The 115,343-nt window shown below is 72.0% G+C and carries 24 protein-coding genes, 1 tRNA gene and 3 pseudogenes (1 of these 28 running past the window's edge); 11 read left to right on the top strand and 17 right to left on the bottom strand.

All coding sequences use genetic code 11. From position 1 onward, the window contains the following. A protein-coding gene (locus QQM67_RS27455; RefSeq protein WP_314177570.1) for an NAD-dependent epimerase/dehydratase family protein crosses the window boundary here: on the bottom strand, positions 1-649 show its 5' portion. Its footprint begins 389 nt before the window's first position; only the first 649 of its 1,038 coding nucleotides appear in the window; its start codon is at positions 647-649; its stop codon lies beyond the left edge, outside the window. A gap of 163 nt (positions 650-812) precedes the next feature. Between QQM67_RS27455 and QQM67_RS27450 the strand changes: the two genes are divergently transcribed. Beyond that, positions 813-2,090, top strand: coding sequence for a 4-hydroxybenzoate 3-monooxygenase (locus QQM67_RS27450; protein WP_314177568.1), 1,278 nt, complete (start codon positions 813-815; stop codon positions 2,088-2,090). Positions 2,091-2,113: 23 nt separating this feature from the next. On the opposite strand, the gene QQM67_RS27445 is transcribed toward QQM67_RS27450, so the two are convergent. Continuing rightward, positions 2,114-3,181, bottom strand: a complete 1,068-nt coding sequence (locus QQM67_RS27445; protein ID WP_314177567.1) for a glycosyltransferase family 2 protein — start codon at positions 3,179-3,181, stop codon at positions 2,114-2,116. A gap of 298 nt (positions 3,182-3,479) precedes the next feature. Beyond that, entirely contained in the window at positions 3,480-4,832 is a 1,353-nt protein-coding gene (locus tag QQM67_RS27440) for an NAD(P)/FAD-dependent oxidoreductase (protein ID WP_314177566.1), read from the bottom strand. A 186-nt stretch (positions 4,833-5,018) separates the two neighbouring features. On the opposite strand from QQM67_RS27440, the gene QQM67_RS27435 reads away from it, so the two are divergent. From QQM67_RS27435 to QQM67_RS27425, 3 genes and pseudogenes are all read left to right on the top strand, one after another. Further along, positions 5,019-5,092 (top strand) — tRNA-Pro (locus tag QQM67_RS27435). Between the two features lie 153 nt (positions 5,093-5,245). Next, positions 5,246-5,652 (top strand): annotated as a pseudogene (locus QQM67_RS27430) (IS110 family transposase); the annotation flags it as partial. 131 nt (positions 5,653-5,783) lie between these two features. Then, positions 5,784-5,918: pseudogene (locus QQM67_RS27425) on the top strand (SDR family oxidoreductase); the annotation flags it as partial. Between the two features lie 82 nt (positions 5,919-6,000). Here the strand turns inward: QQM67_RS27425 and QQM67_RS27420 are convergent. Next, positions 6,001-6,657, bottom strand: coding sequence for a type III effector protein (locus tag QQM67_RS27420; RefSeq protein ID WP_314177565.1), 657 nt, complete (start codon positions 6,655-6,657; stop codon positions 6,001-6,003). A 127-nt stretch (positions 6,658-6,784) separates the two neighbouring features. Between QQM67_RS27420 and QQM67_RS27415 the strand changes: the two genes are divergently transcribed. The 3 genes from QQM67_RS27415 (at position 6,785) to QQM67_RS27405 (ending at position 8,290) form a co-directional block, all read left to right on the top strand. After that, on the top strand, positions 6,785-7,222 hold the full coding sequence (locus tag QQM67_RS27415) for an Hsp20/alpha crystallin family protein (RefSeq protein ID WP_314177562.1): 438 nt from the start codon (positions 6,785-6,787) through the stop codon (positions 7,220-7,222). Between the two features lie 114 nt (positions 7,223-7,336). Continuing rightward, a complete protein-coding gene (locus QQM67_RS27410; protein ID WP_399067751.1) occupies positions 7,337-7,765 on the top strand; it encodes a DUF2267 domain-containing protein in 429 nt (142 codons plus the stop codon). A gap of 69 nt (positions 7,766-7,834) precedes the next feature. Continuing rightward, positions 7,835-8,290: a DUF2267 domain-containing protein gene (locus QQM67_RS27405; RefSeq protein WP_314177561.1), complete on the top strand. Its 456-nt coding sequence runs from the start codon at positions 7,835-7,837 to the stop codon at positions 8,288-8,290. Positions 8,291-8,634: 344 nt separating this feature from the next. Here the strand turns inward: QQM67_RS27405 and QQM67_RS30740 are convergent. Beyond that, positions 8,635-8,700 (bottom strand): annotated as a pseudogene (locus QQM67_RS30740) (protein phosphatase); the annotation flags it as partial. A gap of 161 nt (positions 8,701-8,861) precedes the next feature. Between QQM67_RS30740 and QQM67_RS27395 the strand changes: the two are divergent. Further along, on the top strand, positions 8,862-9,905 hold the full coding sequence (locus tag QQM67_RS27395) for a methyltransferase (protein WP_314177558.1): 1,044 nt from the start codon (positions 8,862-8,864) through the stop codon (positions 9,903-9,905). 135 nt (positions 9,906-10,040) lie between these two features. Here the strand turns inward: QQM67_RS27395 and QQM67_RS27390 are convergent, their stop codons facing one another. Continuing rightward, a complete protein-coding gene (locus QQM67_RS27390; protein WP_314177556.1) occupies positions 10,041-10,766 on the bottom strand; it encodes a VC0807 family protein in 726 nt (241 codons plus the stop codon). 219 nt (positions 10,767-10,985) lie between these two features. Here QQM67_RS27390 and QQM67_RS27385 point away from each other — a divergent pair, with 219 nt between their 5' ends. Further along, the gene (locus tag QQM67_RS27385) at positions 10,986-13,016 is read left to right on the top strand and encodes an FAD-dependent monooxygenase (RefSeq protein WP_314177554.1); all 2,031 of its coding nucleotides are present in this window, start codon (positions 10,986-10,988) and stop codon (positions 13,014-13,016) included. 108 nt (positions 13,017-13,124) lie between these two features. Here QQM67_RS27385 and QQM67_RS27380 read toward each other — a convergent pair whose 3' ends face one another. From QQM67_RS27380 to ccrA, 7 genes are all read right to left on the bottom strand, one after another. Continuing rightward, the gene (locus tag QQM67_RS27380) at positions 13,125-14,744 is read right to left on the bottom strand and encodes an acyl-CoA carboxylase subunit beta (RefSeq protein WP_314177552.1); all 1,620 of its coding nucleotides are present in this window, start codon (positions 14,742-14,744) and stop codon (positions 13,125-13,127) included. A 28-nt stretch (positions 14,745-14,772) separates the two neighbouring features. Continuing rightward, positions 14,773-16,029: a cytochrome P450 gene (locus QQM67_RS27375; protein WP_314177550.1), complete on the bottom strand. Its 1,257-nt coding sequence runs from the start codon at positions 16,027-16,029 to the stop codon at positions 14,773-14,775. A 64-nt stretch (positions 16,030-16,093) separates the two neighbouring features. Beyond that, entirely contained in the window at positions 16,094-21,487 is a 5,394-nt protein-coding gene (locus QQM67_RS27370) for a type I polyketide synthase (RefSeq protein WP_314177549.1), read from the bottom strand. Between the two features lie 19 nt (positions 21,488-21,506). After that, positions 21,507-42,944: a type I polyketide synthase gene (locus QQM67_RS27365; protein ID WP_314177547.1), complete on the bottom strand. Its 21,438-nt coding sequence runs from the start codon at positions 42,942-42,944 to the stop codon at positions 21,507-21,509. Between the two features lie 13 nt (positions 42,945-42,957). Then, positions 42,958-71,664, bottom strand: coding sequence for a type I polyketide synthase (locus QQM67_RS27360; RefSeq protein ID WP_314177545.1), 28,707 nt, complete (start codon positions 71,662-71,664; stop codon positions 42,958-42,960). A 77-nt stretch (positions 71,665-71,741) separates the two neighbouring features. Further along, positions 71,742-72,953 carry a cytochrome P450 gene (locus tag QQM67_RS27355; RefSeq protein ID WP_314177543.1) on the bottom strand — a complete coding sequence of 404 codons (1,212 nt, stop codon included), beginning with the start codon at positions 72,951-72,953 and terminating at the stop codon, positions 71,742-71,744. Between the two features lie 81 nt (positions 72,954-73,034). Beyond that, on the bottom strand, positions 73,035-74,375 hold the full coding sequence (gene ccrA, locus QQM67_RS27350) for a crotonyl-CoA carboxylase/reductase (RefSeq protein WP_314177540.1): 1,341 nt from the start codon (positions 74,373-74,375) through the stop codon (positions 73,035-73,037). Positions 74,376-74,581: 206 nt separating this feature from the next. Here ccrA and QQM67_RS27345 point away from each other — a divergent pair, with 206 nt between their 5' ends. Then, on the top strand, positions 74,582-76,333 hold the full coding sequence (locus QQM67_RS27345; protein WP_314177538.1) for an ABC transporter ATP-binding protein: 1,752 nt from the start codon (positions 74,582-74,584) through the stop codon (positions 76,331-76,333). Then, positions 76,326-78,380, top strand: a complete 2,055-nt coding sequence (locus QQM67_RS27340) for an ABC transporter transmembrane domain-containing protein (protein ID WP_399067746.1) — start codon at positions 76,326-76,328, stop codon at positions 78,378-78,380. Before QQM67_RS27345 ends, QQM67_RS27340 begins: the two co-directional genes overlap by 8 nt. A 353-nt stretch (positions 78,381-78,733) precedes the next feature. Here the strand turns inward: QQM67_RS27340 and QQM67_RS27335 are convergent, their stop codons facing one another. The 4 genes from QQM67_RS27335 to QQM67_RS27320 all read right to left on the bottom strand — a co-directional run. Next, positions 78,734-79,765, bottom strand: coding sequence for a GDP-mannose 4,6-dehydratase (locus QQM67_RS27335; protein WP_314177536.1), 1,032 nt, complete (start codon positions 79,763-79,765; stop codon positions 78,734-78,736). Between the two features lie 1,146 nt (positions 79,766-80,911). Further along, a complete protein-coding gene (locus tag QQM67_RS27330; protein ID WP_314177534.1) occupies positions 80,912-82,696 on the bottom strand; it encodes a 3-hydroxyacyl-CoA dehydrogenase family protein in 1,785 nt (594 codons plus the stop codon). Between the two features lie 346 nt (positions 82,697-83,042). Further along, positions 83,043-114,122, bottom strand: coding sequence for an SDR family NAD(P)-dependent oxidoreductase (locus tag QQM67_RS27325; RefSeq protein WP_314177531.1), 31,080 nt, complete (start codon positions 114,120-114,122; stop codon positions 83,043-83,045). Between the two features lie 19 nt (positions 114,123-114,141). Beyond that, positions 114,142-115,343 (bottom strand): beta-ketoacyl reductase (locus QQM67_RS27320; protein ID WP_314177530.1); only part of this gene is annotated, 1,202 nt, incomplete at its 5' end.

Raw genomic sequence — 115,343 nt, 5'->3', positions numbered from 1 at the left:
CCGAGCGGAAGAACGACGCGACCCCGGCGTACGGGGTGTCCCGCGGCATCCCGTCACCGTAGACGTTGTGGTACCGCAGGCTGACGGCACGGCCGCCGGTAGCACGTGCCCACGCAGCCGCGAGATGCTCCTGTGCCAGCTTCGTGGTGGCGTAGACGTTCCGGGGGTCGGCCGGCGCGTCCTCGTCGACGAGTTCGGGAACGAGCGCCGCACCGCACCGCGGGCACGGCGGTTCGAAGCGACCGCCGTCCAGTTCCGGTACCGCCCGTGGGCCGGGCCGCACCACGCCGTGCGCCGCGCAGCTGTACCGCCCCTCGCCGTAGACCACCATCGAGCCCGCCAGCGCAAGCCCGTGCACTCCGGCCTCGGCCATCTGCTCCAACAGCACGGCGGTACCGAGGTCGTTGTTGCTCACGTACGCGGACGCGTCCGTGAACCCCTTGCCCAGCCCCACCATCGCGGACTGGTGACAGACGGCGTCGGCCCCCCTCAGCGCCGCCTTCACGGCCACCGGGTCCCGTACATCACCTCGGCTTCCGACGTCCGTGTCAGCCGCGTCGAACACCACGGGCTCGTGCCCCGCGGCCTCGAGAGCGGTCACGATGTGAGACCCGATGAACCCCGAACCGCCTGTCACCAGTACGCGCATGCGGCAACGCTATGGCCGCGATGTGCCCGACAGGCCGAACCGGGACGTATGTCAGCGATCCGTAAGGTCTGGTCATTCAGCCGTGCCGTTGAGACGATCAACGCATGTACCTCCCTGGTATACGTCTCTCCACCGCTCCCGCCCGCCGCTCCGGAGCCCGGTGATGACGGACGACGCCACCGGCAGGCCGGCCGCCCGCCCACCGCAGGAGACCACCGTCGGCATCATCGGCGGCGGCCCCGCCGGGCTGCTGCTCTCGCGGCTCCTGCACCGCTCGGGCATAGCCAACGTCGTGCTGGAGTGCCGTGACCGCTCGTATGTGGAACAGCGGCAGCGGGCCGGCATGCTGGAGCAGACGACGGTGGACGTGCTGCGCGAGTGCGGAGCCGGAGCCCGGCTGGACCGCGAGGGCCTGGTGCACGACGGAATCGAGCTGCGCTTCGGCGGACGGGCGCAGCACATCGACTTCCCCACCCTCGCCGACGGCCGCCGCGTGACGATCTACGCCCAGACGGAGATCGTCAAAGACCTCATCTCGCTCCAGCTTTCCGAACTCTCCGACGGCGCACCCCTGCTCTTCGGCGCCGAGGTCACATCCGTCGCCGGACTCGACGGCGGCGGCCCGGGGCAGGGAACGCGGGAGACCGGTACGGGTGGGCAGCGGCCGGTTCTCCACTACACCCACGAGGGCCGCGAGCAGACGCTGAGCTGCGACTTCGTCGTGGGCTGCGACGGCTTCCACGGCGTCTCGCGCAGCGCCCTGCCCGCTTCGCTCGCCCGCACCTACGAGCGTGAGTATCCGTACTCCTGGCTCGGGATCCTCGCCGACGCCCCTCCCGCCTGCGACGAGTTGATCTATGCGCACTCGCCGCGCGGCTTCGCCCTGCACAGCATGCGGTCGCCCTTGGTCAGCCGCCTCTATCTCCAGGTGCCGAACGGAACCGACCCCGCCGAGTGGCCCGATGAACGCATCTGGGACGAACTCGATGCCCGCTTCACTCTCGGCGGCGACAGCGACTGGAAGGTCAACCGCGGACCCATCACGTCGAAGGCCGTGCTGCCCATGCGCAGCAGCGTCACCGAACCCATGCGCCACGGACGCCTGTTCCTCGCGGGCGACGCCGCCCACATCGTGCCGCCCACCGGGGCCAAGGGCCTCAATCTCGCGGTCGCCGACGTCGCCGTCCTGGCCCGTGCGTTCGCACAGCATCACGCCACCGGGGACACCACCGCCCTCGACAGCTACTCCGAGGACCGGCTGCGCCGGGTGTGGCGTGCCGAGCACTTCTCGTACTTCATGACCACCACGCTCCACATCTCCCCCGACCAGTCCCCGTTCGACACTCGATTGCAGCTCTCGCAGCTCGACCGCATCGCCTCCTCGCGGGCCGCGGCCACCGAACTCGCGGAGAACTACGCGGGACTCGCGCTCATCGAGTGAGGGCGGGCCGGGACACGAGCGCCTCATGCGACCACCGGCCCTCTCCCTTTCTCGTACACCGTCAGGCCCCGCGACAGCCGCAGCGGCACCAGCACGAGCTCGACGGCCACGGCCTTCCAGGCGTAGAGCAGATTCACGACCTTCGCGGGATAGACGCACGGGATGTTCAACAGCACGCGTCCCAGCGGCAGTCGGCGTCTGCGCGCCGCGTACACGAGCGGCGGCAGCGTGAAGACCAGCTCCGCACCCAGCCACCACAGCGCGGTCTGCAGCGCAGGACGCCCCAAGCCGAGCGTCAGGACGAACGGAGCGCTCCACCACAGGGGCGCGGTGAGGATCTCCAGTATCGCCAGCAGCACCCACACCGCGAGCATCGGTTTCCTGCGGACCAACTGCCCTGTGTGCAGGCGCACGTTCTGGCAGAAGCCAGCCATCCACCGCCAGACCTGTTTGCGCATGTAGAGCAGCGTCTCCGGGTCCGCAGCCCAGGCGACCGCGTCCCCCACGTACCGTGCGCGACGCCCCGCGATCTGCTGTGACCAGGTGAAGTCCATGTCCTCCACGATCGTCCGCTCCGGGAACCCACCGAAGTCCACCAGCACTTGCCTGCGGAAGACCGAACAGCAGCCGGAGCACACCATGGGGCTGTCGGCACGCGCTTGGATCGGCCGGTGCCAGTGGAACCCGAAGAGATACTCCACGGAGCGCCCCCGCTCCCACACGGTGCGCGCGAAGCGCGTCTGCACATTGCCGGCCGCGACGACCACCCGCGGATCGTCGAAGGCGGGAAGCATCCGCTCGATGTAGTCCTTCGCGAGCACGGTGTCGGCGTCGACCGCCAGCACCAGATCCGTCGAGCAGTGCGGCAACGCGTAGTTCTGCGCCCGGGCCTTACTGCCCAGATTCCGCGGCGGACGCAGCACCGACACCCCGTACCCGCGCGCCACGTCGCCCGTCCTGTCCCGCGACGCGTCGTCCACGACGATGACCTGCTCCGGCGGCACGGACTGCGCGAGCACCGACTCCAACGTGGCGGGCAGACCGGCCTCTTCGTCGTGCGCCGGGATGATCACCGTGACGCCGCCGGCCATGCCGTCACCCCCCGGCTGCCCGTCGCCGCTCCGCCTGCGACCGCCTTCCCCGCGCCTCCGGACGGCCGTGCCCGACGGCACCGCCGCAGGGCCTCACGAGCTATGGCGACGGCTCCGACCACCCCGTAGACCAGCACGCTCACACCGATGAACGGCAGCCCCCCGTGCATGAGCTCCTCCTCTTCGCACCCGGCCCGGCGTCTCTCGCCGGGAACGAAGACAAGCTAACCCGCCGTCGTGACTCAGTGTCGCGGCCCGCTACTTTCTGTGGACAGAGCGGGAATTGTGCACAACTCGCTCACCCTTCAGAGGCCCTTCCACTCCCCGAGGACCACCCCGGAGAGCGCGCCAGCTCCGGCGACGCGGACTCCAGCGGCACCGACCACGACCTCACCAGCCCCAGCTGGACGGCCTGCCGCGGCAGCACCGCGTCCATCAGCCAGTCCGCGGCCACGCGTACGCGGTTCCCGGGCAGCGCCAACAGGTGATAGGCGCGCGTCAGGGCATTGGCGACAGGCCCCGACAACGGCACCCCCAGCGGATTCGCCGCCGCCTGCACCCCTCCGAGATCGACGGTGAATCCCAGGTCGTTGTGCTTGTACGGACGCCGCTCCCCGTACCCGTACGACGCGGCGATGTTGTGCGCCACCGCCTTCCCCTGCCGCACCGCGTGCTGCCCGGTCATGGGCGTGTACTGGCCCGGCCTCGTCAGATCCGGCACCGCCGCGGCGTCTCCGCACGCGTACACCTCCGGATGGCCCGGCACCTGCAAGTACTCGTCCACGCACAGCCGCCCCTTCTCCGAGGGCAGTCCCATCTCCTCGATCAGCGGATCGGGTCGCACGCCGACGCACCAGATCAGGGAGTGGGTGTTGATGAACTCCCCGTCGTCCAGGAGGACTCCGTCCTTCGTGGCCTCCTTCACCGACATGCCTGTACGTACTTCCACACCGCGCCTGGTCAGCACCTGGTGCGCGGTCCTCGACAGGCGCTCGTCCAGCTCGGGCAGCACGCGCGGGGCGATGTCGAGAAGCATCCAGCGGGGCAGCCGGTCACCGCGCAGCCCGTTGCCGGACCGGCGGTGCTGCTTGGCGAGCGAATCGGTGAACAGCTTTCCGTGCGCGGCGACTTCCGTACCCGTGTAGCCCGCACCGACGACCACGAAGGTGCAGCGTGCGTCGGCTTCTGCGGGGTCCTCGCTCGACGCCGCCATCGCGATCTGCCGCGTCATGTGATCACGCAGATACAGCGCCTCCGGCATGCCCCGGAATCCATGCGCGTGCTCGGCGACTCCGGGGATGGGCAGCAGCTTGTTCACGCTGCCCACGGTCAGTACGAGCCGGTCGTAGCGCAGCTCTCCCCCCGTGCCCTCCGGGTCCACGTACGTGATCTTCCGCGACGCGAGATCGACCCCGTTCACCTCGCCGAGCACGAGCCGCACGTCACGCAACGTACCCGCAAGGGACACCGACACCCGGCGCGGCTCCAGAACCCCTGCGGAGACCTCGGGGAGCAGGGGCAGGTAGAGGAAGTAGTCGTTCGGGTTGACGAGTACGATCTCCGCCGCTCCGCGGAACCTGCGGGAAAGTGTCCTCGCTGCCCTGTATCCGGCGAATCCAGCTCCGACGATGACTATGCGGGACCGGCTCACGGCTGGCGCTCCAGACCTCGGGGACCTTCGCGGACCCTGGCCGCAGTTCCCCTGGCCTCCCGGCCCAAACCATGCGGGCCCCGGCCCCGTCGCACCAGGAAATGGGGTGCGCGAGCATCGCCGGCCGTCATGTATTGTTCTTCGTGCGCGAGCGGCGCGGGCACAGCACCCGGGCCGGATCGGCACCGGGACGTGGCGCAGTTTGGTAGCGCACTTGACTGGGGGTCAAGGGGTCGTGGGTTCAAATCCCGCCGTCCCGACAACACGGTAAGGCCCGCTGACGGAGAGAGAATCTCCAGGTCAGCGGGCTTTTTCTGTGTCACTCACGGGGTAAGCGCACGATCCGCAGGGTGCTGTTGCGGGGGCGGCTTGGGGACCACTTGGGGGCCAGAAGCTGTGCGGCCGGCGAGGAGATGAGCCTTGAGCGCGGCACCGGCCAGTTCGTGAGACTGGTGATCAGGGTGCAGGTAGCGTCGGGTGGTGCTCAGGGAACCGTGTCCGGCGATCGTGCCCACCACGGGCACGGGCTCACACCGACCGGCAAGAAGGTCTTCGACAAGCAACTGCCCAACAGCGAACCGAAGTTGCGGGCCGTCTTCGACAAACTGGCCGCGAAGTCCGACACCGAGCTGGTGATCGTGGACCAGCTCGCCTCGATCGGCGCCCTGCCTCTGACCGTCGCCCGGAACGCCGGATGCAAGGTCGCCTACCTCCCGGCCTGGCGACGCGCCAGATCGCTGATTTCTATCCCGGCGAGGCCAAGACCGACGCGAAACGGCAACCGGCAGTTCAAGCGCGCGATGTTCCTGTCCGCGTTCGCCGCCCTGCACGAACCCGCCTCCCCGCACCTACTACGACCGCTGCCGGGCCCGCGAAAGACCCACACTCAAGCCCTCCTCCGCCTCGGCCGCCACCGCATCAGCGTGCTGTTCGCCATGCTCCGCAACAGCACCCGGTGCAGCGGGTCTGCCACCCGCCGAGATGGCCGACGCCGCGGCCTTCCTGTGCGCCGAACAGGCCGCGTACATCACCGGCGCCGTCCTGGACGTCGACGGCGGGTTCGGCGTAGGCACGGCTCAGAGCTGAACACAGCCCGGAAGCAGGGCTGTTGACCTCTGGTCTGCTTCGGGACCCACGCGGGTACGGCCCGCCGCGGGACCGCCGGGCGTCACGTGGCCGTACGACGCTCCTCGCCGCTGGCCTGCCGGAGCGCGTCGGTGTGGCGGGTGAGGGCGTCGACTTGAGCGGCCAGGTCGTCGTGGCTGCCGGTGAGGTAGCGACGGGCGCCGTTCAACGGCCCGAGGAGCGCGGCGGGATCACTGCTGCCGAGAGCCTGCGCGAGGGGAGTCCGGACCTTGGCGGGCAGGTCGGTGAGTGCGGTGACCTGCCCGGCGAGCTGGCGGAGATCGGCAGCGTTGCCGCGGGCCCAGGTGGTGACGGTGCGATCGGCCGCGCGGCGATCGCGGACGGCCCGGATGCGCTGTTCACCGTTGGCCCCGGAGGCCCCGGGGCGCAGCCGCAGATAGCGGCGTTCGGCGGCCTGGCGGCTCGCGACGCCGAGCGGGTGGGCGAGTTCGGCCCAACTGGCGCCGGCCTCACGGGCCGTTTCGATCAGCCTGGGTTCCCATCCGGCGAGCTGATCGCGCAGTTCGCGCAGAAGCAGGAGGGCGGCCAGAGCCTGCTCGGAGCTGGCGTCGGGGCCGGGCTCCTCCTCGCGCCGCCGGGTCTGAGCGGTGCGGACGGCTTCCTCGATGATCTCCAGCGCTGCTCTGGCGGCGAGGAAGGAGCTGGGTGAGGAGGCCGATGCCTGATCCTGTGCGGCCATGCGATCACTCTCCGCATCGTCAACCGTCGGATGACGAGCTTGCTTGTCATCGTTTCGATGACATGTTACAAGAGAGGCAGGTACCAGCGCATGGGCATGGATTACCTGGAGTGGAGGTGTTTTCACGATGCTGATGCGCACTGATCCCTTCCGTGAACTCGACCGGTTCGCCCAGCAGTTCTTCGGCAGCACATCCGGCACCTGGTCGCGCCCCGCGTCGATGCCGATGGACGCCTACCGCGAGGGCGATGAATACGTCATCGCCCTCGATCTGCCCGGCGTCGACCCGGATGCCATCGACGTCAACGTCGAGCGGAACATGCTGACGGTCCAGGCCGAGCGCCGTCCCCTCAGCAAGACCGACGAGACGCACGTGGAACTCTCGGAGCGGCCGCTGGGTGTCTTCTCACGCCAGCTGGTGCTGGCCGACACGCTGGACACCGAGCACATCAGCGCCGACTACGACGCGGGAGTCCTCACGGTGAGAGTCCCGATCACCGAGCGTGCCAAGCCGCGCAAGATCGCCATCGGCGCGTCCCCGGGACGCAAGGAGATCCGGGCCTGAGGCACGGCCTCACCGGCAGCGGCGCAGGGCGGGCTGCTCTCCCCTCCCTCCGCAACTCCCGCCCTTCGCCGCTGCGCCCTCCGCTCACAAGCCGGAAGGAGGAACGGGGCAGTCATGGTGGCCGTACGGTGGGAGGTGTTCCTTGAGCAGGTACAGGAACGCGGCGAGTACCCGACCCATGCGGAGGCCGACCGGGCGGCGCGCACCGTACTCGCCCTGCTGGGGGCGCACTTGGTCGGTGATGTACGGGCCGAGCTGGCCGCCCGGCTCCCGGAGACCTTCGCGCTGATCCTGCTCAATCCTCTTCAGGCGGCCGAACCGCTCTCCGCCGAGCGGTTCGTGCGGGCCACTGCGGCGTGGATCGAGGGAGCCACCGAGCAGACGGCGGCCTGGGACGTGGGCGCCGTGCTCAGCGTGGCCGCCGACGCGGCAGGCGAGGAGCTGACCCGCCGCGTCCTGCTCCAACTGCCCCCGGGTTATGACCTGCTCTTCGGCCGCCCCCAGGACACCACGTCCCACGACCACAGTCCGCAGAACCGGTGACCGCGCTGCCACCGGCCGACGGACACCAGCCCATCCCACAACGAGAAACAAGAAAGGTGCAGCCCGCCCATGCCGTACTCGTCGGGACACTCGACGACTGTCACGCCGACCACCACCGTCACGCCCGCAATGTCGTACGCGCAGATGCTGGAGCGCGTGCGCTACGACGGCGCCTACCCCACCCGGGAGCGGGCGGAGGAGACGCTCCGCGACGTTCTGACCGCACTCGGCCGCCGGCTCGCCGGAGAGGAGAGGGCGGAACTCGCCGCCCGCCTCCCCCGCGAGGCCGCCGCGATTTTCACCGCGCAGACACCCGAGTTCGACCGGCTGACAGGGTGGGCGTTCGTCAAGGACCTGGCCGTGCGCACCGGCGGCACGCTTGCCACCACCCGCTGGGATGTCGGTTCCGTCCTGGGCGTCGTGGCTCAACTGGCGGGCCCCGAGCTGCTCGACCGCGTACTCGCGCGGCTTCCCTCCGGCTACGCGATCCTCTTCGGCCGCGCCGAACTCGTTCAGGCGGCGTGACCGCACCCGCGCCCGTGCCCGAGTGAGCGCGAATGAGGTGGTCTCCGACGAGCCCTTGCGGCCCCGCCCCGACACGGTCTGGCACGGGTGGAGCGGACGCTGGCAGTCACTGGCGATGAGCCCCAGCCCAGCGCACAAGGACGCGGCCTTCCCGAGGAGGGCGACCTTAGGCTGCTGCGTCCGGATCACCGGGTTCAGGTCGTGCCGGGAGCGACGCATCTCTTCGAGGAGCCGGGTGCGCTGGAGCAGGTGGCCGCGGCGGCGCGTGAGTGGTTCATGCAGGCGGCCGAGGCGCATGCGGAGGGCCGCGCCTGACGACCGGGGGCACAGCGGGCCGCACGGTACGGGCGGGGACCGGCGGAAGGGGGGCGGCGCAGGGCGCGTCCGCGCACCAGGCGTCCCGACGGCATACGAAGCACTCCGGCGGCGGCCGGATTTCAGGTGTGGCTCACCCTCGCAACGCTGGACCGGGGCCGGTCCAGCCGATGTAGGGATTCCACTAACGGGCGCGGCCGTAGCGTCGGGCGGGTAGCGAGGTCCGTGGACCGTCACAGTGCGGGGAGATGTGTAGATGACGAACGCCGGGTCCGGACCGTCGCAGTTGCCGCTGTTGCAGCTCACCAACGGCTTCATGAGTTTCAAGACCTTCGCCGCCGGGGTCGAGCTGAACGTCTTCACGAAACTCGCGGGCGGGCGGGCCGTGACCGTAGAGGAGTTCGCCGAGCTGATCGGCATCGAGCTGCGGCCCGCGGACATCCTCCTCACGGCGCTCACCTCGATCGGGCTTCTGGAGAAGGACGGCGACAGGTACCGCAACGCGCCCGTGTCCGAGGAGTATCTGGTCGAGGGGCGCCCGTACTTCTTCGGCGGATATCTCCAGTTCTACAACTACGCGATGTATCCGGGCTGGCAGCACGTGGTGCAGTCGCTGCGCACGAACCGCCCGATGTTCGTCGACTCCGACAAGCAGGACAGCGTCTTCGCCTCCGACGAGGACCGCTTCCTGATGGACTTCTTCTGGAACGCGATGCACGCGCTGGCCGGTTACACGGCGCGTGCCCTCGGTGAGGTGTACGACTTCTCGCGGCACCGCAGGCTGCTGGACGTGGGCGGCGGTTCCGGCGGCTTTCCGATCGAACTGTGCCGTACCACAAAGGGACTTGAGGCGTCGGTCTACGAACTCCCCCACGTGTGCGACATCGTGCGGGAGAAGGTGGCGGCCGCCGGTATGGAGCATGCAGTCACGGCGGTGCCGGGTGACTTCAACGCCGATCCCGAACTGCCGGGCGGACACGACGTGATGCTGCTCAGCCAGGTCCTCCACTGCGGTGACGAGGCCGCCAACCGCGAGCTGCTGAAGAAGTGCTGGGACGCCCTGGAGCCGGGCGGTTCGGTTCTCGTGTGCGAGCTGCTGGTGAACGCGGAGCGCACCGGGCCGTCGACGGCGGCACTGATGGGGATGAACATGCTGCTCTCCCACCCCGGGGGGCAGAACTACTCGGAGGCCGACTACGCGTCGTGGCTCACCGACGCGGGCTTCCAGGACCCGTACGTGGTGCGCTTCGAGGCGGCGGGCGCCAACGGTGCGGTCGTCGCACGGAAGCCCGCCGCGTAGCTCTCGCGGGCGGGCCGACGCGGGCGGAACCTGCCCTCGTCTTCAAGCTGTCCCCGACTCCCGGGCGTGCACGCCTCGTTCAGGCTCTCCCGGCTGCCTGCCCGTCCCCCGTCCACTGTGGTCCGCGGTGGATCGCTACCGGCGCGATGCCCCCGACTCCGTGGTACGGGCACCGGCCTCGGCAGTGATCATCTTCTCCATCGGTTTGGTGGCGAGCGGTCCCGAGACGGCGACGGCGACCGCCACGCACGCTCCGAGGATCACCGTGCCGAACCAGACCATGAAGTCGACGGGCAGCGTGTAGGCGCCTATGACGCGCAGCACGCACTCGGTCAGCAGCGCGAGGCCCCACACCACCGAATAGCGCCGCTCGGCGGTCCTGAAGCGGCCCGGAGAGGCGGACAGCCGGTCCCATGCGGCGCCTCGTTCCGCGTCGCCACGCACCAGCCAGGGCCGCAGCGCCGCCGACATCAGCGGCGCTCCGCGGAGGGTGGAGATGAGCACGACGATGCTCAGTGCGGCGGTGGCGCCGCTGTCCTTGGCGAGCATCAGCCGGGCGTCGCCCGTCCACAGGCTCAGTACCAGTCCGACGAGAGTGACGACGAGGACGGCCAGGGCGAATCGGTTGGTGCTGCGGCGTACGAAGACGCTCCACGACGTGCGGGCCGCCGGCATGACGCTGCTCCACGCCAGGGAGGCCATGACGCTCAGGCCGGCTCCCTTGCTGAGCACGTAGTAGCAGGTGATCGGCACGCCCACGTCCAGCAGGAGGCCGAAGATGCCGGCGAGGGCCGACTCCTCGCCGTTGCGCCGCTCTTCCCCCGGGGAGTGCTCTCCTGGGCGTTCGGTCTGTTCGCTCATGTACTCCCCTTCGTCAGGAGGGCAGGCGGCACGGGCGGTCAGTACACAGCAACGCGTTCCGGAAATCCCCTAGTCGCCGGGCTCCCGGGACGGTTGGCCGCGTCGGCCCATGTCTGCCCGCTCCCGCCCGGGTGCAGCCGGACGGCCGCCGGAGACTGAGCGATCACCTAGTGCCCGCCGCCTTACGCTCGCCGGCACGTCCCCAGTGAGGAGGCCCCCGTGTCCGACTCGGCCGTTCCCCCCGCGCCTGCGGATGCCGCCGTCGACGTCCCCGTGCTGATCGCCGGAGGGGGATGCGCGGGGCTGACCGCTTCGATGCTGCTGTCCGGCCTGGGAGTGGGGACCTGGCTGGCGTGCGCGTCACCGGAGACGTCCGTACTGCCGAAGGCGCATGTGCTGAGCCAGCGCACCATGGAGATCTTCCGCGATGTGGCGCTGGCGGAGAGCGTGTACGAGCTGAGCACTCCGCCGGAGAACATGTCGCACGCCGGCTGGTACGCGGGGCTGGCGGGCGACCGGGAGGAGTACGGGCGCCGGTGCGGAAGGATCGAGGCATGGGGGGCGGGAGGGGCGAACCCGGCGTGGGCCGCGGCCAGCGCGTGCCGCCCGGCGAACCTGCCGCAGATACGGCTGGAGCCGCTGCTGCGGCGGCGCGCTGAGGAACTGGCCCCGGGCTGCGTCCACTTCGGGCATGAGGTGACGGGGTTCGAGGAGGACGAGGACGGGGTGACCGCCACCGTCGTGGACCGATCCCGCGATTCTGCCTACCGGGTCCGCGCCAGGTATCTGCTGGCGTGTGACGGCGGCCGGCTCATCGGCCCTTCCCTGGGCGTGGGCATGGAGGGGGCCGACGACATCGCCCGCATGGTCTCCGTCCACTTCTCCGCCGACCTGTCGGAGCTGCTGGAGGACGACGAAGTGCTGGTGCGCTGGCTGTGGTTGCCGGAGTCCGGCGTGGGCGTCTCCCTGGTGCCGATGGGGCCCCGCAACTGGGGCCGCCGCTCGGAGGAGTGGGTCGTCCACCTCAACGGCTCGGAGGAGCCGAGCACTTCACTCGACGACGAGGCGGTGGTCGCGGAGCTGCGCGAGTCGCTGGGGCTGCGGGACCACGAGCTGTCGGTCCACCGCATCACCCGCTGGCGTCTGGAGGGTGTCGTCGCCGAACGCTACCGCGTGGGACGGGTGTTCCTGCTCGGCGACGCCGCGCACCGCCATCCGCCGACGGGAGGCTTCGGTCTCAACTCGGCGGTGCAGGACGCCCACAACCTCGCCTGGAAGCTCGCGGCGGTGCTGCACGGGCACGCCGGTGACGGCCTGCTCGGCAGCTACGAGGACGAGCGCAAGCGCATCGCGGCGTGGAACGTGCAGCACGCGGTGAACAACGCCGTCAACCATCTGATGGCCGTGCAGGCGATGGGGATGGGCCCCGGCAGCGATCCGGAGGCCAACTGGGCCGCGCTGCACCGCCTTTGGGGAGACGAGGAGAAGGGCGCGAACCCGGGGGACGGCCCGGCCGCCGCCCCCGGTGAGCACGCTGCGGAGGACGACGCGGCAGAGGCTGCGGCAGCCGGCGCGGTAGACGTCGAGGACGCGGAGAACGCCGAGAACACGGCCTTCCGGGTGCGGGCGCTGCGCGCGATCGCCGGCCAGTCCATGGAGTTCGACGCGCTGGGCCTGGACTACGGCTACACCTACGAGGTGTCGGACGCCGTCATCGCCGACGGTACGCCCGTGCCCGACAACCCCGACCCCGTCCGCATCTACCGGCCCGGTACCCGCCCCGGTGCGCCGCTGCCGCACGCGTGGCTGGACAGCCCGGCGGGCGCGCGGCTGCCGGTCGCGGACCTGGTGCGGCCGGGCGCGTTTCTGCTGATCGCCGGGGAGGAGGGCGAGGAGTGGGTCGCCGCGGCCGAGAAGACCGCCGAGTCGCTGGAGGTCCCCCTGGAGGCGGTGCGCGTCGGCCATCTCGACGGCGACTTCCTGGACCCCCGCTCGGCGTGGGTCGCGCACCGGGGCGTCGGCCCGCGCGGAGCCGTGCTGGTCCGCCCGGACCGGTTCGTCGCGTGGCGTTACCCGGAGGGCGTTCAGGACGCGGTAGGGGCGCTGACCGATGCGCTGGCCCGCGTACTGGACCGTGCGGACGGTGCGCCGGGGCGGGAAACGGGGCAGGACGCCCCGGGCAGCGGTGCGGGTGCGGGGGCGGAGCCGACGAGCGAGCAGCAGGGCTCCGGGGCCGGGCCTGTGCGGTAGAGACGGGAGAGGTCCAGCGGGCGGTCGCCACTCGCGACGGTCTCAACTCGGTCCGCCAGCAGCCCAGTCGGGGTGTGCGGAGGCTTCGGCGGCTCGCTTCGCGTCGTGTCAGACCGGCGGGTTGCCGTGCTTGCGGTCGGGCAGGCGGGCGTGCTTCGTGCGCAGCATCTCCAGGGCGCCGGTCAGTGCGGCCCGTGTCGCGGCGGGGTCGATGACGTCGTCGACGAGTCCGCGTTCCGCGGCGTGGCAGGGGTGCAACAGCTCCTGCTCGTAGCGCTTGGCGAACTCGGCCCGGGCCGCGGCCGGGTCGGCTGCCTCCTCGATCTCCCGGCGGCGCACGACGTCCACGGCGCTGCCGGCTCCCATCGCGGCGATCTCGTTGTGCGGCCAGGCAAGCGCGATGCCGGCGCCCGCGGAGCGGCTGTCCATCGCGATGTACCCGCCGCCGTAGGCCTTCCGGAGGATCAGCGAGACCCGCGGGACGGTGGCGTTGCAGTAGGCGTAGAGCAGCTTCGCGCCGTGCCGGAGGATGCCGCGGCGCTCCTGGCCGCCACCGGGGAGGAAGCCCGGCACGTCGACGAGGGTGACGAGGGGGATGTTGAAGGCGTCGCAGGTCTGAACGAAGCGGGCGGCCTTGTCGGAGGCGTCGATGTCGAGTGAACCGGCAAGCACCGAGGGCTGGTTGGCGACGACGCCGACGACGTCTCCGTCCAGCCGGGCCAGGGCGCAGATCACGTTGGCCGCCCAGGAGGCGTGCACTTCGAGCCAGTCGCCGTCGTCGGCGATCTCCTCGATGACGGCCTTCATGTCGTAGGGCCGCCGGGGATCGGCGGGCACCAGGTCCAGCAGCCGCGGCGTGCGGCGGCCGGGTGGGTCGAACGGCTCCTCGCGGGGCGGCAGTTCACGGTTGTTGGCGGGCAGCAGACTCAGCAGGTGCCGTACGGCGGCGAGGCAGCTCTCCTCGTCGTCGTGGACGAAGTGGGCGAGGCCGCTTGTCCGTCCGTGGACGTCGGCGCCGCCGAGATCCTCGTGGGTGGTCTCCTCCCCCGTCACGGTGCGCACCACGTCCGGCCCCGTGACGTACATGCGGGATACGCCGCGTACGGCGAACACGAAGTCGCTGAGGGCGGACGCGTAGGCCGCTCCCCCGGCGCACGGGCCGAGGACGACGCTGATCTGCGGGATCATGCCCGACGAGCGGACCTGGCGGCGGAAGATGCCGCCGTATCCGGCCAGCGCCGTCGCTCCCTCCTGTATGCGGGCGCCCGCGCTGTCGCCGATGTCGACCAGGGGCGCGCCGGCCGCTTCCGCGAGGTCCATGAGGCGGTGGATCTTCTCCGCGTGGGCTGCTCCCAGGGAGCCGCCGAGGCAGCGGAAGTCGTGGGCGCGGACGAAGACGGGGCGCCCGTCGACGGTGCCGCGTCCGGTGACGACGCCGTCGGTACGCGGACGCTCGTCCTCCAGGCCGAGGCCGCCGGCGCGGTGGCGCCGCAGCGGCTCCAGCTCCTGGAACGAGCCCTCGTCCAGGAGCAGTCCGAGGCGTTCGCGAACCGTCAGCCTGCCGCGTTCGTGCTGGGCGCGGGTGGCGGCCTCGCCGGGGCCGTCCAGCGCCTGACGGCGCACCTCCCGCAGTCGCTCGACGTGCTGCCGGATGCCGGGCGGCGCGGTCCGCTCACGGGCGGGCCGATCGTCGGCCAGGGGACCGCGTACATCGTCCACTGCGGTCATGCCAGGCTCCCCTCCGGCAGCCCGACGGCTACCAGGTGATGGGCAGTTCGGCGAGGCCGCCTGCGAGACGGCCTCCCGGGTGCGGGCGCAGTTCGCTCTCCGGAACGGCCAGCCGGAGTCCGGGCAGCCGGTCGAAGAGCGTCGTGTACGCGGACTGGAGCAGGATCCGCACCAGCGGCGCCCCGGTGCAGTGCCGCATTCCGTGCCCGAAGGTGAAGTGGGGGTTCGGGGTGCGGGTGACGTCGAACTCGCCGGGGCGGTCGAAGACGCGGGGGTCGAAGTTGGCGAGGGAGAAGTCGAGAAGCACCAGGTCTCCGACACGGATCGTCTCGCCGGCGATCTCGATGTCCTCGTGGGCGTAGCGGGGCAGGACGGGGCTGCCCACGGTGGCGCGCAGCACCTCGTCGACGGCGCGGGCCATGATCTCCGGGTCGTCCATCGCCGCCGCGCGCTGCTCGGGGTTGGTGGCCAGCAGCAGCGTCCCGAAGTCGATGTGGCTGGCGACCCCGGCGAGCCCGGTGAAGAGCAACGTCACGGTGTGCAGGCCGATTTCGTCGTCGCTGAGGCCCGACTCTATGAAGCGTGAGATGACGTCGTCGGTGGGTTCGCTGCGTTTGCGTGCGCCGATGCGGGCGGCGTAGCCGAAGAGGGCGGCCATCTCGTCGTCGTCTCCGGAGCCGTCCTGCCCGGGTTGTTCCCCGCCCGCGGGGGTGCTCTCGTCGCCGCGGTCGACCTCGCGGGCGCCGTCCATGCGGGCCAGCAGCTCCTCGCGGTCCCCGGGCGGGATGCCGATCATGTCGCACAGCGCCTGCTGCGAGTACGGCATGGAGAAGTCGGCGTGCAGGTCGGCGGGGCGGCCCTTGTCGAGGATGGCGTCGATGCGCTGCTCGGCGATGGCGTCGACCCTGCTGCGGTGGTCCAGTACCTTCCGGGCGGCGAAGCTCTTGGTGTAGAGGACCCTCTTGGCTTCGTGGGACTCGCGCTCCGCCTGCGGGTCGGCGCTGGTGATGAGCATGTCCAGCATCGGGTTGCGGATGTAGCGGGGTGCGTTCTCGGGGTCTGCGTGGGTACGGGCAAGCCTGTCGTCCTGGAGCAGGGCCTTGACCTCGGCGTGGCGGGTGACGATCCATCCCTCGTCGCCCGCGGGTGTGCGTATGCGGCACACGGGCGCCTTCGCCTGGAGGCTCAGGCGCAGCTCGGAGAGCGTGAGGATGGCGGGCTGTTCCTCTTCGAGCGTGGGCAGTTCGGCTGCGGATCCGACGGCGGATTCAGCTGCGGGTGTCATGCGTGGGCCTCCTGAGGGCGGGCGTGTTGGCAGGGCGGGCGGTCCGCGTGGGCCGCCGTCACCGTCAGGGCCGGGCGAGGGTGCCGAGCCAGTCCTCGATGACGTCGGCGGTCATGGCGGAGTCCTCCTTGACCATGGCCATGTGGTCGGTCGCCACGACGCGTACGTCGTCGGCGGGCACGGAGACGGGAGGGGCCGAGGATGTCGTGGACGTCTCGAAGTCGGTGCCGTCCACTTCCTTGCCGCAGCGGACCAGCAGTTTGGGCACGCCGGTCTCAAGGCCGATGTCGGTCATCTTGATGAACCAGTGCGCCATCGCGGACAGCTTGGCGCTGTTCATGCTGACGGCCGGGGAATCCATGGTGTTGAAGTAGTTGGTGGTGACGGCGTCGAAGTCCATGCCTTCGTGGCTGTCGTAGCGGAGGCTGAGGGTGTCGAGCATGACGACGGCTTCGGGCCGCACGTCCCAGGCCTCCTCCAGCACCGCGGCGGCGAAGTAGGCGAGGGTGCCGCCCGAGGAGTGCCCGACCAGCACGAACGGCTCGCCGTCGCTGGCGTGCAGGATGGACTCGGCGACGACGCGCGCCGCGGCCTCGGTGGTCGCGGGAAGCATCTCCCCCTCGGCGAAGCCGACGAGCGGCAGGGCCGAGACGTGCCGCTTGCCGCGGAGGCGGGCCGCCATACGGGCGTACATGTGCACGCCTGCGGTCGCCCCGGGGGCGCTGATGCAGATCAGGCGCGGGGTGGCGTCGCCCTCGGCGAGGGTGACGGGCGCGGGCAGCTCCTCCAGCTCGGCCGGTGTCTCGAACGTGGGCCTGAGGGCGGCGACGGTCTTGAGCATGCGGAGCCCTTCGAGGACTTTCCCGGAGCGTACGGCCTCGGTGAACAGCCCTTGCAGGGTGTCGCCGTGGTGGGCCGCGGGCGCGGCGGACCGGCCGTCCGGCGCCGTGCCTCCCGTGCCGTGCGCGACGTGCCCGGGCAGCTCGTCCATCAGCCAACGCGCAAGCTGCGCAGGGGTCTTGGTGTCGAAGACGACGGACGTGGGTGGCCGCACGCCGAGCACCTCGGAGAGCTGGTTGCGCAGTTCCACGGCGATGAGCGAGTCGAATCCGAGCTCGAGGAAGTCCCGTTCGGGTTCGATGCCGTCGGCGGACGGGTGGCCGAGCAGCACGGCGGAGGTGTTCACGATGAGGTCCCGCAGCGCTGCCTCCTGTTCGGCGGCGTCCAGTCCGGCGAGCCGGTCGAGCATGGTGACGCCCGAGGGCTGCGCGGCCGCGGCGCCGGTGCCGGCGCCGTCGGGCACGAGGCCGCGCAGCAGCGGGGGCACGCCCTGCCGCCGCTGTGCCTCGGTGTTGAGGTGCAGCGGCGCGAGTACGGCGTCTTCGCGTGCGAGACCGAGTTCGAAGCAGGCCATGCCCTGCCGGGTCGAGAGCGGCGGCATGCCCGAGCGGGCGATGCGTTCCATCGCGGCGTCGCTGAGGGCGCCGGTCATGCCGCCCGCCTCGGCCCACGGGCCCCAGGCGAGGGAGACCGCGGGGAGCCCTTCGGCGCGGCGTTGCGCGGCGAGGGCGTCGAGGAAGGTGTTGGCGGCGGCGTAGTTGCCCTGTCCGGCGGCGCCGAGGAGGCCGGCCACCGAGGAGTAGAGGACGAAGGCGGCCAGGCCGTTGCCGCGGGTGGCGTGGTGCAGGTTCCAGGCGGCGTCGACTTTGGGCCGGAGTACGCCGGCCAGACGCTGCGGGGTGAGGGAGGCGACGAGCCCGTCGTCGAGTACGCCCGCGGCGTGCACGACGGCCGTCAGGGGGTGCTCGGCCGGTACGCGGGAGAGCAGCGCGTCCACGTCGGCGGGGTCGGCCGCGTCGCAGGCCGCCACGGTCACCTCCGCGCCGGCGGCGGTGAGTTGGGCTCGGAGTTCTTCGGCGCCGGGGGCCTGCGGGCCGCGCCGTGAGGCGAGCAGGAGGTGTTTCACGCCGCGTTCGGACGCGAGGTGCCGGGCGAGTTCCGCGCCGAGTCCGCCGGTGCCGCCGGTGATCAGGACGGTGCCGTCGGGGTTCCAGGGGCGGGGCCGGGCGTCGTCGGCGGCAGCCGGTTCGGCGAGGCGCGGCACGTGCACGGTGCCGTTGCGCACCATCAGGTGGGGTTCGTCGAGGGCGAGCAGGGACGGCAGCAGCGCTCCGGACAGCTCCGCGCGGTCCATGTCGACCAGCAGGAAGCGTCCCGGGTTCTCCGACTGTGCCGAGCGCACCAGGCCGCACGCGGCGGCCGCCGCGACGTCGGTGACCTGCTCCCCGTCGGCGGCGAAGGCTCCGCCGGTGACGAAGACGAGGCGTGAGCCGGTGAACCGCCGTTCTTCCAGGGCCTCTTGGACGAGTGCGAGGGCGCGGGCGGCGAGTTCGTGCGCTGAGGCGGGCACGTCTGCGTCCCGCCTGCCCACCAGCGGCACGAGGAAGACGTCGGGCACGGCGCCGCCGTCGACCATGGCGCCGGCGAGTGTGTCCCCGTATGCGGTGACGCTCTGCCCGGCGCTGTGGAGGAGGTGGGCGAGGTCGAACTCGTCGGCGCCGATGACGGCCCACCGTGCGGACGCCGCGGCGGGCGCTGCCGAGGGCGCGGGCTGCCACTTCACCCCGTAGACGGTGGGTTCCTGCACCGCCCAGGGCGGCCGGGGGGCCGCAGCGGCGCCTTCGGGGGGCGAGGGCCAGTAGCGGTCGCGCTGGAAGGGGTAGGTCGGCAGGTCGGTCAGGCGTGCGCCGGTGCCGGAGAACCAGGCGGGCCAGTCGACGCGGGCTCCGGCAACGTGCAGGCGTGCCAGGGCGGTTGTGGCGGCGGTCTCCTCGGGCTGGTCCTTGCGCAGCAGTGGGACGACGGGCACGGGGTGTTCGCCGTCGTCGGTCTGCTCCGTGTCTGCGCGGGGCTCATCGGCGTCCGGTGTGCCGGGCGTCCCGGCGCCGGAGGCCGGGCTGCCGGGGGCGCCGGGTGCTTCGGCGTGCTCCAGGCTCTCCTGTGCCATGGGGGTGAGCGCCGGGGTGGGCCCCAGTTCCAGCAGGACGCCCGCTCCGGCGCGGCGCAGGGTGCGGACTCCGTCGGCGAAGCGGACCGTTCCGCGCACGTGCCGCACCCAGTACTCGGGGGTGCGCACCTCTTCGCCGGCGAGGTCACCGGTGAGGTTGGAGACGAGTTCCAACTCGCCCTCGTGGAAGGTGATTCGGGCCAGGGCCCGCCGGAAGTCCTCCAGCATCGGGTCCATCAGCGGCGAGTGGAAGGCGTGGGAGACCTGAAGGCGTGAGGTCCTGCGGCCCCGGGCTTCCAGGTCGGCGGCGAGCCGGAGAGCCGGTTCCGCTGCGCCCGCGACGACGAGGGACGCCGGGCCGTTGACGGCGGCGATCTCCACTCCCCCGGTCAGCAGCGGTTCGACCTCGGCCTCGGTGGCCTGCACCGCGATCATGGCGCCGCCCGCGGGCAGCGCGCCCATCAGCCGTGCGCGGGCGGAGACCAGAGCGCAGGCGTCCTCCAGGGAGAGGATCCCGGCGACGTGGGCGGCGGTGACCTCGCCGATGGAGTGTCCCGCGGCGAACCGGGGGGTGATGCCGAGTGATTCGACGAGGCGGTAGAGGGCGACGCCGGTGGCGAACAGCGCGGGCTGTGCCATGGCGGTGTCGTTCAGGGCGTCGGAGTCCTCGCCCCACATCACCTCCCGCACGGGTCCGTCGAGGTGCTTGAGTGCGGCGTCCAGGGCCTCGGCGTAGACGGGGAAACGCGCGTACAACTCCCGGCCCATGCCGAGGCGTTGCGCGCCCTGCCCGGAGAAGACCACGCCCACCGGCGGTTCGGCGGAGGCCACGCCGCGCGCGGCCTGGGCGACGCCGTCCTCTCCTGCGAGCAGCACCGCGCGGTGGGAGAAGCGGGAGCGGGAGGCGGCGAGCGAGTATCCGATGTCGAGGGCGCGGGCGGAGCCGTCGCGCACCTTGTCGCGGATGCGTTCCGTCTGCTCGTCGAGGGCTGCGGGCGTCTTTCCCGAGAGCGGCAGCGGTACGGGCCCGGTGTGCGCGACTGCCGGAAGGCCGTCCTCGGGCTTACCTGCCGTACCGGCGTCGGGGGCCTCTTCGACGATGAGGTGGGCGTTGGTGCCGCTGACGCCGAAGGAGGAGACCCCGGCGCGGCGCGGCTCGTCCGTACGGGGCCAGGGGACGGCGCGAGTCAGCAGCCGCACGTCGCCGTCGTCCCAATTCACGTGCGATGAAGGGGAGTTGACGTGCAGGGTGGGCGGCATCGTCTCGTTGCGGAGCGCCATCACCGACTTGATGACGCCTGCGGCTCCCGCGGCGGCCTGCGTATGGCCGATGTTGGACTTCACCGCGCCCAGATACAGCGGCGTGCGGCGGCCCTGCCCGTAAGCGGCGAGGAGGGCCTGCGCCTCGATAGGGTCGCCGAGTGTGGTGCCGGTGCCGTGTGCTTCGACGAGGTCGACGTCGGACGGCGCGAGTCCTGCGCTGTTCAGGGCCGCCCGGATGACCGCCTGCTGGGAGGGGCCGTTGGGGGCGGTCAGCCCGTTGGAGGCGCCGTCCTGGTTGACGGCGCCGCCGCGCAGCACGGCCAGCACGGGGTGGCCGTTGCGCCGTGCGTCGGAGAGGCGTTCGACGACGAGCACGCCGACGCCTTCGGACCAGCCGGTGCCGTCGGCGTCGTCGGAGAAGGCACGGCACCGCCCGTCGGGCGAGAGCCCGCCCTGGCGGGTGAAGCCGGCGAATCCGGCGGCCGTCGACATGACGGTGACGCCGCCGGCCAGCGCGAGGGTGCACTCCTCGCCCCGCAGGGCCTGAGCCGCCAGATGCAGGGCCACCAGCGAGGAGGAGCAGGCGGTGTCCACGGTGACGGCCGGGCCCTGGAGTCCGAGGCTGTAGGAGACGCGGCCGGACAGGACGCTCGCGGACGTGCCGGACCCGGCGTGCCCCTCGACGTCCTCCCGTGAGGCGAGCAGCAGATGCCCGTAGTCCTGGCCGTTGGTGCCGGCGAAGACGCCGGTGCGGGAGCCGCGGAGGGAGACGGGGTCGATGCCGCTGCGTTCGATCGCCTCCCAGGAGACCTCCAGCAGCAGCCGCTGCTGCGGGTCCATCGCGAGGGCCTCGCGGGGCGATATGCCGAAGAAGCCGGGGTCGAACTCGCCCGCGTCGTAGAGGAATCCGCCCTGGAGGGTAGCGCTGTGGCCGCTGCCGTCACCGGCGAGGGCGTCCAGGTCCCAGCCCCGGTCGGTGGGGAATGCGGAGACGGCGTCGCCGCCCGCCGCCACCAGGTCCCACAGCTCCTCGGGGCTGCGTACGCCGCCGGGGAAGCGGCAGGCCATACCGACGACGGCCACCGGCTCGTGTCGCCCGGCCTCCACTTCTTCGAGGCGCTGCCGGGTCTTGTGCAGATCCGCGGTGACCCACTTCAGGTACTCAACGAGCTGTTCTTCGTCCGGCATCGCCAGTGAACCTTCCTCATCAGCGGTCGGGGTCTGCGTCGGTGCGCCGTCCGAGCTCGTTGTCGATGAACGCCAGCACCTCGCTCGTGCTTGCGGACTGGATGCGCTCGGTCACCTCGGTCCCGGCGCCGTCGCCGGGGGCCGTGCCGCCGTAGCGGGCAAGGAGGTTGCGCAGCCGGGCGGCCACTCCCGCCGCGGCCAGTTCCTCGGGGTCGCCTTCGGCCAGTGCGGCCTCCAGCCGGTCGAGTTCGGCGAGCGCGCCGCCGGACTCCCCCTCGTCGCCGAGGAGTTCGTCCGCGAGGAGCGCGGCCACCGCGGCGGGCGTGGGGTGGTCGAAGACCAGGGTGGCCGGCAGTTGTGCGCCCGTGGCGCCGCCGAGGCTGTTGCGCAGCTCCACCGCCGTCAGCGAGTCGAAGCCCATCTGCCGGAACTCCCTTTCCGGTTCGATGGATTCGGGCGAGGCATGCCCGAGCACTCCCGCGGCGTGGTGGCGCACCAACTCCGTCAGGAAGCCGGCGCGTTCGGCTTCGCGCATGGCGGCGAGGCGCTGGGTGAGGTCCGCGCCGTCGGTCCGTTCACCCGCCGTCCTGCGTCCCTGGGGCATCAACTTGCGCAGCAGCGCCGGGACTTGACCTGGTGTGGGGCCGGTGCGGGTGCGCCGGGTGTCGAGACGTACCGGCACCAGGAGCGGACCGCCGTGCGCGGTGGCCGCGTCGAAGAGCGCCAGACCGTCCTCGGTGCTCAACGGCGGCATGCCGGACCGGCCCATGCGGCGCATGTCCTGCTCGGACAGCGAACCGGTCAGTCCCCCCGCACGGGCGCCGCCCCTCTCCTGCGCCCAGGGGCCCCAGGCGAGGGACTGGCCGGGCAGGCCGTTGGCGGTGCGGTGCTGGGCGAGGGCGTCCAGGAACGCGTTGGCGGCGGCGTAGTTGGCCTGGCCCGCGGCGCCCATGACGCCCGCGACGGACGAGTACGTCACGAACGCCGCGAGCGGAAGGCCGCGGGTGGCCTCGTGCAGGTTCCAGGCGCCGTCGGCCTTCGGGCGGAGCACCGCGTCGAGGCGTTCCCCGGTGAGCGAGGAGACGACGCCGTCGTCGAGTACGCCCGCGGCGTGTACGACCGCCGTCAGCGGATGCCGGGACGGCACGCCCGCGACGAGCGCGTCGACGGCGCCGCGGTCGGCGGTGTCGCAGGCGGTGACGGTGACGTCGGCGCCGTGCGCCGTCAACTCGGCCCGCAGGGCGAGCGCTTCGGGTGCGTCCGGGCCGCGACGTGAGGCGAGCAGCAGATGCCGCACGCCGCGTCCGGCGACGAGGTGCCGGGCCAGTTCGGCCCCGAGTCCCCCGGTGCCGCCGGTGATCAGCACCGTGCCGTCGGGGTCCCACCCGGCCGCCGCGTCCGCAGAGGGCTCTTCGGCGGGCACCCGGTCGAGCCGTGCGACGCGTACGGTGCCCTCGCGCACCGCGACCTGGGTTTCGCCGGCGTCGAGCAGCGCCGGGAGGCGCGGCAGGGCGGCTGCGGACTCGGCGGTGCCGTCGAGGTCGACGAGGAGCAGACTGCCGGGGCTCTCCGCCTGGGCGGAACGCACCAGCCCCCATACGGCCGCGGTCTGCGGCGCGACGTCGGCCACGGCCGCTTCCTGCCCTGCGGCCTGTCCGCTGCCGGACGCCCGGGGGCCTTCGGCGCCGGTGGTGACGGCGCCGCGCGTGACGAACAGCAGTCGGGAGCGGGCGAACCTGTCGTCCGCCAGCCACTCGCGGACCAGACCCAGTGCCCGTGCGGCCGCCCGGTGCGCCGCGCCGGCGACGTCGGCTGTGCTCTCCGCGGGCACGGGGACCGCGACGACGTCGGGAACCGCGCCGTCCGCGTCGACCGTCCCGGACAGAGACGGTGCCGCTTCGGCGACGCCGTGTCCTTCGGCGGTCAGCGCCGCCGCCAGGCCGAACTCGTCCGGCCCTGCAACGGCCCAGCGGCTGCCGGGAACTGCGGCCGGAACGGCGTCGCCGGGTGCCTCCGGCCACTCCAGCCGCAGCAGCGATCCCAGCCGGGCCGCGGAGGACGGCGCCGTGGCGTGGTCCGTCTGAGGTGCGGCCGTTTCGACGGAGTCGGCTGTGAGCACCGGCTGCCCGTCCTGGCCGAAGGCCGCCAGCGACAGGGTGTCCGGCCCGCTGCGGGTGAGGCGGACGCGCAGCGCGGACGCGCCGGAGGCGTGCAGCGTCAGCCCGTCGAACGCCACGGGCACGGCGCCCGTGCGGTCCTCCCCGAAGGCGTCGCACGCTTGCAGGGCGGCGTCGAGCAGCGCCGGATGGAGCCCGTAGGCGCGTGCTTCGGGGGCGGGCGCGGGCAGTTCGGCTTCGGCGTACACCTCGTCGCCGAGGCGCCACACCGCGCGCAGTCCCCGGAAGAGGGGGCCGTGGGAGACGCGGGTCTGGCCGCTCTCGTCGTACCAGCCGTCGAGGGAGACCGGTTCCGCTCCCTCCGGCGGCCACCGCAGGGCCGGGGGCGCCTGGATGTCGCCCGCCGAGGACGTCACGACGCATGTGGCGTTGCGGGTCCACGGAGCGTCCTCGTCCGCGGCCGGGCGTGAGTGGAAGGTGACGGCGCGGCGGCCGTCGTCGTCGGGGGCGCTGACCCACACCTGGACGGTGGTGCCTTCGTGGGAGCCGAGCACCAGCGGCGTGGTCACGGAGAGTTCGGCGATACGGTCGCATCCGGCCTGGTCGGCGGCGCGGACGGCGAGTTCAGCGAACCCGGAGGCGGGCAGGGTCGCAGCGCCGTGCACGGTGTGGTCCACGATCCACGGAAGGGTTGCGGCCGAAAGCCGTCCGGTCAGTACGACGGCATCCGAACCGGCGACGGGCATCGCGGCGCCCAGGAGCGGGTGTTCGGACGGTACGAGACCGAGCGAGCCCGCGTCGCCCCGGGCCGGGGACGCGGAGGGCCAGTAGCGCTCGTGCTGGAAGGGGTAGGTGGGCAGGTCGACCCGCTTAGCTCCGGTACCGTCGAAGAGCCGCTGCCACTCGACCGGCACGCCGTCGACATGCAGACGCCCCAACGCCCCCAGCACGGCGGCCTCTTCGTCGCGGTCCTTACGCAGAAGAGGAACCGTCGTGGCGTCCGGTGCGGTGGCCGCGGCCATGGCAGACAGCACGCCGTCCGGGCCCAACTCCAGGAAGGCCCGCGCCCCTTCGGACTTCAGCGCCCGCACACCGTCGGCGAAGCGGACCGTCTCCCGCACATGACGGACCCAGTACTCGGGCGAACACAGCTCGCCGCTCCCGGCGAGGCGCCCTGTGACGTTCGAGACCACCGGAATCGAGGGCTCGCCGAACGACAGGCCCGCCACGGCCTCCCGGAACTCCTCCAGCATCGGATCCATCAACGACGAGTGAAAGGCATGGCTGACCAGCAAACGCCTAGTCTTCCGGCCCCCTTCCGCCAACCGGTCAACAAGCCGTTCGACTGCCTCCCGCTCACCCGACACCACCACCGACGACGGCCCGTTGACCGCCGCCAGCGAGACCCCGTCCATGAGGAGAGGCGTGACCTCGTCCTCGGACGCCTCGACCGCGACCATCGCGCCGCCCTCGGGCAGCGCCTCCATCAACCGAGCACGGGCGGAAACCAGTGCGCAGGCATCCTCCAGGGACAGCACACCAGCCACATGGGCTGCGGCGATCTCACCGATCGAGTGACCGGCCAGATAGTCCGGCTCGACACCCCACGACGCCACCAGACGGAACAGCGCCACTTCAACCGCGAACAACGCAGGCTGCGCCCACCCCGTACGGTTCAGCCGCTCCTCGTCCTCGCCCCACATCACGTCCCGCAACTGCGGGTCCAGATACGCCAGTACGGCATCGAAGGCTTCGGCGAAGACCGGGAAACGGGCATACAACTCCCGGCCCATGCCCAGGCGTTGACTGCCCTGACCAGAGAACACCACCGCCAGCAGACCCGGATCGGCAGAGGCCACACCCCGAGCCGCCTCCGTCAGCCCGTCCCCCGAGGCCAGCAACACCGCACGGTGCTCAAACACCGAACGCGTGGTGACCAGCGACAGCCCGACATCCACCGGACGGGACTCCTCCGGCAGCGAACGCAGCCGCTCGATCTGCCCAGCCAACGCCTCCGCCGACTTCGCCGACACCGGCCACGGCACCACACCCGGCGACACCACAGCGGACGGCTGCTCCACCTGGCCGGCGACGGGTGCCGCCACCTCGGCGGGCTGTTCCAGGATGACGTGGGCGTTGGTGCCGCTGATCCCGAACGACGACACACCCGCACGGCGGGCACGGCCCGACTCCGGCCAGGCGGTGCGTTCCGTGAGCAGCTCGACCGCGCCCGCATCCCAGTCGACGTGCGAGGACGGCTCGTCCACGTGAAGGGTGCGCGGCAGTTCGCCGTGCCGCATCGCCTCCACCATCTTGATCACACCAGCGACACCCGCAGCAGCCTGCGTATGACCCAGATTCGACTTCACCGACCCCAGCAACAGGGGCCGTTCGGCGTCCCGCTCCTGCCCATACGTCGCCAACAGCGCCTGCGCCTCGATCGGATCACCCAGCGTCGTCCCCGTACCGTGCGCCTCGACCGCATCCACGTCCGCGGCCGACAGACCCGCACTCGCCAACGCCTGCCGGATCACCCGCTGCTGCGAGGGACCATTCGGCGCCGTCAGGCCGTTCGACGCGCCGTCCTGGTTGACCGCCGAACCACGCACCACCGCAAGCACGTTGTGGCCGTTGCGTTCCGCGTCCGACAGGCGCTCCAGCACCAGCACGCCCACGCCCTCGGACCACGCCGTGCCGTCCGCGCCGTCCGCGAACGCCTTGCACCGCCCGTCCGCCGCGAGGCCGCCCTGCTGGGTGAATTCCATGAACGCGCCTGGTGTGGCCATGAGTTGGACGCCTCCGGCCAGCGCGAGGGAGCATTCGCCCTCGCGGAGCGCCTGCGCCGCCAGATGGAGGGAGACCAGTGCCGAGGAGCACGCGGAGTCGACCGTCATGGCGGGGCCTTCGAGGCCGAGGGTGTAGGACAGGCGGCCGGAGATGACGCTCGCGGACGTGCCCGTACCGGAGTAGCCCTCCATGCTCTGCTGGGAGGCGAGCACGAGGTGCCCGTAGTCCTGGCCGCTGGCACCGACGAAGGCGCCCGTGCGCGAGCCGCGCAGCGCGACCGGATCGATGCCCGCCCGCTCGATCGCCTCCCAGCTCGTCTCCAGCAGCAGCCGCTGCTGCGGGTCCATCGCCACCGCCTCACGCGGCGAGATGCCGAAGAACCCGGCGTCGAAGTCGGCGACGCCCTCCAGGAAGCCGCCCTCCGCGGTGATGCTGTTGCCCGGCCCGTCGCCGAGCAGGCTCTCCAGGTCCCAGCCGCGGTCGGTGGGGAACTCCCCTATGGCGTCTCGCTCTTCGGCCAGCAGCCGCCACAGGTCCTCCGGGGAGGCGATGCCGCCGGGGAAGCGGCAGCTCATGCCGACGACGGCCACGGCGTCGTCCGCGTCGCGCCGGGCGGGCAGCGCCTCGCTGTTGCGGGTGTCGCCGTCGTACGTGTCGCTCTCGCCGGAGAGTTCCTCGATCAGGTGCCCGGCGAGAAGCCGCGGTGTCGGGTAGTCGAAGACGAGCGTCGCGGGCAGCGTGAGGCCGGTGGCGGCGCCGAGCCGGTTGCGCAGCTCGACGGCGGTGAGCGAGTCGAAGCCGAGGGCGCGGAACTCCCGTTCGGCGTCGACGGATTCGAAACCGGCGTGTCCGAGCACCTTGGCGGCCTCGGCGCGTACCAGCTGCATGAGGTGCTTGTCGCGTTCCGCCGGGCGCATCCCCCGCAGGTCCACCAGAGTGCCGGACCGTGCGCCGGAGGAGGCGGTGCGGCGCCCGGAGCGCAGCAGGGACCGGAGGATGGGCGGTACGAAACCGGTGGCGGAGCCGGTCATGGTGCCGGTGCGGATGCGCGCGGGCACCACGAGGGGTTCGTCCACGCCGGTGGCGGCGTCGAAGAGGGCGAGCCCGTCTTCGACGGACAGCGGCGGCATGTTGGAGCGTTCGAGGCGTTCCAGGGCGGCCTGGTCGAGGGTGCGGGTCATGCCGGAGGCTTCCGGTGACCACGCGCCCCATGCCAGGGACACCGCGGGCAGCCCCGCCCCGCGCCGGTACGACGCCAGCGCGTCCAGGAACGCGTTGGCCGCCGCATAGCCACCCTGACCCGCGGCACCCACCACACCGGACACCGACGAGAACACCACAAAGGCCGACAGACCGCAGTCGCGGGTGAGTTCGTGGAGGTTCCACGCACCGTCCACCTTCGGACGCAGCACACCCGCCACACGCTCCCCCGTCAGCGAACCCACCACACCGTCATCCAGCACACCCGCCGCATGCACCACGGCGGACAGCGGATGTTCGCCGGGGATGCCCGCGAGAACTTCTGCGAGGGCTTCGCGGTCGGCGACGTCGCAGGCCTCGACGGTGACGTCGTCGGCGCCCAACGTGTGCAGCTCGTCACGCAGTTCGGCGGCGCCGGGGGCGGCGGCCCCGGCGCGGGACGTCAGCAGCAGCCGCCGCGCCCCGCACGACGTCACGAGGTGGCGGGCGACGAGCGCGCCGAGTCCGCCGGTGCCGCCGGTCACCAGGACGGTGCCGTCCTCGCCGAGCGGCGGAGGCGTGGTGAGGACGATCTTCCCGACGTGCCGGGCGCGGCTCATGTACTGGAAGGCCTCGCGGGCGCGGCGCACGTCCCAGGAGGTCACGGGGAGGGGGCGCAGCGCGCCCTCGTCGAAGAGGGCGAGGACGGCGCCGAGCATCCGCTGGATGTGGCCGGGGTCGACGGTGCCGAGGTCGAACGCGCGGTAGTGCACGTGCGGCAGTCGACCGGGGTCGCGCAGGTCGGTCTTGCCCATCTCCAGGAAGCGTCCGCCGGGGCGGAGCAGGCGCAGGGAGGCGTCGACGAACTCGCCTGCGAGAGCGTTGAGTACGACGTCGATGCCGTCTTGGCCCGCGACGCGGCGGAAGGCGTCTTCGAAGTCGGTGGTGCGGGAGGAGGCGATGTGGTCGTCGGGCACTCCGAGGTCCCGCACGGCCTGCCGTTTGCCGTCGCCGGCAGTGGCGAAGACCTCCGCGCCGAGGTGGCGGGCGAGCTGGACGGCGGCCATGCCGACGCCGCCGCTCGCGGCGTGGATGAGGACCTTCTCGCCGGGGCGCACCGCGGCGAGGTCCTGAAGGGCGTAGTGGGCGGTGAGGAAGACCAGCGGCATGGACGCCGCCTCCTCGAAGGTCCAGTCGCCGGGCATGCGTACGAGATAGCGCTCATCGACGACGCCCACGGGTCCCATGCCGCCGAAGAGCATGCCGGTGACGCGGTCTCCCGGGCGAAGTTCCCGCACTTCGGGGCCTGTTGCGGTGACGACGCCGGCGGCTTCCGCGCCCAGCAGCCCGGCCTCGCCCGGGTACATGCCCAGCGCGTTCAGCACGTCGCGGAAGTTGAGTCCTGCGGCGCGCACGGCGACACGGACCTGCCTGCCGGTGAGGGGTTCGAGGACCTCGGGGCAGGGGGTGAGCGTCAAGTCGTCGAGGCTGTCGTTCCCCGTGGTGCTCAGCCTCCAGGGGACGCCCGACGGCGGCACGAGGGACCGGCCGCTGTCGAGACGGGTGAGGCGGGCCGCGTACAAGTCGCCGTCGCGTACGGCCAGTTGCTGCTCGTCAGTGGTGAGCAGCTCGGGTGTGACGTCCGCGCCGGCGTCGAGGTCGACCAGCAGGAAGCGTCCCGGGTTCTCGGCCTGTGCGCTGCGTACGAGGCCCCAGACGGCAGCGGCGGCCAGGTCGGTCACGGGTTCGCCGTCGGTGGCGACGGCGCCCCGGGTGGCGAACACCACGCGTGTGCGGGCGAGTCGGGGCTCTTCGAGGGCTTCCTGGAGGAGGAGCAGCGCCCGGCGGGTCTCGGCGTGCACGGCTTCCGGCCCGTCCTCGTCGCTGCCGGCCGGTACGACCACGACCGCGGGTGGTTCGGTGCCGTCGCCGGGGAGCAGGGTGGCGGCGTCCGCGGGGAGCCGGGCCGGCGGCGTGCCGTCGGCGTCTCCCCCGGTCTGCACGGGCGTCCAGGAGACGCGGAAGAGCGAGTCGTCCGCCGTTGCGGCGGCGGGTGCCGCCTGTGCGGTTGAAGGTTCGCGCACGGCCAGCGACTTCACCGAGACGACCGGGCGTCCCTCCACGTCGGTGCCGGTGACGCTGACGTTTCCGGAGCCGGTCCGGCGCAGCCGGGCGCGCAGTACGGACGCTCCGGCGGCGTGGAGTGAGACGCCGCTCCACTCGAAGGGCAGTCCCTGCCCCGCGTCTTCGAGGAGTCCGATGGCGTGGAGGGCGGAGTCGAGCAGCGCTGGGTGCAGGCCGAACTCGGCGGCGTCTTCGGCCTCTTCGGGCAGTGCGGCCTCGACGAAGACGTCCTCTCCCCGGCGCCAGGCGCCGCGCAGTCCGCGGAAGACCGGGCCGTAGGCGAGGCCGCCGTCCTCGGCGAGGCGGTCGTAGAAGCCGTCGAGGTCGATCTGGTCGGCGCCTTCGGGGGGCCAGTGTTCCGCGGCCTCGCCGGTCCGGGGTTCGTCCGGTCCGAGGGTGCCTTCGACGTGCGGGGTCCACTCCCCTTCGGGTGAGTTCGCCGCCCGTGAGTGGATGGCGACGGGGCGGCGGCCCTCCTCGTCGGGGGCGCCCGCCCTGACCTGGATGTCGACGGCTTCGCGTTCGCCGAGCACGAGTGGCGCGACCAGGGTGAGGTTCTCCACCCGGCCGCCTCCGGTGAAGTCGCCCGCGCGTACGGCGAGTTCGAGGAAGCCGGTGCCGGGGAAGAGCACGGTGCCGCCGACGACGTGGTCCCCCAGCCAGGGGTGTGTCGAGAGGGACAGCCGTCCGGTGAGCATGGCCTCCTGGGAACCGGCGACCTTCAACGCGGCGCCCAGCAGGGGGTGTTCGGCGGGTGAGAGGCCCAGTCCCGGCACGTCGCCGCTTCGGCCCTTGCCGCGCACGGCGGGCCAGTACCGTTCGTGGTCGAAGGCGTAGGTGGGCAGGGCGGTACGGCGGGCGCCGGTCCTGTCGAACCAGCCACGCCACTGCACGCGGTGACCGGTGACGTGCAGTCCGGCCAGTGCCTGTGCGAGGGCGGTCTCCTCCGGGCGGTCATTGCGCTGGGCGGCGAGGGCGGAGACGGTGCCGCCGATGGTCTCGGCGGCCATGGCGGCGAGCACGCCGTCAGGGCCCAACTCCAGGCAGACGTCGGCGCCTTCGGCTTCGAGGGTGCGCATGCCGTCGGCGAAGCGGACGGACTCGCGCACATGACGGACCCAGTACTCGGGTGAACACAGCTCGCCGGTCGCGGCGAGGTGTCCGGTGAGGTTCGAGACCACGGGTATGCGGGGCTCTTCGAAGGTCAGGTCCGCGATCGCCGCGCGGAAGTCCTCCAGCATCGGGTCCATCAGCGGCGAGTGGAACGCGTGCGAGACGCTCAGCCATGTCGCCTTCCCGAACTGCTCCGCCACGCGGGCGACGGCCGTGCGCTCGCCCGAAATCACCACTGACGACGGCCCGTTGACCGCCGCGAGGGAGACGTCGCCGGTCAGCAGCGGCGAGACCTCCTCCTCCGAGGCCCGCAGCGCGACCATCACGCCGCCCTCGGGCAGCGCCTCCATCAACCGCGCCCGGGCGGAGACAAGCCGGCAGGCGTCCTCCAAGGAGAACACTCCGGCCACGTGGGCCGCGGCGATCTCCCCGATGGAGTGGCCCGCGAGGTAGCCGGGCTGGACGCCCCACGAGGCCGCGAGGCGGAACAGCGCCACCTCGAGCGCGAACAGCGCGGGCTGCGCCCACCCCGTACGGCTGAGCAGCTCCTCGTCGTCGCCCCACATCACGTCCCGCAACTGCGGGTCCAGATACGCCAGTACGGCATCGAAGGCTTCGGCGAAGACGGGGAAACGGGCATACAACTCCCGGCCCATGCCCAGGCGTTGACTGCCCTGGCCGGAGAAGACCACCGCCAGACCACCCGGATCGGACGGCGCCACGCCCCGGGCTGCCTCCACGACGCCCTCGTCAGAGGCCAGGAGCACCGCACGGTGCTCGAAGACCGAGCGGGTCACCACCGACGAGAAGCCGACGTCCAGGGCAGACCCCGCCGCTGCGCACTCCCGCAGCCGCTCGATCTGCCCGGCGAGGGCCCCCTCCGACTTCGCCGACGCCAGCACCGGCACCACGTCCGGCGCCGTGGCCGCAAGCGGGCCGGGGGCTTCGAAGCCCTCGGAACCGGCGGCCTCGTGGTCCTCCGCGGGCTGTTCCAGGATGACGTGGGCGTTGGTGCCGCTGATCCCGAACGACGACACAGCCGCACGGCGGGCACGGCCCGACTCCGGCCAGGCGGTGCGTTCCGTGAGCAGCTCGACCGCACCCGCATCCCAGTCGACGTGCGAGGACGGCTCGTCCACGTGAAGGGTGCGGGGCAGTTCGCCGTGCCGCAGCGCCTCCACCATCTTGATCACACCCGCGACACCCGCAGCAGCCTGCGTATGACCCAGATTCGACTTCACCGACCCCAACAACAGGGGCCGTTCGGCGTCACGCTCCTGCCCGTACGTCGCCAACAGCGCCTGCGCCTCGATCGGATCACCCAGCGTCGTCCCCGTACCGTGCGCCTCGACAGCATCCACATCAGCGGCCGACAGACCCGCACTCGCCAACGCCTGCCGGATAACCCGCTGCTGTGAGGGGCCGTTCGGCGCCGTCAGGCCGTTCGACGCGCCGTCCTGATTGACCGCCGAACCACGCACCACCGCAAGCACGTTGTGACCCTTGCGCCGCGCGTCCGACAACCGCTCCAGCACCAGCACGCCCACGCCCTCGGACCACGCCGTGCCGTCCGCGCCGTCCGCGAACGCCTTGCACCGCCCGTCCGCCGCGAGGCCGCCCTGCCGGGAGAATCCGGAGAAGCTGGTCGGGGTGGACATTACGGTGACGCCTCCGGCCAGCGCGAGAGAGCATTCGCCCTCGCGGAGCGCCTGCGCCGCCCAGTGGAGGGCCACGAGCGCCGACGAGCAGGCGGTGTCGACGGTGGCCGCCGGCCCTTCGAGGCCGAGGGTGTAGGACAGGCGGCCGGAGATGACGCTCGCCGCCAGGCCCGTGCCCGCGTGTCCTTCGAGGTCGTCGCGGGCCGCCATGACGACGTGCTGGTAGTCCTGCCCGTTGGTGCCGACGAAGGCGCCGGTGCGCGAGCCGCGCAGCGCGACCGGGTCGATGCCCGCCCGCTCGATCGCCTCCCAGCTCGTCTCCAGCAGCAGCCGCTGCTGCGGGTCCATCGCCACCGCCTCACGCGGCGAGATGCCGAAGAACCCGGCGTCGAAGTCGGCGACGTTCTCGAGGAAGCCGCCGCGCACCGTGGCGCTGTCGAGACCGCCGGTGTCCCAGCCGCGGTCGGTGGGGAACTCCCCTATGGCGTCGCGCTCTTCGGCCAGCATTCGCCACAGGTCCTCCGGGGAGGCGATGCCGCCGGGGAAGCGGCAGGCGGTGGCGACGACGGCGACGGCGTCGTTCTCGGTCCATGCCGGTGCGGCGGCCGAGTCCTCGGACGCGGCGCCGGTCGTCTCGCCGATGAGCCGTTCCAGCAGGTGCTCGGCGAGCGACGTCGAGGTCGGGTAGTCGAAGACGAGACCGGCGGTGAGGGCGAGGCCGGTCACGGCGGCGAGCTGGTTGCGCAGCTCCATCGCGGTGAGGGAGTCGAAGCCGAGGTCACGGAACGCCTTGTCGGGGCTGACGGCTTCCTTGCCGGTGTGGCCGAGCACCGCGGCGGCCTGGGTCCGTACGAGGTCCAGTACGGGGGTGAAGCGGGCGTCCTCGGGGAGGGAGCGCAGCGTCCGGTGGAAGTCGGAGGCTGCGGACTCGGCCTCCTTGCGGGCGGTCTCCACCTCGTCGATGACGCGGCGGGCTTCGGGCAGCGCCGACAGCAGCGGCGCCGGGCGCAGGCTGAGCAGGGCGTTGAGCAGCGCGGGCTGGCGCAGGTCGGCGGCGACGGCGGTCGCGGGTGCGTCGGCGGCGAGCTGCCACAGGGCGGAGACGGCGAGCTCCGGGTCGAGCGCGGAGGCGCCGCTGCGCCGCATGGCGTCCTCTGCGCGGGAGCCGCCGGCCATACCGTCGCCGGACCAGGCGCCCCAGGCGATGGACGTCGCGGACAGGCCCTGCGCGCGGCGGGTGTGGGCCACGGCGTCCAGTACCGCGTTGGCAGCCGCGTAGTTGGCCTGCCCCGGGTTGCCGACGGAACCGGCCACGGAGGAGAACAGCACGAAGGCGGAGACGTCCTTCTTGCGGGTCAGCTCGTCGAGGAGCATGGCCGAGGTGACCTTGCTCTGGAAGACCTCGGTGAACTGCTCCGGCGAGAGGCCGTCGAGGACACCGTCGTCGAGAACGCCCGCTGTGTGCACGACGCCGGTCACGGGCTGGTTCTCGGGGACCGCGGTGAGGACGGCGGTGAGGCTGTCGCGGTCGGAGACGTCGCATGCCTGAATGGCCACTTCGGTGCCGAACTCGGCGAGTTCTTCGCGGAGTTGCGCGGCGCCCGGTGCGTCGGGGCCGCGCCTGCTGAGCAGAAGCAGCCTCTCTGCTCCGTTGCGTGCCAGGTCGCGGGCGACGTGGGCGCCGAGGGCTCCGGTGCCTCCGGTGATCAGGACGGTCCCCGTCAGCGGGCGCTCGCCGGAGGCGGTGCCGCCGCGCGGTGCGGGCGTCACACGCCGCCCGAAGAGGCCGGTGGCGCGGACGGCGATCTGGTCCTCTCCGGAGCCGGAGTTCAAGGCGGACGTCAGGCGCTTGGTGACGCGGTGGTCCAGCGCCTCGGGCAGGTCGACCAGGCCTCCCCACCGTTGGGGGTGTTCGAGGGCGGCGACCCGGCCCAGGCCCCACACTCCGGCCTGCCAGGGGCTCTCGACCCGGTCGGTGCGTCCCGTGGAGACGGCTCCTCTGGTCACGGCCCACAGGGGTGCGTCGACTCCGGCGTCTCCGAGGGCCTGCACGAGGGCGAGGGTCCAGACGAGTCCAGCGGGTGCGGGCGCGGCCAGCGGGTCGGGGGCCTCGACGAGGCCCAGCAGGGACAGCACGCCGGTGAACCCGGAGCCGGAGAAGCTCTCCAGCTGGCCGCTCATGCGGTCGCGGTCGCCCATGACCTCGATCTGCTCGACGTCAGGGCCGAGGGCGGAGACCACTTCGGAGACCCATTCGTCGTCGGCGAGTCCGACGGGCATCACGACGAGCCACCGTCCCGGCGCCGGGCTTGCGCCGGTGCCCGGCAGGGGTTCCCAACTCTCGCGGTAGAGCAGGGAGTCGACGGATGCCTGCGTGCGGCGGCGGCCGCGCCAGGCGGAGAGCACCGGTGCGACGGTGGAGACCGTCTCGTCGTCCAGCTCCAGTGTGGCGGCGAGGGATTCGAGGTCTTCGCGTTCGACGGCCTGCCAGAAGGCGGCGTCGACGGGGTCCTGCTGCGGCGCGTGGGACGTGCGCGTCGCGGGCCAGTACCGCTGGTGCTGGAAGGGGTAGGTGGGAAGGTCCGTGACGCGGGCGCCGGTGCCGTCGAACGCCGGTGTCCAGTCGACGCTCACGCCGATGGTGTGCAGCCGCCCCAGGGCGGCGAGCCATGCGCTCTCCTCGCCGCGGTCCCGGCGCGACGCCGGTACGACAGGGGTGTGTCCGGGCAGCGACTCCTGCGCCGCTGCGCACAGCACGCTGTCCGGGCCGAGTTCGAGTACGGCGCCGGCGCCCTGTTCGTGGAGTGCCGCGACGCCGTCGGCGAAGCGCACGGTGCCGCGCACGTGCCGTACCCAGTAGCCGGGGGTGAGCACCTCTTCTCCCGCGAGGTCCCCGGTGAGGTTGGAGACGAGCGGCAGCGAGACGGGACGGAAGGTCAACTCGCCGACGACGGCGCGGAATTCCTCCAGCACGGGGTCCATCAGCGGCGAGTGGAAGGCATGGGAGACCTGGAGCCGGGTGGTCCTTCGCCCTTCGGACCGCATACGGGCGCAGACCTGCTCGACGGCGGTCTCCGTACCGGAGACGACCACGGACGTGGGTGCGTTGACGGCGGCGATCGCCGCCTCGCTCTCCAGGCCCTCCAGCAGGGATGCGACCTCCGCCTCGCCGGCCTGGACCGCGGCCATGGCGCCGCCGGGCGGGAGGGCGCTCATCAGCCGTGCCCGTGCCGAGACGAGCGTGCACGCGTCTTCGAGGGACAGGCCGCCCGCCACGTGCAGGGCGGTGATCTCGCCGACGGAGTGGCCGCCGACGAACTGGGGCCGCACGCCGAAGGATTCGGCCAGCCGGTACTGGGCGACGCCGGTCGCGAAGAGGGCGGGCTGTGCGATGGCGGTGTCGTCGAGGGCGCCGGCGTCCTCGCCCCACATCACGTCCCGCACCGCCGGGTCGAGGTGGCGCAGCGCTTCGTCGAGCGCGTGTGCGTAGACCGGGAAGCGTTCGTACAACTCCCTTCCCATGCCGGGGCGTTGGGCACCCTGGCCGGAGAAGAGCACGGCGAGGGACCGTTCGGACGCCACTGCGCGGGAGGCCTCGGTGACGCCGTCGTCGCCTGCGAGCAGCACGGCACGGTGGTCGAAGACGACGCGGGTGGCGACGAGGGAGTGGCCGACGTCTACGGGCGGGGGGCCGTCGCCGGCGAGGGTGCGCAGCCGTGCCACCTGCTCGTCGAGCGCTTCGGCCGACTTGGCGGATACGGGCCAGGGCACCACGGAGGGCCGCAGCGCGGGGGCCTCCTCCGCTTCGGGCCGTGGGCCGGGCTCGGGCGGCTGCTCGATGATGACGTGGGCGTTGGTTCCGCTGAGGCCGAAGGAGGAGACGCCTGCGCGGCGGGGCCGTCCCGTCTCGGGCCAGGGGGCGGGGTCGGCGAGCAGTTCGACGGTGCCCGGGGACCAGTCCACGTGCGAGGAGGGCGCGGTCACGTGGAGGGTCTTGGGGAGTTCGGGGTGCGCGAGGGCGAGGACGGTCTTGATGACACCCGCGACTCCGGCGGCCGCCTGGGTGTGGCCGAGGTTCGACTTCACGGTACCGACGAGCAGCGGCCTTCCTGCGTCGCGGTCCTTGCCGTAGGTGGCGAGCAGCGCCTGCGCCTCGATGGGGTCGCCGAGGGTGGTGCCGGTGCCGTGGGCCTCGACGGCGTCGACGTCGGACGGTTCCAGGCCGGCGTCGGCGAGGGCCTGCCGGATGACGCGCTGCTGGGAGGGGCCGTTGGGGGCGGTGAGCCCGTTGGAGGCGCCGTCCTGGTTGACGGCGGAGCCGCGGACGACGCCCAGGATGCGGCGGTTGTTGCGGCGTGCGTCGGAGAGGCGTTCGACGACGAGTACGCCCACGCCTTCGGACCAGCCGGTGCCGTCGGCGTCGTCGGAGAAGGCGCGGCAGCGTCCGTCGGGCGACAGGCCGCCCTGTGCGTTGAAGCCGGCGAAGTTCATCGGCGTGGACATCACGGTGACGCCGCCGACCAGGGCGAGGGAGCACTCCCCCCGGTTGAGCGCCTGCCCCGCCAGGTGCAGGGCGACCAGCGACGAGGAGCAGGCGGTGTCGACGGTGAGTGCGGGCCCCTCGAAGCCGAAGGTGTAGGAGAGGCGGCCGGAGATGACGGCCGCGGCGAGGCCGGTGCTGGCGTGGCCCTCGATGTCGCCGCCGGAGCGCAGCACCAGGTGCGTGTAGTCCTGCCCGTTGGTGCCGATGAAGACGCCGGTGCGGGAGCCGCGGAGCCGGTCGGCGTTGAGGCCGGCGCGTTCGACGGCCTCCCATGAGACCTCCAGCAGGTGCCGCTGCTGTGGGTCCATCGCGAGGGCTTCGCGGGGCGATATGCCGAAGAAGCCGGGGTCGAACTGGGCGGCGCCGCGCAGGAATCCGCCTTCGGCGGTGCCGTCGCCTGCGAGGGCGCTCTCCTCCCAGCCGCGGTCGGTGGGGAAGGGCGAGATGGCGTCGCCGCCGTCGTCGAGGAGGCGCCACAGGTCCTCGGGGGAGGTGACGCCGCCGGGGAAGCGGCAGCTCATCCCCACGATGGCCAGCGGTTCCTCCGTCCTCTGCGTGTGCGCCGCGGGGGCGGAGGTGTCGTCACCGGTGCCGAGGAGTTCGGTGAGGAGGTGGGCGGCCAGGGCCCGCGGCGTGGGGTAGTCGAAGACCAGCGTGGCGGGGAGGCTGAGCCCGGTGGCCCTCTCCAGCTGGTTGCGCAGTTCGATCGCGGTCAGCGAGTCGAAGCCGAGGCTGCGGAACTCCCGCTCTGTGCCGACCGGTTCGGGCGAGTCGTGGCCGAGGACGCGGGCGGCTCCGGCTCGTACGACGTCGAGGAGGTGGCGCTGCCGTTCACTCTCGGGCAGTTCGGCGAGCCGGGCGGCGGCCTTGGCGGGGGTGGCTCCGCGACCGCTCGCGGCGCGGCGGCGTCCGGTGCTCACCAGATCGCGCAGGATCGCCGGGACGTCCTCGGGGGCGGCGGCGCCGGGTGTTCCGGCGCCCGGCGCGAGCGGCACAAGGACGGGTTCGGCGGTGCGGGCGGTGGCGGCGTCGAAGAGCGAGAGGCCCTGCTCGGCGGTGAGCAGCGGGGCGCCCGCGGCCGTGACGCGGCGCAGTCCGGTCTCGTCGAGGGTGCGGGTCATGCCGGAGGCTTCCGGTGACCACGCGCCCCATGCCAGGGACACCGCGGGCAGCCCCGCCCCGCGCCGGTACGACGCCAGCGCGTCCAGGAACGCGTTGGCCGCCGCATAGCCACCCTGACCCGCGGCACCCACCACACCGGACACCGACGAGAACACCACAAAGGCCGACAGGCCGCAGTCACGGGTGAGTTCGTGGAGGTTCCACGCACCGTCCACCTTCGGACGCAGCACACCCGCCACACGCTCCCCCGTCAGCGAACCCACCACACCGTCATCCAGCACACCCGCCGCATGCACCACGGCGCCTACGTCGTGCCCCGCGAGGAGGGCAGCGACGGCGTCCCGGTCGGCGACGTCGCAGGCGGCGATCTCCGGGCGGGCGCCCAACGAGCGCAGTCCGTCGAGCAGTTCGGCGGCTCCTTCGGCTCGGGGGCCGCGGCGGGAGACCAGCAGCAGGTCCCGTACGCCGTGCCGGGACGCCAGGTGGCGGGCGACGAGCGCGCCGAGTCCGCCGGTGCCGCCGGTCACCAGGACAGTGCCGGCTTCGCTCCACGGCACGGCGTGCGTACCGTTCTCGCCGTCCGCACCGGGTGCCGGTGCAGGGCCGAGGCGGGCGAGGCGTATGTGCCCCTCGCGTACGACGGCCTGGGTCTCCCCCTCGTCCAGCAGCGCGGGCAGGCGCGTGAGGGCGGCGGCGGACTCGGGGGTGCCGTCGATGTCGGCGAGGAGGAAGCGTCCCGGGTTCTCCGACTGGGCGGAGCGCACCAGTCCCCACACAGCGGCAGCGGCCGGGTCGGTGACGTTCTCGCCGTCGTCGGCGACGGCGCCGCGGGTGACGACCAGCAGCCGGGAGCGAGCGTAGCGAGGGTCGGTGAGCCACTCCTGGAGCTGTTCGAGGGCGCGGCCGGTGAGGACGTGCGCGGACGCGGCGGCACCCGCCGCCCTCTGGGCGGTGCGGGGCGCGACGGGCGCCACGGCGACGCCCGGCGGGGGTCCGTCGGGGTCCGCGGCAGGCAGGCCGAGGCTGAGGACGTCCTCGCCGATCAGCGTCAACTCCTCAGCGTGGGCAGGCAGTTCAGGGCTGACGGCCTGACCTTCCGTGTGGCCGGTCCAGCGGATGCGGAAGAGGGAGTCCGATCCGCCGGCGGTCTCCTCCTGGGCGGGGGCCTGGAGGGGCCGCAGCGTGACGGTGCGGGCGCTGAGCACGGGGGTGCCCTCGACGTCCGCGGCGTCGAGACGGACGGACTCCTCCCCCGCTTGCAGGCGCACGCGCAGCACGGAGGCGCCGGCGGCGTCCAGGCGCACTTCTCCCCACGCTTGTGGTGTAAACGGACGGTTGACCGGTGTTCCTCCGCCGGGGAGGAGCCGCGCGGCGTGGAGGGCCGAGTCCAGCAGCGCAGGGTGGACGCCGAACGCGGCGCCGTCCTCGACGTCTTCGGGCAGGGCCACTTCGGCGAAGAGTTCACGGCCGCGGGACCATGCCGCCCGTACGCCGCGGAAGACCGGCCCGCGCACGAGGCGGCCGCCGAAGTCGTCGTCGAGGGAGTCGAGTTCGACGACGGTTGCGCCGCGGGGCGGCCACACGTCCGTCTCGAAGTCCCCGTCCGCGGGCTCTGCCGGCGCGTCGGCAGCGGCTCCGAGGCGGCCGGCGGCGTGGAGGGTCCACTCGGCGCCGGGCGCTCCGGCGCGGCGGGAGTAGACGCGCACGTCCCGGGTGGCGTCGGCGGCGGGTTCGCCCACGCGTACCTGGGTCTCGACGGTGCCGGACTCCGGCAGCGACAGCGGTTCGGCGACGGTGAGTTCTTCGATGCGTTCGCAGCCGATGCCGTCGGCGGCGCGCAGCACCAGTTCCACGAACCCGGCGTCGGGGAAGCGCGCGGTGCCGCCGCCTCGCAGGTCCCCGAGCCACGGGTGGGTGGCGAGGGACAGCCTGCCGGTGAGGATGAGTTCGGCGGAGCCGGCGACGGGCGTGGTGGACGCCAGCAGCGGGTGCCCGTCGCCGCCGTCGGGTACGGGGGCGGCGCCGACGGTGCCCGACGGCCAGAAGCGCTGGTGCTGGAAGGCGTAGGTGGGCACGTCGGTGCTGCGTGCGCCGGTCCCCTCGAAGGCGGGTGCCCAGTCGACGGGGACGCCGCCCGCGTGGAGCCGCGCCAGGGCGGTCAGCAGCGTCGTCTCCTCGCTGCGGTCCTTGTGGAGCGCCGGTACGGCCGCCGCTCCGGGCAGCGTGGCCGCGGCCATGGCCGACAGGGCGGCGTCGGGGCCGAGTTCGAGGACGGCGCCCGCTCCCTGGCGCTCCAGGGTCGCCAGTACGCCGGCGAAGCGGACGGTGTCGCGGACGTGGCGCACCCAGTACTCGGGTGTGCTCAACTCGCCGCCGTCCGCGGTGCCTCCGGTGAGGTCGCAGACCACTTCGAGGGTCGGTTCGCGGTACGAGAGTCCTTCGACGGCGGCTCGGAAGTCCGCGAGCATCGGCTCCATCAGCGGCGAGTGGAAGGCGTGGGAGACGCGCAGCCGGGTGGTGCGGCGCCCGCGGCCGTCGAAGTGGCGGCGGATCTCCTCGACTTCCTCTTCGCTGCCGGAGACGACCACCGACTCGGGGCCGTTGACGGCGGCGAGGGACACCGCCCCGTTCAGCAGCGGCGCCACCTCCTCCTCGGTGGCCTGGACGGCTGTCATCGCGCCGCCGTCCGGCAGGGCCTCCATCAGCCGCGCACGAGCGGAGACCAGCGCACACGCGTCCTCAACGGAGAACACACCCGCCACATGGGCCGCCACGACCTCACCGATCGAATGCCCCGCAACGAAGTCCGCACGCACACCCCACGACTCCACCAGCCGGAACAACGCCACCTCAAGCGCGAACAGAGCAGGCTGAGCCCACCCCGTACGAGCCAGGCGAGCCTCGTCGCCGCCCCACATCACCTCACGCACACCCGGGTCAAGAAGCCCCAGCACCTCATCCAGCGCCTCGGCGAACACCGGGAAACGCCCATACAACTCCCGCCCCATACCCAGGCGTTGACCCCCCTGCCCGGAGAAGACGAACGCCGTGCGCACCCGCGATTCGAAGCTGCCGGTGTACGCGCCCGGCGCTGTGCCGCCGGAGAGCCAGTCGGTGAGGGTGGCGCGCGGTGCCGTGTCCGCCGGGGCGACGAGCGCGAGCCGGTGCTCGAAGCGGGTACGCCCGTTGGCCAGCGACAGCGCCACGTCGGCCGGCCGCTGCCCGGGGTGTCCGGCCAGCCAGTCGGCCAGGGCTGCGGCCTGGTCGCGCAGTGCCGCCTCGCTCCTGGCGGACAGCACCCACGGCAGGACCGAGGGAGCCTGCGCGGACCTGGTCACGGAGCCGGGTATGGACGCCTCGCCGTGCTGTGCGTCGCCGGTCGCGGTACCGGGCGCCGCCTCGTCCGGCTCCGGCTCTTCCGGCTCTTCCGGCTGGGGGGCCTGTTCGACGATGACGTGGGCGTTGGTGCCGCTGACGCCGAAGGAGGAGACGGCGGCGCGGCGCGGGTGTGCGGCGGCGGGCCAGCCGGTCTCCTCGGTGAGCAGCTCCAGGGCGCCTGAGGACCAGTCGACGTGGGAGCTGGGCGCGTCGACGTGCAGGGTGCGGGGCAGCACGCCGTGGCGCATCGCCATGACCATCTTGATGACACCGGCGACGCCCGCGGCGGCCTGCGTGTGGCCGATGTTGGACTTCACCGACCCCAGGTAGAGGGGCTGTTCGCGGTCCTGCCCGTAGGTCTCCAGCAGCGCCCGCGCCTCGATGGGGTCGCCGAGCGGGGTGCCGGTGCCGTGCGCCTCCACGGCGTCGATCTCGGACGCGTCGAGGCCCGCACGTTCCAGCGCCTGCCGGATGACGCGCTGCTGAGCGCGGCCGTTGGGCGCGGTGAAGCCGTTCGACGCGCCGTCGGAGTTGACGGCGCTGCCCCGCACCACGGCCAGCACCCGGTGCCCGTTGCGGCGGGCGTCGGACAGCTTCTCCAGCAGCAGCATGCCGACGCCCTCGGACCAGCCGGTGCCGTCGGCGGCGTCGGCGAACGCCTTGCAGCGGCCGTCGCGTGCCAGCCCGCCCTGCCTGCTGAACTCCACCAGCGAACCGGGGGTGGCCATGACGTTGACGCCGCCGGCGAGCGCCAGCGAGCACTCGCCGCTACGCAGCGCCTGCGCCGCCAGGTGCATCGCCACCAGCGACGACGAGCAGGCCGTGTCGACGGTGACGGACGGACCTTCGAGGCCCAACTCGTAGGCGACGCGGCCTGATTCGGCACTGGCGGCGATGCCGGTGCCGATGTCGCCGGTGGCGTCGGAGACGGAACGGATCAGCAGGTGGGCGTAGTCCTGCCCGTTGGTGCCGACGAACACGCCGGTGCGCGAGCCGCGCAGCGCGGACGCGTCGATGCCGGCGCGTTCCACGGCCTCCCACGACGACTCCAGCAGCAGCCGCTGCTGCGGGTCCATGGTCAGCGCCTCGCGCGGCGAGATGCCGAAGAGGCCGGGGTCGAACTCGGCGGCTCCGCGCAGGAATCCGCCGCGCAGGCTGAGGCTGGTGCCGCGTTCGTCGACTCCGCTGCCGTAGAGGGCCTCGACGTCCCAGCCCCGGTCGGTGGGCAGTCCGGTGATGCCGTCGGAGCCGGAGGCCACCAGCTCCCACAGGTCTTCCGGGCAGAGGACGTCTCCGGGGTAGCGGCAGGCCATGCCGACGATGGCGACGGGTTCGGTCGCGGCGGAGACCAGACGGCGGTTCTGCGAACGCAGCCGCTCGCTCTCCTTCAGCGCGGCGCGCAGCGCCTCGACGACCTTCTCGCTGGGGGTGTTCATTCGCTTAGCTCCGTCAGTCCTGCGAGGTGTGGGGGCCTTCGAGTGCGGCCTGCACCAGGTCGTCCACGGCCATCGAATCGATCGAGCTGCTGCCGTCCTCGTCCTCCGGCGTGTGCGCACCGGAGGTGCCGTTGCCGTCGGCGAGTTGGAGCAGCGGCTCCAGTACGCCGATCTCCCGCAGCTGCGTGAGCGGAACGGCCGCCAGCAGTTCGCGGATGCGGGCCTCCTCCCCGCCGTCGCCGGTGCCGTCCGCGTCGTCGGGAGCGAGCTGCGCGAGGACGTGCGCGGCGAGGTCGTCCGGCGTGGGGTGGTCGTAGACGAGCGTCGAGGCGAGGCTCAGGCCGGTGGCCGCGCCCAGCCGGTTGCGCAGCTCGACCACGGCGAGGGAGTCGAACCCGAGGTCGCGGAAGGGGCGTTCGCCGCGCACCGCGTCGAGGTCCTGCTGTCCGAGGACTCCGGCGGCGAGGGTGCGGACGACCTCCAGCACGGCGTCGTGGCGCCGTTCGGGCGGCAGCTTCAGCACGCGGTCCCGCAGCGCCCCGTCGGCGGACTCCCCGCCGGGTGACTGCGCGGCCACGGGGCCGCCGGGCAGGCCGCCCGACGGTACGCCGGGCCCGGAGCCGCCCGCCATGCGCGCGGTGTCGACGGCGGCGACCATCGCGGTGGGCGCGCTCTCAGCCGCGAGCTGCATGAGCGCGGTGCACGCCAGTTCCGGGTCCATGGCGAGGACTCCGGCGTGCCGGGCCTGGCGTTCGGCTCCGGCGCCCTCCGCCATGCCGCCTCCGCCCCAGGCTCCCCACGCGATGGAGGTCGCGGGCAGCCCGCGGGCCCTCCGGTCCTCGGCGACGGCGTCGAGGACCGCGTTGGCGGCGGCGTAGTTGCCCTGCCCCGGGTTGCCCATCGCGGAGGACGCCGAGGAGAACAGGACGAACGCCGACAGGTCCGCGTCGCGGGTCAGCTCGTCCAGCAGCAGGGCGGACCGCACCTTGCTGCGGAAGACCTCCGTGAAGCGGTCGGGGGTGAGCCGGTCCAGTACGCCGTCGTCGAGGACGCCCGCGGTATGGACGACGCCGGTGAGCGGATGCTCGTCCGGTACGGACGCCAGCAGGGAACGCAGCGACTCGCGGTCGGAGACGTCGCACGCGATGACGGACACCCCGGTGCCGGTGCGCAGGAGTTCGGCGCGCAGCTCCTCCGCGCCGGGCGCCGCCATGCCGCGGCGGCTGGCCAGTATCAGGTGGCCTGCTCCGCTGCGGGCGAGGGTGCGGGCCACGTGGCCGCCGAGCGCTCCGGTGCCGCCGGTGATGAGCACGGTGCCGTGCGGCTGCCAGGTGCGTTCCGGGTCGGGTGCCGGTTCCGGGGTCACGCGACGCCCGTATGCGGCGCCCGCGCGGACGGCGACCTGGTTCTCGCCGTCGGCGGCGGCCAGCACGGGCGCCAGGCGGGCGGCGGCCGTGGCGTCGAGGGCGGCGGGCAGGTCGATCAACCCGCCCCAGCGGTCGGGGTATTCCAGCGCTGCGACCCGTCCCAGGCCCCACACCGCGGCCTGCTCCGGTGCCTCGACGGCCTCGGAGCGTGCGACGGACACGGCGCTGCGGGTCACGCACCACAGGGGGGCGGTGATGCCCGCGTCGCCGAGCGCCTGGAGCAGGACCGCGGTGCGCACCGTGCCCTCGGGTGCGGCGCCGTCACCGGTGCCGGGGGTGAGGGCGAGCAGCGACAGCACTCCGTCGTACCGCACTGCGGTGCCGTGCCCGGAGGACCCGTTGGCGGACCCGTTGGCGGCCGCGGCGCCCGAACCGTTGGCCGGACCGCCGCCCGTGGACGTGCCGTCGGGCGTTGTGGAGCCGCGGGACGCGGCCCGTGCCGCGGCGCTCAGCGCACGCGCCATCTCCTCGCGGTCTGAGGTGGCGGTCTCGACACGGTGGATCACGGCGCCGTTGGCGCCGGCCGCGTCGAGTACGCCGGAGATGAACTCCTCGTCCGCGCCGGCCGGTACGACGGCCAGCCAGCGCCCGCCGCCCGGCGCGCCGGCGGACCTCTGGAGCGGAGCCCACCGGATGCGGTGCCGCCAGCTGTCGACGACCGACTGGTCCTGCTGTTGGCGTCGCCACTCCAGCAGCGCGGGCAGCACCTGGGCCAGCGAGTCCTGTTCGACGTGCAGTACCGACTCCAGGGAGCCGAAGTCCTCGCGGCCGACGGCCTCCCAGAAGGCGTCGTCGGTGGAGCCGGGAGCCCCGCCGCCGGTGCCGTTGCGCGCCGGGGACGCCGCCCCGGGGTGGGGCATGTGCTCGGGCCAGAACCGCCGGTGCTGGAAGGCGTACGTGGGCAGGTCCACGGCGCGTGCGCCGGTGCCGTCGAAGAAGGCGTCCCAGGCGACGGGAACGCCCGCGGTGTGCAGGCGCGCCAGGGCCGTCACGAGGGTGGTCTCCTCGTCGCGTTCCTTGCGCAGCAGTGGGACGGTCAGCGCCTCGGCGGAGGCGGACTCGGCGACGAGCGCGGACAGCGCGCCGTCGGGTCCGATCTCCACGAACGAGGTGGCGCCCCGCTCGCGGAGGTCGCGGACGGCGTCGGCGAAGCGGACGGTCTCCCGCACGTGCCGCACCCAGTACTCGGGCGAGGTGACCGGCTCGGCGACGGACGGTTCCGCCGCGGCGGCTGCCAGCGGCACTCGCGGGGCGTGGAAGGTCAGCCCCCGCACGACGGAGGCGAACTCGTCGAGCATCGGGTCCATGTGCGCGGAGTGGAAGGCGTGGGAGACGGGCAGGCGCGTGGACTCCCAGTGGCGCGCCACCTCGTCGACGGCCTTCTCGTCTCCCGCGATCACCACGGAGCGCGGCCCGTTGACGGCTGCGACGCAGACGCCCTCGACGAGCCTGCCGAGGACCTCCTCCTCGGAGGCGCGTACGGCTGTCATCGCGCCGCCGTCGGGCAGGGCCTCCATCAGCCGCGCACGAGCGGAGACCAGCGCACACGCGTCCTCAACGGAGAACACACCCGCCACATGGGCCGCCACGACCTCACCGATCGAATGCCCCGCAACGAAGTCCGCACGCACACCCCACGACTCCACCAGCCGGAACAACGCCACCTCAAGCGCGAACAGAGCAGGCTGAGCCCACCCCGTACGAGCCAGGCGAGCCTCGTCGCCGCCCCACATCACCTCACGCACACCCGGGCCAAGAAGCCCCAGCACCTCATCCAGCGCCTCGGCGAACACCGGGAAACGCCCATACAACTCCCGCCCCATACCCAGGCGTTGACCCCCCTGCCCGGAGAAGACGAACGCCGTGCGGCCGGTGCGCAGCGCTTCGCCGTGCAGCACGTGCGGGGCGCTGCTCCCCGCGGCCACGGCGGCCAGCCCCTCGGCGAGGCCGCGGTGGCCGTCGGCGACGACCGCGGCGCGGTATTCGAAGGCCATACGGGTCGTGGCCGTGGAGTACGCCAGGTCGGCGACGGACGCCCGCGAGGGCTGCGTGGCGGCTTCGCCGGGCGTGGCGGTGGCGTACGGCTCCACGCGGGACAGCAGCGAGGCGGCCTGGTCCCGAAGGGCGGCGGGGGTGCGGGCGGAGACCAGCACTGGCACCGCGCCGGGAGTGCGGACGGGCACGGGCGGGGGCCCGGCGGCCGGGGGCGCCTCTTCCAGTACGAGGTGGGCGTTGGTGCCGCTGGCGCCGAAGGAGGAGACGGCACCGCGCCGCGGGGTGTCGCGCTCGGGCCAGGCGGTGCGTTCCGTGAGCACTTCCACGGCGCCGCTGCTCCAGTCCACGTGGCTGGTGGGCGTATCGACGTGCAGCGTCCGGGGCAGTTCGCCGTGGCGCATCGCCATGACCATCTTGATGACGCCGGCGACGCCCGAAGCGGCCTGCGTGTGGCCGATGTTGGACTTCACGGTGCCCAGCAGCAGCGGGCGGCCGGACTCGCGCTCCTTGCCGTAGGTGGCGAGGAGGGCCTGCGCTTCGATGGGGTCGCCGAGTGTGGTGCCGGTGCCGTGCGCCTCCACGGCGTCGACCTGGGCCGGTGACACGTCCGCCGTCCGGAGGGCCTGGCGTATCACCTTCCGCTGTGCCGAACCGCTGGGCGCCGTAAGGCCGTTGGAGCCGCCGTCGGAGTTGACGGCGCTGCCTCGCACGACGGCCAGCACCCGGTGGCCGTTGCGGCGTGCGTCGGAGAGACGTTCCACGACGAGCATGCCGACGCCCTCGGACCAGCCGGTGCCGTCGGCCTCGTCGGAGAACGCCTTGCAGCGGCCGTCGGGCGAGAGGGCTCCCTGGGCGCTGAACTCGATGAAGCCGACCGGGGTGGACATGACGGTCACACCGCCCGCCAGCGCCATGGAGCACTCGCCGGAGCGCAGGGCCTGCGCGGCCAGGTGGAGGGCCACCAGCGACGACGAGCAGGCCGTGTCGACGGACACGGTGGGCCCGTTGAGGCCGAAGCTGTAGGCGAGGCGCCCGGACAGCAGGCTCGCCGACTGCGCGGTCTGCCACTCCTGGCCGACGAGTTCGGCGGGTGCCCGGTATTCGCCGGTGCCGCCTCCGACGAACACGCCTGTCTGGCTGCCGCGCAGCGCGGACGGAGGTATGCCGGCCCGCTCCAGCGCCTCCCATGCGGACTCCAGCACCAGCCGCTGCTGCGGGTCCATCACGAGCGCCTCGCGGGGCGAGACGGAGAACAGGTCGGGGTCGAACTCGGCGGCGTCGTGGAGGAATCCGCCGTGCCGGGTCACGGACTGCCCGCCGTCGAAGAGGGCGTCGAGGTCCCAGCCGCGGTCGGCGGGCATCTCGCTGACGGCGTCGGTCTCCTCCGTCAGCAGCCGCCACAGGTCCTCCGGGGAGCGCACGCCCCCCGGGTAGCGGCAGGCCATGCCGACGATCGCGACGGGTTCGTCGGCGGCGGGCCGCGCCGGGACCGGCGCTTCGGCCTGCGGGACGGGCGCGTCCTCGCCGAGCAGCTCCGTGAGCAGATGCGCGGCGAGTTCCTGCGGGGTGGGGTGGTCGAAGACGAGCGTCGCGGGCAGCGGCAGCCCGGTGCCGGTGGCGATACGGTCTCGCAGGTCCACTCCGGCGAGGGAGTCGAACCCCAAGTCGCGGAAGGGCACGCCGGGTTCGACCGCTTCGGGTCCGGCGTGGCCCAGCACCTGTGCGGCCTTCTCCCGTACGAGGCCGAGGAGTTCGCCGGTCCGCTCGCCCTCGGGCAGCCCGGTGAGGCGGGTGCGCAGCGCCTCCGCGGTGCCGGCTGCCCTGCTCCGGGCGCCGCGTGCCTCCTCAAGTGCGCGGCGCGCTTCGGGGACGGAGGTGAACAGGGCGCTTCCGCGGTCCCCTGCGAAGGCGGGCGCGAAGGTCTCCCACCGCACATCGGCGACCGCGGCGACGGGCCCGTCGCAGGCCACGGCCCGGCCGAGCGCCGCCAGGGCCGGTTCGGCGTCCATAACGGGCAGCCCGCTGAGGCGCAGATGGTTCGCGGCGGACGCGTCGGTGGTCTCGGCCCACGGCCCCCAGGCCACGCACACCGCCGCCTGGCCGCGTGCGCGTCGCGTACGGGCGAGGGCCTCCAGGGACGCCGAGTGGGCGGCCTGTGCGTACTGGCCCCGCAGGCCCCATACACCGGCGACCGACCCGAGCAGGACGAACGCGTCGAGGTCGCGGCCGGCGAGGGCCGCGTCGAGGGCGGCGGCGCCCGCGGACCGTGAGGTCTCCGCGGCGTCGCCGTCGGCGGGCGGCGTGCCGTCCCCCGCATAGACGGCGGCGGTCAGCGGCGTCTCGTCGCCGATGCCCTCCAGCACGGCGGCCAGTTCGCCGTGCCGGCGCAGGTCGCAGGGGGCGAGTGTGACCTCGGCGCCGAGCGTCTCCAGCTCGGCGGCCAGTGCGGCGGCCTCGGGTCCGGAGGCGTCGCCGCCGGTCAGCACCAGCCGCTCGGCGCCCTCACGGGCGAGCCAGCGGGCGACGTGGCCGCCGAGGGGGCCGGTCGCTCCGGTGAGCAGCACCGTTCCGGCGGGCGTCCATCCGGCGGTGGCGGCGGGTTCGGCGGCACGGACCAGCCGCCTGCCGTACGTGCCGTGGTCCCGGACGGCGATCTGGTCCTCGCCGCCTCGGGACACGGCTGCGGCGAGGGCGGCGCCCGCGGCGGGGCCGGGCCGGGCGGGCAGGTCGGCCAACCCGCCCCAGCGGTCGGGGTGTTCGAGCGCCGCGACAAGGCCCTCGCCCCATGCGGCGGCCTGCTCGGGGTCGGCCTCCTCGGCGGCGTCGACGGCTGTGGCGCCGCGGGTGACGCACCACAGGGGTGCCGTTATGCCGCAGGCGCCGAGGGTGTCCAGCAGTGCCTGCGGGCGGGCCGCGCCGGTGAGGGCCGTCGCCGCGCCGGTGAGGGCCGTCGCTGCGCCGGCGGGGGCGAGCGACACGACGGCGGTGAACTCGCCTGCCACGGCCGCCGTTTCACGCAGCTGCCGGGCGAAGCGCTCCTCGTCGGCGGCGTCCTCGTCGGCGGGGGCGCCGGGGAGGCGGACCGTGTGGGCGCGGAGCGCCTCGACGGCGGCGTCCGCCCACTCCCCGGCCTCGTCCGCGGCGGGGAGGAGCACCAGCGCCGGTGCTGCGGCGGCGTGCTCGCCCGGGTCATGCTGCGGGAGGGGTTCCCATGTCACTTCGTAGCGCCAGCCTCCGGACGCTGTACGCGCCCGGCTGCGGCGGCGCCAGGACGACAGCGCCGGGGCGAGGGAGCCGGCGGTGGTCTCGTCGACGTCGAGGACGCGGGCGAGCGCGCCGGGGTCGTCCTCCTCGACGGCGGACCACAGTTCGGCGTCGGCCGGGTCGGCCGAGGAGGCGGGGGCGGCGGCCTCGGGCCAGTACCTCTCCCGCTGGAAGCGGTAGGTGGGCAGCGCCACGCGGCGGGCGCCGGTGCCTGCGAAGTACGCCTCCCAGTCGACGCCGGTGCCGGGCGCGTGGAGCAGGGCGAGCGTGGCTGCCAGCGCGGCCTCCTCGCCGCGGTCCTTGCGCAGTACGGGCGCGACGAGGGCGTCCGGGGGCAGGAGCGCGGCGGCGAGCGCCGACAGCGTGCCGTCGGGGCCGACTTCGAGGACGGCGTTCACGCCGTCCTCGTGCAGCGTGCGGACTGCGTCGTCGAAGCGTACGGGCTCGCGGACCTGCCGCACCCAGTACTCGGGGTCGCACACGTCGCCCGACGCGGCCACGGGAATCCGGGGCCGTTCGAAGGAGATTCCGGCGATCGCCGCGCGGAAGTCCTCCAGCATCGGCTCCATCAGCGGCGAGTGGAACGCGTGCGAGACCCGCAGCCTGCGCGTGCGGCGGCCCGCCGATTCGAAGTGACCGGAGACGGCGAGGACTTCGTCCTCGACGCCGGAGATGACCGCCGACGTGGGCCCGTTGACAGCGGCCAGGGACACACCGCCGGTGAGCAGCGGGGCGACCTCGTCCTCGGGCGCTTCTATCGCGACCATCGCGCCGCCCTCGGGCAGCGCCTCCATCAGCCGCGCCCGCGCCGACACCAGCGTGCACGCGTCCTCAAGAGCGAGCACCCCGGCCACATGGGCCGCCGCGATCTCACCGACCGAGTGCCCGGCGACATGACCGGGACTCACTCCCAGCCACTCCACAAGGCGGAACAGCCCCACCTCCACGGCGAACAGGGCGGGCTGCGCCCAGCCCGTGCGGTCGAGCAACTCCCCGTCCTCACCCCACACCACGTCCCGCAAGGGCCGCTCCGAGACGACGTCCAGATGAGCGGCCACCACGTCGAAAGCCTCCGCGAACACAGCGAACCGCTCGTACAACTCCCGCCCCATACCAAGGCGTTGACTCCCCTGACCGGCAAACACCACCGCAGTGCGACCACGCGTCACAGAGCGGCGGGCCCTGGCGGCCTCCGTGATGTCGCCCACCGCGCCGGGGCCTTCGGCGAGGAGCACCGCGCGGTGCGGGAGCGGCGAGCGGCCGGTGGCCAGGGAGTAGCCCACGTCCAGGGGCCTGAGCTGCGGGTTGCGCGCCATGTGCCGTTCGAGGGCGGCGAGTTGCTCCTCGAGGGCTTCCTCGGTACGTCCGGAGACGAGCAGCGGCACGGCGCCAGGCGTGACGGCCGCGGAGGTCTCCGCGTCCTGCGCCTGCGCTGCTTCGGGGGCCTGTTCGATGACGACGTGCGCGTTGGTTCCGCTGAGGCCGAAGGCGGAGACGCCGGCCCGGCGGGGGCGTCCCCTCTCGGGCCATGCCGCGGCCTCGCTCAGCAGGGCGAGGGCTCCGGAGGACCAGTCGACGTGTGAGGTGGGGACGTCGGCGTGCAGCGTCTCCGGCAGCAGCCCGTTGCGCATGGCGAGCAGCATCTTGATGACGCCCGCGACGCCTGCCGCGGCCTGGGCGTGGCCGATGTTCGACTTCACCGACCCCAGGTAGAGGGGCTGTTCGCGGTCCTGCCCGTAGGTCTCCAGCAGCGCCTGCGCCTCGATGGGGTCGCCGAGGGCGGTGCCCGTGCCGTGGGCCTCCAGGGCGTCGATGTCGCCGGGTGACAGTCCGGCGTCGGCGAGGGCCTGGCGGATGACGCGCTGCTGTGAGGGCCCGTTGGGGGCGGTCAGTCCGTTGGACGCGCCGTCGGAGTTGACGGCGGAGCCGCGTACGACGCCCCACACCTCGTGGCCGTTGCGCAGCGCGGCCGACAGGGGCTCCAGTACGAGCACTCCGACGCCCTCGGACCAGGCGGTGCCGTCGGCGCCGTCGGCGAACGCCTTGCAGCGCCCGTCGGGTGCCAGGCCGCCCTGGCTGGTGAACTCGATGAACGACTCGGGTCCCGACATCACCGATACGCCGCCGGCGAGGGCGAGTTCGCACTCGCCGGTGCGCAGGGAGCGCAGCGCCCAGTGGAGTGCGACAAGCGACGAGGAGCAGGCGGTGTCGACGGTGACGGCCGGCCCTTCGAGCCCGAGCACGTAGGCGAGCCGTCCGGACATGATGCTGGCGGTGGTGCCGGTGGCGAGGTAGCCGCGCATCTCCTCGTCGATGCCGCGGCGCAGGACCGACTCGTAGTCCTGTCCGTTGGTGCCGACGAAGACGCCGGTGGCCGAGCCGCGCAGGCTGCCGGGGTCGATGCCCGCCCGCTCGATCGCCTCCCAGCTGGTCTCCAGCAGCAGGCGCTGCTGCGGGTCCATGGCGAGGGCCTCGCGCGGGGAGATGCCGAAGAAGGAGGCGTCGAATTCGGCTATGCCGCTGAGGAATCCGGCCTCGCGGGTGGCGGAGGCTCCGCCGGCCAGGGCCGCGAGGTCCCAGCCGCGGTCCGCGGGGAAGGGGCTGACTCCGTCGCGGCCGGAGGCGAGCAGGTCCCACATCTCCTCGGGTCCGGTGACGTCGCCGGGGAATCGGCAGCCGATGCCGACGACGGCGACGGGATCGTCTCCGACGGCGCCGGAGACGGCCGCGGCGGGTGCGAGCGCGGGAGCGGCGGTTGCCGGTGTCTGTGGTGCGGACTCCCCTGTGACGTGGGCGAGTTCGGCCAGTACGAAGTCGGCGAGGTCCAGCGGGCTGGGGTAGTCGTAGACGACGGACGCGGCGAGGCTCAGGCCGGTCGCGGAGGCGAGCCGGTTGCGCAGTTCCAGCGTGGTCAGCGAGTCGAATCCCAAGTCGCGGAAGGCGCGGTCGGGTTCGATGTCGCGCGTGTCCGCGTGGCCCAGTACGGCGGCGATCTGGCCGCGTACCAGATCCAGTACGGCCCGTTCTCGTTCGGCGCCGGACAGCCCGGTCAGCTCCTGCCGCAGCCTCGGCTCGTCGTGGGCCGCGGCGCCGCCTCCGGCGGCGCGCAACTGCCGTACTTCCGGCAGCTCTTCGACGAGGGGCGCGGAGCGCAGCCCGGCGATCGCGGGGTGGAAGCGCGTCCAGTCGATGTCGGCGACGGTCAGGGCGCACTCGTCGCCGTCGACGGCCTGCCACAGCGCGTCGAGGGCCGTCTCCGGCGGCATGGGTGTGAATCCGCCGCGGCGCAGCCGGTCTTCGACGGCTTCCCGCTCGCCTGCCATGCCCGCACCGGCCCACGGGCCCCACGCGATGGACGTGGCGGGCAGTCCCTGCGCGCGGCGGTACTCGGCGAAGGCGTCGAGGTAGGCGTTGGCGGCGGCGTAGCCGCCCTGCCCGGCGGCGCCGAGGACGGCGGCGGTGGAGGAGAACAGCACGAACGCGTCGAGTTCGCCGGTCAGTTCGTGCAGGTTCCGTACGGCCGCGGTCTTGGCGGGCAGCACGGCCGCGAAGTCCGCGTGCGTCAGGTCCTCCACGAGGGAGTCCTCGACGACTCCGGCGGTGTGCACGACGGCGGTGACGGCGTGCCCGGCGAGCACGGCCGCGAGGGCTTCACGGTCGGCGGCGTCGCAGGCCGCGATGGTCACCTCGGTACCGGTGGCGGCCAGTTCGGCTTCGAGCTGCGCCGCGCCGGGCGCGTCGTGGCCGCGCCTGCTGAGCAGCAGCAGCGAGCCCTCGCCGCGCGCGGCGAGGGAGCGTGCGACGTGTGCGCCGAGCGCGCCGGTGCCGCCGGTGATCAGCACGGTGCCGCCGGGGCGGAGTCGGCCGGGCCGGGCGCCGTCCGCAGGTGCGGGACGGTGGGCGAGGCGGCGGGCGTAGACGCCGGAGGCGCGTACGGCGACCTGGTCCTCGCCGCCGCCGGAGGCGAGCACGCCGGCGACGCGGTTGAGGGTGTGCTGCTCGGGCCGCCGCGGCAGGTCGATCAACCCGCCCCAGCGCAGGGGGTGTTCGAGGGCGACGACGCGGCCCAGGCCCCACAGCGCGGCCTGTTCGGGGCTGTGGAGGTCCTCGGAGCGGCCGATCGAGACGGCGCCGCGGGTGACGCACCACAGGGGTGCCTCGCATCCGGCGTCGCTGAGCGCCTGCACCGCGGTGACGGTACGGGTGAGGCAGGCGGGCACTTCGCCCGGGGCCCCGTCTTCGGCGAGCAGGGAGAGCACGCCTGCGAACCGCTGCCCGTCCGCGAGGAGTTCCCCGAGGCGTGCCGCCAGCTCCTCCCGGTTGCCGGCGGAGGTCTCCAGCACGGTGGTGGGTGCCGCGAGGGATTCGGTGAGGTCGCCCGGGTCGTGTCCCTCGGGTGTGAGGACGAGCCATTCGCCGGTGAGGGTGCCGGTGGCGGCGACCGGCCGCCAGTGGACCGCGTAGCGGCGGCCGTCGACGGCGGCCTGCCGCTGTTTGCGGCGGCGCCAGGACGACAGGGCCGGGGCGAGGGAGCCGGCGGTGGGCTCGTCCAGGCCGAGGACGGAGGCGAGGGCGCCGGCGTCGCCCTCTTCGACGGCGGACCACAGTTCCGCGTCGGCGGCGCCCGCGTCGGCGGGTTCGGCGGTGGCGGGTGCGCCGGGCTGGAGGGCTTCGGCGTCGGGCCAGTAGCGCCTGCGCTGGAAGGGATATGTCGGCAGGTCGACCCAGCGGGTGGCGGCGCCTTCGAACAGGGCGCTCCAGCCGACGGCGGTGCCCCGGGTGTGCAGCCCGGCGACGGCGGCGAGCAGCGCGTGCTCCTCGTCGCGGTCCTTGCGCAGCGCGGGCAGGAGGCGGGCTCCCGCCTCGGTCGCGCGCTCGTGCGCCATGCCGCACAGGACGGCGTCGGGGCCGAGTTCGAGAAGGGTGGTCACGCCCTGTTCGAGGAGGCCGGTGACTGCGTCGTCGAAGCGTACGGGCTCGCGGACCTGCCGCACCCAGTACTCGGGGTCGCACACGTCGCCCGACGCGGCCACGGGAATCCGGGGCCGTTCGAAGGAGATTCCGGCGATCGCCGCGCGGAAGTCCTCCAGCATCGGCTCCATCAGCGGCGAGTGGAACGCGTGCGAGACCCGCAGCCTGCGCGTGCGCACACCCCGGCTCTCCAGCTCCGCGGCCACGCCGGTAACAGCGGACTCCTCCCCCGCGACCACGACCGAGCGGGGCCCGTTGACAGCGGCCAGGGACACACCGCCGGTGAGCAGCGGGGCGACCTCGTCCTCGGGCGCTTCTATCGCGACCATCGCGCCGCCCTCGGGCAGCGCCTCCATCAGCCGCGCCCGCGCCGACACCAGCGTGCACGCGTCCTCAAGAGAGAGCACCCCGGCCACATGGGCCGCCGCGATCTCACCGACCGAGTGCCCAGCGACATGACCGGGACTCACTCCCAGCCACTCCACAAGGCGGAACAGCCCCACCTCCACGGCGAACAGGGCAGGCTGCGCCCAGCCCGTGCGGTCGAGCAACTCCCCGTCCTCACCCCACACCACGTCCCGCAAGGGCCGCTCCGAGACGACGTCCAGATGAGCGGCCACCACGTCGAAAGCCTCCGCGAACACAGCGAACCGCTCGTACAACTCCCGCCCCATACCAAGGCGTTGACTCCCCTGACCGGCAAACACCACCGCAGTGCGACCACGCGTCACAGAGCCGGTGACCAGCGCCGCGTCGGGGGCGGAGGTGCTGAGGGCGGTCAGGCCGCGCACGAGGGTTTCGCGGTCGGGCGAGAGGACGGCGGCGCGGCGTTCGAAGGCGGAGCGCCCTGCGACCAGGCTGTGCGCCAGGTCGCGCAGGTCCGTCCCGGGACGCCGCTGGAGCATGCCGAGGAGTGCGGCCGCCTGGGCGCGCAGCGCCTCGTCGGTGCGCGCGGAGATCAGCACCGGCCAGGCGGAGATGCGGGACTGCGGCAGGACATGCGTCTCCTCGCTGCTGTCCGCCGCGGTCTGCGTTCCGTCGCCGGGCTCGTCCGCGGCGGACGGGTCCTCTTCTGGGGCCTGTTCGAGGATGGTGTGGACGTTGGTGCCGCTGAGGCCGAACGAGGAGACCCCTGCGCGGCGCGGGTGCCCCGTGCGGGGCCAGCCGGTCTCGCCGGTGAGCAGTTCGATGTCTCCGGTGCTCCAGTCGACCTTCGTCGAGGGGCTGTCGACGTGGAGGGTCCTGGGCAGCAGGCCTTCCTGGAGGGCCCTGACCATCTTGATGACTCCGGCGACGCCCGAAGCCATCTGGGTGTGGCCGATGTTGGACTTCACCGACCCCAGGTAGAGGGGCTGTTCGCGGTCCTGTCCGTAGGTCTCCAGCAGCGCCTGCGCCTCGATGGGGTCGCCGAGGGCGGTGCCGGTGCCGTGTCCCTCGACGGCGTCGACGTCGGACGGGGCCAGCCCGGCGTTGGCGAGGGCCTGGCGGATGACGCGCTGCTGGGAGGGCCCGTTGGGGGCGGTCAGTCCGTTGGACGCGCCGTCCTGGTTCATCGCGGAGCCGCGGACCACGGCGAGTACGGGGTGGCCGTTGCGGCGGGCGTCGGAGAGCCTCTCGAGCATGACGAGGCCGACGCCCTCGGCGAGTGTCATGCCGTCGGCCGCGTCGGAGTAGGCCTTGCAGCGCCCGTCGGGGGCGAGGGCGCGCTGCCTGCTGAAGCCGACGAACGCGCCGGGCGTCGCCATGACGCTCACGCCGCCCGCGAGCGCGAGGGCGCTCTCCCCGTCGCGCAGCGACTGGCACGCCATGTGGAGGGCGACCAGCGAGGAGGAGCACGCCGTGTCGAGCGTGACGGCCGGTCCTTCGAGCCCGAAGAGGTAGGCCATACGTCCGGACAGGACGCTGGAGAGCGTGCCGGTGATCATGTGGCCTTCGGAACCGTCGGCTCCGCCGGGCACGCCCGTGGTGTAGTCCTGGTATCCGGCGCCGATGAAGGTGCCGGTGCGGCTGCCGCGGAGCGTCGCCGGGTCGATCCCGCAGCGTTCGAAGGTCTCCCACGCGGTCTCCAGCAGCAGCCGCTGCTGCGGGTCCATCGCGAGGGCCTCGCGCGGGGAGATGCCGAAGAAGCCGGGGTCGAAGTCGGCGGCGTCGTGGAGGAATCCGCCCTGCACGGAGTAGCTGCTGCCGGGGCTGTCGGGGTCTTCGTCGAAGAGGGCGGAGGCGTCCCAGCCGCGGTCGGCGGGGAATCCGGAGACGGCGTCGGCGCCCGCCCGCACCAGCTCCCACAGCGCTTCCGGCGAGGTGACGCCGCCGGGGTAGCGGCAGCCCATGCCGATGACGGCGATGGGTTCGTCGTCGGCGGCGGCCGAGGCGGGAGGCGGCGCGGTGGGCCGCCCCTGTACGCCCATGATCTGCGAGAGCAGGAAGTCCGCCAGTGCGACGGGGTTGGGCCGGTCGAAGACCATCGTCGTCGGCAGGGACAGACCGGTGGCGGCGGCCAGCCGGTTGCGCAGGTCGACGGCGGTGATGGAGTCGAAGCCCGCCTCGCGGAAGGCCCGGTGTTCCGGCAGGGCGTCCGCGGAGGTGTGGCCGAGGACAGCGGCGGCCTCGGAGCGCACGAGGTCCAGGAGTGTGCGTTCGGCCTCGGCGGGGGGAAGGTCGCGCAGCCGGGCGCCGAACTCCCCCACCTGCGGGGAGGCGTCGCCCGCCGCGGCGGCCTCCGTCAGCCGCCGCACCTCGGGCACCTCGTCGAAGAAGGCGGTGGGGCGTGAGGAGGTGAAGACGGGGTGGTAGCGGTCCCAGTCGACGGCGGCGACGGCGAGTTCGCTCTCGTCGTCCGCCAGGGCCCGCTCCAGCGCGGCGAGGGCGAGCCGGGCGTCCATGAACTCCAGTCCGCTGCCGCGGATTTCGCCGGAGTCGACTCGGCCGAGGCCGATGTCGTCGGACCAGATGCCCCAGGACAGCGCGGTGGCAGGCAGGCCGCGGCCGCGGCGTTCGGCGGCGAGCGCGTTGAGGTAGGCGTTGGCGGCCACGTAGGCGGAGTGGCGGCCGCTGCCCCACATGCCGGAGATGGACGAGAACAGCACGAACGAGTCGAGATCGTCGCCGAGCAGCGCGTCGAGGCCGGCGGCGCCGGCTGCCTTCGCCTGGGTGATCTCGGCGAACGCCCCATGTGTGGCGTCCTCCAGGGTGTGCGTGCCGATGACGGCGGCCGTGTGCACGACGTTGCGCACGGTGTGGCCGTCCTCCCGCAGGTCCTCCAGTACGGAGGCGAGCGCGTCGCGGTCGGTGATGTCGCATGCGACGGCGGTGGCGTCGGTGCCCAGGTCGCCCAGTTCCGCGACGAGTTCACCTGCTCCGGGGGCGTCCGGGCCGCTGCGGCTGACCAGGACGATGCGGGGCGCGCCGCGGTGTGCGAGCCAGCGCGCGACGTGCGGGCCGAGGGTGCCGGTGCCGCCGGTGATGAGGGTGGTGCCGCGCGGTGTCCAGCCGCCGCCGGTGTCGCGGCGAGCGGGGGCGGGCACGAGGCGGCGGGCGAGGAGGCCGGAGGCGCGCAGCGCCAGCTGGTCCTCGCCGGTCCCGCCCGCGAGGACGGTGGCCAGCCGCTGGGCGGCACGCTCGTCGAGGGCGGCCGGCAGGTCGACGGTGCCGCCGACGCGACGGGGGTGTTCCAGGGCCGCCGTCCAGGCGACGCCCGTCACCTGCGCCTGGAGGGGGCTGGTGACGGCGTCGGAGCGTCCGGTGCTCACGGCGCCGCGGGTCAGGCACCACAGCGGGGCGTCGGCGCCGGTGTCGCCGAGGGCCTGGACGAGCGTGACGGTCAGCGCGAGCCCGGCGGTCAACTCCGGGTGTCCGGCGCTGGGTTCCTCGTCCGCGGCGAGCAGGGACACCACGCCTGCGGCCTCTTCGGCGCCGGCGAGGCGGGCGGCGAGGACGCCGCGGTCGGTGCACTCGTCATCCAGTACGACCTGCCGCACGCGTGCGCCGTGCCGGGTGAGGGCGTCGGCGGTCTCCTGGACGTGTCCGGGGAGTGCGCGCCGCGTCCTCTCGGTGCTGACGAGGAGCCACTCGCCGTCCAGGGACGCCGGGTGGGTGCCTGTCAGCGGCTTCCAGCGGACGCGGTAGCGCCACGAGTCGGCGGTGGTGCGCTCCCGGTTGTGCTGCCGCCATGTGGCGAGGGCGGGCAGCACGGCGGAGAGGGACTCCTCGTCGACGTGGAGGCTGCGGGTGAGCCGTTCGTAGTCTGCGCTCTCCACGGCCGACCAGAACTCCTCGTCGGCAGCTTCGCCCTGTCCGGGGCGCGCGTGGTGCGGGCCGGGCCCGCCGATCCAGTAGCGCTCGCGCTGGAAGGCGTAGGTGGGCAGCTGCACGTGCCGGGCGTCGCGCCCGTCGAAGCAGGTGCGCCAGTCCACGTCCACTCCCCCTGCGAACGCCTCGGCGACGGAGGTGAGTACGCGGTGGAGGTCCCCCGCGTCGCGGCGCAGCGTCCCGACGACCACGGCGGAGGCTTCGGCGTCGGCGACGGTGTCCTCGACGCCGGGCGCCAGCACGGGGTGCGGGCCGACCTCGATGAACGCCCGGTGCCCGGCGTCGAGCAACTGCTCGACCGCACCGGCCAGATGCACGGTCTGCCGCAGGTTGCGGTACCAGTACTCGGCGCCGGTCTGCTCTCCGTCGATCCACTCGCCGGTGACGGTCGACAGCATCGGGACGCGGGGGCGCAGCGGCCGTACGGGCTCCAGCTGTTGCAGCAACTCGTCGTGGATGTCGGCCACATGGGCAGAGTGGGAGGCGTAGTCGACCTCGATGCGGCGTACCCGCACGTCCTGGGAGGTCAGCTCCTCGCACATCTCGTCGAGGGCGTCGAGGTCGCCGGAGACGGCAGCCGAGCGGGGGCCGTTGACGGCGGCGAGGGAGAGTCTGCCCTCCCAGCGTTCGAGGCGGGCGCGCAGTTCGGCGGCGGGCAGCGCGACGGAGACGATGCCGCCGCGGCCCGCGAGTTCGCGGGCGATGGCCTGGCTGCGCAGGGCGACGACGCGGGCGGCGTCCTCCAGCGACAGGGCCCCGGCGACGCAGGCGGCGGCGATCTCGCCCTGGGAGTGGCCGATGACGGCGTCCGGTTCGACGCCGTAGGAGCGCCACACCTCGGCGAGGGAGACCATGACGGCGAACGTGGCGGGCTGCACCACGTCGACGCGCTCCAGGGAGGGCGCCTGCGGTGCCTCGCGCAGCACGTCCATGAGGGACCAGTCGGTGTGGGGGGCGAGCGCCGCGGCGCACTCGGCGATGCGTGCGGCGAACACAGGTGACTCATCGAGGAGTTGAGCGCCCATGCCGGCCCACTGGGCGCCCTGGCCGGGGAAGAGGAACGTCAGCGGGCCGCGCTGTGCCGCGACGCCGCGCACCAGGCCGGGTGCGCTCTGCCCGCGGTGCAGGGCGTCCAGCCCGGCGCGCAGCGCGTCGCGGCCGGTGCCCAGGACCACGGCCCGGTGCTCGAAGACGGACCGGGAGGCCAGGGCGAGCCCGGTGTCGGCCGGGTGCCACTCCTCCCCGGCGGCGACGGCGGCGCCTACGCGGGCGGCCTGGTCGCGCAGCGCCGCCTCGGTCCGTGCGCTGAGCACCCACGGCAGGGTGCCGCCGGGCTCCTGCTGCTCCGCCGCGGCGGAGCCGTCCGCGGGCACGACGGTGCCCTGCACCGTGGGCGCGGCCGGTGCGGGGAGCCGGGGTGCCTCTTGCCGGGGTGCCTCTTCCAGCAGGGTGTGCGCGTTGGTGCCGCTGATGCCGAACGAGGAGACCGCGGCACGGCGCGGCCGCCCCGTGCGGGGCCACTCGACGGCCTCGGCGAGCGGTGCGAGCGCCCCGGAGCTCCAGTCGACGTGCGTGGAGGGCGTGCCCAGGTGGAGGGTCTTCGGCAGCGTGCCGTGCTGCATGGCCAGCACCATCTTGATGACGCTGGCGACGCCGGCCGCGGACTGGGTGTGCCCGAGGTTGGACTTCACCGACCCCAGCAGCAGCGGCCGGTCGGCGTCGCGGTCCGTGCCGTATGTGGCCTGGAGGGCCTGCGCCTCGATGGGGTCGCCGAGGGTGGTGCCGGTACCGTGCGCGTCGATGGCGTCGACGTCGGACGGCTCCAGACCGGCGTTGGCGAGGGCCTGGCGGATGACGCGCTGCTGGGACGGCCCGTTGGGGGCGGACAGTCCGTTGGAGGCGCCGTCCTGGTTGACGGCCGAACCGCGCACCACGGCGAGGACGGGGTGGCCGTTGCGCTCCGCGTCCGAGAGCTTCTCCAGCAGCAGCATGCCGATGCCTTCGGAGAGGGTCATGCCGTCGGCGTCGTCGGAGAAGGACTTGCAGCGCCCGTCCTTGGCGAGGGCCCTCTGGCGGCTGAAGGCGATCAGCGGCTTGGGGTTGGGGACGATGGTGGCGCCGCCGGCGAGGGCGAGGGTGCTCTCGCCACTGCGCAGCGACTGGCACGCCAGGTGCAGCGCGACGAGCGACGATGAGCAGGCCGTGTCGACGGTGACGGCCGGGCCTTCCAGTCCGAAGACGTAGGAGACACGGCCGGACAGCACGCTCGGGGAGCTGCCGGTGACCTGGTAGCCCTCGGAGCCGTCGCCCTCGCCGCCTTCTCCGTACTCGATGTAGCTGGAGCCGATGAACGCGCCGGTGCGGCTGCCGCGCAGGCCGGAGGGGTCGAGCCCGGCTCGTTCGACGGCCTCCCACGTGGTCTCCAGCAGCAGCCGCTGCTGCGGGTCCATGCCGACGGCCTCACGCGGGGAGATGCCGAAGAAGCCCGCGTCGAAGTCGGCGGCGTCGTGCAGGTAGCCGCCCTGCGTGGTGTACGTGGTGCCGGGGTGGTCGGGGTCGGGGTGGTGGAGGGCGGCCATGTCGAAGCCCCGGTCCTCGGGGAACTCGGTGACGGCGTCGGTTCCGGAGGCCAGCAGCGACCAGAACTCCTCGGGCGTGGCGGCACCGCCGGGGAAGCGGCAGCTCATGCCGACGATGGCGACGGGTTCGCCGCTGCCGTCGCTCTCGGCGCGGCTGGCCCGGGGCGCCTCGCCGGTGCCGGCGAGCAGGTCGCGCAGGTGGGAGGCGAGTTCACCCGGTGTGGGGTGGTCGAAGACGAGGGTCGCGGGCAGCGGCGCCCCGGTGGCGCGCACCAGGCGTTTGCGGAGTTCGACCGCGGTGAGTGAGTCGAATCCGATGTCGCGGAAAGCGCGTTGCTCGCCGACGTCGTCCGCGGAGCTGTGCCCGAGTACGGCGGCGGCCTCCTCCCGTACGAGCGCCAGCAGCCGCCGCCGCTGCTCGGCCGCGCCGAGGCCGCGCAGCGTGGCGGCGAACTCGGAGATCTCCTCGGCGGCCTTCTCGGCCTCCTCGGCGAGAGCCCGCACCTCGGGCAGCTCGGCGAGGAGGGGGCTGGGGCGTACGGAGGTGAAGACGGGCGCGTAGCTGTCCCAGTCGACGTCGGCGACGGTGACGGTCACGTCGTTCTGGACGACGGCGCGGCCGAGTTCGGTGAGGGCGTGCCGGGGCGGCAGCATGCTGAGGCCGCGCCGCACCAGGTCGCCGGACATCGCCTCGTGGGTGGCCATGCCTGCCTCGGCCCAGGGGCCCCATGCGACGGAGGTCGCGGCGAGGCCGCGGGCGCGGCGCTGCTCGGCGAGCGCGTCGAGGAAGGAGTTCGCCGCGGCGTAGGCGGCCTGGTTGCCCGCGCCCCACACTCCGGCGATGGAGCCGAAGAGCACGAACAGGTCGAGGTCGCGGTCGCCGAGGAGTTCGTCGAGGTGGGCGGCTCCGCCGGCCTTCGCGGCCATCACGCCGTCGAGTTCGGCTTCGGTCATCCGCTCCAGCGGCGTGGACTGGGCGACGCCCGCGGTGTGGACGACTCCGGTGAGCGGCGGCGTGCCGTGCAGCTCGTCGAGGAGCCGGGCGAGGGCGTCGCGGTCGGAGGCGTCGCATGCGGCGATGTCGACGGTGGCGCCCGACTCCTCTAGTTCGGCGCGGAGTTCGGCCGCGCCGGGCGCGTCGGGGCCGCGGCGGCTGGTGAGGACGAGGTGCTGCGCGCCGTGCTCCGCGAGCCACCGGGCGACGGCCGCCCCGAGGCCGCCGGTGCCGCCCGTGACCAGGACCGTGCCGCGCGCGGTGAACTCGCCGTCGGCGGGCAGCGACTCCACGGTGCGGTGTGCGAGGCGCCGTCCGAAAGCGCCTGCGGAGCGCAGTGCGAGCTGGTCCTCGCCGCCCTGGGCCGTCAGCACGGCGGGCAGCAGGCCCAGAAGCCGCTCCTCGGCCGGGCCGTGCCGGCCTCCGGGTGTCTCCTCCGTGCCGCCGGGCCGTACGGGCAGGTCGACGAGGCCCCCCCAGCGTTCGGGGTGTTCGAGCGCGGCGACGCGGCCGAATCCCCACACCGCGGCCTGGGCCGGGGAGGCGACGGGCTCGTCCGCGGGGCCGGTGCTCACCGCGCCCTGGGTGAGCGTCCACACGGGGATGTCGAGGGTGCGTACGAGGGCCGCGGTCAGCGCCAGGCCGCGGGTGAGGCCGGGGCCTGACTCCCTGCGGGGCCGCTCGTCGAGGGCGAGGAGGGACACCGCGCCCTGTATGTCCTCGCAGGAGGGCAGCCGTGCGGCGAGTTCGCCGTCGTCGGTGCAGGAGTCGTCGAGCGTGACGTGCTCGACTCGTGCTCCGTGTGCGCCGAGTACGTCGCCGACGCGGGCGGCGAGTTCGCCGTCGTCGGCGTCGCCGGTGACGAGGAGCCAGGTGCCGTCCAGCCGGGGTGTGGCGGGCAGCCGCAACGGCGCCCACAGCACGCGGTAGCGCCAGGAGTCCAGCAGCGTCTTCTCCCGCCCGGCCCGCCGCCAGGAGGACAGTGCGGGCAACAGCGAGGCGAGGGAGGCCTGTTGCTCGTCCCCGAGGGAGAGCAGCGCCGCCAACTCCCCGGCGTCGCCGCGGTCGACGGCATCCCACAGCCGGTCGGACGCCGGGTCCGCCTCGGCGGGCGGCGCGGTCTCGGCGGCCCCCTGCGGCCAGTAGAACTCGTGCTGGAAGGCGTAGGTGGGCAGGGCGGTGCGGACGGCACCGCCGCCCGCGAAGTAGGCGTCCCAGTCGACGGCTGCGCCGCGGGCGTGCAGGCCGGCGAGGGCCGTGTCGAGGGCGGCGCCCTCCGGGCGGTCGGCGCGCAGCAGCGGCACGAGACGCGTGTCGTCGTGGTCGTCTTCGCCGGTCTCCTGTCCGGTGCCGGCTTCGTCCGTGCCGTGGGCGCCGCCGGGGCCGGCGAGGACGCTCTCGGCCATGGCCAGCAGGCCGCCGTCGGGGCCCGCCTCGACGAACGTGGTGGTGCCCGCGCGTCGCAGTGCGCGCACGCCGTCGGCGAACCTGACGGTCTCCCGCACATGCCGTACCCAGTACTCGGGGGCGGCGATCTGCTCGGCGGTGGCGAAGTCGCCGGTGACGTTGGAGATCAGCGGGACGGACGGGGCGGCGAAGTGGAGCTGTTCCACGGTCCGCCGGAAGTCCTCCAGCATCGGGTCCATGTGCGGCGAGTGGAAGGCGTGGGAGACGGCCAGCGCCTTGGTCCTGCGGCCCAGGCCGTCGAAGTGGGCCCGCACGGCGTCGACTTCGGCGGCGTCGCCCGCGACGACGACGGCCCGCGGCCCGTTGACGGCGGCGAGCGAGACTCCTCCCGCCAGATGCGGGACGACTTCGTCCTCCGCGGCCTCCACCGCGGCCATGGCACCGCCGGACGGCAGGGCCTGCATCAGCCGGGCGCGGGCGGCGACCAGGGTGCAGGCGTCTTCCAGAGACAGCACTCCCGCGACATGCGCCGCGGCGACCTCACCGACGGAGTGCCCGGCGACGGCGTGCGGCCGCACGCCCCACGAGCGCAGCAGCCGGTGCAGGGCCACCTCCAGGGCGAACAGCGCGGGCTGCGTCCAGCCGGTCTGGTGCAGCAGCTCCGCCTCGGCGGTGTCCTCGCGGGCGAAGAGCACGTCACGCAGGGGCGTTGCGAGGTGCTCCCCGAGCCGGGCGCCGAGAACTTCGAGCACCTCGTCCATCGCCTCCGCGAAGGCGGGGAAGCGTTCGTACAACTCGGCGCCCATGCCGGGGCGTTGGCTGCCCTGGCCGGAGAAGAGCAGCGCGAGGCGCACGGGGGCGGCCTCGTCCTCGACGACGGCGGCGTCCGCCGCGTCGGCGGCCAGCGACGACAGTGCGCGCAGCGCCTCGTCCCGCTCTTCGGCGACGACGGCTGCGCGCTGCTCGAACGCGGTACGGGTCACCGCGAGCGAATAGGCCAGGTCGGCGAGGGGGACCTCGGGGCGCGCCTCGATGTGGGCGCGGAGCCGCGCGGCCTGTGCGCGCAGGGCACGCCGCGACTTGCCCGACAGCGTCAACGGGACGGTGCCGGGGCGGTGGACGCCCCCGGCCGCTGGGGGAACGGGGGAAGCGGCCGGGGGCTGCTCGAGGATGAGGTGCGCGTTGGTGCCGCTGATGCCGAAGGAGGAGACGGCGGCCCGCCGGGGGCGGTCCGTCTCCGGCCACGGCGAGGCCGCTGTCAGGAGTTCGACGGAGCCCTCCTCCCAGTCCACGTGGGAGGACGGCGCGCTCACGTGCAGGGTCCGGGGCAGTTCGGGGGCGCTGAGCGCCATGACCATCTTGATGACGCCTGCGGCGCCCGCGGCTGCCTGCGTGTGACCGATGTTGGACTTCACCGACCCCAGCAGCAGCGGCTGTTCGCGGTCCTGCCCGTAGGTCGCGAGCAGCGCCTGCGCCTCGATGGGGTCGCCGAGTGAGGTGCCGGTGCCGTGGGCCTCGACGGCGTCCACGTCGGTGTGGGCGAGGCCCGCGGTCTGGAGCGCCTGCCGGATGACGCGCTGCTGCGACGGGCCGTTGGGCGCCATGAGCCCGTTGGACGTGCCGTCCTGGTTGACGGCGGAGCCCCGTACGACGGCCAGGATCTGGTGCCCGTTGCGCCGGGCGTCGGACAGCCGCTCCAGCACGAGCACGCCGACGCCTTCGGCCCAGCTCACGCCGTCCGCCGAGTCGGAGAACGCCTTGCACCGCCCGTCGGGGGCGAGACCGCGCTGCCGGGAGAACTCGATGAGCGCCGTGGGTGTCGACATGACGGTCACACCGCCGGCGAGAGCGAGGGAGCACTCCCCCGAGCGCAGCGCCTGCATCGCCCAGTGCATCGCGACGAGCGAGGAGGAGCAGGCCGTGTCGACCGTGACGGCGGGGCCCTCCAGGCCGAGGGTGTAGGAGACGCGGCCGGAGACGATGCTCGGCGAGGTGCCGCTGCCCTGGTGGCCTTCGAAGTCGCCCCCGCCCAGCCGGGCGCCGTAGTCGTTGTACATGACGCCCGCGAAGACGCCGGTGTCGCTGCCGCGCAGCGACGCAGGGTCGATGCCCGCGTGCTCGACGGCCTCCCAGGTGGTCTCCAGCAGCAGCCGCTGCTGGGAGTCGGTGGCGAGGGCCTCGCGGGGCGACATGCCGAAGAAGCCCGCGTCGAACTCGCCCGCGTCGTGGAGGAATCCGCCGGAGCGGCTGTAGGTGGTGCCGGGGTGGTCGGGGTCCGGGTGGTAGAGCCGCTCCAGGTCCCAGCCGCGGTTGGTGGGCAGTCCGGAGACCGCGTCGCCGCCTTCGGACACCAGCCGCCACAGCTCATCGGGGGAGCTGACTCCGCCCGGGTAGCGGCAGCCCATGCCGACGATGACGACCGGGTCGTCAGCGGCGGGCGGGGTGAGAGCGGCCTTCCGCCGGCGCGGTGCCGTGGCGGCCTCGGAGCCGAGGAGTTCGTGGAGGAGGTGCCCGGCGAGCAGCCTGGGCGTGGGGTGGTCGAAGACCATGGTGGCGGGCAGCCGCAGGCCGGTCGCCGAGGTGAGCTGGTTGCGCAGTTCGACGGCGGTCAGCGAGTCGAAGCCCAAGTCGCGGAACTGGCGCTCGGGTTCGACGTCCGCGCCGTCGGCGTGACCGAGTACAGCCGCGGCGTGGCCGCGCACCAGCCGCAGCAGCGCCTCTTGCCGCTCGTCGGCGCTCATCCCTTCGAGGCGGCGGACGAGGGAGTCGGCGGTCTCTGCTCCGGCCACGGCGCGGCGTTGGCGGGTACGGATCAACCCGCGCAGCAGCGGCGGCACTTCACCACGCGACTTCAGCACCGGCAAGTCCAGCCGCACCGGCACCAGCGCAGCCCCGTCCGCCGTCAGCGCCGCATCGAACAGCTCCAGCCCCTCGCCGGTAGCCAGCGGCGGCATACCCGAACGCGCCATCCGCTCCGCATCGGCAGCAGAGAGCATGCCCTCCTGCGCCCACGCACCCCACGCCAACGAGACAGCGGGCAGGCCCAGTTCACGACGATGCACCGCAAGCGCGTCCAGGAACGCGTTGGCCGCCGCATAGTTGCCCTGCCCCGCATTACCGAACACACCGGCAGCGGAGGAGAACAACACGAACGCCGACAGGTCGCGGTCGCGGGTGAGTTCGTGCAGATTCCACGCCGCATCCACCTTCGGACGCAGCACCGCATCGACACGTTCCGCAGTCAGGGAGTCGATCACACCGTCGTCGAGGACACCCGCCGCATGAACCACCGCACCGATCGCGTGCTCGTCCAGCAGACTGGCGACTGCGTCCCGGTCGGCCACATCACACGCGGCGACCTCGACCCGGGCACCCAACTCACCCAGCTCGACAGCCAGTTCATCCGCACCCTCAGCCCCACGCCCCCGGCGCGAAACCAGCACCAGCTCCCGCACACCATGCTCCGCGACCAGATGCCGCGCCACCAGAGCACCCAGTCCACCCGTACCACCAGTGATCAGGACCGCGCCCTCGACATCCGCCCAAGGCACCCGACCCTCGGCAGATGCGGCACGCGACAGACGCGCCGCCCGCAACTCCCCTGCGGTCAGCGTCAGTTGCGCCTCGTCGACGCCCAATGCGAGGGGCACCGCCGTGAGGGACTCCTGCGTACCGTCGACGTCCAGCAGCCCGAAGCGGCCCGGGTGCTCCGCCTGCGCCGAGCGCACCAGACCCCACACCGCAGCAACAGCCGGATCCCCACCCGACACCGCACCACGCGTCACGAACACCAGACGACTGTCCGCGAACCGCTCGCCGTCCAGCCACCGTTGCACCAGCTCCAGCGCACGCACCGCCACCGCATGCGCGGCACCGGCCACACCGTCCACGTCGTCACGCGAGACCGGAACCAGCACCACACCCGGCACCGGCGACCCCCCGCCGCCGTCCACACGGGCGTCCGCCAGGTCCGTCCAGCTCTGCACACCAGGCACATGCGCCGCCAGCCCGTCCGCCAGCCCGAACGGGTCCTCACCCACCACCGCGACGGCTTCGACGGGTGCGCCCGTGGGGGCGGGTGCGGGGGTCCACTCCAGGGCGAACAGCGCGTCGCGTGCCGTGCCGGGGCGGGTGGTCTCGTCCTGCGTGACGGGCCTGAGGACGAGGGATTCCACTGACGCGACGGGCGCCCCGGACGTGTCCGTGAGAGCGATCGCAAAGGCTCCGCCGGGGCCGCGGCTGAGCCGTACTCGCAGTGCGGTGGCGCCCGAGGCGTGCAGCGTGACGCCTTCCCAGGAGAACGGCACCCCCGGTGCCGTTCCGGTCTGCCCTGTGGTGCCGTCGGCTGCGGCACCGTCGAGCAGTGCCGCGTGGAGGGCGGCGTCGAGGAGGGCGGGGTGCAGGCCGAAGCCGTCGCCTCCGTCGGCACCTTCGGGGAGGGCCACCTCTGCGTACAGCTCTCCGTCGCGTCCGCGCCACGCTGCGCGCAGCCCCTGGAACAACGGCCCGTATCCGAAGCCCAGTTCGCCGAAGCGCTCGTAGCATCCGCTGGTCGGCAGCTCCTCGGCGTCCTGCGGGGGCCACACCGTGGTGTCGAAGCCGGTTGCCCGCGCTGCGCCGGTGGTCACGACGCCGGTGGCGTTCTGCGTCCATGGGCGGGTCTCGTCGTCGTCCGGCCGGGAGTGGACGGTGACGGTGCGCCGCCCGGAGGCGTCCGCACGTCCGACGGACACCTGCACCTGTACGCCCTCGTCGTCGGGGACGGCCAGCGGGGAGGTCAGGGTGAGTTCCTCGACGTGGTCGCAGCCGACCTCGTCGCCTGCGCGTACGGCCAGTTCGAGGAAGGCCGTACCGGGGAGCAGGACGCTGCCGCTCACCCGGTGGTCGGCGAGCCACGGGTGTGACTGGAGGGAGAGCCTGCCGGTGAGCAGTGCGCCGTCGGTGTCGGCGAGGGAGACCGCGGCGGACAGCAGCGGGTAGTGGGCGGCGCCGAGCCCCGCGGAGCGCAGGTCGGCGGAGTGCTGGAGGCCGCCGCCGCGGGGCCAGTACCGCTTGCTCTGGAAGGCGTAGGTGGGCAGGTCGACGTGGCGGGCTCCGGTGCCGCGGAAGTAGCCGGTCCAGTCGACGGCGAGGCCGCGCGTGTGGAGCCGGGCGAGGGCGGTGGTGGCGGCGGCGGCCTCGGGGCGTCCGGCGCGCAGCAGCGGCACGGCCGCCACGCGGTCGGCGTCGGCGTCGGCCTCGGCGTCGGCGTCGGCGAGGCATTCCTGCGCCATGGCCGACAGCACGCCGTCCGGGCCGAGTTCGACGAACGTGGTCACGCCGTGGTCGCGGAGCCAGGCGACCGCGTCGGCGAAGCGCACCTCGCTGCGGGCCTGTTCGGCCCAGTAGGAGGCGGAGGTGAGCTGCTCGACCCGTGCCTGCTCGCCGGTGACGGCGGAGACCACGGGGATGAGGGGCTCGTTGAGGGTGAGGCCTTCGACGATGTGGCGGTAGTCCTCCAGCATCGGTTCCATGTGCGGGGAGTGGAACGCGTGGGAGACCTTCAGCCGTGTGGTCTTGCGGCCCTCCGCCGCGAAGTGGGCGGCGATTTCGGCGCAGGCGCCGGCGTCGCCGGAGACGACGACGGCGCGGGGGCCGTTGACGGCGGCGAGCGAGACTTCGCCGGTGCGAGCGGCGAGCAGCGGGGCGACTTCGTCCTCGGTGGCCTGGACGGAGACCATGACGCCGCCGCCGGGCAGTGCCTGCATGAGCCGGCCGCGGGCGGCGACCATGGTGCAGGCGTCCGGGAGTGAGAGCACTCCGGCGACGTGTGCCGCGGCGATCTCGCCGACGGAGTGCCCGGCGAGCTGGTCGGGCCACAGTCCCCAGGAGGCGGCCAGCCGGTACAGGGCGACTTCCAGGGCGAACAGCGCGGGCTGTGCGTAGGCGGTCTGTTCGAGGGCTTCGGCGTCCTCGCCCCACATCACCTCGCGCAGCGGCCGGTCCGTCTCGGCGTCGAGGTGGTCGAGGACCTCGTCGAGTGCTTCGGCGAACACCGGGAAGCGCGCGTGGAGTTCACGTCCCATGCCGGGGGTCTGGGCGCCCTGCCCGGTGAAGAGGAAGGCGTGCTTGCCGCGGGCGGCTGCGTGTCCGGTGACGACGGAGGCGGCGGGCTCGCCCTCGGCCGTCGCGCGCAGGGCCTCGCGCAGTTCGCCGGCGGTCCCGCCGACGGCGACGGCGCGGTGTTCGAACGCGGTGCGCGTGGTGGCGGCGGCGTGGGCGAGGTCCAGGGGGCGCGTGGCGGGCTCGTCGTCGAGGAGGGCGAGCAGCCTGGCGGCCTGGGCTCGCAGCGCGTCGCGGGAGCGGCCGGAGACCGGCACGGGCACGGCTCCGGCGTCGGCGGTGTTCGTATCCGGCCGGGAGGTGTCTTCGCCGTCTTCGGGGCGGGGGGCTTCTTCGACGATGGTGTGGGCGTTGGTGCCGCTGATGCCGAAAGAGGAGACGGCGGCGCGGCGGGGTTCGCCCGTCTCGGGCCAGGGCCGGTGCTCGGTGAGGAGTTCGACGGAGCCGGCCGACCAGTCGACGTGTGAGGACGGGGCGTCGACGAGGAGTGTGCGGGGCAGTTCCCCGTGCCGCATCGCCATGATCATCTTGATGACACCGGCGACGCCGGCCGCGGCCTGGGTGTGGCTGAGGTTCGACTTGACCGACCCGAGGAGCAGGGGGCGGCCGTGTTCGCGGTGCTGTCCGTATGTGGCCAGCAGCGCCTGCGCCTCGACGGGGTCGCCGAGGGTGGTGGCGGTGCCGTGTGCCTCGACGGCGTCGATCTGGGCGGCGGTCAGGCGGGCGTCGATGAGGGCCTGCTGGATGACGCGCTGCTGCGAGGGGCCGTTGGGCGCCGTCAGCCCGTTGGAGGCGCCGTCCTGGTTGACGGCGGAGCCGCGCAGCACGGCGAGGACGCGGTGGCCGTTGCGGCGGGCGTCGGAGAGGCGTTCCAGTACGAGGACGCCCGCGCCCTCGGCCCATCCGGTGCCGTCGGCGGAGTCGGCGAAGGAGCGGCAGCGCCCGTCTTCGGAGAGGCCGCCCTGGCGGCTGAACTCGGCGAAGGTGGCGGGGCTGGACATCACCGTGCAGCCGCCGGCCAGCGCGAGGGAGCACTCGCCCGCGCGCAGCGACCGCGACGCCAGATGCATCGTCACCAGCGAGGAGGAGCAGGCGGTGTCGACGGTGACGGCGGGCCCGAGCAGTCCGAAGGTGTAGGAGAGGCGGCCGGAGAGCACGCTGTGAGAGTTGCCGAGCAGCTGGAATCCGTCTCCGGCGTCCTCGGGGCCGACCTGGTAGTCCTGCGCCATGGCGCCGACGAAGACGGCGGTGTCGCTGCCCTTGAGGGCCGTGGGGTCCATGCCGGCGCGTTCGACGGCTTCCCAGGTCACTTCCAGCAGCATGCGCTGCTGCGGGTCCATGCCGACGGCCTCGCGCGGTGAGACGCCGAAGAAGTCGGCGTCGAAGTCGGTGGCGTCGTGGAGGAACCCGCCGCTGGAGGTGTCGGACAGAGCGGTCAGTTCGGGGTCCCAGCCCCGGTCCGCGGGGAATCCGGTGATGCCGTGGCGGCCTTCGGCGACCATGCGCCACAGGTCTTCCGGCGAGGTGATTCCGCCGGGGTAGCGGCAGCCGATGCCGATGACGGCGATCGGCTCCTGTGCGGCCTCTTCGACCTCCTGGAGGCGCTGCCGGGTCCGCCGCAGGTCCGCGCCGGCCCGTTTGAGGTAGTCGCGAAGCTTCTCTTCGTTGTCCATCAACTAACCCATCTCGACGGTCGGGCGGGCCGCGCGGGCGCGGGGCGCGCGAGTGGCGGTGGCGGGGCAGGCGGCGGTCACCAGGTCACCGGGAGTTCGCGGAGGCTGTAGACGATCGCGGTGTCGCGGAATTTCAGCTCCTCGACGCGTCCGGCGAGTTTCAGCGTGGGGATGCGCCGGGCGAGGGTCCCGAGAGCGACCTGGAGTTCCACGCGGGAGAGGAACTTGGCGATGCAGCTGTGGATGCCGTGCCCGAAGGCCAGGGGGGTGCTGCCGGCGCGTGTGATGTCGAGCCGGTCGGCCTCTTCGTAGACGTTCTCGTCACGGTCGGCGGAGGACAGCAGCACGATGAGGCCCTCGCCCGCGCTGATGCGCTGCCCGCAGAGCTCGGTGTCCTCGGTGGCGACGCGGCCGACGCCGCACTGCATGACGTTCTGGTAGCGCAGCAGCTCCTCCACGGCGCCGACGATGAGTTCGTCGGTGTCCTCCTGGAGGCGGGCGAACTCCTCGGGGTGTTCCAGCAGCGCCAGCGTGGTCAGTGCGATGGAGCTGGCGGTGGTGTCGTAGCCGGCGGAGAGCAGCATCATTCCGGTGACGACGACCTCGTCGTGCCCGATCTCGCCGTTGCGCATCTGGTTGCCGGTGAGGCGGCCCAGTACGTCGTCTGTGGGGTCGCGTTCCTTGTCGGCGACGAGCTTGTGCATGTAGCGGAAGAGGGCTCCGGCGGCGGCGTCGCGGCGTGCCTGGGTGGTGCTGGTCTCGACGAGGGTGTTGATCCAGCGGCCGAAGGCGACGCGGTCGCGGTAGGGCACCCCGAGCAGTTCGCACACCACGGTCAGCGGCACGGGGCGGGCGAAGGCGGTCACCAGGTCCACGGGGCGGGGTCCGGCCAGCAGCCGGTCGACGCGCTCGTCGACGAGTTCCTGGATGCGCGGGCGCATCGCCTCGGCCTGCTTCTTGGTGAAGTGGCTCATGATCATCCGCCGGTATCGGGTGTGTTCCGGCGGGTCGACGGTGACGAAGGCCCCGGGCTGCGGGTCGACGGGGAAGAGGTAGCGGGGGTATCCGGGGTTGGCGACCTCGGCGCTGAAGCGCGGGTCGGACAGGACGGCGCGCACGTCCTCGTAGCGCGATACGAGCCAGGCCACGTCGCCGCTGGGCGTGGTGACCTTCCGTACGGGCTGGTCGCGGCGGAACCGGGCGTACTCCGGCGGCAGGTCCAGCGGCCGCCTGCTGTCCCGCGGCAGGGGGAACGGGCACTCCTGCGTCGCTGTGAGCCCTTCGTGCATGTGCTGCGTCCCAACTTCGTCGCGGAGGCTGCCCGCCCGGGCGGTCCCCTCTCCCGCTGTGGTCTCTGTCGCGGTGCGTGTTCAGGTGCGGAAGCGGTTGATGGCCTCCAGGTGCCTGCTGCGTTTCTCCTCATCCCGCACGCCGAGCCCCTCACCGGGGGCGAGGGCGAGGACGCCGAGCTTCCCCTGGTGGGCGTTGTTGCGGACGTCGAGCGCCGCTTGCGGGGCGTCCTGGAGGGGGTAGACGCGGGAGAGCGTGGGGTGGACGGCGCCGCGTGCGGCGAGCCGGTTGGCCTCCCACGCCTCGCGGTAGTTGGCGAAGTGGGAGCCGACGATGCGCTTGAGGTTCATCCACAGGTAGCGGTTGTCGTAGGTGTGCTGGTATCCGCTGGTGGAGGCGCAGGTGACGATCGTGCCGCCCTTGCGGGCGACGTACACGCTCGCGCCGAACGTCTCGCGGCCGGGGTGTTCGAAGACGATGTCCGGGTCCTCGCCTCCGGTCAGCTCCCGTATGTGCTTGCCGAAGCGTTTGAACTCCCGCTGGTCCTGGGTGTGTTCGCCGCTCCAGAAGCGGTAGTCCTCCTGTGACCTGTCGATGATCAGTTCCGCGCCCATGCGGCGGCAGATCTCGGCCTTCTCGGGGCTGGAGACGACGCACACGGGCCGGGCGCCGCCGTTGAGCGCGAGCTGCGTGGCGTACGAGCCGAGTCCGCCGCTCGCGCCCCAGATCAGCACCGTGTCGCCCTGCTTCATGCCGGCGCCGTTGGCGGAGACGAGCTGCCGGTAGGCGGTGGAGTTGACCAGTCCGAGGCAGGCCGCCTCCTCCCAGGTGAGGTGGCCGGGCTTGGGCATGAGCTGGTTGGACTTGACGAGTGCGAGTTCGGCGAGGCCGCCGAAGTTGGTCTCGAAGCCCCAGATGCGCTGCTGCGGGTCGAGCATCGTGTCGTTGTGCCCGTCGGGCGACTCCAGTTCGACCGACAGGCAGTGCGCGACGACTTCGTCGCCGGGCTGCCAGGCGTTGACGCCGGGGCCGGTGCGCAGCACCACGCCGGACAGGTCGGAGCCCAGTACGTGGTAGGGCAGGTCGTGCCGACGGGCGAGCGGGGAGGTGCGGGCGTAGCGCTTGAGGAAGCCGAACGTCGGCAGGGGCTCGAAGATGGACGACCAGACGGTGTTGTAGTTGATGGAGCTGGCCATGACCGCCACCAGCGCCTCGCCCGGGCCGAGTTCGGGTGTGGGCACCTGCTGGAGGTGGAGGGACTTGGTGGGGTCGCGGTCGCGTCCGTCGACGCCGTCGAACATGCCGGCGTCCTCCTCGCGGACGACGACCGCACGGTATTCGCCGGGCACGGGGAGGGACGCGAAGTCGCGCGTGTCCGCCTCGCCGGAGCCGACGGCGCTGACGATCTCCTGAACAGTCATCGAGGAACCTCCTGGCACCGGCCGAGCGGGTAACCGTCCGTAGCGGTCACACCGTAGGTCGGCTGGTACTAGGGAATCTTCGAGACTTCGGCGGGCGAGGGAGGCCGTCGGCGCAGGGCAGCGGCGGCGAAGTCTAGGGATTCTCGGGGTTCGTGACGCGGTGGACTGTGCAGGGACGAGTGCCGCCGTCGTGACCGGAGTGCCGAGTGCTGATCAGACTGCTGTATGCCTGCGTGCGGCCGTACCGCTGGAGGACGGTGCTCCTGCTGGTGCTGCAAGTCGTCCAGACCGTCGCCACGTTGATGCTTCCCACGCTCAACGCCGCGGTCATCGACGAGGGCGTGGTGAAGGGCGATGCGGACTTCATCGTGAGCACCGGCCTGATCATGCTGGCGCTGGCGGTCGTTCAGATCGTTGCCGCGGGCGTCGCCGCGGTCCTCTCCTCCCGCATCACGGCGGCCTTGGGGCGTGATCTGCGCTCCAGGGTCTTCCGGCACGTGATGCGGCTGTCGGCGACGGAGATGGCCCGGTTCGGCACGTCGTCCCTCAGTACGCGCACCGTCAACGACGTGGTGCAGATTCAGCGCCTCGCGCTGACGGTGGCGGACGTCGCGGTGTCGGCTGTGGTGATGTGCGTGGGGGGTCTGCTGCTGGGGCTGTACCAGGACACGGGTCTGGGGCTGCTGCTGATCGGTCTGGTCGCGGTGATCGGGATCTGCCTGTCGGTGCTGCTGCGGCGGCTGGGCCCTCCGTACGCGCTGATGCAGCGGTGCGTGGACGTGCTGACCCGGCTGCTGCGCGAGCAGATCAGCGGGGTGCGGGTGATCCGGGCGTTCGTACGGGACGGGCACGAGCGCAGACGCTTCGGGGAGGCCAACGACGAGCTGTTCGGCGTCGCCCTGCGAGTGGGTCGCATCATGGCGGCGATCCCGGTGACGCTCATGGTCTTCATGAACGTACTGACGGTGGCGCTGGTGTGGTTCGCCGGTCTGCGCATCGAGGACGGCGCGCTGCGGCTCGGGGCGCTCAACGCGGTGCTGGGCTATCTGACGCTCATCATCATCGCCATCATCGTGGTGTCGTTCGTCTTCACGGAGGCGCCGCGTGCGCGTGCCTCGGCCGACCGCATCGAGGAGGTGCTGCGCACTCCGACGAGCGTGCCGCAGCCGGAGATTCCCGTGGACCCATGGGTGACGACCGGCCATATCGACCTGCGCGGCGCCACGTTCGGCTATCCCGGAGCGCAGACGCCGGTGCTGAAGGACGTCGACCTCAGCGCGGGCCCCGGGGAGACGGTCGCCGTGCTGGGCGGCACCGGCAGCGGCAAGACGACGCTGCTGAGTCTGGTGCTGAGGCTGAACGACGTCACGAGCGGCTCGGTTCACGTCTCCGGTGTGAACGTGCGGGAGATGGAGCCCGACATCCTCGCCCGCAGCATCGGGTTCGTGCCGCAGCGGCCCTATCTGTTCTCCGGCACCGTCGCGAGCAACCTGCGCTACGGCAATCCGCGGGCCACGGACGAGGAGTTGTGGCACGCCCTCGACGTCGCGCAGGGCACCGAGTTCGTCGAGCGGATGGCGGACGGCCTCGACTCCCCCATTTCGCAGGGCGGTTCGAACATCTCCGGCGGTCAGCGGCAACGGCTGGCCATCGCACGCGCCGTGCTGGGCCGCCCGCTGATATACCTCCTCGACGACTGCTTCTCCGCTCTCGACCAGGGCACCGAGGCCGCGCTGCGAGCCGCCCTCAACCGTGAACTGGCGGCGGCCACCGTGCTGTTGGTGACCCAGCGGATCGGGTCCGTGCAGGGCGCGGACCGCATCGTGGTGCTCGACGACGGACGGGTCGTGGGGACCGGCACGCACGAGGAGCTGCTGCACGGCAGCGCCGCATACCGGGAGATGGCCGCGTCGCAGTCGGCCGCTTGGGAGGTGCCCGGTGCGCTCGCCGATGCTTGACTGGTTCTCGTCGCCGGTCTTCCAGTGGGAGGGCACGGGCCGGCACCGGCGCCCCAAGCAGAAGTGGCACGAGCGGTACGGGCTCTCGTCGGGGAGCGGGGAGCTCGGCGTGGTGCGGCGCATGGCCCGGCGGCTGGCTCCGCAGAGGCGCACCTTCGCCGTCATGGCGGTGCTCGGCATGGGCTCGGTCTTCTTGAACCTGCTCGGTCCCGGACTCCTCGGCTACGCCACCGACTTGATCTTCGCGGGGTTCGTCAGCAAGGACCTGCCCGCGGACTCCGACAAGGAAGACGTCATCGAGCGCCTGCGGGAGCAGGACAAGGACACCCTCGCCGACGTGCTGTCGACGGTCGACGTCGTGCCGGGACAGGGCATCGACTTCAACCGGCTGGGTCTGGTGCTGCTGCTGATCCTCGCGCTGTACCTGGTGGGTTCGGTGTGCATGCTGGTCCAGGGCCGCATGGTGGCGCTGGTCGTGCAGCGCACCGTTCGCGACCTGCGGGAGCAGGTGGAGGACAAGTTGACGCGGCTGCCCGTGAGTTACTTCGACAGCCGCTCCAAGGGCGAGATCCTCAGCCGGGTCACCAACGACGTCGACAACCTTCAGCTGACCCTTCAGCAGGTGCTCGGGCAGATGATCAACTCGGTGCTGTCGGTGTCGGGCGTCGTGGTGATGATGCTCGTCATCTCCTGGGAACTCGCGCTGATCGTGCTGGTGAGCGTGCCGGTGTCGGTGCTGCTGGCGGTCAGGCTCGGGCGGCGTGCCCAGCCGCGCTTCGGCGAGCAGTGGCAGGCGACCGAGAACCTCAACTCGCATGTTGAGGAGATGTACACGGGGCACGCCGTCATCACCGGCTTCGGCCGCCGCGACGTGGCCGAGGACCTCTTCGACGAGCACAACGACGCCCTGTACACCGCCGCTTCGCGTGCACAGGCCACCTCCGGGCTGATCGGCCCGACCACCCGGTTCGTCACCGACCTCAACTATGTGCTGGTGGCGATGGTCGGTGCGCTGCGTGTGGCGTCCGGCGCGGTCTCCATCGGCGACGTGCAGGCGTTCGTGCAGTACTCCGGCATGTTCAGCAGGCCGCTGATCGACATGGCGAGCTTCTCGGGTCAGCTCCAGTCGGGGCTGGCGTCGATGGAGCGCGTCTTCGACCTGCTGGAGGCGGAGGAGCAGACACCCGATCCGGAGCGCTCGCCGGAGCCCCGACCGGTCAAGGGGCACGTGGAGTTCGAGAACGTCTCCTTCCGTTATCTGCCGGACACTCCGCTCATCGACGACCTCTCCCTGACGGCCGAGCCGGGGCAGCTCATCGCCATCGTCGGCAAGACCGGCGCGGGCAAGACCACCCTCGGCAATCTGCTGACCCGCTTCTACGACATCGACGGCGGCCGCATCCTCCTGGACGGCAGGGACGTCTCGTCGTTGCACCGCGAGGAGCTGCGCGCGGGCATCGGCCTGGTGCCGCAGGACACCTGGGTCTTCGGCGGCACCATCGCGGAGAACATCGCATACGGACGTCCCGGCGCCACCCGTGAGCAGATCGAGGAGGCCGCGCGGGCCACGTGCGTGGACCGGTTCGTGCGGGCGATGCCGGACGGGTACGAGACGATCCTCGACGACGACGCGTCGGCGGTCAGCGCGGGCGAGAAGCAACTCATCACTCTCGCAAGGGCGTTCCTGTCCGATCCGGCGATCCTCATGCTGGACGAGGCGACGAGTTCGGTGGACTCCCGCACGGAGGCCGCGATCCACGAAGCGATGAACTCGCTGCGGGCGAACCGGACCAGCTTCGTCATCGCGCACCGTCTCTCCACGATCCGCGACGCCGACATGATCGTGGTGATGGACTCCGGTCAGGTCGTCGAGCGCGGCACACACGATGAGCTGGTCGGCGCGGGCGGCCGGTACGCACAGCTCTACACGGGGGCGGGCGAACCGCAGAGCGCCCTCAGCACGGACATGCGGCCCATGGTGCCCGCGGCGCGCACCCCGCCCGACGGCGCCCGGGAGGACTTCTGGTCCGGCGGAGAGGAGCCGTAGCGGCGGCAGCCGTTGCGGCAGCCGGGCACGGGGCGGCACCGGCGGCGCCGCGCCTGCTCGACGACGGCAGCCGGCACCGCATCGTGACGGTGTTCCACGATGCCCGGACCTCTCGCGGTCGGCCTCGCAGCGCCGGGGTCGGCCCAAGTCCGGCCGGTGGGCGCCGGCTTCACCGGCATCGCCGGAACTGCCGCCCACCGCCGCCGGACCAGGCACGGCTGCGACGCCGGACTCCCGGAACCTGGACGAGCGCTGTTCCCGGCGGTCGGCGCAGGCACGGGCGTCCGGTGCGGGGCCCGCCTCACATCACCCGGCGCCACCTCGCGTACCGAACGGGGCCGGGTGTCCGCGGCTCACCACACGCCCGCCGGCAGCAGGTCGAGGTACTCGCGTTCGCGCGAGACGTGCTGCACGTCGGAGTCCGTCATCGTCCGCATCAGGTCGGGGAAATCCATGGTGGGCGCCCAGCCCAGGTCGGCGCGTGCCCGGGTGGAGTCGGCACAGAGGATCTCCACTTCGGCGGGCCGCACCAGCGCCGGGTCGACTACCACGTGGTCCTGCCAGTCCAGCCCCACGTGTTCGAACGCGATGCGCACGGCGTCGCGCACCGAGTGCATCGTGCCTGAGCCCACCACGTAGTCGGTGGGCTCGTCGCCCTGAAGCATGAGGTGCATCGCCCGCACGTAGTCGCCGGCGAAGCCCCAGTCGCGCAGGGCATCGAGATTGCCCAGGTGCAGCTTGTCGTCGATGCCCAGCTTGATGCGGGCGGCGCCGAGGGAGATCTTGCGGGTGACGAACTCCGAGCCGCGGCGGGGCGATTCGTGATTGAAGAGGGTGCCGGAGACCGCGTACATCCCGAAGGACTCGCGGTAGTTGCGGGTGATGTAGTGCCCGAACGCCTTGGCCACGCCGTAGGGGCTGCGGGGGTGGAACGTGGTGTTCTCGTTCTGCGGCGTCTCGGCCGCCTTGCCGAACATCTCCGACGACGACGCCTGGTAGAAGCGGATCTGCCCGGAGCCGGGATGACGCGAGCCGTTGAGGCCGCTGACTATCCGGATCGCTTCGAGCATCCGCAGCACGCCGGTGGCGTTGATCTCGGTGACGAGTTCGGCCTGCTGCCAGGACATCGGCACGAAGGAGACCGCGCCCAGGTTGTAGACCTCGTCGGGCTGCACCGTCTCCATGGCGGAGACCAGGCTTGCCTGGTCGAGCAAGTCGCCGTCCACGAAGGACAGTTCGGACATCATCCTGGCCACCCGCGACTTGCGCGGGTTGGCCTGGCCCCGGATGAGCCCCCAGACCTGGTAGCCCTGCGACAGCAGGTGCTCGGCGAGATATGAGCCGTCCTGTCCGGTGATTCCTGTGATCAGTGCGCGTCTGGGCATTGCCCTTTCCTCTCTTCACGGCGGACGGCCTCGGGGTTCGGTCGCGCGTCGTACGGTCATGGGACCCGTAGCGGGAGCCCAGACCTTCGCCGGCGGTCCGCGGGAGACCGGCGTGATGCCCGTCGAGCCGGAAGCGGCCCTCGTGGAAGGGCTGCGGGCGGACTCCGCCCGTGCCCGCCCGCCGGCCGGGCTTCCGCCTCTTGCGATTCAGGTGTCGGGATCGTCGTCATCACCGGCGCACGGCGCGGCGGCGGTGCCTCGCGAGACGGGCGGCCGTGTGCCGGCCGCCCGGTGACCGGTCGTGAGGTCCGGCCGCAGCACCGCACCTGCGCGCCGCCTCCTCGCCGTCCGCTCAGAAGAGAGCGGAGACCGGGGCCTGGAGGGCTGCGCCCCGTTCAACCGGCCCGCCGGTACGTGGGTTCGCGGTGCTCTTCAGGGAGGGTGTGCGCAGCGGCGCGGCTCGTACCGGCGCTCGGCGGCACGTTCTCCGCCTCGCGCTGCGGGGGCAGGCACGAGTTCGAAGCGGGCGGCTGCTTCCGTGCGTGTACGGGAGAGGGCTGCATCCGTACCGCCCCCGGGCAACGCCACCGGCACGGGCGGCAGTTGAGACGTCCGACGCGGCACGAGGCCGGGCAGGCGCGGCAGGCGCGTGGGACCGGCGGACTGCCGGGGCTGCGCCTCGCGTCGCCCCGGTACGTCTGCGTGGCGTGGCGCGCGGAACCCGACGCGCGGGAGCGGCGCCCGGAAACGGGGGCCGTCCTGTCGGCGCAGGCAGCGCGCGGACGGCACGGCGCCCCGCCGGGCCGGAGCTTCGGCGAGGCGAGGCCGCGTCGAGGGGCAGTGCGCGAAGGCCACGGTGTGCGGCGCGCCGACGGGCGGCTGGACGCGGCCGAGCCGCAGCCGGGCAGCGTCCTTCGCCGCGGCACCTCCCCCGGCGGGGGCGGCGCCGGAGGAGATGCCGGTCTTGATATTCGCCGTGGACTTCGCCATGAGTCGCACGTCCTTTCCCCTGGCCGGGCTCATTGAAGCAGCGGCCTTGTTGAGGAAGTCCCTAGATGTGCGGTCCGCCCCGGCCGGTCCCGGCGGGTGCGGCAGACCGCCCCGCGCAGGTGGACGCGGACGCGCCGGCAGGCAGCGAGCGGGAGTTCACACGGCGGCCCGTGCGGGAGCCTCGCGCAGGGTGAAGCCCGTTCCGGTCTTCCTCCCGAGGTGCCCGTCCGCGACGAGCTTCTCCAGCGTGGGCGCCGGCACGGTCGCCTGCTGCGGCGCCGCCTCGTTGAGCCTGCGCAGGATGGCCAGCGACACGTCCAGTCCGACGGTGTCCAGCAGTGCGAACGGGCCCATGGGGTGACGGAAGCCCGCCGTGACGGCCTCGTCGACGTCGGCGACGGACAGCCCCGTGCGCTCCAGGGTGCGCACGGCCTGGTTGAGGAAGGGGAAGAGCAGCGCGTTGACGATGAATCCCGTCCGGTCGGTGCACTCCACGGCGCACTTGCCCAGCTCCCTGGTGAGGGCGTGCGCTGCGGCGAGCACATCGGGGTCGGTGTCGTCGGTGCGTACGAGTTCGACCAGCCGCATCGCGGGCGCCGGGTTGAAGAAGTGCAGCCCGAGGACCCGGGAGGGGCGGCCCGTGGCCCGCGCGCACCCGTCGACGGAGAGGCTGGAGGTGACCGTCGCGAGCACGGCCTCGGGTTTCGCCACGGCGTCCATGGCGCGCAGCACCGAGTGCTTGACGTCGGTGTCCTCGGCGACGGCCTCGATCAGCAGGTCGCTGCCGGCCAGTTCGGCGCGGTCGTCGGTCGCCTGGATGCAGCCGAGCACGCCGAGCCGTTCGCACTCGCTGATCCGTCCGCGCTGCTCCGCCCGTGCGAGGGAGCGGTCCACGGCGTCGAACGCCGCGCTCGCCCGCGTCTCGTCCCGCGCCACGAGCGTCACGGGGACGCCTCCGCGGGCGACGGCCTCGGCGATGCCGCGGGCCATGGTGCCCGAGCCGACGACGCCGACGGAGGCGAAGCGGCGGCTCGGCAGCCGTGCGCCGCCGTCCCCCGTGCCCGGCGCGGAGGCCGCGCCGGAAGGAGCCCGGTGCCGCTCCGGCACGGGGGCTTCGCCACCGTCCCAGCGGTGGAAGCCCTCCCCCGTCCTGCGTCCGAGGCTGCCCCTCGCGACGAGCCCGTCCAGGAGCGCGGCCGGTTCGAATGTGCGGTCGCCGGTACGTGCGTGCAGGGCGCGCAGGGTGTCGCGGACGGTGTCCAGGCCGATGACGTCGACCAGTTGGAGAGGCCCGTACGGCAGGCCGCAGCCCAGCCGCATGGCGGTGTCGACGTCCTCGGCGGACGCGTACCCCTCCTCCACCATGGCGACGGCGCTGTTGAGATAGCCGTAGACCAGTTCGGCGGCGGCCTGACCCGCGCCGTCGGGAAGCGTCACGATCTCGTAGCCGGCTGCCTCCAGGACGCCGCGCGCCAGCGTCAGCGCCTCGGGTGACGTCTGCGTCGTGCCCGTCAGTTCGACCTTCGCGCCGTGCGGCGGGGGGATGCAGGCGCGCAGACCCAGCAGGCGTCCGGGCCTTCCCGAGGCGGCGGCGAACTGCTCGACCGGCAGGGCGGCGCATGCCGTCACCACGACCGTCGACGCCGGACACGCCTCGTCGACAGCGCGCAGCGCGGCCTCCTTCGCCGCGGGCTCCTCCGGCCCCGCCTCGATGACGAGGTCGGCACGCTTGAGGTCCGCCGGTTCGGTGCCGCAGCTCAGGCGCGACTCCCCCACAGACCGCCGCAGTCGCTCCAGCGCGCCGGCGTCCCTGCCGACGGCCACCACCTCGGAGCCGGAAGAGCCTGCGAGCACCGCCCGTACGACCCTTTCTCCCAGCGAGCCAAGACCCAGCACGCCGACCACAGGAGCCCGATCGCCCTTGCGTGTACGACCGTCCATGCGGCTGTCTCCTCTCCGCCTGCCGACGCCGACAGGAACTCGTGGAGCACATGCTCACGGACGGGGCACTAGTGAACTCCCCCGAATCGTCATCCGCCGTGCACGGCACGGGACGCAGGGCGTACGTGCGGCAGGCAGGGCGTACGTGCAGTGCGCAGAGTGCGTGCCGTGTGCGGGGGCGTCCTCCGGCGCCCGGGCAGGAGCGCAGCAGTCCGGTCCCCCCGTCGACGAGCCGGGTTCGAAGCGGGGTCGAAGGGTGCGGCCACGTCTGCGGAGACTCATCCGTTCGCGCGGCGCGCACCCTCGACCCCGGCCCCGGTCCTTGCCCGACGGGGACGAACTCCGGTCAGGACAGGCCCAGTTCGTTGTCGAGCAGGTCGAACATCTCGTCGTCGGAGGCCGATTCGAGATCCAGGTCCCCGTCCTCGGCACTCCGGCCGTCCTCACGCAGCGACGCCCAGCGGGTCCGCAGCACCTCCAGGCGCCCCGCGACCTGCTTGTGCACCTGCGCGTCGACGGTCAGCCCGCCCAGCACCCGCTCCAGCCGGTCCAGTTCCTCCAGAACGGCTCCCGCGCCGGAGGAGTCCTCCTCGCCGCCGGGGAAGAGCGTGCCCTGGAGGAAGGCGACCAGCTCGACCGGCGTCGGATGGTCGAAGACGAGCGTCGCCGGCAACCGCACCCCGGTGGCGGAAGTCAGCCGGTTGCGCAGCTCCACGGCCGTCAGCGAGTCGAAGCCCAACTCCTGGAACTGGCGGTCCGGTTCGATCTCGTCCGCACCGCCGTAGCCGAGCACCTCGGCGACCTGGCCGCAGACGAGCTGCGTCAAGGCCTCCCGCCGCTCGGCAGAGCCCAGTGGGGTCAGCCGCTGCACGAACGAGTCGGCCGTCTCCGAACCGGCGGCCGCCCTGCGCGAACGGGTACGGATCAACCCGCGCAGCAGCGGCGGCACTTCACCACGCGACTTCAGCACCGGCAAGTCCAGCCGCACCGGCACCAGCGCAGCCGCGTCCGCCGTCAGCGCCGCATCGAACAGCTCCAGCCCCTCGCCGGTAGCCAGCGGCGGCATACCCGAACGCGCCATCCGCTCCGCATCGGCAGCAGAGAGCATCCCCTCCTGCGCCCACGCACCCCACGCCAACGAGACAGCAGGCAAACCCAGTCCACGACGGTACGCGGCCAAGGCGTCCAGGAACGCGTTGGCCGCCGCATAGTTGCCCTGCCCCGCATTACCGAACACACCGGCAGCCGACGAGAACAACACGAACGCCGACAGGTTCATATCGCGGCTCAACTCGTGCAGGTTCCACGCCGCATCCACCTTCGGACGCAGCACCGCATCGACACGCTCCGCAGTCAGCGACTCGATCACACCGTCATCGAGAACTCCCGCCGCATGGACCACGGCGCCGATGGTGTGCCGGGCGACGAGCTCCGACAGCGCCTCCCGGTCGGCCACATCACACGCGGCGACCTCGACCCGAGCACCCAACTCACCAAGCTCGGCGGCCAGTTCATCCGCACCCTCAGCCCCACGCCCCCGGCGCGAAACCAGCACCAGATCCCGCACACCCTGCTCCGCGACCAGATGCCGAGCCACCAACGCACCCAGACCACCCGTACCACCGGTCACCAGCACGGCGCCCTCGATCTCGCCCCAGGCCACGTGCCGGTCGCCCGGCGTGGCCCTGTGCAGGCGTCCCGCCATGACCTCGCCGCCGACGATCACCAACTGCGGCTCGTCGACGCCCAGTGCGAGGGGCACCATGATCGAGGACGGGCTGGAGGCGTCGACGTCCATCAACGCGAAACGGCCCGGGTGCTCCGACTGCGCCGACCGCACCAGACCCCACACCGCGGCAGCCGCCGGGCTCTCACCTGTCACGGCACCACGAGTGGCGAACACCAGCCGCGAGTGGGCGAAACGCTCGTCGCCGAGCCACTGGCGGATCATCTCCAGCACCCGCGAAGTGAGCGCGTGCGCCGGCTCGGCCATGCCGTCGCCGTCCTCCACGACCAGCCCCGGGACGAGCACCAGGCCCGGCACCGTTCCCCCGCCGAAGGAGTCAAGACCGGGCCGCTCCTCCACCGTGACCCGCGCATCGTGCAGGGCCTCGACCACGTCCAGCCTGTCCGGGCCGACCACGGCGACCGTCTCGTCGGGCGCCGTGCCCGGCGCGATGACCGGCTCCCACTCCAGGGAGAACAACGCGTCGCGAACCGTGCTCGTACGTGCCCCGAACTGGTCGGCGGACACGGGACGCGTCACCAGCGACTCCACCGTGGCCACCGGGCTTCCGGACGGGTCGGCCAGCACGATGCTCATGGCGCCGCTGCCGGTCCTTGACAGCCGCACCCGCAGCGCGGTCGCCCCCGAGGCGTGCAGCATGACGCCCTCCCAGGCGAACGGCAGATTGGCCGCCCCGGCCTGTGCGTCGTCGCCGCCTCCTTCGCCGGCGTCCGTTCCGCCGCCGAGCAGTGCGACATGCAGCGCGGCGTCGAGCAGCGCGGGATGCAGACCGAAGTCGTCCGCCTTCACGTCCTCGGGGAGAGTCACCTCTGCGAAGAGTTCGCCGTCCTTGCCGTGCCAGGCCGCCGTCAGCCCCTGGAAGGTTGGACCGTAGTCGAATCCGGCACCGGCGAACCGCTCGTAGCAGCCCGCCAGTTCGACCGCTTCCGCGCCCGCCGGAGGCCACGTCCCGCCCACGGGCTCGGCGTCTGCGGGCTCGCACTCGGCCAGCACGCCGTTCGCGTGCTCGTCCCAGGGGACGTCACCTTCGGCCTCGGGCCGTGCATAGACGGCGAACCGGCGGCGCCCTTCGTCGTCCGCCGCGTCCACCGAGACCTGGACCTGGACGCCGCCCTGCTCCGGGAGGACGAGGGGTGCGGCCATGGTGAGGTCCTCGACGCGGTCACAGCCGACCTCGTCACCGGCGCGCACCGCCAGCTCCACCAAGGCCGCACCGGGCACGAGGATCTGCCCCATGACGACGTGGTCGGCAAGCCAGGGATGTGTACGCAGCGACAGACGGCTGGTGAAGAGAGTCCCTTCACTGCCTGCCAGTTCGACGGCAGCACCGAGCAGCGGATGCTCCACCGATCCCAGACCGGCGGCACGAACGTCCCCCGGACGCGTGGAGACGGCGGGCCAGAAGCGCTGGTGCTGGAACGCGTACGTGGGCAGATCGGTGCGCTGGGCGCCGGTGCCGTCGAAGAGCCGCTGCCAGTCGACGGGCACGCCGTTCACATGCAGACGCCCCAACGCGCCCAGTGCAGCGGTTTCCTCGTCACGGTCCTTACGCAGGAGAGGCACCGCTGTGGCGTCGGGGGCGATGGCGGCGGCCATGGCCGACAGCACGCCGTCGGGGCCCAACTCCACAAACGCCGACACATCCTGGTCAGCGAGCCATTCGACGCTGTCGCCGAAGCGGACCGTGGCCCGGACATGCTCCACCCAGTACTCGGGCGTCGACACGTCTCCCCAGGCTGCGATGGGGATGCTCGGAGCGTCGAAAGTCAGGCCCTCGATAGCCGTACGGAACTCCTCCAGCATCGGCTCCATCAACGGAGAGTGGAACGCATGCGAAACACTCAACCGACGAGTGCGGTGACCCGCGGACTCGAAGTGACCTGAGATCGCTAGCACTTCGCTTTCCGCGCCGGAGACCACCACCGAGCGGGGACCATTCACCGCCGCCAGCGAGATACCGTCGGTCAGCAGCGGGGCCACCTGGTCTTCAGCCGCTTCGATGGCGACCATCGCACCGCCCTCAGGCAGCGTCTCCATCAACCGCGCCCGAGCAGAGACAAGTCGGCAGGCATCCTCCAGAGAGAACACCCCGGCCACGTGTGCTGCGGCGATCTCCCCGATCGAGTGGCCCGCGAGGTAGTCGGGCTCGATGCCCCACGAGGTTGCGAGGCGGAACAGCGCCACCTCCACCGCGAACAACGCAGGCTGCGCCCACCCCGTACGGCTCAACAGCTCCTCGTCGCCACCCCACATCACATCCCGAAGCCCCGGCTCCAAGTGACCGAGCACGGCATCGAGCGCTTCCGCGAACACCGGGAAACGGGCATACAACTCCCGGCCCATCCCCAGCCGTTGACTCCCCTGACCAGAGAACACCACCGCCAGCAGACCCGGATCGGCAGAAGCCACACCCCGAGCCGCCTCCGTCAGCCCGTCCCCCGAAGCCAGCAACACCGCACGATGCTCAAACACCGAACGCGTGGTAACCAGCGACAACCCCACATCCACCGAGCGAGACTCCCCCGGCAGCGAACGCAGCCGCTCGATCTGCCCAGCCAACGCCTCCGCCGACTTCGCCGACACCGGCCACGGCACCACACCCGGCGACACCACAGCGGACGGCTGCTCCACCTGCCCGGCGACGGGTGCCACCGCCTCGACGGGCTGTTCGAGGATGACGTGGGCGTTGGTGCCGCTCACGCCGAACGAGGAGACCGCCGCACGACGTGCCCGGTCGCTCTGGGGCCACGCGGTCTGCTCAGCCAGCAGTTCGACCGCCCCGGCCTCCCAGTCCACATGCGAGGACGGCTCATCCACGTGGAGGGTGCGCGGCAGCTCGCCGTGACGCATCGCCTCCACCATCTTGATCACACCAGCGACACCAGCAGCAGCCTGCGTATGACCCAGATTCGACTTCACCGACCCCAACAACAGGGGCCGTTCGGCATCCCGCTCCTGCCCATACGTCGCCAACAACGCCTGCGCCTCGATCGGATCACCAAGACTGGTGCCCGTACCGTGGCCCTCGACAGCATCGACGTCACCCGCGGAAAGCCCCGCGCTCGCCAACGCCTGCCGGATCACCCGCTGCTGCGACGGACCGTTCGGCGCCGTCAGGCCGTTCGACGCGCCGTCCTGGTTGACCGCCGAACCACGCACCACCGCAAGCACGTTGTGACCCTTGCGCCGCGCATCGGACAGCCGCTCCAGCACCACCAGCCCGACACCCTCAGACCAGCCCACACCATCAGCAGCATCCGAATACGCCTTGCACCGGCCATCAGCCGACAGACCACGCTGACGCGAGAAACCGACAAACGGACCAGGCGTCGACATCACCGTCACACCACCGGCCAGCGCCAGATCACACTCCCCGCTGCGCAGCGCCTGCGCCGCCCAGTGCATCGCCACCAGCGACGACGAACACGCCGTATCCACCGTCACCGCCGGGCCCTCGAAACCGAAGGTGTAGGAGACACGACCGGACACCACACTCGGCGACGTACCCGTCCCCTGATGCCCCTCGGTCTCCGCACCCTCCAGCAACTGCGCATAGTCGTTGTACATCACACCCGCGAAGACCCCGGTCTGGCTCCCACGCAGCCCAGCCGGGTCAAGCCCCGCGCGCTCCAACGCCTCCCACGTCGCCTCCAGCAACAACCGCTGCTGCGAATCCGTGGCCAAGGCTTCCCGGGGCGACATCCCGAAGAACTGCGGATCGAACTCCGCAGCCTCACGCAGGAAACCACCGGACCGTACATACGACGTACCAGGATGATCCGGGTCCGGATGGAAGAGCTGCTCCAGGTCCCACCCACGATCGGTGGGGAAGTCGCCGATCGCGTCCGTCCCCTGCGACACCAGCCGCCACAAATCCTCCGGCGACGAGACCCCGCCCGGGTAACGGCACGACATCCCCACGATCACCACCGGATCATCCGCCACCGGCGGCAGCACCCGCGACGGCACCAACGCACCCTGCGCATCGGAACCGAACAGCTCCTCAAGGAGATGTCCGCTGAGGACTTGAGCCGTCGGGTAGTCGAAGACGAGCGTCGCCGGCAGCCGCAGACCGGTCGCCGCAGTCAGACGGTTCCGCAGCTCCACTGCCGTCAGAGAATCGAAGCCCAGATCCTGGAACGCACGCGTGGCATCGATCTCCGAACCACCGCCGAAGCCCAGCACCCCGGCGACCTCACCACACACCACGTCCAGCAACGCGTCGAGCCGGTCGCTCTCTGAGAGCCCGCTCAAGCGCTCCACCAGCGAAGCCACCGTCTCTGCTCCGGCCACGGCGCGGCGTTGGCGGGTACGGATCAACCCGCGCAGCAGCGGCGGCACTTCACCCCGCGACTTCAGCACCGGCAAGTCCAGCCGCACCGGCACCAGCGCAGCCGCGTCCGCCGTCAGCGCCGCATCGAACAGCTCCAGACCCTCGCCGGTAGCCAGCGGCGGCATACCCGAACGCGCCATCCGCTCCGCATCCGCAGCAGAGAGCATGCCCTCCTGCGCCCACGCACCCCACGCCAACGAGACAGCAGGCAAACCCAGTCCACGACGGTACGCGGCCAAGGCGTCCAGGAACGCGTTGGCCGCCGCATAGTTGCCCTGCCCCGCATTACCGAACACACCGGCAGCGGAGGAGAACAACACGAACGCCGACAGGTCGCGGTCGCGGGTAAGTTCGTGCAGATTCCACGCCGCATCCACCTTCGGACGCAGCACCGCATCGACACGCTCCGCAGTCAGCGACTCCACGACACCGTCGTCGAGGACACCCGCCGCGTGGACCACGGCGCCGATGGTGTGCCGGGCGACGAGCTCCGACAGCGCCTCCCGGTCGGCCACATCACACGCGGCGACCTCGACCCGGGCACCCAACTCACCAAGCTCGACAGCCAGTTCATCCGCACCCTCAGCCCCACGCCCCCGGCGCGAAACCAGCACCAGATCCCGCACACCCTGCTCCGCGACCAAATGCCGAGCCACCAGAGCACCCAGACCACCCGTACCACCAGTCACCAGCACCGCGCCCTCAACATCCGCCCAGGAGGACTGCCTGTCAGCGGACTTGACTCGTGCCAGACGAGGGGCGCTCACCTCTCCGCCACGCAGCATCAGTTGAGGCTCGTCCACGTCCACGGCCTGATGCAGCACAGCCATTGACGCTTCGGAACCATCGAGGTCGAGCAGCCCGAAGCGGCCCGGGTGTTCCGCCTGCGCCGAGCGCACCAGACCCCACACCGCAGCAGCCGCCGGATCCCCACCCGACACCGCACCACGCGTCACGAACACCAGACGACTGTCCGCGAACCGCTCGCCCTCCAGCCACCGTTGGACCAGCTCCAGCGCACGGCCGGCCACCGCATGCGCGGCACCGGCCACACCGTCCAGGTCGCCCGAGACCGGAACCAGCACCACACCCGGCACCGGCGACCCCCCGGCGCCGTCCACACGGGCGTCCGCCAGGTCCATCCAGCTCTGCACACCAGACACATGCGCCGCAAACCCGAACGGGTCCTCACCCAGTACCGCGACGACCGGCAGGCCGGGGTCGGTCTCCCCTTCCGACAGGCTGGAAACCGGCGTCCACGAAACCCCGAACAGTGCGTCCCGGCTTGCCGGGTAGGCGTCGGTCAGTTGCTCGGCCTGAACCGGTCGCGTGATCAGGGACTCGATCGCGGCGACCGGCACGCCCAGGGTGTCGGTCAGCGTCACTGTCATGCTGTCGCCGGCGTTGGGCGTCAGGCGCACGCGTATCGCGGAGGCCCCGGTCGCGTGGAGCGAGACGCCCTCCCAGGAGAATGGGACGGCAGCTTGGCCTCCACCTCCGTCCTGGAGCAGCAGGGCGTGCAGTGCGCCGTCGAGCAGCGCCGGGTGGAGACCGAAGCCGTCAACCCGAGTCTCCGCCGGCAGGTTCACCTCGGCGAGCAGTTCGCCGTCCCTTCCGCGCCAGGCCGCCGTCAGCCCCTGGAAGAGGGGACCGTAGCGGAAGCCCGCCTCCGCGAACCGCTCGTAACAGTCGGCGAGTTCGACGGTGTGCGCATCGGCAGGAGGCCAGACGGAGGTGTCAAACTCCGCCGTGCTCCTACCGGTACCGAGCGTGCCGCTCGCGTGCTCCGTCCACGGGAGATCCTCCATACCGGCAGGCCGCCCGTGGATCGACACCGTTCGCCGCCCGGCGCTGTCCGCCGTACCGACGCGGAGCTGCACCTGGACGCCGCCCTCCTGCGGGAGGACGAGGGGTGCGGCCATGGTGAGGTCCTCGACGCGGTCGCAGCCAACCTCGTCACCGGCGCGCACCGCCAGCTCCACCAACGCCGCACCGGGCACCAGAATCTGCCCCATCACGACGTGGTCGGCAAGCCACGGATGCGTACGCAGCGACAGACGGCTGGTGAACAACACCCCGTCGCCCTCGGCAAGTTCGACCGCGGCACCGAGCAGCGGGTGCTCGGCCGCGCTCAGTCCGAGCCCGACGGGGTCGCCGCTTCGCGTGGAGACGGCGGGCCAGAACCTGCGGTGCTGGAACGCGTACGTGGGCAGGTCGACCCGCCGCGCGCCGGTTCCGTCGAACAACCGGGCCCAGTCCATCTCGTGGCCGGTGACGTGCAGTTGAGCCGCAGCCGTCAGAGCAGCGGCCTCCTCATCGCAGTCCTTACGCAGGAAGGGAGCGGCTGCGGCCTCGGGGGCGATGGCGGCGGCCATCGCCGACAGCACGCCGTCGGGGCCCAACTCCACAAACGCCGACACATCTTGATCGGCCAGCCATTCGACGCTGTCGCCGAAACGCACCGTGGCCCGGACATGCTCCACCCAGTACTCGGGCGTCGACACGTCTCCCCAGGCCGCGATGGGGATGCTCGGAGCCTCGAAATTCAGACCCTCGACGGCCGTGCGGAACTCCTCCAGCATCGGCTCCATCAACGGAGAGTGGAACGCATGCGAAACACTCAACCGGCGGACACGGCGGCCCGCAGACTCGAAATGGTCTGAGATCGCCAGCACTTCACTCTCTGCACCGGAGACCACCACCGACGACGGACCGTTGACAGCCGCCAGGGAGACACCGTCCGTGAGGAGGGGCGTGACCTCGTCCTCGGACGCCTCGATCGCGACCATCGCACCGCCCCCGGGCAGCGCCTCCATCAACCGAGCACGGGCGGAAACCAGTTGGCACGCGTCCTCCAAAGAGAACACGCCAGCCACGTGTGCCGCAGCGATCTCACCGATCGAGTGGCCCGCGAGGTAGTCGGGCTCGATGCCCCAGGAGATTGCGAGACGGAACAGCGCGACCTCAACCGCGAACAACGCAGGCTGCGCCCACCCCGTACGACTCAACAGCTCCTCGTCCTCGCCCCACATCACATCCCGCAACTGCGGGTCCAGATGCGCCAGCACGGCATCGAGCGCTTCCGCGAACACCGGGAAACGGGCATACAACTCCCGCCCCATACCAAGGCGTTGACTCCCCTGACCAGAGAACACCACCGCCAGCAGACCCGGATCGGCAGAAGCCACACCCCGAGCCGCCTCGACGACACCCTCATCCGAGGCCAGCAACACCGCACGGTGCTCAAACAGCGAACGCGTCACCACCGACGAGAAACCGACGTCCAGCGCAGACCCCGCCACGGCACACTCCCCCAGCCGCTTGATCTGCCCAGCCAACGCCTCCGCCGACTTCGCAGAAGCCAAGACCGGGACCACACGCGCAACGTGGGCGTCGGCAGTCACAGCGTCGGTCCCCGTGGGAGCGAGCTCCGCGCTTTCCAGGATCAGGTGGGCGTTGGTGCCGCTCACGCCGAACGAGGAGACCGCCGCCCGGCGCACCCGCTCAACCTGCGGCCAGTCGGTCTGCTCAGCCAGCAGTTCGACCGCCCCGGCCTCCCAGTCCACATGCGAGGACGGCTCGTCCACGTGAAGGGTGCGGGGCAGCTCACCGTGCCGCATCGCCTCCACCATCTTGATCACACCAGCGACACCAGCAGCAGCCTGCGTATGACCCAGATTCGACTTCACCGACCCCAACAACAGCGGCCGTTCGGCATCACGCTCCTGCCCATACGTCGCCAACAACGCCTGCGCCTCAATCGGATCACCCAGCGACGTGCCCGTACCGTGGCCCTCGACCGCATCCACGTCCGCTGCCGACAGACCCGCGCTGGCCAACGCCTGCCGGATCACCCGCTGCTGCGAGGGACCATTCGGCGCCGTCAGACCGTTCGACGCACCGTCCTGATTGACCGCCGAACCACGCACCACCGCAAGCACGTTGTGACCCTTGCGCCGAGCATCGGACAGCCGCTCCAGCACCACCAGCCCGACACCCTCAGACCAGCCCACACCATCAGCAGCATCCGAATACGCCTTGCACCGGCCATCCGCCGACAGACCACGCTGACGCGAGAAACCAACAAACGGACCAGGCGTCGACATCACCGTCACACCACCGGCCAGAGCCAGATCGCATTCACCGCTGCGCAGCGCCTGCGCCGCCCAATGCATCGCCACCAGCGACGACGAACACGCCGTATCCACCGTCACCGCCGGGCCTTCGAAGCCGAAGGTGTAGGAGACACGACCGGACACCACACTCGGCGACGTACCCGTCCCCTGATGCCCCTCGGTCTCCGCACCCTCCAGCAACTGCGCATAGTCGTTGTACATCACACCCGCGAAGACCCCGGTCGGGCTCCCACGCAGCCCAGCCGGATCGAGACCTGCGCGCTCCAACGCCTCCCACGTCGCCTCCAACAACAACCGCTGCTGCGAATCCGTGGCCAAAGCCTCACGCGGCGACATCCCGAAGAACTCGGGGTCGAAGTCGGCGGCATCGTGGAGGAAGCCGCCGCTACGGGTGTACGAGGTGCCGGGGTGGTCCGGGTCCGGGTGGAAGAGCTGCTCCAGGTCCCAGCCTCGGTCCGTCGGGAAGTCGCCGATCGCGTCCGTCCCCTGCGACACCAGCCGCCACAGATCCTCCGGAGAAGAGACCCCGCCCGGGTAACGGCACGACATCCCCACGATGACCACCGGGTCGTCCGCCACGGGCGGCAGCACCCGCGACGGCACCAACGCACCCTGCACATCGGAACCGAACAGCTCCTCTTGCAGGTGCGTGGCGAGCGCGACGGCGGTCGGGTAGTCGAAGACGAGCGTCGCCGGCAGCCGCAGACCGGTCGCCGCAGACAGACGATTCCGAAGCTCCACGGCCGTCAAAGAATCGAACCCGAGGTCCTGGAACGCACGCGTGGCATCGATCTCCGAACCACCGCCGAAGCCCAGCACCCCCGCAACCTCACCACACACCACATCGAGCAGGGCCTCGTGCTGCTCGTCGGCCTTCAGACCGTCCAGCCGTTGCAGGAGTCCGGCCACGGCCTCGGAGCCGTCTGCGGTGCGACGAGTGGGAGTGCGGACGAGTCCGCGAAGGAGCGGCGGTACGTCACCGCGGGCACGCAGTACGGACAGTTCGAGCCGTACGGGTACGAGCAGTGGTGCGTCGCTCGCGAGCGCGGCGTCGAACATCTTCAGGCCGTCGTCCGTGTCCAGAGGCGGCATGCCGGATCGCGTCAGCCGCTCGGCATCGGCGTCGGAGAGCATGCCCTCCTGCGCCCACGCACCCCACGCCAACGAGACGGCGGGCAGGCCCAGTTCACGACGGTACGCGGCCAGGGCGTCCAGGAAGGCGTTGGCCGCCGCATAGTTGCCCTGACCCGCATTGCCGAACACGCCGGCGGCGGAGGAGAACAACACGAACGCCGAAAGGTCGTGGTCGCGCGTGAGTTCGTGCAGGTTCCAGGCTGCGTCCACCTTCGGGCGGAACACCGACGCGACACGTTCGGGGTCCAGCGCTTCGATCACGCCGTCGTCGAGGACACCCGCCGCATGGACCACGGCACCGACCGCATGCTCAGCCAGCAGGGACGACAGAGCCTCCCGGTCGGCCACATCACACGCCGCAACCTCAACCCGGGCACCCAACTCACCCAGTTCGACAGCCAGTTCATCCGCACCCTCAGCCCCACGCCCCCGGCGCGAAACCAGCAACAGATCCCGCACACCGTGCTCCGCGACCAGATGCCGCGCCACGAGCGCGCCCAGACCACCCGTACCGCCGGTGACCAGCACGGTGCCCGCAGCGCGCCACTCCACGCCGCCCGCCGAGGAGGGAGCGACACGGCCAAGACGTGCCGCCCGCAACTGGCCCTCCACGAGCTTGAGTTGCGGTTCGTCCGCCTCCAACGCGGACGTCACCGCCGCGAGGGACGCCTCCGTAGCGTCCACGTCGACCAGCCCGAAGCTGCCCGGGTGCTCCGCCTGCGCCGAGCGCACGAGGCCCCACACCGCGGCAGCAGCCGGATCCTCACCCGTCGCAGCACCACGCGTGACGAACACCAGACGCGACCCCTCGAAGCGCGGGTCAATGAGCCACTCCTGGATGAGTTCCAGCGCATAGTTGGCGGTCGCGTGTACGCCTTCGGCGCCTTGCTCGGCCGAACCGACGACGGGAGCCACAACCAGATCCGGCACGAGCCCGACGATGGACGTCAGGTCAGGTTGACAGCTGACCGTGACGCCCGCTCCGTCGAGCGCTTCGCACAGCCCGAAGGCATCGGAGCCTACCAACGGGACTTCTCCCACCGGCTTTTCGCCGCCCGGCACGGGGGACCACTCGACGCCGAACAGCGCCTCGGGCCCCGCGCCGAGGTGTGCGAACTGCTCCGCCGAGACCTCACGCACCGAGAGCGAATCGACGGTCGCCACAAGCGCACCCGTACGATCCGCCAGAGCAATGGACATGGAACGGTCTGCGTCGCGCGTCAGACGCACTCGTGCTGCTGAAGCTCCGGCAGCATGCAGAGAGACGCCCCCGTAGGAGAACGGCAGCCCCGGCGCCTGATTCCGGTTTTCACCGCCCCCGTTGTCCAGCAGAGCGACGTGCAGCGCGGCGTCGAGCAGCGCCGGATGCATGCCGAAGCCTGCGGTGGACGCGTCCTGAGGCAGTTCGACCTCGGCGAAGAGAACACCGTCACTGCCGTGCCAGGCCGCTGTCAGCCCCTGGAAGACCGGCCCGTACTCGAAACCCGCGTCGGCGAACTGCTCGTAGCAGTCGGTCAGTTCGACCGGCTCGGCGTCAGCGGGAGGCCACACGTGCGCGTCGGGCCAGGAGTCTGTCGCTCCGGGGGCGCTCATGCCGAGCGTGCCCGCGGCGTGCTGCGTCCACGGCGTATCGGCGGCTTCTTCCGCTGGCCGCGAGTACACGGCGACCGGCCGGCGTCCATGCCCGTCGGGGGCGCCCACGGACACCTGGACCTGGGCGCCGCCCTCCTGCGGGAGGACGAGGGGTGCGGCCATGGTGAGATCCTCGACGCGGTCACAGCCGACCTCGTCACCGGCGCGGACAGCCAATTCCACCAGCGCCGCACCGGGCACGAGGATCTGCCCCATGACGACGTGGTCGGCAAGCCAGGGGTGTGTACGCGGGGACAGACGGCTGGTGAACAACACCCCGTCGCCCTCCGCCAGTTCGACGGCAGCACCGAGCAGCGGATGCTCCACCGATCCGAGACCGGCGGCACGAACGTCCCCGGGGCGGGTGGTGGCGGCGGGCCAGAAGCGCTGGTGGTGGAACGCGTACGTGGGCAGGTCGATGCGCTGGGCGCCGGTGCCGTCGAAGAGCCGCTGCCAGTCGATCTCGTGGCCGGTGACGTGCAGTTGGGCCGCAGCAGTCAGGGCGGCGGTTTCTTCGTCGCGGTCCTTGCGGAGGAGGGGGACCGTGGTGGCGTCGGGGGCGATGGTCGCGGCCATGGCCGACAGCACGCCGTCCGGGCCCAACTCCACAAACGCCGACACATCCTGGTCGGCCAGCCATTCGACGCTGTCGCCGAAGCGGACCGTGGCGCGGACGTGCTCGACCCAGTACTCGGGCGTCGACACGTCTCCCCAGGCTGCGATGGGGATGCTCGGAGCCTCGAAAGTCAGGCCCTCGACGGCCGTGCGGAACTCCTCCAGCATCGGCTCCATCAACGGAGAGTGGAACGCGTGGGAGACGCTCAACCGGCGGACACGGCGGCCCGCAGACTCGAAGTGGTCTGAGATCGCCAGCACTTCACTCTCTGCGCCGGAGACCACCACCGACGACGGACCGTTGACCGCCGCCAGGGAGACACCATCGGTCAGCAGCGGGGCCACCTGGTCTTCAGCCGCTTCGATCGCGACCATCGCACCGCCCTCAGGCAGCGCCTCCATCAACCGCGCCCGAGCAGAGACAAGCCGGCAGGCATCCTCCAGGGACAGCACCCCAGCTACATGGGCTGCGGCGATCTCACCGATGGAATGCCCCGCCAGATAGTCCGGCTCGATGCCCCACGAGGCCGCAAGACGGAACAGCGCCACCTCAACCGCGAACAACGCAGGCTGCGCCCACCCCGTACGGCTCAACAGCTCCTCGTCCTCGCCCCACATCACATCCCGAAGCCCCGGCTCCAAGTGACCGAGCACGGCATCGAGCGCTTCCGCGAACACCGGGAAACAGGCATACAACTCCCGCCCCATCCCCAGCCGTTGACTCCCCTGACCAGAGAACACCACCGCCAGCAGACCCGGATCGGCAGAAGCCACACCGCGAGCCGCCTCGACGACACCCTCATCCGAGGCCAGCAACACCGCACGGTGCTCAAACAGCGAACGCGCCACCACCGACGAGAAGCCGACATCCAGCGCAGACCCCGCAGCGGCGCACTCCCCCAACCGCTCGATCTGCCCAGCCAACGCCTCCGCCGACTTCGCGGACGCCAAGACCGGGACCACACGCGCAACTTGGGCGTCGGCAGTCACAGCGTCGGTCCCCGTGGGAGCGAGCTCCGCGCTTTCCAGGATCAGATGGGCATTGGTGCCGCTCACACCGAACGAGGAGACCGCCGCACGACGGGCCCGGTCGCTCTGGGGCCATTCGGCCTCGTCAGCGAGCAGCTCGACAGCACCGGCCTCCCAGTCCACATGCGAGGACGGCTCATCCACGTGAAGGGTGCGCGGCAGCGTGCCGCGGCGCATCGCCTCCACCATCTTGATCACACCCGCGACACCCGCAGCAGCCTGCGTATGACCCAGATTCGACTTCACCGACCCCAACAACAGGGGCCGTTCGGCGTCCCGCTCCTGCCCATACGTCGCCAGCAGCGCCTGCGCTTCAATCGGGTCACCCAGCGTCGTGCCGGTGCCATGGCCCTCGACCGCGTCGACGTCGCCCGCGGAAAGCCCCGCACTCGCCAACGCCTGCCGGATAACCCGCTGTTGAGAAGGACCATTCGGCGCGGTCAAGCCGTTGGACGCACCGTCCTGGTTGACCGCCGAACCACGCAGCACCGCAAGCACGTTGTGGCCATTACGCCGGGCGTCCGACAGCCGCTCCAGCACCACCAGCCCGACACCCTCGGACCAGCCCACACCATCAGCAGCATCCGAATACGCCTTGCACCGGCCATCAGCCGACAGACCACGCTGACGCGAGAAACCGACGAAGGCCGCGGGAGTCGACATCACGGTGACGCCGCCGGCCAGGGCAAGGGAGCACTCGCCCTGCCGCAGGGCCTGGGCCGCCAGGTGCATGGCGACGAGCGACGACGAGCACGCCGTGTCCACCGTGACCGCAGGGCCCTCGAAACCGAAGGTGTAGGAGACGCGGCCGGACACGACGCTCGGGGAGCTGCCGAAGCCCTGGTGCCCTTCGCTTTCCGCGTCGAGGAGCTGGGCGTAGTCGTTGTACATGACGCCCGCGAAGACCCCCGTGCGGCTGCCACGCAGCCCGGTGGGGTCTACCCCTGTCCGCTCCAGCGCTTCCCACGTCGCCTCCAGCAGCAGCCGCTGTTGCGAATCCGTGGCCAAAGCCTCACGTGGCGACATTCCGAAGAACTGCGGATCGAACTCCGCGGCCGCACGCAGGAATCCGCCGGAGCGGGTGTAGGAGGTACCGGGCCGGTCCGGGTCGGAATCGAAGAGCGACTCCAGGTCCCACCCACGATCGGTGGGGAAGTCGCCGATCGCGTCGCCGCCTTCGGACACCAGCCGCCACAGGTCCTCCGGGGAGGACACCCCGCCCGGGTAGCGGCACGACATCCCCACGATGACCACCGGGTCATCGGCCGTGGTGACGAGCGCGGGGACTTCGGAGGCAGCCCGCGCGTCGCTGCCGACCAGTTCCTCTTGCAGGTGTGTGGCGAGCGCGACCGCGGTGGGGTAGTCGAAGACGAGCGTCGCCGGCAGCCGCAGACCGGTCGCCGCAGACAGACGGTTCCGCAGCTCCACGGCCGTCAGAGAATCGAACCCGAGGTCCTGGAACGCCCGCGCGGCATCGATCTCCGAAGCGCTGCCGAAGCCCAGCACCCCGGCGACCTCACCACGCACCACATCCAGCAGAGCACCGTGCTGCTCGTCGGCCTTCAGACCGCCCAGCCGCTGCACCAGCGCAGCCGCCGTTTCCGAGCCCGCGACGGCGCGGCGTTGGCGGGTACGGATCAACCCGCGCAGCAGCGGCGGCACTTCACCACGCGACTTCAGCACCGGCAAGTCCAGCCGCACCGGCACCAGCGCAGCCGCCTGCGCCGTCAGCGCCGCATCGAACAGCTCCAGCCCCTCGCCGGTAGCCAGCGGCGGCATACCCGAACGCGCCATCCGCTCCGCATCGGCAGCAGAGAGCATGCCCTCCTGCGCCCACGCACCCCACGCCAACGAGACGGCAGGCAAACCCAGTTCACGACGATGCACCGCAAGCGCGTCCAGGAACGCGTTGGCCGCCGCATAGTTGCCCTGACCCGCATTACCGAACACACCGGCAGCAGACGAGAACAACACAAACGCCGACAGGTCGCGGTCGCGCGTGAGTTCGTGCAGATTCCACGCCGCATCCACCTTCGGACGCAGCACAGCATCGACACGCTCCGCAGTCAGCGACTCGATCACACCGTCGTCGAGAACACCCGCCGCATGCACCACCGCACCGATCGCGTGCTCGTCCAGCAGACTGGCGACTGCGTCCCGGTCGGCCACATCACACGCGGTGACCTCGACCCGGGCGCCCAACTCGCTCAACTCGGCGGCCAGTTCATCCGCACCCTCAGCCCCACGCCCACGGCGCGAAACCAGCACCAGCTCCCGCACACCATGCTCGGCCACCAAATGCCGCGCCACCAGAGCACCCAGACCACCCGTACCACCCGTGACCAGGACCGCGCCCTCGACATCAGCCCAGGAGAACTGCCTGTCAGCGGACGTGACACGTGACAGACGCGCAGCGAGTGCTCGGCCTTCGCGGACTGCGATCTGCGGCTCGTCCGCTCCGAGCGCCTGGGGCAGTACGTCCCAGGAAGCATCCGTACCGTCGACGTCCAGCAGCCCGAAGCGGCCCGGGTGTTCCGCCTGCGCCGACCGCACCAGACCCCACACCGAAGCAGCGGCCGGGTCCTCGCCCGACACCACACCACGGGTGACGAAGACGAGCCGGGAGTGCTCGAACTCTTCGTTGCGCAAGAACAGTTGGGTGAGGTCCAGCACACGGGTGCTGAGTGCATGTGTGGCACCGGCTACGCCGTCGTCCGCGTCACCCGAGACCGGAACCAGCACCACACCCGGTGCAGACGCCGCATCGATCGACTCCAGATCCGGCGCCAGCTCTGTCACAAAGCCTGCCTGGCGGACGGCTTCGCCAACCCCGACGGAGTCCTCGCCCACGACGGCGAACCTGCTGTCCGCCGCGACGGTCTGGGCGGACACGGGCGTCCAGTCGACGGTGAGCAACCCGTCACGAGCCGCCCCGGCGCCACCCAGCTGCTCTCTCTGTACGGGGCGTGTGACCAGCCCGCCCACAGATGCGACCGGACGGCCCGAGGAGTCTGCGACGTCGACCGAGGTGGTTCCCCTGTCACCGCGCACGAGGCGTATTCGAACCTTCGAAGCGCCCGTGGCGTGCAGGGACACGCCCTCCCACGAGAACGGCAGGCCGCCCTCCGCAGCAGCGCCCTCTGCCGCGCCGACGGCGTGGAGGGCCGCGTCGAGGAGTGCCGGGTGCAGGCCGAAGCCACGCACCGGCGTCTCCTCCGGCAAGGTCACCTCGGCGAACAGCTCGCCATCCTCGCCACGCCAGGCAGCCGTCAGCCCCTGGAAGACCGGCCCGTACTCGAAACCGGCGTCCGCAAACCGCTCGTAGCAGTCCCCCACACCCACCGGAACCACGCCCGAAGGCGGCCACACACCCGCGTCGAACCCCGGGGCACGCGCCTCGCCCTCGGCCAGCACGCCGCTCGCATGCTCCACCCACGGAACATCACCATCAGCCTCCGGCCGCGCATGCACCGCCAGTTGACGACGCCCCTCACCGTCCGGGGCACCCACCAGCACCTGAAGCTGCACGCCGCCCTGCTCCGGAATGACCAGCGGCGCAGCCAGCGTCAGCTCCTCGACACGAGCGCAACCGACCTCATCACCGGCACGCACCGCCAGCTCCACAAACCCCGTGCCGGGGAACAACACACGCCCGTACACCGCATGATCAGCAAGCCACGGATGCGACGCCAACGACAGACGACTCGTGAAGACAGTTCCCTCTGGGCCTGCCAGTTCGACGGCGGCACCGAGCAGCGGGTGCTCCACCGATCCCAGACCAGCGGCACGAACGTCCCCGGGGCGTGTGGTCGCGGTGGGCCAGAAGCGCTCATGCTGGAAGGCGTACGTCGGCAGGTCGATGGGCTGCGCGCCGGTTCCGTCGAAGAGCCGCCGCCAGTCGACGGGCACGCCGTTCACGTGAAGACGCCCCAACGCGGCCAGCGCTGCGGTCTCTTCGTCTCGGTCCTTACGGAGGAGGGGGACCGTGGTGGCGTCGGGGGCGATGGCGGCGGCCATGGCCGACAGCACGCCGTCAGGTCCCAACTCCACGAACGCCGAGACGTCTTGGTCAGCGAGCCATTCGACGCTGTCGCCGAAACGGACCGTGGCCCGCACGTGCTCCACCCAGTACTCGGGCGTCGACACGTCGCCCCAGGCTGCGATGGGGATGCTAGGAGCCTCGAAAGTCAGGCCCTCGATAGCCGTGCGGAACTCCTCCAGCATCGGCTCCATCAACAGAGAGTGGAACGCGTGGGAGACACTCAGCCGACGGACACGGCGGGCCGCAGACTCGAAATGGCCGCTGACGGCGAGCACTTCACTTTCCGCGCCGGAGACCACCACCGAGCCGGGACCGTTGACAGCCGCCAGGGAGACACCGCCCGTGAGGAGAGGGGTGACCTGGTCCTCGGACGCTTCGATCGCGACCATCGCGCCGCCCCCGGGCAGCGCCTCCATCAACCGAGCACGGGCGGAAACCAGTCGGCAGGCATCCTCCAGGGACAGCACACCAGCTACATGGGCTGCGGCGATCTCACCGATCGAGTGACCCGCGAGGTAGTCGGGCTCGATGCCCCATGACGCCGCAAGACGGAACAGCGCCACCTCCACCGCGAACAACGCAGGCTGCGCCCACCCCGTACGGCTCAACAGCTCCTCGTCCTCGCCCCACATCACATCCCGAAGCCCCGGCTCCAAGTGACCGAGCACGGCATCGAGCGCTTCCGCGAACACCGGGAAACGGGCATACAACTCCCGGCCCATCCCCAGCCGTTGACTCCCCTGACCGGAAAACAGCACCGCCAGCAGACCCGGATCGGCAGAAGCCACACCCCGAGCCGCCTCCGTCAGCCCGTCCCCCGAAGCCAGCAACACCGCACGGTGCTCGAACAGCGAACGCGTGGTGACCAGCGACAACCCCACATCCACCGGACGGGACTCCCCCGACAGCGAACGCAGCCGCTCGATCTGCCCAGCCAACGCCTCCGCCGACTTCGCCGACACCGGCCACGGCACCACACCCGGCGACACCACAGCGGACGGCTGCTCCACCTGCCCGGCGACGGGTGCCACCGCCTCGACGGGCTGTTCGAGGATGACGTGGGCGTTGGTGCCGCTCACGCCGAACGAGGAGACCGCCGCACGACGTGCCCGGTCGCTCTGGGGCCACACGGTCTGCTCAGCCAGCAGTTCGACCGCACCGGCCTCCCAGTCCACGTGCGAGGACGGCTCGTCCACGTGGAGGGTGCGGGGCAGCTCACCATGCCGCATCGCCTCCACCATCTTGATCACACCCGCGACACCCGCAGCAGCCTGCGTATGACCCAGATTCGACTTCACCGACCCCAACAACAGGGGCCGTTCGGCATCCCGCTCCTGCCCATACGTCGCCAACAACGCCTGCGCCTCAATCGGATCACCCAGCGACGTGCCGGTGCCATGGCCCTCGACAGCATCGACGTCACCCGCGGAAAGCCCCGCACTCGCCAACGCCTGCCGGATCACCCGCTGCTGCGACGGACCATTCGGCGCCGTCAGCCCGTTCGACGCACCGTCCTGATTGACCGCCGAACCACGCACCACCGCAAGCACGTTGTGACCCTTGCGTTCCGCGTCCGACAGGCGCTCCAGCACCACCAGCCCGACACCCTCAGACCAGCCCACACCATCAGCCGCATCCGAATACGCCCTGCATCGTCCGTCCGCCGACAGACCACGTTGACGCGAGAACTCGACGAAGGGGTTCGGCGTGGACATCACCGTCACACCACCGGCAATGGCCAGATCGCATTCGCCGCTGCGCAGCGCCTGCGCCGCCCAGTGCATCGCCACCAGCGACGACGAGCACGCCGTATCCACCGTCACCGCCGGCCCCTCGAATCCGAAGGTGTATGCGATACGGCCTGAGGCGATGCTGCCGGAACTGCCCTGACCTTGGTGTCCTTCCAGTTCGCCACCGTCGAGGAGCTGGGCGTAGTCGTTGTACATGACGCCCGCGAAGACGCCGGTCGGGCTCCCACGCAGCGCAGCCGGATCGAGACCCGCGCGCTCCAACGCCTCCCACGTCGCCTCCAGCAACAACCGCTGCTGCGAGTCGGTGGCCAGAGCTTCCCGGGGCGACATTCCGAAGAACTGCGGATCGAACTCCGCGGCCTCACGCAGGAAACCACCGGACCGTACATACGACGTGCCGGGGTGATCCGGGGCCGGGTCGAAGAGCCGTTCCAGATCCCACCCACGGTCGGTGGGGAAGTCGCCGATCGCGTCGCCGCCCTCCGACACCAGCCGCCACAGGTCCTCCGGGGAGGACACCCCGCCCGGGTAACGGCACGACATCCCCACGATGACCACCGGGTCGTCCGCCACCGGCGGCAGCACGCGGCTGGGTACGAGAGCCGCCGTCTCGGTGCCGGTCCCGACCAGGGAATCCCGAAGGTGCGTGGCGAGTGCGGCAGCGGTCGGGTAGTCGAAGACGAGGGTCGCCGACAGACGCAGACCGGTTGTGGCTGTCAGGCGGTTGCGCAGCTCTACGGCCGTCAGCGAATCGAAGCCCAGATCCTGGAACGCTCGTGAGGCCTCCACTGCGTGTCCGTCGGCATGTCCGAGTACGCCTGCGACCTCGGTCCGCACCATGCTCAGGAGCACGTCGTGCTGTTCGTCCTCGTCCAGGCTGTGCAGGCGCTGCACGAGTGCGACGGCATTCTCGGCCCCGGCCCCGGCCCCGGCCCCGGCCACGGAGCGACGCGACCGGCCCCGGACGAGTCCGCGCAGCAACGGGAGAACTTCGCCGTGAGCCCTCAGAACCGGAAGGTCGAGTTTGACCGGCACGATCGCCGCTGCGTCCGCGGCAAGCGCCGCGTCGAACAGGTCCAGTCCCTCGTCGGTGCTCAGTGGCGGCATGCCGGCGCGGGCCAGACGTTCGGTGTCGGCCTCCGCGAGCATGCCTTCCTCCGCCCAGGCGCCCCAGGCCAACGAGGCGGCCGGGAGGCCCAGTTCACGGCGGTGCAGCGCGAGTGCGTCGAGGAAGGCGTTTGCCGCCGCGTAGTTGCCCTGGCCCGCGCTCCCGAGTATCCCGGCGGCGGATGAGAACAGCACGAACGCCGACAGGTCGCGGTCACGGGTGAGTTCGTGCAGGGTCCACGCCGCGTCCACCTTCGGACGCAGTACGGCATCGACGCGCTCGGGCGTCAGCGACTCCACGACCCCGTCGTCGAGGACACCCGCCGCATGAACCACGGCGCCGATCGCGTGCTCGTCCAGCAGCGACGCGAGTGCGTCCCGGTCGGCCACGTCACACGCCGCGACGTCGACCCGGGCACCCAACTCACCCAGCTCAGCAACCAGTTCATCCGCACCCTCAGCCGCACGGCCACGCCGCGAGACGAGTAGCAGGTCCCGCACACCGTGCTCGGCCACCAGATGCCGGGCCACCAGAGCACCCAGACCACCCGTACCACCCGTGATCAGAACCGCGCCCTCGACATCGGCCCAGGAGAACTGCCTGTCAGCGGACGCGACACGCGACAGACGCGGGACACGTATCTCGCCCGCGCGCAGGGCCAGTTGAGGCTCGTCCACCCTGACGGCGCTTGCCAGCGCCTCCACTGACGCGTTGGAACCGTCCACGTCCAGCAGGCCGAACCGGCCGGGGTGCTCCGACTGCGCCGAACGCACCAGGCCCCACACCGCAGCGGCCGCCGGGCTCTCCCCGGTCACGGCACCACGCGTTACGAACACCAGACGGGAGCGGGCGAACCGCTCGCCGCCCAGCCACCGTTGCACCAGCTCCAGCACACGGCCCGCGACGGCGTGGGCGGCATCCGCCACACCACCGTCCGCCTCGCCCGAGACCGGGACCGGGACCAGCACCGCGCCCGGCACCGACGAACCCCGGGCAGCGTCCCCGCCGGCTTCCGCCAGATCCTCGAGTTCCGCGAGGTCCGACAGCAGTTGCACGTCGATGTCCGGGTCCGCGTCCCTCATTCGCGCTGCCAGGTCGGCCGCCGACTCGTCCAGTTCCAGGAGATGGACGCGGTCGACGGCCGACGCGGCGCTCGAGGTCTCGCCTGACGCCGGTGCCGGGAGCCAGTCGATGCCGAAAAGATCGTCCCGGGCCCGTCCGACACCTTGCAGCTGATCCGCTGACAGGGTTCGCGTGGCCAACGCGTCGACCGACGCGATCAGTTCGCCGGACGGGGCGGCAATCGCGAGCGCCATCGAGGTGCCGCCGGTACGTGTCAGCCGTACTCGTACTGCCGTCGCGCCTGAGGCGTGCAGCGAGAGGCCCTGCCAGGAGAACGGCACCGCGCCGCCGCCGGTGTGAGACGCTTCGAAGGCAACCGTGTGGAGGGCCGCGTCGAGGAGTGCCGGGTGCAGGCCGAAGCCCCTCACGGGCGTCTCCTCCGGCAGGCTCACCTCGGCGAACAACTCGCCGTCCTCGCCACGCCAGGCCGCCGTCAGCCCCTGGAAGACCGGCCCGTACTCGAAACCGGCATCCGCAAACCGCTCGTAGCAGTCCCCCACATCCACCGGAACCACGCCCGAAGGCGGCCACACACCAGCATCGAACCCCGGGACACGCGCCTCGCCCTCGGCCAGCACGCCGCTCGCATGCTCCACCCACGGCACATCACCATCAGCCTCCGGCCGCGCATGCACCGCCAGTTGACGACGCCCCTCACCGTCCGGGGCACCCACCAGCACCTGAACCTGCACCGCGCCCTGCTCTGGAATCACCAGCGGCGCAGCCAGCGTCAGCTCCTCGACACGAGCGCAACCGACCTCATCACCCGCGCGGACAGCCAGCTCCACAAACCCCGTGCCGGGGAACAACACACGCCCGTACACCGCATGATCAGCAAGCCACGGATGCGACGCCAACGACAGACGACTCGTGAACAGCACCGTGTCCGACCCCGCCACGTGCACGGCCGCGCCCAGGAGCGGGTGCTCGGCGGCACGAAGCCCGAGTCCGGAGGCATCACCTGCGCGGGTGGTGGCGGGCCAGAAACGCTCGTGCTGGAAGGCGTACGTCGGCAGGTCGACCCGCTGAGCACCGGTGCCGTCGAACAACCGGGCCCAGGCGATCTCGTGGCCGGTGACGTGCAGTTGAGCCGCAGCCGTCAGGGCAGCGGCCTCTTCGTCACGGTCCTTACGGAGGAGGGGGACCGTCACGGCATCCGGGGCGATGGCGGCGGCCATGGCCGACAGCACGCCGTCCGGTCCCAACTCCACAAACGCCGACACATCCTGGTCGGCCAGCCGCTGGAGGCTGTCGCCGAAACGGACCGTGGCCCGCACGTGCTCCACCCAGTACTCGGGCGTCGACACGTCACCCCAGGCCGCGATGGGGATGCCCGGAGCCTCGAAAGTCAGGCCCTCGATAGCCGTACGGAACTCCTCCAGCATCGGCTCCATCAACGGAGAGTGGAACGCGTGGGAAACACTCAACCGGCGAGTGCGGTGCCCCGCAGACTCGAAATGGTCTGAGATCGCCAGCACTTCACTCTCAGCGCCGGAGACCACCACCGACGACGGCCCGTTGACCGCGGCCAGCGAAACACCGCCCGTGAGGAAGGGCGTGACCTCGCCCTCGGACGCCTCGACCGCGACCATCGCGCCGCCCTCAGGCAACGCCTCCATCAACCGAGCACGGGCGGAAACCAGTCGGCACGCGTCCTCCAGGGACAGCACACCAGCTACATGTGCCGCGGCGACCTCACCGATGGAATGCCCCGCCAGATAGTCCGGCTCGACACCCCACGAGGCTGCCAGGCGGAACAGCGCCACCTCCACCGCGAACAGCGCAGGCTGCGCCCACCCCGTACGGCTCAGCAGCTCCTCGTCGCCACCCCACATCACATCCCGAAGCCCCGGCTCCAGATGCACCAGCACAGCATCGAGCGCTTCCGCGAAGACCGGGAAACGGGCATACAACTCCCGGCCCATACCAAGGCGTTGACTCCCCTGACCAGAGAAGAGCACTGCAAGACCGCCCGGATCGGCAGAAGCCACACCCCGAGCCGCCTCCGTCAGCCCGTCCCCCGAAGCCAGCAACACCGCACGATGCTCAAACAGCGAACGCGTCACCACCGACGAAAAGCCGACGTCGACATTGCGCAGCTCCTGCGCGCAGGCGCGGAACTGGTCCACCTGCTCGTCGAGTGCGGTTGCGGACTTGGCGGAGACCAGGACCGGGAAGGGCCCGGGGAGCGCCTCGTCCGTCGCTTCTCCTGCTTGCTGGCCGGGAGCCGGGACGGCTTCGGGTGCTCCGGTCTGCTCGGGTTGTTCGAGGATGAGGTGGGCGTTGGTGCCGCTCACGCCGAACGAGGAGACCGCCGCCCGGCGCACACGCCCAGCCTCCGGCCAGTCGGTCTGCTCGGCCAGCAACTCGACCGCCCCGGCCTCCCAGTCCACATGCGAGGACGGCTCATCCACGTGGAGGGTGCGGGGCAGCTCACCATGCCGCATCGCCTCCACCATCTTGATCACACCAGCGACACCCGCAGCAGCCTGCGTATGACCCAGATTCGACTTCACCGACCCCAACAACAACGGCCGTTCGGCGTCACGCTCCTGCCCATACGTCGCCAACAACGCCTGCGCCTCGATCGGATCACCAAGCGTCGTCCCCGTACCGTGCGCCTCTACGACGTCGAGGTCGCCCGCAGAAAGTCCCGCGCTGGCCAACGCCTGCCGGATCACCCGCTGCTGTGAGGGGCCGTTCGGCGCGGTCAGCCCGTTGGACGCACCGTCCTGGTTGACCGCCGAACCACGCACCACCGCAAGCACGTTGTGACCCTTGCGCCGAGCATCCGACAACCGCTCCAGCACCACCAGCCCGACACCCTCGGACCAGCCCACACCGTCGGCGGCGTCGGAGAAGGATTTGCAGCGCCCGTCGGCGGCGAGGCCGCGCTGGCGGGAGAAGGCCACGAAGGAGCCGGGGGTGGACATCACCGTCACACCACCGGCGAGGGCCAGATCGCATTCGCCGCTGCGCAGCGCCTGGGCGGCGAGGTGCATGGAGACAAGAGAGGAGGAGCAGGCGGTGTCGACGGTCACCGCGGGCCCTTCCAGGCCGAGGGCGTAGGCGACGCGCCCCGACAGGACGCTCTGCGCCGTGCCCGTTCCCTGGTAGCCCTCGAAGGTCTCGTCGCTGATGAGGGTGCTGTAGTCGTTGGACATGACCCCGGCGAAGACGCCGGTGCGGCTGCCGCGCAGCGTCACGGGGTCGATGCCGGCGCGTTCGAAGGCGTGCCAGGAGGTCTCCAGGAGCAGCCGCTGCTGAACGTCGGTGGCGAGAGCCTCGCGTGGGGACATCCCGAAGAAGCCGGGGTCGAACTGGTCGGCGTCGTGCAGGAATCCACCGCGGACCACGTGTGTCTTTCCGGGCTCGTCGGGGTCCTGGTGGTGGAGGTTGTCCAGGTCCCAGCCGCGGTTGGTGGGGAAGCCGGAGATGGCGTCGCCGCCTTCGGTCACAAGCCGCCACAGGTCCTCGGGGGAGGTGACGCCTCCGGGGTAGCGGCAGGCCATGCCGACCAGGACGACGGGGTCGTCGGCGAGAGCGGGCAGGGTGCCCGGGGCAGTGAGGGCGGGAAGGGCCGAGTCGCCGTCGTCGCCGAGGAGTTCGTCCCGTACGTGTTCAGCGAGCGCCGTCACGGTCGGGTAGTCGAAGACGAGCGTCGCCGGCAGCCGCAGACCGGTGGCGGCGGTCAGCCGGTTGCGGAGTTCGACGGCTGTCAGGGAGTCGAAGCCGAGTCCCTGGAAGGGGCGGGTGACGTCGACCGACTCCGGGTTCGCGTGTCCCAGTACGGCGGCGACCTCGCCGCGCACGACCTCGGTGACCTTCTCCGTACGTTCGAGATGGCCGAGTCCGGCGAGGCGTTCCGCGAGCCCGTCCCGCGTGCCGGTGGATGAGGCCAAGGCCCGGCGGGCCCGTGCGGGTGTGCGTACGAGGCCCCTGAGCAGCGGGGGCGCTTCGCTCTGCGCACGTGCGGCAGACAGGTCGAGGCGCAGCGGCAGTACGGCCGCGTCGTCGCCTGCGAGTGCGGCGTCGAAGAGCGCAAGCCCCTGCTCGACTGTCAGGGGCGCGACGCCCGTGCGAGCTATGCGCCGGATGTCGGTGTCGGTGAGGTCGCCGGTCATCCCGGTTTCCTGGGCCCAGGTGCCCCACGCCAACGAGGCGGCCGGGAGGCCGAGTTCGCGGCGGTGGAGGGCGAGAGCGTCCAGGAACGCGTTACCGGCCGCGTAGTTGCCCTGGCCGGGCGTGCCGAAGACGCCGGCGGCGGAAGAGAACAGTACGAAGGCCGACAGGTCGCGGTCGCGGGTGAGTTCGTGGAGGTTCCATGCGGCGTCCACCTTCGGACGCAGTACGGCCGCCACACGCTCCGCAGTCAGGGAGTCGACGACGCCGTCGTCGAGAACGCCTGCCGTATGCACCACGGCCCCGACCGCACGCTCTTCCAGCAGCGACGCGAGCGCCTCCCGATCGGCCACATCACACGCCGCAACCTCGACCCGGGCACCCAACTCCTCCAGCTCGACAGCCAGTTCATCCGCGCCCTCGGCCGCCCCGCCCCGCCGCGAGACCAGCAGCAGATCCCGCACACCGTGCTCGGCGACCAGATGCCGCGCCACCAGAGCACCCAGACCACCCGTACCACCGGTCACCAGCACCGCGCCCGAGACACCGCCCCAGGAGAACTGCCGGTCAGCCGGCGTGACACGCGCCAGACGCGGGACACGTATCTCCCCCGCCCGCAGAGCCAGTTGAGGCTCATCCGTGGCCACCGCCTGCGGAAGCACCGCCATCGACACATCCGAGCCGTCCACGTCCAGCAGACCGAACCGGCCCGGATGCTCCGACTGCGCCGACCGCACCAGACCCCACACCGCAGCACCAGCCGGATCCCCACCCGACACCGCACCACGCGTCACGAACACCAGACGCGAGTGTGCGAACCGCTCACCGCCCAGCCACCGTTGCAGCAGCTCAAGCACACGTACCGTCGCAGCGTGCGCCGACCGAGCCGCTTCAGAGCCCGGGTCTCCTGTGACGGGAACCAGCACGACCTCGGGGACGGGTGCGTCGTCTGCGACGAGGACCGAGGCAAGGTCCGAATGGATCTTCCTCGCGCCGACGGCATCGGCGACTCCCAGAGAATCGGGACCGACAACTACCGCCCCCGGTATGAGTGCTGACGTGTCGGATGCCGGAGTGGGCGTCCAGTCGAGGAAGTAGAGGGCTTCACTAGGGCCCTGCGCGGTGGTGAGTTGTTCGGCGGCGGGAACGGGCCGCATCACCAGGGACTCGACCGTGGCGACAGGGGCCCCGGCAGCGTCGGCGACCGAAACGCTCATGGCGTCCTCGGCGGCCCGCGCGAGCCTGACACGGATCGTGCGGGCGCCCGTGGCGTGGAGGGAGACGCCCTGCCAGGAGAAGGGCAGCCCTTCGCGGCCGACCACGGCGGCGCCGTCGAGTCCTGCGGCGTGCAGACCGGCGTCGAGGAGCGCCGGATGCAGGCCGAACCCGTCAACGGAGGTGCTCTCCGGCAGTTCGGCCTCGGCGAAGACCTCACCGTCATCGCCCTGCCAGGCGGCCGTAAGCCCTGCGAAGACCGGACCGTAGTCGAAGCCGAGCTCGGGGAAGCGTTCGTAGCAGCCGTCCACGTCCATCGGAACGGCGCCCTTCGGAGGCCAGACCGAGGCGTCGAACCCGCCGGTGACACCGCCGGAGGACACCACTCCGTCGGCGTGCTCCACCCATGGGGCGTCCTCGGGGCCGTCGGGGCGGGCGTGCACCGAGACCGTACGGCGGCCGTCCTCGTTCGCGGCACCGACCGACACCTGAACCTGCACCGCGCCCTGGTCCGGGATGACCAGCGGCGCCGCCAGCGTCAGCTCCTCGACGCGGTCACAGCCGACCTCGTCACCGGCCCGGACCGCGAGTTCCACGAACCCCGTGCCGGGGAACAGCACTTGACCCTGTACGCGGTGATCCGCGAGCCACGGATGCGACGACAGCGACAGACGGCTCGTGAACAGAATCCTGTCCGACCCCGCCACCTCCACAGCCGCGCCCAGGAGCGGGTGTTCGGCGGCACGGAGCCCGAGTCCGGAGGCATCACCTGCACGCGTGGTGGCGGTGGGCCAGAAGCGCTGGTGCTGGAACGCGTAGGTCGGCAGGTCGACCCGCTGCGCGCCGGTCCCGTCGAAGAGCCGCTGCCACTCGACGGGCACACCCTCGACATGCAGACGCCCCAACGCGCCCAGCGCGGCGGTTTCTTCGTCGCGGTCCTTGCGGAGGAGGGGGACGGTGGCGGCGTCGGGGGCGATGGCTGCGGCCATGGCCGACAGCACGCCGTCCGGGCCCAACTCCACGAACGCCGAGACGTCTTGGTCGGCCAGCCGCTGGAGGCTGTCGCCGAAGCGGACCGTGGCGCGGACGTGCTCGACCCAGTACTCGGGCGTCGACACGTCGCCCCAGGCTGCGATGGGGATGCTCGGAGCCTCGAAAGTCAGGCCCTCGATCGCCGTGCGGAACTCCTCCAGCATCGGCTCCATCAACGGAGAGTGGAACGCGTGGGAGACGCTCAGCCGACGGGTGCGGTGCCCCGCAGACTCGAAGTGACCGCTGACGGCGAGCACTTCACTTTCCGCGCCCGAGACGACCACCGACGACGGACCGTTGACCGCGGCCAGCGAGACCCCGTCCGTGAGGAGAGGCGTGACCTCGTCCTCGGCCGCTTCGATCGCGACCATCGCGCCGCCCTCGGGCAGCGCCTCCATCAACCGAGCACGGGCGGAAACCAGTCGGCACGCGTCCTCCAGGGACAGCACACCAGCCACATGGGCGGCGGCGATCTCCCCGATCGAGTGACCGGCCAGATAGTCGGGCTCGATGCCCCACGAGGCTGCGAGACGGAACAGCGCCACCTCCACCGCGAACAGCGCAGGCTGCGCCCACCCCGTACGGCTCAACAGCTCCTCGTCCTCGCCCCACATCACATCCCGAAGCCCCGGCTCCAGATGCGCCAGTACGGCATCGAGCGCGTCCGCGAAGACCGGGAAACGGGCATACAACTCCCGCCCCATCCCCAGGCGTTGACTCCCCTGACCAGAGAACACCACCGCCAACAGACCCGGATCGGACGAGGCCACACCCCGAGCCGCCTCCGTCAGCCCGTCCCCCGAAGCCAGCAACACCGCACGGTGCTCGAACAGCGACCGGGAGTCGGCCAGCGAGTAGCCCACGTCCGCCCGCGAATGTTCCGGATGCGCCGCGACGAAGGACGTCAGCCGGTCAAGTTGCGCTTCCAGCGCCGCCTCGGACCGGCCGGACACGACCCACGGCACCAACGCAGGCGCCAACTCCGCAGTCGCACCTGCCTCTTGGTCCGAGACCGCACCCTCGGCGGGACGTTCCGCCGTGGCGGGCTCCGCCTCGGGGGCCGACTCCAGAATGACGTGCGCGTTCGTACCGCTCACGCCGAAGGCCGAGACGCCGGCCCGGCGTGGTCCGTCGGCCTCCGGCCAGTCGGTCGCCTCGGTGAGGAGTTCGACGGCACCCGCGTTCCAGTCGACGTTGCGGGAGGGCTCGTCGGCGTGCAGCGTCTTCGGCAGGAGTCCTTCTTGTAGGGACATCACCATCTTGATGACGCCGGCGACACCGGCAGCGCCCTGCGGGTGGCCGATGTTGGACTTGATGGAGCCGAGCAGCAGAGGGTTCTCGCGTTCCTGCCCGTATGTCGCCAGCAGGGCCTGCGCCTCGATGGGGTCGCCGAGCGACGTTCCGGTGCCGTGGGCCTCGACGGCGTGCACGTCGGACGGGGAGAGGCCCGCGTTCTCGAGTGCCTGCCGGATGACGCGCTGCTGGGACGGGCCGTTCGGCGCGGTCAAGCCGTTGGAGGCACCGTCCTGGTTGATCGCCGATCCGCGCAGCACGGCGAGGATCTTGTGGCCTTTGCGCTTCGCGTCGGACAGCCGCTCAAGGAGAACCACTCCGGCGCCCTCGGACCAGCCCGTACCGTCGGCGGCATCGGAGAAGGCCTTGCAGCGGCCGTCCGGTGCGAGTCCTCCCTGCGAGGTGAACGCGGCGAATCCGCTCGGCGTGGACATCACCGCCACGCCGCCCGCGAGGGCCAGGTCGCACTCCCCCTGCCGGAGCGCCTGCGACGCGAGGTGCATCGCCACCAGCGACGACGAGCACGCCGTGTCCACCGTCACCGCCGGTCCTTCGAGACCGAGCAGGTAGGAGATGCGGCCGGAGAGCACGCTCGCGGCGAAGGCCGTGGTGGCGTAGAGGCCGACGTCCTCGGCGGAGGAGGCGAGGAGGTCGGCGTAGTCCTGGGCCGTGGTGCCCATGAAGACGCCCGTCTGGCTCCCGCGCAGTGCTTCCTGGCTGATGCCGGCGCGTTCGAAGGCCTCCCAGGAGGTCTCCAGAAGCAGCCGCTGCTGCGGGTCCATGACGACGGCCTCGCGCGGTGCGATTCCGAAGAACTCGGCGTCGAACGACGCGGGGTCGTTGAGGAATCCGCCCTCGCGTGCAGCACTGTCGATCGCGTCGAGGTCCCAGCCTCGGTCGGCGGGGAAACCCGAGATGCCTTCGCGGCCTTCCGCGACGAGCTGCCACAGCTCCTCCGGCGTACTGACGCCGCCGGGGTACCGGCATCCCATCCCGACGACGGCGATCGGCTCGACGGCGGCCGCGATGAGCTGCTGGTTCTGCTTCCGCAGCCGGTCGATCTCCTTCAAGGACGACCGCAGAGCCTCGACGTACTGGTTATCGGAGGAGGTCATCAGGTTCCTTAGATCGCCGTCAGTTCTCGGGGTTGCTGTTCTCGCTGGCGAGCCGCAGCAGGCTCTCCGCGTCCATGTCCTCGATCGAGGTGGAGGCCGTGGACGCGGGTTCCTCCGCGGCTTCTCCGTCCTCGTCGGCGAGTTGCAGCACCATGTCGAGGAGACCGGCCTTGCGGAGGCGGCTGACGGGGATGGACGCGAGGGTTTCCTTGATGTGTGCTTCCGGGTCGTCCGCTGCGTCTTCCGCTGCGGGTACGTCCGGAAGGAGCTGGTACCGGATGTACTTGGCGAGGGCGGTGGGGTTGGGGTGGTCGAAGATCAAGGTCGCGGGCAGGGGCATCCCGGTGGCCCGCTTGAGCCGGTTGCGCAGCTCCACCGCGATCACGGAGTCGAAACCCACGTCACGGAAGGCACGGTTGGCCGGAAGAGCCTCGGCATCCCGGTAGCCCAGGGCGGCGGCGGCGTGTGTACGGACCAGTTCCAGCAGCTCCCGGCTGCGCTCGGCCTCCGACAGCCCCGCCAGTCGAGCCTTCAGACCCGACTCGCCCTCACCGGCCGCTGCCTCACCCTCCGCAGCGGCCAGCGCACGCTGCACCTGCGGGATCTCCGACAACAGCGCGCTGGGCCGCTCCGCGGTGAAACTCGGCGCGAACAGCTCCCAGTCCGTATTCGTCACCGTCAGCAGCGACCGGCCCTCCGACACCGCCTGACCCAGCACCCACAGCGCCAACTCCGGCTCCATGGGGAACACGCCGCGCCGGCGGAGCTGCTCGGCACCTTCCTCCTGCGTGGCCATGCCTGCGGCACCCCAGGCGCCCCAGGCGAAGGACGTCGCGGGCAGTCCCAGGCCGCGCCGGTACTGCGCCAGCCCGTCGAGGAACGCGTTCGCCGCCGCATACGCAGGCTGGCCGCCGCTGCCCCAACTCGCCGCACCCGAGCCGAACAACACGAACGCATCCAGATCGAGATCGCGGGTCAGCTCGTGGAGATGCCAGGCAGCGGTCATCTTCGCCTGTAGGGCCCGGTCGAGTTGCTCCGGTTCGAGCGCTTCGACGCTGGTGTTCTCCTCTACGACGCCTGCGGCGTGGATGACGGCCGTCAGCGGCACATCCTCCGGAACCGCCTCCACAACACCAGCCAGCGCATCACGGTCCGCCACATCACACGCGGCCACCGTCACCCGCGCACCCAAACCCTCCAACTCCGCACACAGACTTGAGG

Source organism: Streptomyces winkii, from assembly GCF_032248595.1.
GTDB lineage: Bacteria > Actinomycetota > Actinomycetes > Streptomycetales > Streptomycetaceae > Streptomyces > Streptomyces winkii.
Note: the sequence above shows the minus strand (reverse complement) of the source record. Positions and strands in the feature narration are given on the sequence as shown.

Bases quoted from the DNA above. Each gene is read 5' to 3' on its own strand.
- QQM67_RS27450 (WP_314177568.1), top strand. From the start codon at position 813: ATGACGGACGACGCCACCGGCAGGCCGGCCGCCCGCCCACCGCAGGAG.
- QQM67_RS27445 (WP_314177567.1), bottom strand. From the start codon at position 3,181: ATGGCCGGCGGCGTCACGGTGATCATCCCGGCGCACGACGAAGAGGCC.
- QQM67_RS27420 (WP_314177565.1), bottom strand. From the start codon at position 6,657: ATGGCCGCACAGGATCAGGCATCGGCCTCCTCACCCAGCTCCTTCCTC.
- QQM67_RS27415 (WP_314177562.1), top strand. From the start codon at position 6,785: ATGCTGATGCGCACTGATCCCTTCCGTGAACTCGACCGGTTCGCCCAG.
- QQM67_RS27410 (WP_399067751.1), top strand. From the start codon at position 7,337: ATGGTGGCCGTACGGTGGGAGGTGTTCCTTGAGCAGGTACAGGAACGC.
- QQM67_RS27405 (WP_314177561.1), top strand. From the start codon at position 7,835: ATGCCGTACTCGTCGGGACACTCGACGACTGTCACGCCGACCACCACC.
- QQM67_RS27395 (WP_314177558.1), top strand. From the start codon at position 8,862: ATGACGAACGCCGGGTCCGGACCGTCGCAGTTGCCGCTGTTGCAGCTC.
- QQM67_RS27390 (WP_314177556.1), bottom strand. From the start codon at position 10,766: ATGAGCGAACAGACCGAACGCCCAGGAGAGCACTCCCCGGGGGAAGAG.
- QQM67_RS27380 (WP_314177552.1), bottom strand. From the start codon at position 14,744: ATGACCGCAGTGGACGATGTACGCGGTCCCCTGGCCGACGATCGGCCC.
- QQM67_RS27375 (WP_314177550.1), bottom strand. From the start codon at position 16,029: ATGACACCCGCAGCTGAATCCGCCGTCGGATCCGCAGCCGAACTGCCC.
- QQM67_RS27370 (WP_314177549.1), bottom strand. From the start codon at position 21,487: ATGCCGGACGAAGAACAGCTCGTTGAGTACCTGAAGTGGGTCACCGCG.
- QQM67_RS27365 (WP_314177547.1), bottom strand. From the start codon at position 42,944: ATGAACACCCCCAGCGAGAAGGTCGTCGAGGCGCTGCGCGCCGCGCTG.
- QQM67_RS27360 (WP_314177545.1), bottom strand. From the start codon at position 71,664: ATGGACAACGAAGAGAAGCTTCGCGACTACCTCAAACGGGCCGGCGCG.
- QQM67_RS27355 (WP_314177543.1), bottom strand. From the start codon at position 72,953: ATGCACGAAGGGCTCACAGCGACGCAGGAGTGCCCGTTCCCCCTGCCG.
- ccrA (WP_314177540.1), bottom strand. From the start codon at position 74,375: ATGACTGTTCAGGAGATCGTCAGCGCCGTCGGCTCCGGCGAGGCGGAC.
- QQM67_RS27340 (WP_399067746.1), top strand. From the start codon at position 76,326: ATGCTTGACTGGTTCTCGTCGCCGGTCTTCCAGTGGGAGGGCACGGGC.
- QQM67_RS27335 (WP_314177536.1), bottom strand. From the start codon at position 79,765: ATGCCCAGACGCGCACTGATCACAGGAATCACCGGACAGGACGGCTCA.
- QQM67_RS27330 (WP_314177534.1), bottom strand. From the start codon at position 82,696: ATGGACGGTCGTACACGCAAGGGCGATCGGGCTCCTGTGGTCGGCGTG.
- QQM67_RS27325 (WP_314177531.1), bottom strand. From the start codon at position 114,122: ATGACCTCCTCCGATAACCAGTACGTCGAGGCTCTGCGGTCGTCCTTG.